General features: G+C 57.7%; 111 protein-coding genes, 2 tRNA genes and 1 other RNA gene (1 of these 114 running past the window's edge). 57 read left to right on the forward strand and 57 right to left on the reverse strand.

Annotation, left to right across the window (positions count from 1 at the left end):
- Positions 1 to 229 precede the first annotated feature (229 nt).
- Together AC2FLO_RS07790 and AC2FLO_RS07795 are read left to right on the forward strand one after the other, a co-directional pair.
- A complete protein-coding gene (locus AC2FLO_RS07790) occupies positions 230 to 1147 on the forward strand; it encodes a TerB family tellurite resistance protein (RefSeq protein WP_496811667.1) in 918 nt (305 codons plus the stop codon).
- A gap of 842 nt (positions 1148 to 1989) precedes the next feature.
- Positions 1990 to 3417, forward strand: coding sequence for a hypothetical protein (locus tag AC2FLO_RS07795; protein WP_496804442.1), 1428 nt, complete (start codon positions 1990 to 1992; stop codon positions 3415 to 3417).
- Between the two features lie 66 nt (positions 3418 to 3483).
- Here AC2FLO_RS07795 and AC2FLO_RS07800 read toward each other — a convergent pair whose 3' ends face one another.
- The 4 genes from AC2FLO_RS07800 to AC2FLO_RS07815 all read right to left on the reverse strand — a co-directional run bounded on the left by AC2FLO_RS07800 (position 3484) and on the right by AC2FLO_RS07815 (position 6210).
- On the reverse strand, positions 3484 to 4011 hold the full coding sequence (locus AC2FLO_RS07800; RefSeq protein WP_496755278.1) for a hypothetical protein: 528 nt from the start codon (positions 4009 to 4011) through the stop codon (positions 3484 to 3486).
- A gap of 471 nt (positions 4012 to 4482) precedes the next feature.
- Positions 4483 to 4557, reverse strand: a tRNA-Gln gene (locus AC2FLO_RS07805).
- A 90-nt stretch (positions 4558 to 4647) separates the two neighbouring features.
- The gene (locus AC2FLO_RS07810) at positions 4648 to 5637 is read right to left on the reverse strand and encodes an NADPH:quinone reductase (protein ID WP_496752788.1); all 990 of its coding nucleotides are present in this window, start codon (positions 5635 to 5637) and stop codon (positions 4648 to 4650) included.
- A 111-nt stretch (positions 5638 to 5748) separates the two neighbouring features.
- Positions 5749 to 6210: an SH3 domain-containing protein gene (locus AC2FLO_RS07815; protein ID WP_480910106.1), complete on the reverse strand. Its 462-nt coding sequence runs from the start codon at positions 6208 to 6210 to the stop codon at positions 5749 to 5751.
- A 198-nt stretch (positions 6211 to 6408) separates the two neighbouring features.
- Here AC2FLO_RS07815 and AC2FLO_RS07820 point away from each other — a divergent pair, with 198 nt between their 5' ends.
- From AC2FLO_RS07820 to AC2FLO_RS07845, 6 genes are all read left to right on the forward strand, one after another.
- Positions 6409 to 7395 carry a 2-hydroxyacid dehydrogenase gene (locus AC2FLO_RS07820; protein ID WP_480482079.1) on the forward strand — a complete coding sequence of 329 codons (987 nt, stop codon included), beginning with the start codon at positions 6409 to 6411 and terminating at the stop codon, positions 7393 to 7395.
- A 20-nt stretch (positions 7396 to 7415) separates the two neighbouring features.
- Positions 7416 to 7805 carry a GFA family protein gene (locus AC2FLO_RS07825; RefSeq protein WP_480482077.1) on the forward strand — a complete coding sequence of 130 codons (390 nt, stop codon included), beginning with the start codon at positions 7416 to 7418 and terminating at the stop codon, positions 7803 to 7805.
- A gap of 111 nt (positions 7806 to 7916) precedes the next feature.
- Positions 7917 to 9707, forward strand: coding sequence for a gamma-glutamyltransferase (gene ggt, locus AC2FLO_RS07830; protein ID WP_496752787.1), 1791 nt, complete (start codon positions 7917 to 7919; stop codon positions 9705 to 9707).
- A gap of 93 nt (positions 9708 to 9800) precedes the next feature.
- Entirely contained in the window at positions 9801 to 11210 is a 1410-nt protein-coding gene (locus tag AC2FLO_RS07835; protein WP_496752786.1) for an FAD-binding oxidoreductase, read from the forward strand.
- A gap of 86 nt (positions 11211 to 11296) precedes the next feature.
- Complete coding sequence (locus AC2FLO_RS07840) at positions 11297 to 11575, forward strand: hypothetical protein (RefSeq protein WP_480582762.1); 279 nt, start codon at positions 11297 to 11299, stop codon at positions 11573 to 11575.
- Positions 11576 to 11717: 142 nt separating this feature from the next.
- Positions 11718 to 14225, forward strand: coding sequence for a GcvT family protein (locus tag AC2FLO_RS07845; protein ID WP_496752785.1), 2508 nt, complete (start codon positions 11718 to 11720; stop codon positions 14223 to 14225).
- A gap of 41 nt (positions 14226 to 14266) precedes the next feature.
- Here AC2FLO_RS07845 and AC2FLO_RS07850 read toward each other — a convergent pair whose 3' ends face one another.
- The 3 genes from AC2FLO_RS07850 to AC2FLO_RS07860 form a co-directional block, all read right to left on the reverse strand.
- Positions 14267 to 14602, reverse strand: a complete 336-nt coding sequence (locus tag AC2FLO_RS07850; protein WP_209504659.1) for a carboxymuconolactone decarboxylase family protein — start codon at positions 14600 to 14602, stop codon at positions 14267 to 14269.
- Between the two features lie 69 nt (positions 14603 to 14671).
- Positions 14672 to 15325, reverse strand: coding sequence for a DUF938 domain-containing protein (locus tag AC2FLO_RS07855; RefSeq protein ID WP_496752784.1), 654 nt, complete (start codon positions 15323 to 15325; stop codon positions 14672 to 14674).
- A complete protein-coding gene (locus AC2FLO_RS07860) occupies positions 15322 to 16395 on the reverse strand; it encodes an NAD(P)/FAD-dependent oxidoreductase (RefSeq protein WP_496752783.1) in 1074 nt (357 codons plus the stop codon). Before AC2FLO_RS07860 ends, AC2FLO_RS07855 begins: the two co-directional genes overlap by 4 nt.
- A gap of 186 nt (positions 16396 to 16581) precedes the next feature.
- Between AC2FLO_RS07860 and AC2FLO_RS07865 the strand changes: the two genes are divergently transcribed.
- Positions 16582 to 16986, forward strand: a complete 405-nt coding sequence (locus AC2FLO_RS07865; RefSeq protein WP_480585213.1) for a hypothetical protein — start codon at positions 16582 to 16584, stop codon at positions 16984 to 16986.
- Complete coding sequence (locus tag AC2FLO_RS07870; protein WP_496752782.1) at positions 16983 to 18215, forward strand: HlyD family secretion protein; 1233 nt, start codon at positions 16983 to 16985, stop codon at positions 18213 to 18215. The genes AC2FLO_RS07865 and AC2FLO_RS07870 overlap by 4 nt, the downstream gene beginning before the upstream one ends.
- 62 nt (positions 18216 to 18277) lie before the next feature.
- Here the strand turns inward: AC2FLO_RS07870 and AC2FLO_RS07875 are convergent, their stop codons facing one another.
- The 7 genes from AC2FLO_RS07875 to AC2FLO_RS07905 form a co-directional block, all read right to left on the reverse strand.
- The gene (locus tag AC2FLO_RS07875; RefSeq protein WP_496752781.1) at positions 18278 to 19423 is read right to left on the reverse strand and encodes an iron-containing alcohol dehydrogenase; all 1146 of its coding nucleotides are present in this window, start codon (positions 19421 to 19423) and stop codon (positions 18278 to 18280) included.
- 67 nt (positions 19424 to 19490) lie between these two features.
- Positions 19491 to 20873: an aldehyde dehydrogenase family protein gene (locus AC2FLO_RS07880; protein ID WP_480582777.1), complete on the reverse strand. Its 1383-nt coding sequence runs from the start codon at positions 20871 to 20873 to the stop codon at positions 19491 to 19493.
- A gap of 95 nt (positions 20874 to 20968) precedes the next feature.
- Positions 20969 to 22330: a glutamine synthetase family protein gene (locus tag AC2FLO_RS07885; RefSeq protein ID WP_267364712.1), complete on the reverse strand. Its 1362-nt coding sequence runs from the start codon at positions 22328 to 22330 to the stop codon at positions 20969 to 20971.
- A 57-nt stretch (positions 22331 to 22387) separates the two neighbouring features.
- A complete protein-coding gene (locus AC2FLO_RS07890; RefSeq protein WP_209504652.1) occupies positions 22388 to 23425 on the reverse strand; it encodes a TRAP transporter substrate-binding protein in 1038 nt (345 codons plus the stop codon).
- A 57-nt stretch (positions 23426 to 23482) separates the two neighbouring features.
- Positions 23483 to 24808, reverse strand: a complete 1326-nt coding sequence (locus AC2FLO_RS07895; RefSeq protein WP_267367377.1) for a TRAP transporter large permease — start codon at positions 24806 to 24808, stop codon at positions 23483 to 23485.
- Complete coding sequence (locus tag AC2FLO_RS07900; protein WP_480582780.1) at positions 24808 to 25329, reverse strand: TRAP transporter small permease subunit; 522 nt, start codon at positions 25327 to 25329, stop codon at positions 24808 to 24810. The genes AC2FLO_RS07895 and AC2FLO_RS07900 overlap by 1 nt, the downstream gene beginning before the upstream one ends.
- A gap of 16 nt (positions 25330 to 25345) precedes the next feature.
- A complete protein-coding gene (locus AC2FLO_RS07905; protein WP_496806594.1) occupies positions 25346 to 26140 on the reverse strand; it encodes an N-formylglutamate amidohydrolase in 795 nt (264 codons plus the stop codon).
- A gap of 94 nt (positions 26141 to 26234) precedes the next feature.
- On the opposite strand from AC2FLO_RS07905, the gene AC2FLO_RS07910 reads away from it, so the two are divergent.
- The 5 genes from AC2FLO_RS07910 (at position 26235) to AC2FLO_RS07930 (ending at position 32217) form a co-directional block, all read left to right on the forward strand.
- Complete coding sequence (locus AC2FLO_RS07910; protein WP_496752779.1) at positions 26235 to 27107, forward strand: MurR/RpiR family transcriptional regulator; 873 nt, start codon at positions 26235 to 26237, stop codon at positions 27105 to 27107.
- Between the two features lie 103 nt (positions 27108 to 27210).
- Positions 27211 to 27284 (forward strand) — tRNA-Gly (locus tag AC2FLO_RS07915).
- Between the two features lie 127 nt (positions 27285 to 27411).
- Positions 27412 to 29232 (forward strand): ABC transporter transmembrane domain-containing protein, encoded by a 1821-nt coding sequence (locus AC2FLO_RS07920; RefSeq protein ID WP_496752778.1) that lies wholly within the window; start codon positions 27412 to 27414, stop codon positions 29230 to 29232.
- Positions 29233 to 29391: 159 nt separating this feature from the next.
- Complete coding sequence (locus tag AC2FLO_RS07925) at positions 29392 to 31281, forward strand: acyl-CoA synthetase (RefSeq protein WP_480582791.1); 1890 nt, start codon at positions 29392 to 29394, stop codon at positions 31279 to 31281.
- Between the two features lie 12 nt (positions 31282 to 31293).
- Positions 31294 to 32217 carry an alpha/beta hydrolase gene (locus tag AC2FLO_RS07930; RefSeq protein WP_496752777.1) on the forward strand — a complete coding sequence of 308 codons (924 nt, stop codon included), beginning with the start codon at positions 31294 to 31296 and terminating at the stop codon, positions 32215 to 32217.
- A gap of 10 nt (positions 32218 to 32227) precedes the next feature.
- Here AC2FLO_RS07930 and AC2FLO_RS07935 read toward each other — a convergent pair whose 3' ends face one another.
- From AC2FLO_RS07935 to AC2FLO_RS08000, 14 genes are all read right to left on the reverse strand, one after another.
- Complete coding sequence (locus tag AC2FLO_RS07935; RefSeq protein WP_496752776.1) at positions 32228 to 33064, reverse strand: alkaline phosphatase family protein; 837 nt, start codon at positions 33062 to 33064, stop codon at positions 32228 to 32230.
- Between the two features lie 156 nt (positions 33065 to 33220).
- Positions 33221 to 34858 carry an ABC transporter ATP-binding protein gene (locus AC2FLO_RS07940; protein ID WP_480582797.1) on the reverse strand — a complete coding sequence of 546 codons (1638 nt, stop codon included), beginning with the start codon at positions 34856 to 34858 and terminating at the stop codon, positions 33221 to 33223.
- Entirely contained in the window at positions 34855 to 35670 is an 816-nt protein-coding gene (locus tag AC2FLO_RS07945) for an ABC transporter permease (protein WP_496752775.1), read from the reverse strand. Before AC2FLO_RS07945 ends, AC2FLO_RS07940 begins: the two co-directional genes overlap by 4 nt.
- Entirely contained in the window at positions 35670 to 36626 is a 957-nt protein-coding gene (locus tag AC2FLO_RS07950; protein WP_209504642.1) for an ABC transporter permease, read from the reverse strand. The genes AC2FLO_RS07945 and AC2FLO_RS07950 overlap by 1 nt, the downstream gene beginning before the upstream one ends.
- A 15-nt stretch (positions 36627 to 36641) precedes the next feature.
- Positions 36642 to 38228 carry an ABC transporter substrate-binding protein gene (locus AC2FLO_RS07955; protein ID WP_480506188.1) on the reverse strand — a complete coding sequence of 529 codons (1587 nt, stop codon included), beginning with the start codon at positions 38226 to 38228 and terminating at the stop codon, positions 36642 to 36644.
- A 234-nt stretch (positions 38229 to 38462) separates the two neighbouring features.
- Entirely contained in the window at positions 38463 to 39566 is a 1104-nt protein-coding gene (locus AC2FLO_RS07960; RefSeq protein ID WP_496752774.1) for a glycerate kinase type-2 family protein, read from the reverse strand.
- Complete coding sequence (dtd, locus tag AC2FLO_RS07965; protein WP_496752773.1) at positions 39566 to 40003, reverse strand: D-aminoacyl-tRNA deacylase; 438 nt, start codon at positions 40001 to 40003, stop codon at positions 39566 to 39568. Before dtd ends, AC2FLO_RS07960 begins: the two co-directional genes overlap by 1 nt.
- Positions 40004 to 40044: 41 nt before the next feature.
- The gene (locus AC2FLO_RS07970; RefSeq protein WP_496752772.1) at positions 40045 to 40713 is read right to left on the reverse strand and encodes a nitroreductase; all 669 of its coding nucleotides are present in this window, start codon (positions 40711 to 40713) and stop codon (positions 40045 to 40047) included.
- 65 nt (positions 40714 to 40778) lie between these two features.
- The gene (locus tag AC2FLO_RS07975) at positions 40779 to 41882 is read right to left on the reverse strand and encodes a TFIIB-type zinc finger domain-containing protein (protein WP_480582811.1); all 1104 of its coding nucleotides are present in this window, start codon (positions 41880 to 41882) and stop codon (positions 40779 to 40781) included.
- 47 nt (positions 41883 to 41929) lie between these two features.
- Positions 41930 to 43078: an SPFH domain-containing protein gene (locus AC2FLO_RS07980; RefSeq protein WP_496752771.1), complete on the reverse strand. Its 1149-nt coding sequence runs from the start codon at positions 43076 to 43078 to the stop codon at positions 41930 to 41932.
- A 22-nt stretch (positions 43079 to 43100) separates the two neighbouring features.
- Positions 43101 to 44057, reverse strand: a complete 957-nt coding sequence (locus AC2FLO_RS07985) for a DUF2927 domain-containing protein (RefSeq protein WP_496752770.1) — start codon at positions 44055 to 44057, stop codon at positions 43101 to 43103.
- Positions 44058 to 44070: 13 nt separating this feature from the next.
- Complete coding sequence (locus AC2FLO_RS07990) at positions 44071 to 45261, reverse strand: toxic anion resistance protein (protein ID WP_496811668.1); 1191 nt, start codon at positions 45259 to 45261, stop codon at positions 44071 to 44073.
- Positions 45262 to 45291: 30 nt separating this feature from the next.
- Positions 45292 to 46206 carry a 5-bromo-4-chloroindolyl phosphate hydrolysis family protein gene (locus AC2FLO_RS07995; RefSeq protein WP_496752769.1) on the reverse strand — a complete coding sequence of 305 codons (915 nt, stop codon included), beginning with the start codon at positions 46204 to 46206 and terminating at the stop codon, positions 45292 to 45294.
- A 175-nt stretch (positions 46207 to 46381) separates the two neighbouring features.
- The gene (locus tag AC2FLO_RS08000; protein ID WP_496806595.1) at positions 46382 to 47197 is read right to left on the reverse strand and encodes a pseudouridine synthase; all 816 of its coding nucleotides are present in this window, start codon (positions 47195 to 47197) and stop codon (positions 46382 to 46384) included.
- Positions 47198 to 47258: 61 nt separating this feature from the next.
- On the opposite strand from AC2FLO_RS08000, the gene AC2FLO_RS08005 reads away from it, so the two are divergent.
- Complete coding sequence (locus AC2FLO_RS08005; protein WP_496752767.1) at positions 47259 to 47717, forward strand: nucleoside deaminase; 459 nt, start codon at positions 47259 to 47261, stop codon at positions 47715 to 47717.
- A 25-nt stretch (positions 47718 to 47742) separates the two neighbouring features.
- Here AC2FLO_RS08005 and AC2FLO_RS08010 read toward each other — a convergent pair whose 3' ends face one another.
- Together AC2FLO_RS08010 and AC2FLO_RS08015 are read right to left on the reverse strand one after the other, a co-directional pair.
- Positions 47743 to 48714: an adenylate/guanylate cyclase domain-containing protein gene (locus AC2FLO_RS08010; RefSeq protein ID WP_496752766.1), complete on the reverse strand. Its 972-nt coding sequence runs from the start codon at positions 48712 to 48714 to the stop codon at positions 47743 to 47745.
- 7 nt (positions 48715 to 48721) lie between these two features.
- Positions 48722 to 49414: a metal-dependent hydrolase gene (locus AC2FLO_RS08015; RefSeq protein WP_496752765.1), complete on the reverse strand. Its 693-nt coding sequence runs from the start codon at positions 49412 to 49414 to the stop codon at positions 48722 to 48724.
- A gap of 59 nt (positions 49415 to 49473) precedes the next feature.
- On the opposite strand from AC2FLO_RS08015, the gene AC2FLO_RS08020 reads away from it, so the two are divergent.
- The gene (locus AC2FLO_RS08020) at positions 49474 to 50145 is read left to right on the forward strand and encodes a ceramidase domain-containing protein (protein ID WP_480582833.1); all 672 of its coding nucleotides are present in this window, start codon (positions 49474 to 49476) and stop codon (positions 50143 to 50145) included.
- 75 nt (positions 50146 to 50220) lie between these two features.
- Here the strand turns inward: AC2FLO_RS08020 and AC2FLO_RS08025 are convergent, their stop codons facing one another.
- Together AC2FLO_RS08025 and AC2FLO_RS08030 are read right to left on the reverse strand one after the other, a co-directional pair.
- Positions 50221 to 50784, reverse strand: a complete 564-nt coding sequence (locus AC2FLO_RS08025; RefSeq protein WP_480910001.1) for a DUF4202 domain-containing protein — start codon at positions 50782 to 50784, stop codon at positions 50221 to 50223.
- A gap of 156 nt (positions 50785 to 50940) precedes the next feature.
- Positions 50941 to 51099: a hypothetical protein gene (locus AC2FLO_RS08030; protein WP_209504628.1), complete on the reverse strand. Its 159-nt coding sequence runs from the start codon at positions 51097 to 51099 to the stop codon at positions 50941 to 50943.
- A gap of 228 nt (positions 51100 to 51327) precedes the next feature.
- On the opposite strand from AC2FLO_RS08030, the gene gatC reads away from it, so the two are divergent.
- From gatC to rnpB, 5 genes are all read left to right on the forward strand, one after another.
- Complete coding sequence (gene gatC, locus AC2FLO_RS08035) at positions 51328 to 51615, forward strand: Asp-tRNA(Asn)/Glu-tRNA(Gln) amidotransferase subunit GatC (RefSeq protein WP_267365979.1); 288 nt, start codon at positions 51328 to 51330, stop codon at positions 51613 to 51615.
- Between the two features lie 3 nt (positions 51616 to 51618).
- Positions 51619 to 53106 carry an Asp-tRNA(Asn)/Glu-tRNA(Gln) amidotransferase subunit GatA gene (gene gatA / locus AC2FLO_RS08040; protein ID WP_496752764.1) on the forward strand — a complete coding sequence of 496 codons (1488 nt, stop codon included), beginning with the start codon at positions 51619 to 51621 and terminating at the stop codon, positions 53104 to 53106.
- Between the two features lie 39 nt (positions 53107 to 53145).
- A complete protein-coding gene (locus AC2FLO_RS08045) occupies positions 53146 to 53850 on the forward strand; it encodes a hypothetical protein (protein ID WP_496752763.1) in 705 nt (234 codons plus the stop codon).
- Positions 53801 to 54520, forward strand: coding sequence for an N-acetylmuramoyl-L-alanine amidase (locus AC2FLO_RS08050; protein ID WP_496752762.1), 720 nt, complete (start codon positions 53801 to 53803; stop codon positions 54518 to 54520). The genes AC2FLO_RS08045 and AC2FLO_RS08050 overlap by 50 nt, the downstream gene beginning before the upstream one ends.
- 124 nt (positions 54521 to 54644) lie before the next feature.
- Positions 54645 to 55042, forward strand: an RNA gene (gene rnpB / locus AC2FLO_RS08055) — RNase P RNA component class A.
- Between the two features lie 6 nt (positions 55043 to 55048).
- On the opposite strand, the gene AC2FLO_RS08060 is transcribed toward rnpB, so the two are convergent.
- The 3 genes from AC2FLO_RS08060 to AC2FLO_RS08070 all read right to left on the reverse strand — a co-directional run bounded on the left by AC2FLO_RS08060 (position 55049) and on the right by AC2FLO_RS08070 (position 56940).
- Entirely contained in the window at positions 55049 to 55381 is a 333-nt protein-coding gene (locus tag AC2FLO_RS08060) for a GYD domain-containing protein (protein ID WP_209504623.1), read from the reverse strand.
- A gap of 66 nt (positions 55382 to 55447) precedes the next feature.
- Positions 55448 to 56290, reverse strand: coding sequence for a DUF2182 domain-containing protein (locus AC2FLO_RS08065; RefSeq protein ID WP_496752761.1), 843 nt, complete (start codon positions 56288 to 56290; stop codon positions 55448 to 55450).
- 14 nt (positions 56291 to 56304) lie between these two features.
- Positions 56305 to 56940 (reverse strand): DUF1326 domain-containing protein, encoded by a 636-nt coding sequence (locus tag AC2FLO_RS08070; protein ID WP_267366945.1) that lies wholly within the window; start codon positions 56938 to 56940, stop codon positions 56305 to 56307.
- A 278-nt stretch (positions 56941 to 57218) separates the two neighbouring features.
- Between AC2FLO_RS08070 and AC2FLO_RS08075 the strand changes: the two genes are divergently transcribed.
- The 3 genes from AC2FLO_RS08075 to AC2FLO_RS08085 all read left to right on the forward strand — a co-directional run bounded on the left by AC2FLO_RS08075 (position 57219) and on the right by AC2FLO_RS08085 (position 58943).
- Positions 57219 to 57926, forward strand: a complete 708-nt coding sequence (locus AC2FLO_RS08075; protein ID WP_267366943.1) for a DUF533 domain-containing protein — start codon at positions 57219 to 57221, stop codon at positions 57924 to 57926.
- 127 nt (positions 57927 to 58053) lie between these two features.
- A complete protein-coding gene (gene rpmG / locus AC2FLO_RS08080) occupies positions 58054 to 58221 on the forward strand; it encodes a 50S ribosomal protein L33 (protein WP_037309480.1) in 168 nt (55 codons plus the stop codon).
- A gap of 215 nt (positions 58222 to 58436) precedes the next feature.
- Positions 58437 to 58943, forward strand: coding sequence for a hypothetical protein (locus AC2FLO_RS08085; RefSeq protein ID WP_496811669.1), 507 nt, complete (start codon positions 58437 to 58439; stop codon positions 58941 to 58943).
- 183 nt (positions 58944 to 59126) lie between these two features.
- Here the strand turns inward: AC2FLO_RS08085 and AC2FLO_RS08090 are convergent, their stop codons facing one another.
- Positions 59127 to 59903, reverse strand: coding sequence for a Bax inhibitor-1/YccA family protein (locus AC2FLO_RS08090; RefSeq protein WP_480582853.1), 777 nt, complete (start codon positions 59901 to 59903; stop codon positions 59127 to 59129).
- 183 nt (positions 59904 to 60086) lie between these two features.
- Positions 60087 to 60296 carry a DUF1127 domain-containing protein gene (locus tag AC2FLO_RS08095; protein ID WP_496752760.1) on the reverse strand — a complete coding sequence of 70 codons (210 nt, stop codon included), beginning with the start codon at positions 60294 to 60296 and terminating at the stop codon, positions 60087 to 60089.
- 126 nt (positions 60297 to 60422) lie between these two features.
- On the opposite strand from AC2FLO_RS08095, the gene AC2FLO_RS08100 reads away from it, so the two are divergent.
- On the forward strand, positions 60423 to 61304 hold the full coding sequence (locus tag AC2FLO_RS08100; RefSeq protein ID WP_480516174.1) for a LysR family transcriptional regulator: 882 nt from the start codon (positions 60423 to 60425) through the stop codon (positions 61302 to 61304).
- 6 nt (positions 61305 to 61310) lie between these two features.
- On the opposite strand, the gene AC2FLO_RS08105 is transcribed toward AC2FLO_RS08100, so the two are convergent.
- Complete coding sequence (locus AC2FLO_RS08105; RefSeq protein WP_496752759.1) at positions 61311 to 62267, reverse strand: NADPH:quinone oxidoreductase family protein; 957 nt, start codon at positions 62265 to 62267, stop codon at positions 61311 to 61313.
- 340 nt (positions 62268 to 62607) lie between these two features.
- Here AC2FLO_RS08105 and AC2FLO_RS08110 point away from each other — a divergent pair, with 340 nt between their 5' ends.
- From AC2FLO_RS08110 to AC2FLO_RS08120, 3 genes are all read left to right on the forward strand, one after another.
- A complete protein-coding gene (locus tag AC2FLO_RS08110) occupies positions 62608 to 62979 on the forward strand; it encodes a helix-turn-helix domain-containing protein (RefSeq protein WP_267365354.1) in 372 nt (123 codons plus the stop codon).
- A gap of 45 nt (positions 62980 to 63024) precedes the next feature.
- Positions 63025 to 63816, forward strand: a complete 792-nt coding sequence (gene hisN, locus AC2FLO_RS08115; RefSeq protein ID WP_496752758.1) for a histidinol-phosphatase — start codon at positions 63025 to 63027, stop codon at positions 63814 to 63816.
- 114 nt (positions 63817 to 63930) lie between these two features.
- The gene (locus tag AC2FLO_RS08120; protein ID WP_496752757.1) at positions 63931 to 65265 is read left to right on the forward strand and encodes an 8-oxoguanine deaminase; all 1335 of its coding nucleotides are present in this window, start codon (positions 63931 to 63933) and stop codon (positions 65263 to 65265) included.
- Here the strand turns inward: AC2FLO_RS08120 and guaD are convergent.
- A complete protein-coding gene (guaD, locus tag AC2FLO_RS08125; protein WP_496752756.1) occupies positions 65262 to 66548 on the reverse strand; it encodes a guanine deaminase in 1287 nt (428 codons plus the stop codon). The genes AC2FLO_RS08120 and guaD overlap by 4 nt on opposite strands.
- Positions 66549 to 66687: 139 nt before the next feature.
- Between guaD and mgtE the strand changes: the two genes are divergently transcribed.
- Positions 66688 to 68082: a magnesium transporter gene (mgtE, locus tag AC2FLO_RS08130; protein ID WP_496752755.1), complete on the forward strand. Its 1395-nt coding sequence runs from the start codon at positions 66688 to 66690 to the stop codon at positions 68080 to 68082.
- Positions 68079 to 68636 (forward strand): 5-formyltetrahydrofolate cyclo-ligase, encoded by a 558-nt coding sequence (locus AC2FLO_RS08135; RefSeq protein WP_496752754.1) that lies wholly within the window; start codon positions 68079 to 68081, stop codon positions 68634 to 68636. The genes mgtE and AC2FLO_RS08135 overlap by 4 nt, the downstream gene beginning before the upstream one ends.
- Positions 68637 to 68639: 3 nt before the next feature.
- On the opposite strand, the gene AC2FLO_RS08140 is transcribed toward AC2FLO_RS08135, so the two are convergent.
- On the reverse strand, positions 68640 to 68867 hold the full coding sequence (locus AC2FLO_RS08140) for a putative hemolysin (RefSeq protein WP_496769178.1): 228 nt from the start codon (positions 68865 to 68867) through the stop codon (positions 68640 to 68642).
- A 130-nt stretch (positions 68868 to 68997) separates the two neighbouring features.
- Here AC2FLO_RS08140 and AC2FLO_RS08145 point away from each other — a divergent pair, with 130 nt between their 5' ends.
- The 3 genes from AC2FLO_RS08145 to AC2FLO_RS08155 all read left to right on the forward strand — a co-directional run bounded on the left by AC2FLO_RS08145 (position 68998) and on the right by AC2FLO_RS08155 (position 72513).
- Positions 68998 to 69813: a TIGR00282 family metallophosphoesterase gene (locus tag AC2FLO_RS08145; protein ID WP_209504607.1), complete on the forward strand. Its 816-nt coding sequence runs from the start codon at positions 68998 to 69000 to the stop codon at positions 69811 to 69813.
- 87 nt (positions 69814 to 69900) lie between these two features.
- On the forward strand, positions 69901 to 71679 hold the full coding sequence (locus AC2FLO_RS08150; protein WP_496752752.1) for an SLC13 family permease: 1779 nt from the start codon (positions 69901 to 69903) through the stop codon (positions 71677 to 71679).
- Positions 71680 to 71775: 96 nt separating this feature from the next.
- Entirely contained in the window at positions 71776 to 72513 is a 738-nt protein-coding gene (locus AC2FLO_RS08155) for a YbaY family lipoprotein (protein WP_496752751.1), read from the forward strand.
- A gap of 13 nt (positions 72514 to 72526) precedes the next feature.
- Here AC2FLO_RS08155 and AC2FLO_RS08160 read toward each other — a convergent pair whose 3' ends face one another.
- The 4 genes from AC2FLO_RS08160 to AC2FLO_RS08175 form a co-directional block, all read right to left on the reverse strand.
- The gene (locus AC2FLO_RS08160) at positions 72527 to 74188 is read right to left on the reverse strand and encodes an FAD-binding dehydrogenase (protein WP_496752750.1); all 1662 of its coding nucleotides are present in this window, start codon (positions 74186 to 74188) and stop codon (positions 72527 to 72529) included.
- Positions 74189 to 74199: 11 nt separating this feature from the next.
- Complete coding sequence (locus AC2FLO_RS08165; RefSeq protein ID WP_480557642.1) at positions 74200 to 74325, reverse strand: hypothetical protein; 126 nt, start codon at positions 74323 to 74325, stop codon at positions 74200 to 74202.
- A gap of 67 nt (positions 74326 to 74392) precedes the next feature.
- Complete coding sequence (locus AC2FLO_RS08170; RefSeq protein ID WP_496752749.1) at positions 74393 to 75127, reverse strand: glutamine amidotransferase; 735 nt, start codon at positions 75125 to 75127, stop codon at positions 74393 to 74395.
- A gap of 16 nt (positions 75128 to 75143) precedes the next feature.
- Positions 75144 to 76916, reverse strand: coding sequence for an SLC13 family permease (locus AC2FLO_RS08175; RefSeq protein ID WP_496752748.1), 1773 nt, complete (start codon positions 76914 to 76916; stop codon positions 75144 to 75146).
- 110 nt (positions 76917 to 77026) lie between these two features.
- Between AC2FLO_RS08175 and AC2FLO_RS08180 the strand changes: the two genes are divergently transcribed.
- Complete coding sequence (locus tag AC2FLO_RS08180; RefSeq protein ID WP_480481976.1) at positions 77027 to 77767, forward strand: YebC/PmpR family DNA-binding transcriptional regulator; 741 nt, start codon at positions 77027 to 77029, stop codon at positions 77765 to 77767.
- Positions 77768 to 77912: 145 nt separating this feature from the next.
- On the forward strand, positions 77913 to 79193 hold the full coding sequence (locus AC2FLO_RS08185) for an MFS transporter (RefSeq protein WP_496752747.1): 1281 nt from the start codon (positions 77913 to 77915) through the stop codon (positions 79191 to 79193).
- A gap of 25 nt (positions 79194 to 79218) precedes the next feature.
- On the opposite strand, the gene AC2FLO_RS08190 is transcribed toward AC2FLO_RS08185, so the two are convergent.
- Positions 79219 to 79908, reverse strand: a complete 690-nt coding sequence (locus AC2FLO_RS08190) for a nitroreductase family protein (protein ID WP_496752746.1) — start codon at positions 79906 to 79908, stop codon at positions 79219 to 79221.
- Positions 79909 to 79935: 27 nt separating this feature from the next.
- Positions 79936 to 80829 (reverse strand): LysR family transcriptional regulator ArgP, encoded by an 894-nt coding sequence (locus tag AC2FLO_RS08195; RefSeq protein WP_496752745.1) that lies wholly within the window; start codon positions 80827 to 80829, stop codon positions 79936 to 79938.
- A gap of 87 nt (positions 80830 to 80916) precedes the next feature.
- On the opposite strand from AC2FLO_RS08195, the gene AC2FLO_RS08200 reads away from it, so the two are divergent.
- The 6 genes from AC2FLO_RS08200 to AC2FLO_RS08225 all read left to right on the forward strand — a co-directional run bounded on the left by AC2FLO_RS08200 (position 80917) and on the right by AC2FLO_RS08225 (position 86842).
- The gene (locus AC2FLO_RS08200; RefSeq protein ID WP_496752744.1) at positions 80917 to 81516 is read left to right on the forward strand and encodes a LysE/ArgO family amino acid transporter; all 600 of its coding nucleotides are present in this window, start codon (positions 80917 to 80919) and stop codon (positions 81514 to 81516) included.
- Between the two features lie 40 nt (positions 81517 to 81556).
- Positions 81557 to 82465, forward strand: a complete 909-nt coding sequence (locus tag AC2FLO_RS08205) for a DMT family transporter (RefSeq protein ID WP_209504595.1) — start codon at positions 81557 to 81559, stop codon at positions 82463 to 82465.
- A gap of 83 nt (positions 82466 to 82548) precedes the next feature.
- Positions 82549 to 83121, forward strand: a complete 573-nt coding sequence (gene betI, locus AC2FLO_RS08210) for a choline-binding transcriptional repressor BetI (protein WP_267365208.1) — start codon at positions 82549 to 82551, stop codon at positions 83119 to 83121.
- The gene (gene betC, locus AC2FLO_RS08215) at positions 83118 to 84626 is read left to right on the forward strand and encodes a choline-sulfatase (protein ID WP_496752743.1); all 1509 of its coding nucleotides are present in this window, start codon (positions 83118 to 83120) and stop codon (positions 84624 to 84626) included. The genes betI and betC overlap by 4 nt, the downstream gene beginning before the upstream one ends.
- Before the next feature lie 65 nt (positions 84627 to 84691).
- Entirely contained in the window at positions 84692 to 86350 is a 1659-nt protein-coding gene (gene betA, locus AC2FLO_RS08220) for a choline dehydrogenase (protein ID WP_267365205.1), read from the forward strand.
- A 252-nt stretch (positions 86351 to 86602) separates the two neighbouring features.
- On the forward strand, positions 86603 to 86842 hold the full coding sequence (locus AC2FLO_RS08225) for an HP1242/YdcH family protein (protein WP_209504591.1): 240 nt from the start codon (positions 86603 to 86605) through the stop codon (positions 86840 to 86842).
- Positions 86843 to 86916: 74 nt separating this feature from the next.
- On the opposite strand, the gene AC2FLO_RS08230 is transcribed toward AC2FLO_RS08225, so the two are convergent.
- Together AC2FLO_RS08230 and AC2FLO_RS08235 are read right to left on the reverse strand one after the other, a co-directional pair.
- Positions 86917 to 88317, reverse strand: coding sequence for a helix-turn-helix domain-containing protein (locus AC2FLO_RS08230; protein ID WP_496752741.1), 1401 nt, complete (start codon positions 88315 to 88317; stop codon positions 86917 to 86919).
- 63 nt (positions 88318 to 88380) lie between these two features.
- On the reverse strand, positions 88381 to 89586 hold the full coding sequence (locus tag AC2FLO_RS08235; protein WP_480582913.1) for a multidrug effflux MFS transporter: 1206 nt from the start codon (positions 89584 to 89586) through the stop codon (positions 88381 to 88383).
- Positions 89587 to 89769: 183 nt separating this feature from the next.
- Here AC2FLO_RS08235 and AC2FLO_RS08240 point away from each other — a divergent pair, with 183 nt between their 5' ends.
- The 3 genes from AC2FLO_RS08240 (at position 89770) to AC2FLO_RS08250 (ending at position 92388) form a co-directional block, all read left to right on the forward strand.
- A complete protein-coding gene (locus AC2FLO_RS08240) occupies positions 89770 to 91302 on the forward strand; it encodes an acyl-CoA carboxylase subunit beta (RefSeq protein ID WP_480582916.1) in 1533 nt (510 codons plus the stop codon).
- Positions 91303 to 91568: 266 nt separating this feature from the next.
- Positions 91569 to 91901, forward strand: coding sequence for a DUF6497 family protein (locus AC2FLO_RS08245; RefSeq protein WP_267367703.1), 333 nt, complete (start codon positions 91569 to 91571; stop codon positions 91899 to 91901).
- 133 nt (positions 91902 to 92034) lie between these two features.
- Complete coding sequence (locus AC2FLO_RS08250) at positions 92035 to 92388, forward strand: hypothetical protein (RefSeq protein WP_480773163.1); 354 nt, start codon at positions 92035 to 92037, stop codon at positions 92386 to 92388.
- An 86-nt stretch (positions 92389 to 92474) separates the two neighbouring features.
- Here the strand turns inward: AC2FLO_RS08250 and AC2FLO_RS08255 are convergent, their stop codons facing one another.
- Complete coding sequence (locus AC2FLO_RS08255) at positions 92475 to 93626, reverse strand: DcaP family trimeric outer membrane transporter (protein WP_496752740.1); 1152 nt, start codon at positions 93624 to 93626, stop codon at positions 92475 to 92477.
- 650 nt (positions 93627 to 94276) lie between these two features.
- On the opposite strand from AC2FLO_RS08255, the gene AC2FLO_RS08260 reads away from it, so the two are divergent.
- Positions 94277 to 94480, forward strand: a complete 204-nt coding sequence (locus AC2FLO_RS08260) for a hypothetical protein (protein ID WP_267365672.1) — start codon at positions 94277 to 94279, stop codon at positions 94478 to 94480.
- Positions 94481 to 94596: 116 nt separating this feature from the next.
- On the forward strand, positions 94597 to 96642 hold the full coding sequence (locus AC2FLO_RS08265; protein ID WP_496804438.1) for an ATP-binding protein: 2046 nt from the start codon (positions 94597 to 94599) through the stop codon (positions 96640 to 96642).
- A gap of 76 nt (positions 96643 to 96718) precedes the next feature.
- On the opposite strand, the gene AC2FLO_RS08270 is transcribed toward AC2FLO_RS08265, so the two are convergent.
- The gene (locus AC2FLO_RS08270; protein ID WP_267365674.1) at positions 96719 to 97165 is read right to left on the reverse strand and encodes a DUF4174 domain-containing protein; all 447 of its coding nucleotides are present in this window, start codon (positions 97163 to 97165) and stop codon (positions 96719 to 96721) included.
- A 168-nt stretch (positions 97166 to 97333) separates the two neighbouring features.
- Between AC2FLO_RS08270 and scpA the strand changes: the two genes are divergently transcribed.
- From scpA to AC2FLO_RS08300, 6 genes are all read left to right on the forward strand, one after another.
- Positions 97334 to 99460, forward strand: a complete 2127-nt coding sequence (gene scpA, locus AC2FLO_RS08275; RefSeq protein ID WP_496752738.1) for a methylmalonyl-CoA mutase — start codon at positions 97334 to 97336, stop codon at positions 99458 to 99460.
- Positions 99461 to 99563: 103 nt separating this feature from the next.
- Positions 99564 to 100166, forward strand: coding sequence for a VOC family protein (locus AC2FLO_RS08280; RefSeq protein ID WP_496752737.1), 603 nt, complete (start codon positions 99564 to 99566; stop codon positions 100164 to 100166).
- Positions 100163 to 100651 (forward strand): GNAT family N-acetyltransferase, encoded by a 489-nt coding sequence (locus tag AC2FLO_RS08285; protein ID WP_496752736.1) that lies wholly within the window; start codon positions 100163 to 100165, stop codon positions 100649 to 100651. The genes AC2FLO_RS08280 and AC2FLO_RS08285 overlap by 4 nt, the downstream gene beginning before the upstream one ends.
- A 45-nt stretch (positions 100652 to 100696) precedes the next feature.
- Positions 100697 to 101377 (forward strand): TerB family tellurite resistance protein, encoded by a 681-nt coding sequence (locus AC2FLO_RS08290; protein ID WP_267365678.1) that lies wholly within the window; start codon positions 100697 to 100699, stop codon positions 101375 to 101377.
- Between the two features lie 4 nt (positions 101378 to 101381).
- Positions 101382 to 102383 carry an endonuclease/exonuclease/phosphatase family protein gene (locus tag AC2FLO_RS08295; protein ID WP_480545819.1) on the forward strand — a complete coding sequence of 334 codons (1002 nt, stop codon included), beginning with the start codon at positions 101382 to 101384 and terminating at the stop codon, positions 102381 to 102383.
- Positions 102384 to 102420: 37 nt separating this feature from the next.
- Complete coding sequence (locus AC2FLO_RS08300; RefSeq protein WP_480486355.1) at positions 102421 to 102795, forward strand: hypothetical protein; 375 nt, start codon at positions 102421 to 102423, stop codon at positions 102793 to 102795.
- A gap of 12 nt (positions 102796 to 102807) precedes the next feature.
- Here the strand turns inward: AC2FLO_RS08300 and AC2FLO_RS08305 are convergent, their stop codons facing one another.
- The 5 genes from AC2FLO_RS08305 to AC2FLO_RS08325 all read right to left on the reverse strand — a co-directional run bounded on the left by AC2FLO_RS08305 (position 102808) and on the right by AC2FLO_RS08325 (position 108593).
- Entirely contained in the window at positions 102808 to 104352 is a 1545-nt protein-coding gene (locus tag AC2FLO_RS08305) for a Ppx/GppA family phosphatase (RefSeq protein WP_496752735.1), read from the reverse strand.
- Between the two features lie 49 nt (positions 104353 to 104401).
- Positions 104402 to 105091, reverse strand: a complete 690-nt coding sequence (locus AC2FLO_RS08310; protein WP_496752734.1) for an HdaA/DnaA family protein — start codon at positions 105089 to 105091, stop codon at positions 104402 to 104404.
- Positions 105092 to 106165, reverse strand: a complete 1074-nt coding sequence (locus tag AC2FLO_RS08315; RefSeq protein ID WP_496752733.1) for an AI-2E family transporter — start codon at positions 106163 to 106165, stop codon at positions 105092 to 105094.
- Between the two features lie 89 nt (positions 106166 to 106254).
- On the reverse strand, positions 106255 to 107229 hold the full coding sequence (locus AC2FLO_RS08320; protein WP_496752732.1) for an isopenicillin N synthase family dioxygenase: 975 nt from the start codon (positions 107227 to 107229) through the stop codon (positions 106255 to 106257).
- Positions 107229 to 108593 (reverse strand): FAD-dependent oxidoreductase, encoded by a 1365-nt coding sequence (locus AC2FLO_RS08325; RefSeq protein ID WP_496752731.1) that lies wholly within the window; start codon positions 108591 to 108593, stop codon positions 107229 to 107231. The genes AC2FLO_RS08320 and AC2FLO_RS08325 overlap by 1 nt, the downstream gene beginning before the upstream one ends.
- A 169-nt stretch (positions 108594 to 108762) precedes the next feature.
- Here AC2FLO_RS08325 and proS point away from each other — a divergent pair, with 169 nt between their 5' ends.
- Entirely contained in the window at positions 108763 to 110103 is a 1341-nt protein-coding gene (proS, locus tag AC2FLO_RS08330; RefSeq protein ID WP_480481934.1) for a proline--tRNA ligase, read from the forward strand.
- 128 nt (positions 110104 to 110231) lie between these two features.
- On the opposite strand, the gene AC2FLO_RS08335 is transcribed toward proS, so the two are convergent.
- Complete coding sequence (locus tag AC2FLO_RS08335; RefSeq protein WP_267366022.1) at positions 110232 to 110591, reverse strand: hypothetical protein; 360 nt, start codon at positions 110589 to 110591, stop codon at positions 110232 to 110234.
- A 355-nt stretch (positions 110592 to 110946) separates the two neighbouring features.
- Between AC2FLO_RS08335 and AC2FLO_RS08340 the strand changes: the two genes are divergently transcribed.
- Positions 110947 to 112242 (forward strand): lipoprotein-releasing ABC transporter permease subunit, encoded by a 1296-nt coding sequence (locus AC2FLO_RS08340; RefSeq protein ID WP_496752729.1) that lies wholly within the window; start codon positions 110947 to 110949, stop codon positions 112240 to 112242.
- Positions 112235 to 112921, forward strand: coding sequence for an ABC transporter ATP-binding protein (locus AC2FLO_RS08345; RefSeq protein ID WP_480899100.1), 687 nt, complete (start codon positions 112235 to 112237; stop codon positions 112919 to 112921). The genes AC2FLO_RS08340 and AC2FLO_RS08345 overlap by 8 nt, the downstream gene beginning before the upstream one ends.
- Here AC2FLO_RS08345 and AC2FLO_RS08350 read toward each other — a convergent pair.
- Positions 112905 to 113342, reverse strand: a complete 438-nt coding sequence (locus AC2FLO_RS08350) for a DMT family transporter (RefSeq protein WP_267366019.1) — start codon at positions 113340 to 113342, stop codon at positions 112905 to 112907. The two genes, AC2FLO_RS08345 and AC2FLO_RS08350, sit on opposite strands and share 17 nt — an antisense overlap.
- A gap of 97 nt (positions 113343 to 113439) precedes the next feature.
- Here AC2FLO_RS08350 and AC2FLO_RS08355 point away from each other — a divergent pair, with 97 nt between their 5' ends.
- Positions 113440 to 113525, forward strand: the 5' end (the start) of a protein-coding gene (locus AC2FLO_RS08355; RefSeq protein ID WP_267366018.1) for a c-type cytochrome. 328 nt of this gene lie beyond the right edge of the window; only the first 86 of its 414 coding nucleotides appear in the window; it begins with the start codon at positions 113440 to 113442; its stop codon lies beyond the right edge, outside the window.

Here is a 113525-nt window from a genome sequence, read left to right on the forward strand (position 1 = left end):
CTTGGCGGTTACGATGAGCCAGAAACCCTCTCTTATCAAATCGACCAAAACTGTCCCATTGGTGCTGACGTCAGACAATTGGATGGGTGCTGGGCCCAATAGTGACTCCGATACTGGTTCTCTTTGGAATGTCCGCTGGCGCAGTCATGGATTTTTCAAATAAAGCAGTCGAGAGACGAGTAATGGCATCTTTAGCCGAGTTTAACGCTCTGAAAACCGGGATCAGCTAATGGAACACGGTTGGTTTGATGGCGTCGTTGACGTTGTTCACGACGATATGCGGTTCAAGGCAAAGCTGGGGATTGGCGAGAACGCCTACACGTCCATTCGCGTGAAAAAAGCGCTATTTGAAGCTTGGGATGTCGCAGGAATTGCCGCGACGGGAGCTCAAGTTGCCAGCTCTGCTATGATCGCTCAGAAGTTCTTTGCTGCTCCGAGTTTGCTCGCTGCTATAGGACTCGGAACTGCGACTGCGGCCACTCCGGTCGGATGGATAGCTGCGGCCAGCGTTATTTCTGGTGGCGCGTGGCTCGGAATTACCCGTTATCTGAAATCTGATAACAAAAAGACGACCGTAATTCCCACTTTCATCAACACACCTCTGGACGTCTTGGGGCTAGGCATTTTCGACCTATTGGCCCCGCTTGCCATGAAGGTTGCCCAAGTTGACGAAAGAGTCGATGAAGCAGAAGAAGCAGCCATTAGGTGCTATTTCGTAGAAGAGTGGGGTTATTCGGAGCAATTTGCCGAACGTGGTTTTGAGTTCGTGAAACTTCGACTGGATGAATATAACATCAAAGCGACGGCGCAAACACTTGGCGCGTTCACCAGAGATAACCCTGATTGCAGTTTTCAGCATATGTATTCAGACATTATGACTTTCCTGCAAGCTGTCGCTGAAGCTGACGGCATCCTAGATGAGCGAGAAGAAATGGCCTTGGAGCGGATTTCAAAGGTGTTCGCAGACGAAGGAAAATTCTCCGTATCTAGAACCGTGGCACCAGTGGGTAGCGCAATTGGGTCGGCGGCAGCGTCTGTCGGTGGCGCCATTGGCGCTGTTCCGTCGCAGTTAGCAAGCCTAAACCCACCGAGGCGTAGAGAAAGTGGGGATACACAAACCGATCCAGATAAAGAAAGCGAGCACTAGCGGTCCCAGAGGATTGAGCTCTAGAAGGCCCGAAAGTTTCAGAAGTTATGCATAGTCAGCCTCAACCTTTAGGCTGTTTCCATTCTGATTGAAGATTATTAATTTAAAGATTGCAGTTGGCGCAGTTTGTGACATTCACGCGGTACCTTAGAGGCCTTCAATGTCAGCTAACCGCACTCGAATTCAGTGGTAGCGGTTCACTTGGCGTTGCATCTGGGTGCAATGACGCAAGATACGCACAACCGGGTGTATCATGGTTACTGCGTGTTCGGTGTGAGTGTGCCAGGTATTTGAAGCCTTACGAAGCATTGCGACCTCCCAATGATGACGTGACGTTAACCTGGATGAACGAGAGGTTCTGTGAACTGGGACACAGAGCGCCAGTACAAGTTTCCGCCCCAGCACCAGCGACCCCCGTCAGCCCCCGGAAACACTCGTCAGCGGTCGTCTCAGCGCCAGAGAACGATCGATCTAGCGGTCTCGTCAGCACCCGTCGGCACCAGTAAACGGGTAAGTCAGCGGTTGAAAATGCCCCCGAAACCGCCCCAGTTCCGGTCACCGGTTGGAAAAGCTCTTTGGTTTCATCGGTCGGCAAGGATTCCTACCACCCCAGCCAGCTCATCAGAACATGGAACAACGACAGGCGCTTGGGTCACCGATACCCGAGAAATGCCCCCGTTTATGCCCCAGTGGTTTCGGGTGTTCCGACGTCCTCTTTCCTAACCTCTAGCAGGGGTTCTATGGGGGTGGGGAATAGGTATAAGTAATGAATAGAAACCGGAGGATAGAGAGACCCGAGTATCCTCGTTCCTGATCATAATACACAGAGGGAGGAGGAGGTTATGGGGGAGATAGAGGACCCATGGCACTCGCGGCCAATCGACGTTCACCGCTGGTCGGATCACCCCGAGGTCGCTGAATTGGTCGACCGCATCTGGGACGGCTACCTGCCGAGTGATCAGACGTCCGGACCGAAGCCGAAGACTGCATTCAGGCATCAACTGCGGGTGTTGGTTCTAGACCTGTATGTCGCTTGGTTGGAAGACCCGGAACTGTCTATCGGCGTATCCATGTCCTCGAACTACTGGGACACGTCTTCCCGCTATAACGCGATCCATATATCCAAGAAGATCATCCCGATCATTCACAGCCTAATCGAAGCAGGACTATTGGATGTTGCAAAGGGCAGTTACTCGGGTCCTCTGGCTCGGGGGAACAGAACGACGAGGATACGAGCCTCTGAGGTGCTGCAGGGATGGTTCGCCGAAGTGGCATTCAGACGAGATGATATTGGTCGGGTCGAAGGTGAAGAAATCATCATTCTCAGAGGCGACAACGCAGAGGCACTGGTCGAGTACGAGGATACCGACGAGATCGTTAGAATGCGGGCTGAGCTTGAGCGCTATAACCAAGTAATCGCTGATGCTTTCATTGATATCCCTGTATTGGATGAACCAAGGGTCGATGATGTCACCACCGACCATCATCACAAGTTCACCCGCCGGATATTCAGCCGCGCAAACTTCAACCTGAATGGGCGCTTTCACGGTGGTTGGTGGCAGCAGATCAACAGTGACTGGAGGTCGAAGATCTTCATCAACGATACGCCCGTCGTCGAGGTGGACTTCCGCAGTCTCCATGTCTCGTTGCTCAGCCTTCGAGCAGGAAAAGAACTTGCTGGCGATCCCTATGAGTTGCCCGACATACTGGGTGCATGGCTACCTCCAGTGCTACAGCGTCAATTTATCAAGCGGCTTGTACTCACAGCGGTAAACGCTGGTTCTAGGGATGCTGCTTTCCGGGCGTTTCGTGATGGCTTTCCAACCGGCCACGCAGGCAAGACACTGACTAACGAGCAACTGGATGCTCTACTGGCTGGCTTCCTGGAGAAGACCCCTCACATCAGGGACTTTCTGTTCGCAGATCAAGGTATCCAGTTGATGAACCTTGATAGCCAGATAGCGGAGCGCGTTCATCGTTACTTCTGCGATCAAGTCGTTCCAGTCTTATCCGTGCATGACAGTTTTATCGTCGATTACACCAGAGTGGGCGAACTGAAGCGGGTGATGGCCGAGGCTTCAGAAGAAGTGGTCGGTGCTCCGTTGCCAACGTCGAACCAGTTCTATGGGCTGGACGAACAAGCCGACTCCAGTGCCGACCATGTGAAAGATTATGTGATATGGCGGCAGACGGCCCGGTCCGAAGGATATCTTCAGAGGTTGGCGGAACATGAGAGGCGGACAGGGCGAGAGGTGGTGCCGTATACATAGATGGCACTGAATTCGGAACCGCCGGAGTGAACCATTGGGTAAAATTTGGATCTGGGAGAATAGCCACTACGGGTGAAGACGACCGAGTATCTCAGAGCGGATGTTCTGTGATGCAGTTGAATCCAAGTGGAACACCACGCTTGTAATGCGATCCATATGTGAGGCGATTAAATTCAATCGTTCATTGGTTAACGTTAAGTCTTCGTAGCTGATTTCCCGAGGTTTGCCATTCAATGCAGTCTGGATGAACACAGTGGACGCGGTACCTCCCTCCGCATAAAGCCCGGTAATGCCATGAGCAATTCTGTTCCGCATTTCCAAACCTTCCGACATCGTAACGAATAGGTCTTCGATGAAATCTGTGTTTGAAATGTTTTTGCCAGCCAATTCTCCGAGCAACTTCTTCCAACGCTCAAGGACTCTAGAAATGCCGTACACAGCTTGCGTTGTGCTCTGCCGTTCAAGGTACGCCAACGATTGCGCTAGTTGTCTCTCTAGGAGCGACCAGACGAAGAAATGGGAGCCCACAGCAGCTTTTAGGTCGTCTAAGCCTACTACGCCACTTCTGGTACGTTCATTGCGTTTGCTTGCCAACTTGATGCTCGATCACGAATTTCGTCAGTCTCCCGGAGGCATATCACTGGAGGACGGCTATGCCTAGAAAGGACCAACACCCGGAGTTGATGCCTGAATGCAGTCTTCGGCTTCGGTCCGGACGTCTGATCACTCGGCAGGTAGCCGTCCCAGATGCGGTCGACCAATTCAGCGACCTCGGGGTGATCCGACCAGCGGTGAACGTCGATTGGCCGCGAGTGCCATGGGTCCTCTATCTCCCCCATAACCTCCTCCTCCCTCTGTGTATTATGATCAGGAACGAGGATACTCGGGTCTCTCTATCCTCCGGTTTCTATTCATTACTTATACCTATTCCCCACCCCCATAGAACCCCTGCTAGAGGTTAGGAAAGAGGACGTCGGAACACCCGAAACCACTGGGGCATAAACGGGGGCATTTCTCGGGTATCGGTGACCCAAGCGCCTGTCGTTGTTCCATGTTCTGATGAGCTGGCTGGGGTGGTAGGATTCGAACCTACGATACACGGTACCAAAAACCGCTGCCTTACCACTTGGCTACACCCCAACGGTGAGCGGCTATCTACGATTGTTGATGGCAGGGTTCAAGAGCGTTTTGCAAAAAAAGCGAGCGCCGTAAAATTTTTTTGAAGGCCCCTCATTTGGTGTCGATCAACACCGCTCCGATACGGTTGCCTTCCTGTACCATCGCATGGGCGGCAGCGCATTCTTCCAGTGTAAAGACCTTATGTACGGGGCAGGTCAATGCGCCATCAGTCAGTGCCTTGTGGAGTGTCTTTATTGCGGCGGCGCGCAAATCTGCGGGCAGCAGGTAGATCAGGACCGCCTCGAGTGTCACGGCCTTGAACATCATGGGTCCAAAGGGAAAGACAGGTGTCATATTCCGGGCAGATCCATATGCGTTGATACGGCCGTTCTCGGCGATGACGGCAATGTTGGTGTTAAGGTTCTGTCCAAATTCGACATCGACGATTCGACCAATTGCACGTCCATCATTTGCGTCGAGAATCTGATCCGAAAGGTGTTCACCGGAGTAGTCGAGAACGACATCTGCACCGGCTGCTTTGACCCGGTCAAAGCTGCGAGTGCTGGCCGTTGCGATCACTTTGGCTCCGGCCCATTTGGCAAGCTGGACAGCCAGATACCCGACAGTACCCGCCCCACCATGGATCAAAATGGTTTGCCCGCGCGGCGTGCCGCCCGAGAACACTGCGTGGCTTGCGGTAAGGCCCGGAATTCCAAGAATCGCTCCGGTTTCAAGTGACACCGTCTCGGGCAGTTCCACAGCCTGAGATTCAGGCAGGGTGATGTGGCTGGCAGCTGTACCGAACGCGCGTTGCCATTGCCCGTTCCAAATCCACACGCGCTGACCAATCCGCGTCGCGGGTACGCCATCGCCAACCGCTGTGATGACTCCAGCCCCGTCGCTGTGCGGAACGATCAGCGGAAACGGAGGTTCTGTGACACCCGGTCGGGTTCCCGCGCGGGCCTTGACGTCCGAGGGATTTACGCCGGAATAAGACAACTCGACCGTGACTTCACCCGGTCCAGGCGGAACCGGGGGAATATCCTGAACACGCAAGACATCGACAGCGTCTCCGAAGGCTGAATAGGTGACTGCGCGCATAGGGTCCTCCGTTTAGGTCGAGTTAAGCGGCGATTGGGCCGGTAACTCAAACAGCTTGTCGCGCTTTTTCGGGGCGATGCGCAACCGCGGATACCGGAATTTGTCTTTCACCTATTCCCGAATTTCGGAAGGATCGACGCCCCAAAGGTTCGATTTCAGTGTCCAGCCACGGTATCCGCCGGCGGTGATCCTGCACCAGTCCAGCGAACAGGCTCCAAGTCGCGCCACTACTCCGGTCTCGAAATGGGCATTCACGGGCGAGGTCGGGTCGGGGCGGGCATAAACAGGCAGCATCTCGGATTCGATCAGCACCGTTCGGACGCCAGACAACAAGGCATAGTGAACCCAGCCACCCGCGCCGTCGCGGTCTTGGACCTTGCGCCAGTTGCCATATTCGGCAGTGACCTGCAGCGGCATGCCACGCCTTTTGAATACCCAATCGATTCGGTGGGTTAGGGATGGTCCGCGCCGCACGTTCCCTTCGGCTGCCTTCATCGACACATATCGGGGCAGGGGCAGGTTGGTGACCGATCCGCGTTTGACTTCGGCATGTGCGGCGCACGCACCGAACATGACCAGAAATGCGGAAACTACCGCCAAAGATCGGCGTTTTACCGGTCGAATACCACTCACTGACTGCCCGCTCTTATGCCTGTTGATCCGGTTTTGAAAAAAGGTCGACTCAATGCCATTGGGGTTCTTGTGCCCCGCCTTATCCTGCGCCACGATGCCATGGCGCGCGTCCGTTTGCAAAGCAGTGGGAGAGCCGAGGTGCCAAGAGAACGTTTAAGTGTTGTCGTTACGCGACGGTTGCCTGAGGCAGTAGAAACCCGGTTAAGCGAATTGTTTGACGTGCGCCTGCGCGACGACGACACCCCAATGACGCGTGAAGAATTAGTAGCAGCGGTGCAGGATGCCGATGTTCTGGTGCCTACGGTGACCGATACCATTGATGGCGGACTATTGGGTCAGGCAGGTGAAAAACTGCGGCTGATCGCCAATTACGGGGCCGGTGTCGACAATATCGATGTGGCGACGGCGCGGCAGCGCGGCATATTGGTGTCCAACACGCCCGGTGTGCTGACCGACGACACGGCAGATATGACCATGGCCCTGATTCTCGCTGTCACACGGCGCATTCCCGAAGGGTTGAGCGTCATGCAGCAAGGCGACTGGACCGGGTGGGCCCCCACCGCGTTTCTGGGTGGTCGCATTGGCGGGCGGCGTTTGGGTATTCTGGGCATGGGCCGGATCGGACAGGCTGTGGCCCGCCGCGCCAAGGCGTTTGGTATGCAGATCCATTATCACAACCGCCGCAGATTGCGCCCAGAGATTGAGCAAGAGCTGGAGGCGACCTATTGGGAAAGCCTGGATCAGATGGTGGCGCGTATGGACGTGATATCAATCAACTGCCCATCGACGCCGTCGACCTTCCACCTGATGAACGCGCGCCGCCTAAAGCTGATGAAACCCTCGGCAGTGATCGTGAATACTTCGCGGGGTGAGGTTATTGACGAGAACGCTTTGACCCGGATGATCCGCGCGGGTGAAATTGCGGGCGCGGGGCTGGATGTCTACGAACAGGGAACCGGTGTGAACCCGCGCTTGCGGCAGTTGCCCAACGTGGTTCTGCTGCCGCATATGGGGTCGGCCACGCTGGAGGGCCGGGTTGAGATGGGTGAAAAAGTCATCATCAACATCAAAACCTTCGAAGATGGCCACCGCCCACCGGATCAGGTTGTGCCTGCGATGCTCTGACGCGTCGGAAAGGATCATGGATGGACGTGTTTGAAGGGGGATGCCGTTGTGGAAAACTGCGCGTCACGGCTTCGGGTTGTCCTCTTCGCGTCGGGATTTGCCATTGTCTGGACTGCCGCAAACACCATGGCGCGTTGTTTTACGCAGCGGCTATTTTTCCGGCGGATGCGGTTAAGATCACTGGAAATGTGAAAGGTTATTCTGACCGGTACTTTTGCCCTGATTGCGGATCTCCGGTATTTGCCCGAAGCGGTGCCGAAGTCGAAGTGCATCTGGGCTGTCTTGACGCGCCTGACCAATTCATACCGACATATGAATGCTGGACCAAACGGCGCGAGGCGTGGCTACCCGAATTTGCCGAGACAACCCGCTATGATCAGGATCGTCGCGCCGAAGAAACCGAACCATAGGGGAAATGGCGAAACTTCGCTGTGATAACACGCTGCCATGCCTGATCGTTGCAGAGGGGGCAAAATCCTTACAGGATTGAAAATAAATATTGTATTGGAGGGTTAGAACAGATGAGACATGTTTCAGCACTGCTGCTTACTACCGCACTTGCTATTTCGACACCGGGGTTCGCGCAGGAAACAGCCGATGCCGTTGCACCCGAAGCCGCGACAGAAGGGCAGGTTCAGGCGATGACCGACGAGGTTATTGCGGCCCTCGAAGCCAAGCTTGAGGGAGTTCCTGTCACATCCGAAAACTGGATGATAGCTGCGGCCAATCCGCTGGCGGTCGAGGCCGGGGCCAAAGTGCTGCGCGCGGGCGGGTCTGCCGCGGATGCGATGGTTGCCGTGCAGGTCGTGCTGGGGCTGGTCGAGCCGCAATCTTCTGGTCTGGGCGGGGGTGCGTTTCTGGTTTGGTACGACGCGGCCAGCGGGCAGATGACAACGCTGGACGGGCGCGAAACGGCACCCCTTGCCGCTACCCCGACGCTGTTTCAGGATGAAAACGGCGAGCCGCTGAAATTCTTCGATGCGGTGGTGGGCGGATTGTCGGTGGGTACACCGGGTACGCCTGCACTGCTGGAAGAGGCGCATCGAAGATGGGGGCGCGCGTCTTGGCCCGGACTGTTTGCCGACGGTATCCGATTGGCGGATGAAGGGTTTCTGGTTTCCCCGCGTCTGGCCAGCCTTGTAGAAAACGATGCTGACCGCCTGTCGCGCTTTCCCGAAACAGCCGCATATTTCCTGCCTGACGGTCAGCCGTTGCAGCAGGGGCAGCGGTTGATGAACCCGGATTATGCCGAAACATTGCGCGTGCTGGCCAGCGATGGCGCTGCCGGTTTTTACGGAGGTGAAATCGCTTCGGATATCGTGCGAACTGTTCGCAATGCCCCAGGAAATCCCGGCGTTCTTGCAGGGGTGGATTTGGCGCTCTACCAGGTGATCGAACGTGAACCGGTCTGTGCCGAATACCGCGCCTACGAGGTTTGCGGCATGGGCCCGCCGTCGTCGGGTGCGCTGACCGTCGGGCAGATTCTGGGGATGTTGAACAGCTATGATCTTGCAGCAATGGGCGCTGAGAGCGTCGAGGCATGGCGCTTGATCGGCGATGCTTCGCGCCTCGCCTTTGCGGATCGTGGGCGGTACATGGCCGATAGTGATTTCATACCCATGCCCACCAAGGGGCTGGTTGATCCGGGTTATTTGACCCAGCGGGCAGCCTTGCTGGAAAGCGAGGTGGCCTTGTCCGAGGTCGCACCGGGTAAACCGGAATTTGACCATGCTTTGATTTGGGCAGACGACGTGTCGCTGGAACTGCCGTCAACCTCGCATATCTCGATCGTGGACAGCTATGGCAATGTGCTGTCGATGACGACTACGATCGAGAATGGTTTTGGGTCACGCCTGATGACAAACGGGTTTCTGCTGAACAACGAGCTTACAGATTTCTCGTTCAAGACACACAGCGACGGCGTGCCGATTGCCAACCGGCTGGAGCCTGGCAAGCGTCCGCGCTCATCCATGAGCCCGACTATCGTGTTGCAGGATGGTGAGCCGGTTCTGGCTATCGGGTCTCCGGGCGGCAGCCGGATTATCGGCTATGTCGCCAAGTCCATCATCGCCTGGGCCGATTGGGGATTGGACGTGCAGCAGGCGGTTTCCCTGCCTCATCTGGTCAACCGGTTCGGAACATATGATGTCGAGGCAGCGACTTCTGCGGAAGGATTTACAGACGCGCTTGCTCAGCTGGGTTTTGAAGTCAACGCACGCGACCTGACTTCGGGGCTGCACGCCATCGAAATCGGTGACGGGCTGAGCGGTGGTGCCGACCCGCGCCGCGAAGGGATTGCGCTGGGCGAATAGACCCTCGGTATTAGTGGGGATTGCCTGCTTTCAACGGGCCTTTTAGTCATAGGTTGAAAGGCCCGAAATGCTTTGGGGCAGGGGAGGATGACAATGGTGCAGGCAACCGCATTGCCAAGGAATGAAGCTGGTATTGAAACCGTCATAAGCATTCTCAAGCAGCGCTTTGGCGACAGGTTGCAAACGGGTGCCGCTGTCCGTGAACAACATGGGCACACCACGACCTGGATCGAAAACCAAAGCCCCGATGCCGTGGTTTTCCCGCATTCGACGCAGGATGTTTCGGACATCGTCAAAACCTGCGCGGCGCATCGGGTGCCAGTGATCCCGTTCGGAACAGGAACATCTCTGGAAGGGCATGTAAATGCGCCAGCGGGGGGCATCTCGGTCGATCTGACGCAAATGGATAGTGTGCTTGCAGTTCATGCTGAGGATCTGGATTGTGTCGTGCAGCCCGGTGTCACGCGCGAAGCGTTGAATACCCATCTGCGCGATCTGGGCCTGTTCTTTCCGATTGATCCCGGGGCGAATGCGTCGCTGGGTGGAATGGCTGCCACTCGCGCGTCGGGCACCAATGCGGTGCGCTATGGGACGATGAAGGACAACGTTCTCAGCCTTGAAGCCGTGATGCCAGACGGTCAGATCATCCGTACCGGGCACCGGGCCAAGAAATCTTCGGCCGGCTATGATCTGGCCCGTCTTCTGATCGGGGCGGAAGGCACGCTGGGAATCATCACCGAGCTGACATTGCGGTTGCAGGGTATCCCCGAAGCGATCAGTTCGGCCCGGTGTTCCTTTCCGACTGTCGATGCCGCGTGCCGTGCGGTGATGATGACGATTCAGTATGGCATCCCGGTTGCCCGGATCGAGTTGCTGGACGAGTTGTCGGTTCAGGCCGCCAACGCCTATTCCGGGCTGAGTCTGCCGGATACACCGTTGTTGTTGCTGGAGTTTCACGGCTCGGAAAGCGGTGCCACAGAGCAGGCTGAAACCTTTGGTCAGATCGCCGAAGAGTTTGGCGGCACGGATTTTGCAGCGACTTCGACCACCGAAGAACGGAACAAACTTTGGCAGGCACGGCACGATATGTATTGGGCGTGTCTGCAACTGCGCCCCGGTGCGCGGGGCATCTCGACCGATGTCTGTGTACCGATCTCGCGCCTGGCCGAATGTGTGACCGAAACGCAGAAGAAAGCTGCTGGCCTCGGCTTGCTGGCCCCCATCGTGGGCCATGTGGGGGACGGCAATTTCCATACGCTGCTGCTGATCGACATGGAAAACGTTGAAGAAGTTGCCAAGGCCGAGGCGTTTGTCGGCTGGCTGAACGACATGGCGATATCCATGGAAGGCACATGTACCGGTGAACATGGCATCGGGCAGGGAAAGCGACCGTATCTGAACAGGGAACTGGGTGCTGCCACGCGGTACATGGCTGCGATCAAGGCCGCGCTGGACCCAAACAACATCATGAATCCCGGCAAGATCTTGTCGGACGACACGTAGCCGTATTCGCCCTCTAGTCCGTATTTGCGCCCTCAAAACGTCCACATGTTCTGGTTTCACAGGGTTGATGACAGAGGATGGTCGACATGAGCGTAAAATATCTGGCGGGGTTTGTAGCCATCTGCGGGTTGGCCGTTGCAGGGCTGGACAATGTTCAGCAAGCCAAAGCATCGGAAAGTGGTTTGGGCGTGAAAGAATATCTTGCCTCGGTATCCTTGCGTGTCGGTCTTTCTGACGGCTGGTTCACGGCAGAGGCGCAGCCTTCGCCATCACAGGAACCGGCGGTGAAGAATCCCTCGGAAGAAAGTGGCAAATTAGTTTGCGTCTCGGTCGGAACAAGCAAACGTTGCCGTTCCGGTGGTTGAGGGCAGCGGTCCAACGAATGAATTGCGACCCGCTTTCGATATTCGGGTCGTTTTTTTCATATCACTGGTCGGATGAATGTCGCGCTTTCCCCCTTAAGTGCGCCATATGGTGTCAACTGATTTCAAGGGGAGACGCCCGGTTATGAAAACCCAAGTCAAAGCATTGGTCGTAGGCGGCGGCGCCGTCGGGACCTCGATTGCCTATCATCTGGCCAAAGCGGGCTGGGACGATGTGATGTTGATCGAACGGGACGAACTGACGTCCGGGTCCACCTGGCACGCCGCGGGCCTGTTGCCGCTGTTCAACATGTCCTATGCGACGACCCATATCCACAAGTATTCGGTGGATTTCTACAAGACGCTTGAGGAAGAAACCGGCCTGAATGCAGGCTTCGCGGTTGTGGGCAACCTGCGCATGGCACAGACGCAAGAGCGTATGGACGAATACATGCTCTATGCCTCGACCGCCGAAACCTGTGATGTGAAATACGAATGGCTGACCCCGGACCAGATCAAGGGACGCTGGCCGCTGATCGAGACATCGGATCTGAAGGGCGCGATCTATCACACCGAGGACGGTTATATTAACCCTGCCGACGTGACTCAGGCGATGGCCAAGGGGGCCCGTCAGCGTGGCGTCGAAATCGTGCGCAAGATGCAGGCTGACGCCTTCCACTGGAACGGCACTCACTGGGAAGTGACCTGCACCAAGATGGTCGAAAAGGGCGGCAACCTGGTGCCTTCCGACGAGCAGGTCGTAATCACCGCCGAACATGTTGTGACCGCGTCGGGCAACCACGCGCAGCGCACTGCCAAGATGCTGGGCATCAAAATGCCTGCAATCCCGGTCGAACACACCTTTATCGTCATGGACAAAGACCCCGAGTTGGTCAAATGGCGCGAAGCAGGCAACCCAGAGCACCCCGTTGTCCGCGATGCCGACAACGAATCCTATGCACGTGAAGAACGCGGTGGCTGGATTCTTGGTATCTACGAACACGGCGCCCCTGCGCAGTTCGAATTCGGCGTTCCGGACAGCTTCCGCGCCGACCTGTTCCCGCTGGATCTGGACCGGATCGCCGAGCAGTATATGGCAATGGCCGAGCGCGTGCCGTCCTGTGCCGAATCCGGCCTGAAGGATGATTTCAACGGCCCGATCTGCTATACACCGGATGGCAACCCGCTGGTTGGTCCGGCTCCGGGTTTGCGCAACATGTGGCTGGCTGAGGGTTTCAGCTTTGGCATCACCGCTGCGGGCGGCACCGGCTATTATCTGGCACAGATGATGGTCGATGGCGAAGCCGAGATCGACATGGCATCGCTGGACCCTAAGCGTTACAGCAGCAACTGGATGACCACCGAGTTCGCGGCGCGTAAGAATGAAGAATGCTACGAGCATGTCTACATCCTGCACCACCCGGATGAAGAGCGTGAAGCCTGCCGTCCGCTGCGCACCGTTCCGGCCTATGATCGCCAGAAAGCCCGCGGTGCTCAATTCGGCTGGGTCAATGGCTGGGAACGCCCGAACTATTTCGGCCCGCTGGACGCGCCCGAGAATTTCGACAAGGAAGCGCGCTCGTTCCGCCGTGGCGGCTGGTGGCAATATGCCGTCGAAGAGGCCAAAGCGATCCGCGAAGGCGTTGGCCTGATCGACGCATCGGCCTTCACCAAGCATGTTGTCAAAGGCCCCGGTGCCACGCAGTTCCTGGATTGGTTCACCTGCAACAAGCTGCCCAAGGTCGGTCGTATCAACCTGACCTACGCGCTGACCTCGAATGGCACCACCCGCACCGAATACACCATCGTCCGCAATGGCGAGAACAACTACTACATCGTCTCTGCCGGTGCATGGACTGAGTACGACGCCGACTACCTGCGTAAAGCGGCCGAGGACAAGATGGCGGAGTTCGGTTACATCGAAATCCAGGACGTGACCACGCAATGGGGCGTCTTCGCCATCGCCGGACCCAAGTCGCGTGACGTTTTGAAAGAAGTCATCAAGGACGCCGATCCGGAAACCGCACTGTCCAACAAGCGCTTCCCGTGGCTGTCGGCCCGTCAGATCGAGTTGGGCATGTGCCCGGTCAACGCGATCCGCGTGGCCTATACCGGTGAGCTGGGCTGGGAACTGCACCATCCGATCGAGATGCAGAACTACCTGTTCGACCTGCTGGAAAAAGCCGGTGAAAAGCACGGCATGAAACTGGTTGGTGCTCGTGCCCAGAACTGGCTGCGTCAGGAGAAGTCCTATCGCGCCTTTGGCACCGAACTGGGCCGCGATGCGACCCCGCTGGAAGCCGACCTGCCGCGCTTTGTCGACCTGTCCAAGGACTTCCACGGCAAGGCCAAGCTGGAAGAGACCGGTGTGCGCGTCAAGTGCTGCACCTTGCTGATCGACGGTCCAGCGGATGCTGACCCGTGGGGCCGCGAGGCGCTGTATACGCCGGAAGGCGAGCGTGTAGGTCGACTGACCTCGGGCGGCTATTCTGTCGCGTTCGAGAAGTCGATCGGCATTGGCTATGTGAGGCCTGATCTGGCGGTCGAAGGCACCAAGCTGAAGGTCAAGATGCAGGACAAGTTGTGGGATGCTGTCGTGACATGCGACAGCCCCTATGATCCGAAAAACGAAACCATCCGCAAGGACGGCTGATCAATCTAAGGCCCCGGAATTTCCGGGGCCTTTTCTGTTGGTTACGCGGATAGTTCGTCGAAACATTCCAACGCCTTGGCAGCATACATCATGGCTGGTCCACCACCCATCTGAATGGCCATACCCAAAACGTCGGACACCTCCTCGCGTGTTGCGCCCGCTTTGACCAACGCATCGGTGTGCAGAGTAATGCAGGGCTCGCAGCGGAGCGATACCGACATGCCCAACGCAATAAATTCCTTGGTTTTATAGTCGAGCGTTCCGCCTTCCTTCACAGCCTTCCCAAGCGCGCCGAATGCGCGCGAAGTGTCGGGAATGGCCCCGTTGAGGTTGCGCAAACTGGTGCGCGTCGCCGAGAGCTTTTCTTGCCAAGCCATTTTGAGTGCCTTTTTCATATAAGATAACGGGAATATGTGCGGGCAGTGGTAAGTTGACTTTGATCTCGATCAGTTGACCGGGCGCTCGGAAACAAATGCAAGGTTATTTGCGGGCATGTCGATGGTTTTCAGCACGCGCAACCCTACGTCCTTAAACAGGCCAAGCATATCTTCGTCGTTCTTGTATCCAATGTCTGGATCTTGCCCGATCAGAGCCTCGTGAAACCTTTTGTCCCCGTCGCTTGTCAATTGGCCCGAGCGTTTGAATGGGCCGTACAAAACGAACCTCCCATTTTCAGTCAGGGACTGAGCGATTTCGGCGAAAATGGTTCTGGTGTCCTGCCAACTGATCAAATGTATCAGGTTGATCAAGACGATCAGGTCCTGCGGTGGGAAGCGCGTATGCCAGCCCGAATTCGTTGCGTCCAGATATTCGGCGCCTGCCACGTTGGGTAAGGCGCTGGCATAGGCGTCGATGCTATTGCGGCGCTCAGGGTCAGGTTCGGTGGGATGCCACGTCAGATCGGGCAGCAAATCAGCAAATCCACAGACATGCTGACCGGTTCCGCTTGCAATCTCCAGCGCGTGCCCGCGGCGCGGTGCCCAGTCTTGTAGCAACGCACAAAGCGCATCCAAGTTTCGCGTCGCTGCCGGGGCCACCAGTTTTCCATCCTCACCCGCGTTGGCGACACTCGCAGAGGGCGGTAGATTGCGTTTTATCATCTGTCCAACCTGTTTGGGGTCAGCGATTTGATGCTGTCTGGATCCAGCACCGGCGTGTTTCCAACGACCAGATCACACAACAACTGCGAAGCTGCTGGTGCTGTTTGAAAACCATACCCGCCTTGACCCGCAGACCAGATGAACGATGGATCAATCGGGTCAGGCCCAAGCACCAAGGTTCCATCTGGTGCGAAACTGCGCAATCCTGCCCAGTTTGTTTCGACGCGTGTTACTGGTTCGGTCATCAATTCTTCATAGCGCGCCAGACCTTCGGCCAGCACCATATCGTCGGCATAGGCGTCCTGAGGTGGTACCGGGTCGGCTTCGGCAGGCGAAACAAGCAGCTTGCCCGCGTCCGGTTTGGCGTACCATGTTTCACCCGTGCCCAGCATCATGGGCCATCCGGATACATCATGGCCCCCGGGGGCGGGCAGCCGCGCCATTGATCGGCGGCGAGGAGAGATGCCGATAGGCGGTATGCCGGCAAGCTTGGCGATCTCGTCCACCCATGCACCGGTCGCATTTACCAAATTGCGGGCTTCGAAGATTTGCCCGGCCTCGACCAGCCAATGCCGCTCTTTTCGAATACCGGTTACTTTGCTTTTCGTTGCAACGGTTCCTCCGTTCTGGCGAATGGCCCGCGCGAAATCCTGCAACAGGCGATCGGTATCGATGTCAAACGCAGCTTCACTGATAGCCGCGAAACCCACCTTGGCCGGGTTCAGGATCGGAACGCTCGAAACCGCCTGATCGATGGGAATTCTTTCCATGTTCAGATCTTTGCGGTCGGCTTCGAAAACTTCGATTTGGTCAAACGAACCGATCAACATCAGTCCGCGCCGTGTCAGGTACCCACCGTTCTGTGTGTGCAGGAACGCGGCCCCAGCCCTGTTCAGCGCCACCACGGATGGCGGGCCATAGCTTTGCTCAAACAGGGCTGCCGAGCGACCCGACGCGTGATACCCCAAGGCGTCTTCGGCTTCCAAAACCATCACGGTTCCATGTTCCGACAAGCGCGCGCCCGCACTCAACCCGGCAATTCCGCCCCCGATGACGAAGAAATCGATCATTATTTGTGTTCCTTCCGCAGCAGGTTCGCCACAAGTTTTCTGGGTTTCATTTAACTCTCTGGGTCAAGCACTTGGCATTTCGAAGAATCTCCGAACTATAAGCAGCCTTGAATTTGGGCTTCAACCCGTTCAAAGAAGTATCAAAACGAACAGGAGGGCAAGGTGACCGCAGCAGATCTTCATCCAATGGCCACTGGGCACATTCCCCGATATATCGTCGCAGCTGACGGAAGCGATTACCTTTTTTCGGCTATGGTCGTCTTCTTTGTCATTCTCGTGGTGCTGATCGGTGTTGGGTACCTGACGCTTCATTCGGTTCCGGAAAAAATGGCGCACGAGAACAACCATCCGCAATTTCAGTTGGTGGGCATTCTGGCACTGCTGGCCCTGTTTACACATAACGGGATATTCTGGATTGCCGCTGTACTGGTCGCAGGATTCCAGTTTCCGGATTTCGCCTCCCCACTTAGAAACATCGCCGATGCCATTCGTTCTCTTGGAGGTGCAATTGCTCCGGAACCGGTGCCCGAGGCACCTGCTCCAACCCCTGGCGTTTCAGAAGTCACCGACGTGCAGGAGCAAAACACATGATTGAGACCCTGCTGTGCGCCTTGATCACGGTACTGCCCGATTATCTGTTCCGCCGGTTTGTTCAGGGCAAACGTATCGGTCACGAGATCACCCTTTTCACTATGTGGTACGAATTGCGCTGGGGTCTTACGACCTGTGCCATTCTGGCGCTGACGGTAATCACCACGCTGTTCTATTTTCACCCAGCCAGTAAAACCGCAGCGTCCTATTTTCGAACCGTGACGATCCTGCCGCAACTTGGCGGTCGCGTTTCGGAAATATTTGTCAAGAATAACGAGTTGGTAACCGCTGGTCAGCCGATTTTCAGGATCGAAGATTTCAGCCAGGCAGCGCAGGTTCAGGCGGCAAATGCACAGATCGCACAGGTTCAGGCCTCGCTGCGTGTCGCTGAAACTGATCTGGCCGAGGCTGATGCCGGTATTGCCGGTGCCAAGGCAGCTTTGGCGCAGTCCTTGGACGATCTTGAAAGAAATACGACCCTGCGCGACCAAGGTTCAAGCGCTGTCCGACTGACCGAGATTGAGCGGTTGGAAAACCTTGTTGCCGAGCGTGAGGCGCAGGTTGTTGCGGCCGAATCTAGACGTGCGGCAGTTGAACAGCAGATCGAGGAGCTGATCCCCGCGCAACTGGCCAGTGCCATAGCACAGCTGGACGCCGCGCAGACCGAGTTGGACAAAACACTGATTGTCGCCGGTGTTACCGGACGGGTCGAGCAGTTTAGCCTGCAAGTCGGTGATTACGTGAGCCCCTTGTTGCGCCCTGCTGGCATCCTCGTTCCATCGCATACCGGACATGACCGTTTTCAGGCGGCTTTCAACCAGCTGTCTGCTCAGGTGATCAAACCAGGTATGATCGGTGAGTTGGGCTGCATGACCAAGCCTTTCACCGTTATCCCCACTGTGGTGATCGAGGTGCAGGATGTCATACCGTCCGGCCAGATCCGTCCATCAGATGAATTGCGGGATGTACAGAACAATACTAATCCCGGATCAATTCTGGTCTTTATGGAGCCGCTGTATAAAGGTATGGCCGATGACATTCCTCCAGGCAGCAACTGTCTGGCCAATGTCTACACCGACAACCATGACCGTCTGGAACACGAGGATTTGGGCTTTTGGCAAGCTGCTTTCCTGCATGTGGTTGACACAATTGGCGTGGTCCATGCGGCAGGTTTGCGTTTGCGCCTGATCCTGATGCCGGTCAACACTCTGGTACTGACCGGGCATTGATCCGGCACCAGTAGAACAGTTCTTAAAGCGCCCGGCAGGTTCCTTGCCGGGCGCTTGTTTTTTTACAGTGCTGCTTTGAACAGCTGTGTCAGGTTTCCTTTGGTCAACTCAATCGGGTTCCCGCCGCATGAAGGGTCGATGATTGCGCCTTCGACGAGGGTTGGGATTGAGGTTTCGGTCACGCCGAGGTCTGCCAGCTTTCGCGGGATACCAAGGCTGTCGTTGAATTCCTGCACAAAGGCGCGGAAGCCATCGAACCCGCCTTTGATGCCCAGATAGGCGGCAGCGTTCTGGAACCGGTCGGCGATGGCGGGGGCGTTAAAGTTCAGCACGGCAGGCATACAGACCGCGTTTGTGGTGCCGTGATGGGTGTTAAAGTGCGCGCCAACCGGGTGGCTCATGGCGTGGATCGCGCCCAGTCCCTTCTGGAACGCGGTCGCGCCCATGGCCGCCGCGCTCATCATCTGGGCGCGGGCCTCAATGTCGCTGCCATCTGCGTAGGCGCGCGGCAGATAGTCTTTCACCAAACGCATGCCTTCCAGTGCGATGCCCTGGCTCATCGGGTGATAATGCGGGCTCGAATAGGCTTCGACGCAATGCGCGAAGGCGTCCAGACCGGTGCCTGCGGTGATGAATTTGGGCATCCCAACCGTCAGTTCAGGATCGCAGATCACCACCGTCGGCAGGACCTTGGGGTGGAAGATGATCTTTTTGGCGTGGGTCTCGGAATTGGTGATGACACTGGCACGACCAACCTCGGACCCGGTCCCCGCAGTCGTTGGAACCGCAATGATCGGCGCGATTGCATCCGCGTCGGCGCGGGTCCACCAGTCGCCGATATCCTCAAAGTCCCATACCGGGAGCGTTTGGCCGCACATGAAGGCGACCATCTTGCCCAGATCCAGCCCCGAGCCGCCGCCAAAGGCAATCACACCATCGTGCCCACCGGCCTTGTATGCCGCAACGCCTGCGTCGAGGTTTTTCTCATTTGGGTTTGGGTCCACATCACTGAATACACCGCGGCCCAGACCGGCCGCCTCCATGATATCCAGCGTCGCCGCTGTGATCGGCAGATCGGCCAACCCTTTGTCCGTGACCAGCAGGGGTTTCTTCATCCCGGCTGCGGCACAGGCTGCGGGCAGTTCCTTGATGCGCCCGGCACCAAATTTGATTGCGGTCGGATAGGACCAGTTTCCAACAAGTGACATGTCAGGTTTCCTTTGTGATTTGAGACCTGCTCGGGCGAGGAGGTCAGACCCGAGCAGGCCGTCGTCCTTAGCCCGTGACCTTCTTCAGGTGGTAGGATTTTGGACGGGTGAGATTGTGATAGCCGATGACCGAAAGACCACCGCCGCGTCCGGTATTCTTGCAACCGGTCCAGCACAGCCCAGGATCCAGATAATCGGCCCGGTTCATGAAGACGGTGCCGGTCTCGATCTGGTCGCCCACACGCGCCGCGCGATCCACATCGCGGGTCCAAAGGCTGGCAGTCAGGCCAAATTCGCTGTCATTCATCAGCGCGATGGCCTCGGCATCCGAGGACACTTTCATGATGCCCACAACTGGGCCAAAGCTTTCGTCCCGCATCACCCGCATATCATGGGTGACATTGGTCAGGATCTGCGGCGTCAGATACGCGCCGCCATCATCCTCGGGGAAGGGGTCGATATGCGCGACCGCGCCGGCCTCAACCGCTTCGGCAATTTGTGCGCGCACCTCGTCAGCGAAACGCACATTTGCCATTGGGCCTATCGTGGTTTCGGTGTCCAGCGGATTGCCCAGCTTGTATCCCTTCACGATGTCTACGGCCTTGGCGACAAAGTCGTCATAAAGGCTTTCGTGAACGTAAATACGCTCGATCCCACAGCAGCATTGGCCCGAATTGAACATTGCGCCGTCGATCAGCGTGTCAACCGCCGCGTCCAGATCGGCGTCGTCCATGACATAACCCGGATCCTTGCCGCCCAGTTCAGTGCCGACGCCCGTAAAAGTCCCCGCCGCCGCACGCTCCATGGCCTGACCGCCACCAACCGAACCGGTGAAGTTCACAAAGTCGAACGCGTTGCCCGCGATTAGATCATTGGTCACGTCGTGGCTGAGGAACACGTTCTGGAACACGTCTTCAGGCACACCCGCCGAATGGAACGCCTGCGCCATCCGCTCACCAACCAACAAGGTCTGGGTCGCGTGTTTCAGAACAACGGTGTTGCCCGCGATCAAAGCGGGGGCTACCGTGTTGATCGCCGTCATGTAGGGGTAGTTCCAGGGCGCAACTACAAAGACCACCCCATGCGGAATGCGCTTGATATAGCGTTTGAAGGTTTCATCCTCGCCCACGGCAATATCTGCCAGTGACGTCTCGGCGATCTTTGCCATATGGCTGGCGCGTTCGTTGAATCCCCCAAACTCGCCGCCATAGCGCACCGGGCGGCCCATCATATGGGCCAGTTCCGGAACAATCTCATCATTCATCGCGCCGACCGCCGCGACGCCCGCCATCACCAGATCAATCCGCTCCTGCAACGGACGCGCTGCCCATCCGGCCTGCGCCGCCCGCGCACGGTCAGCAATTTCAAACGCAGCATCTCGAGACAGTACTTCTCGTTCGGCAAATACCGATCCATCGATCGGCGAGACACATTGCAACATCTGCCCCATAGTCACTCCATCTCTAAAGAGAGCAGGATCCCTGCTTCATCTGGCCATAAATATCCCGGGGTGCGCGAAGGGGCCGGCCCCTCGCTTCCTCCATCTCAAGCCCGCTCAAACCCGCGGGCAATTTCCCAATCGGTTACCACGCGTTCGAATTCCTCGATTTCGACCTCAGCTGCGCGGGTATAGTGATCGACAACGTCATCGCCCATGGCCGCGCGCAGCATCTGTGATCCGTGCAAAGCGTTGCGTGCATCCTTCAAAGTACCCGGGATCTTTCCCGTCTCGCCCTGATAGACATCGCCTTTGGTCGGCGGCTGCAACTCCAGCCCTTCTTCGATCCCCGCGATCCCTGCCGCCAGCATCCCTGCAATCGCCAGATAAGGGTTCATGTCCGATCCCGGAATACGGCACTCGACCCGTATCGCCTTGGTGCCATCCCCGCACAGGCGGTACCCAGCCGTACGGTTGTCTACCGACCAGATGATCCGCGTCGGCGCAAAGGTGCCCTTCATGAACCGCTTGTAGCTGTTGATGTACGGCGCCATGAAATACGTGTAATCAGCGGCGTATTTCAGCAGGCCGGCCATATAGCTTTTCATCAGCGCCGACATGCCCAGTTCATCCCCGGCATCATAGAAGGCAGGTTTGCCATCCGCCCAAAGCGACTGATGCACATGCGACGAGCTGCCAACCCTTTCATGATGCCATTTCGGCAGGAAGGTCGCCGCATGACCCTGCTGCCAGGCGATCTCTTTCACCGCGTTCTTGGCGATCGAGTGATACTCTGCCGTGTCCATCGCAGGCGCGTATTTGATGTTCAGTTCTTCCTGTCCGGCCTCGGCTTCACCTTTGGTGTTCTCGACCGGAATACCCGCATCCCACAGGTGGTTCCGGATCGGGCGCATCACATGCTCTTCCTTGGTGGTCTGCAGAATGTGATAATCTTCGTTATACCCCGAGATCGGCTCCAGATCGCGGAACCCTTCTTTGCGGATCGCATCAAAGCTTTTCGCGAACAGGAAGAATTCCAGCTCGGTGGCGCACATCGCCTCATACCCCATCGCCTTCAGGCGGTTCACCTGCTTTTTCAGGATCGAGCGCGGCGCATGTGGCACTTCCTCATGGGTGTGGTGATCCAGCATATCGCACATCACCATCGCGGTGCCTTCCAGCCAGGGCACCGGGCGCAATGTGCTCAGGTCTGGCTTCATCACATAGTCGCCATAACCCCGCTCCCAGCTGGTCGAGGCATACCCATCCGGCGTTGCCATCTCGAGATCCGTGGCCAGCAGGTAATTACAGCAATGAGTCTCTTCCCACGCGCCAGCCACAAAATGACCTGCATGAAAACGCTTGCCCATCAACCGACCCTGCATGTCAACCATGCAAACCAATACTGTGTCGATCGCGCCGTCCGCGACAAGCGATTTCAGGGTTTCGAAAGTCAGAGTTGCGGTCATGAAACAAACCTCATGCGTTGAGTAGGGGCGCTGAATGACAGCGCCCCTGTTTTGATATCAATCGAAAGTGTAAGGAGCGCCGGCCTGGTTGATGACCGAGTTGTACTCACGGAAGATGCCAACGATCTTCTGGTGAATTTCGCCTTCCTGTGCGACCTCGTCCCAGAATTCGATAGCGGCATTTTCCACTTCTTTCCATTCTGCCGCCGGAACCTGTCGCAACTGCAGTTTGTCGCCATTCGCGCGCAAGGCTGCTTCGCCGCCCCAATACCACTGGTTACGATAGGTGTGGCCTGCTTCGACACCTGCCATCACAACCGATTTCAGGTGGTCAGGCAACTCGGCCCAGCGTTCCTGGTTTGCAAACCAGGACCCGATCCACGCGCCTGAGATGTTGTTGGTCAGGAAATAGTCGGTCACATTGGCCCAGCCAACAGTGTAATCTTCAGTGATGCCCGACCAGGCCATTCCGTCCAACTCACCGGTTTGTACCGCCACTTCCGCGTCTTCGTAAGGGATATTGACCGGCACAACACCAAACTTGGCCAGAAAACGCCCGGCCGTCGGGAAGGTATAGAGCTTCAGCCCATCCAGGTCGCCAAGGCTCTTGATTTCCTTTTTGGTGTTAAAGTTGCAGGGGTCCTGACCCGCTGCCGACAGCCACGTCACGCCAACCTTCTCATATTCCGAGCGCCAGATATCAGCCAGACCGTATTGGTTGAACAGCACCGGAACGTCCAGAATATGCTTGGTGGCGAAGGGGAAATAACCACCGAACTGACGCAGCGGAGTAGGCGAAGCCATGGAATCGTCGTCTGAATGCACACCGTCAATCGTGCCGCGTTGCAGGGCCTGGAACAGTTCACCTGTCGGAACGATCTGGTCCGCATAGAACAGTTCGATCTCAAGTTCGCCATTGGCATTGGCGTTGATGTAATCGATGGCTGGCTTGGTCACATGTTCGCCCAATGCGCCACCGGCATAGGTCTGGAACCGCCACTTGATGGCGGATTGCGCTTTGACGATCGCAGGAGATGCCAGTGTGGCGGCCCCCGCCAGACCGGCGGAACTTAGAAATCTGCGTCTTGTAGTCATTGTCTTTCTCCTCTGTTTAGTCTTGCTGAACTTCGCCCCTTGCCGGGGTCTTGTGACTTAATTTCCATAGACATAATTCGGCAGCCAAAGCGCGATTTCAGGAAAGATGATGATTATGGCCAAGGCGCAGACCATCACCAGAACAAAAGGAACGATCGAACTGTAGATATCGCGCAGCGAAATCTCCGGGGGGGCCATCGCGCGCATCAGGAACAAGTTATAGCCGAATGGCGGCGTCATGTATGCGATCTGCGTGGTGATCGTATAAAGCACGCCGTACCAGATAAGATCAAATCCAAGCGCACCCACCAGCGGAACGTAAAGCGGCGCGACGATAACCAGCATGGCAGTATCGTCCAGAAACGTACCCATCAGGATAAAGCTGAGCTGCATGAGAACCAGGATCATCCACGGGGAAAGACCCAGTTTTTCGGTAAACAGGCTTTCGATTGCCTTGACCGCACCCAACCCGTCGAAGACAGCGCCAAAAGCCAGAGCCGCCAGAATGATCCACATGAACATACACGAGATGCCCAGGGTGTGCCGAATTGAATTCTCGAAAACCGTGCGTGTCAGCCGTCCTTTCAGAAAGGCAGCCAGCATGGCCGTAGTGGCTCCGATGGCGGAGGATTCCACCAACGAAGTCCAGCCGTTAACAAAAGGGACCATCATCACCATGAAAATGCCCAAGGGTAACAATCCGGCTTGCAACAGCAGCAGCTTTTCTCGCAACGGAATGTCGCGGTCTTCCGCGGGCAGGACCGGGCCGAGCGACGGGTTGATGCGGCAACGGATGACAATGTAGATGATGAACATGGCCGCCATCATCAGCCCGGGTATCACTCCGGCAAGCCATAGCTGGCCAACGGGTTGCCGCGCGATCATGGCATAAAGAACCAGAACAACGGATGGTGGCACCAGAATCCCAAGGGATGATCCGGCCTGAATGACGCCGGTCACCATGCGCTTGTCATAGTTCCGGCGCAGCAATTCCGGCAAGGCGATCGTGGCACCAATCGCCATTCCAGCAACGGACAGCCCGTTCATTGCCGAGATCAGAACCATCAGCCCGATGGTTCCGACAGCCAGACCACCGGACAAGCCGCCCATCCAGACATGGAACATCTTGTAAAGGTCATCTGCGATCCGACTTTCGGATAGGATGTATCCCATGAAGATGAACATGGGCAGTGTCAGCAGCGGGTACCACTTCATGACTTTGATCGCAGCGGCAAAACCTAAGTCGTAGCCGCCCCTATCTCCCCATAGGAACAAGGCCGAAACCACAGCGACACAGCCGATTGCACCAAAGACGCGCTGGCCGGTCAGCATCATAAGCATCATTGATGCAAACATCAGCAAGGCAATCATCTCGTATGACATCAGATTACCTCACGCGGGATATCGTCGCCGCACAGGCGCAAAATATCCTTGAACAACTCGGAAACGGCCTGCAGCAGCATCAGGAAGATGCCGATAACCATGATCAGCTTGACCGGCCACAGGTAGGGCCGCCAGATCGTCGCGCTGCGCTCACCACCATATTGGAAGGAATACATCAGGCTGTCCCATCCCCCCCACATCAAGATGACCAGATAAATGATCAGGAATACGACCGTGAAGGCATCCGTCCAGGCCTTGCGGCGATGAGACCATTCGCCATAAAGCAGGTCCATTCGCACGTTCGACCCCATCTGGATCGAATAAGGGCCACCAAGCATGTAGTAGGCCACCATGGCGAACTGAGCCATCTCGAGCGTCCAGAGAGACGGCACGAAAAAGGTTTTAGAGACCGAAGACCAGAACAGAATACCCATCATGACGAATATGCCGTACATGACGACGCGCCCGATCCAGCGGTTCGTTCGGTCAATGACCGCCACGTAGCCCCGCAAGAACTTCATCTCGTTACCTCAACTCTCATTGTTTCGCCTCTGTGTGCGAATACGCATTAATGACCGTTTGCAGGATCGGCGCCAGTATCCCGGCAATTCGGTCTACTCCCGTTGGAGTGTCGATAAGATCGTTTCGAACCTCGACCATGACATTCGGAAGCCCCCGACTGATCGCATGTTCCTGCAACGTATGCGTGACGCCATCCGTGGCAGAGTAAGGTTCGTTCAACGCGGCTTTCAGATCCGAGTCCTTTGCACAGCGCAGCATAAGTTGGGCTGCCCGGTCGTCTTCGTCATGAAGAATGCCCAGTTCGACTGATCGTGTTTTTCCGTTGTAGACGGGCGTGAAACTGTGCATCGTGACAACGACAGGCGGCCGGTCCCGCGCGTCCAAAGTGGACGACAAAAGCTGATTGAACGGCTCATAAACCTCGCGGATCCTTTGGGCACGTTGAGCGTCCGTCAGGTTTTTGTTGCCGGGGATGGAAAACACTTCGCTTACCTGCGGCATTGCATCTGAACGCTCAGGCGAGCGGTTGCAGTCGTAAACTAGACGGCTGATGCAGGAATGAACTAGAGGCGCGTCCAAAGACATCATCAGTTCGACCGAAAGCGCCAATGCGCCAATATCCCATGCTGCATGAGACAATGCAGCGTCTTCAGTCAAGCCCAATCCGTTCAGTGACGCTGGGATGAATCGGCTAGCATGTTCGCATACCAAAACGCACTGTGCCCGGCCGTTGGCGTTCTGCACGCGGGCTGCCGGAGCTTCAGTTGGTAGTAGTATTGGTGTTTCGGAATCGTGGTGCATAAGTAGCATTTGTTACAGCAACCTCAGACCTGTCAAGAAAATTACTGTAGACAAAATTACAAACAAACATATCCTGTAAAAAATTTGAGAAACGAAGGTGCCTATGGCCACCGTTGCGAAACTTGTCAAACAACGGATACAGGAAGAGCTTGACGATCTGACACGGTCAGAACGGCAGCTGGCCTCAGTACTTTTGCAGGATTACCCGATGACTGGCTTGCAATCGATCACCAAGCTGGCCGCTGCGGCGCAGGTCTCGACCCCGACGGTCATACGTATGGCTCGCAAGCTGGGTTTCGACGGTTTTCCCGCCCTGCAGGAAGCCCTGCGAGAGGAGGTGGCGGCACAGATCAAAAAGCCGATCTCTAAACGGGATGCCTGGGTTGTGGATGACGAGGCGGAACATCCCACAACGCGGTTTGCGCAGGCCGTTTGGACAAATATGCGCCACACGCTGGAACGTCTGGACAAAGAGATGTTCGACACCGTTGCCCAGCTTCTGGCTAACACAGATCACCATCTTTACGTCGTGGGCGGGCGTATCACACGTTCAAATGCGGACTATCTGTTCAATCACATGCAGATTATTCGACCCAATGTGACGATGCTGGGCAATTCGGCAAACGTTTGGCCGCAGTACCTGCTTGATATGGATGAAACCTCGGTTCTGGTGATTTTTGATATCCGCCGATACGAGGCCTATCTCGAGAAGCTGGCGCAGGTCGCGTCCAACCGCGGTGTGACGGTTATCCTGTTCACCGACCAGTGGGGATCACCGATAGGCAAGACCGCCAATTACACCTTTCACGCACTGGTCGAGGCACCATCCAGCTGGGATTCAACAATTGCATTGCAGCTGATATCGGAAACCCTGATCGCTGAAGTGCAAGAGGCGCGGTGGGAAGAAAGCAAGGAACGCATTGAGGAACTTGAGCGGTTTTTCTCCTCGACGCGGATATTCCGCAGTCACGATTGAAGGCCGTACATCCACCGGGAAATATCACGGTTTTGGTCGCGCGAATTTTCACACTTCCCGCTTGACGCGCCCCGGCGCATGACTTAACCAGCGCAAACCATTTGCGGGTATAGCTTAATGGTAAAGCCCCTGCCTTCCAAGCAGGCTATGTCGGTTCGATTCCGTCTACCCGCTCCAATCCCCACTGATTTCTGCGTCAAATGGCCCTTATGGCTGGCTGTTTTTGGCAGGAATGCTTGACCGGAACGACGGCTGAGGCCAAGAAAGCGTTCACTTTGTAGCGTTCAATTCACAAGGGCCGGACATGGCAAGACAGACCGCCAATAAACCAGCACAATCAGCGGCTCCTGGCGCTAGCGAAGAGCGGGCCCGCTCAAGGAAAATCGGGGTGCTGGGGTCGCTCTGGCCCTTTATGAAGCCTTACAGGTTATTGATGATCGGGGCGACACTGGCTCTGATCCTGACGGCCAGCATGACGTTGACCCTGCCATTGGCCGTGCGACGCGTGGTTGACAATTTCCGCATTCAGGACGGTGAATTGCTGGACTGGTACTTTTTGGCAGCGTTGGGCATTGCCGCTGTTCTGGCTGCGGGAACCGGTATCAGATATGCGTTGGTCACACGGTTGGGGGAACGTGTGGTTGCCGATATCCGCAAGGCTGTGTTCGATCGCGTGATCGGCATGAGCCCCGAATTCTACGAACGTATTATGACCGGTGAAGTGCTGAGCAGGATTACCACCGACACGACCCTCATCCAATCGGTTCTAGGCTCATCCGTGTCCATCGCGCTGCGCAATATGCTGATGTTTATCGGCGGGTTGGTTCTGATGCTGTTGACCTCGGCCAAGCTGACCGGGCTTGTCTTGCTGCTTATCCCCGTGGTGGTGGTGCCGATATTGATTCTGGGTCGGCGTCTGCGCGTGATCAGCCGTGAAAACCAGGATTGGATCGCTGCGTCATCCGGAAACGCGGGCGAGGCATTGGGGGCGGTACAGACGGTGCAGGCCTTTACCCACGAACAGGCCAGCCGCCAGCAATTCGATGAGATGACCGAGATGTCCTATACTGTTTCACTGCGTCGGATTCAGACCCGTGCAGTGCTGACGGTGATTGTGATCTTTCTGGTATTTTCAGGTATCGTCGGCGTTCTGTGGATGGGTGCAAATGACGTGCGCAACGGTGTGATGACCGAAGGCGTTTTGATTCAATTCGTGATCTACTCGATCATCATGGCGGGTTCTGTTGCGGCCCTGTCCGAGATTTGGAGCGAGCTTCAGCGCGCAGCCGGAGCCACCGAGCGTCTTGTCGAATTGCTGAATGCCGAAGATACGGTTTCGGACCCCGTTAACCCCGCTCCTTTGCCAAAGGACGTCCGAGGCGAAATCCGGTTCGAAGATGTCAGTTTTCGCTATCCCGCGCGCCCTAATACAATCGCGCTGGATCACTTGTCGCTTCAGGTAAACCCGGGCGAGACCGTTGCCTTTGTCGGGCCGTCAGGGGCGGGCAAGACGACGATCATTCAATTGATTCAACGGTTTTATGACCCGAACTCAGGCCGGGTGATGTTGGATGGCCATGATCTGCGGGAATTGGATCGCACAGATTTCCGGAAGTATATGTCTTTGGTGCCGCAGGATCCGGTGATCTTTGCCGCCTCAGCCCGCGAAAACATTCGCTTCGGTCGTCTGGACGCAACGGATGCCGAAGTAGAAGCCGCAGCCCGTGCCGCCATCGCACATGATTTCATTGCCGCCTTGCCCGATGGGTATGACAGTTTTGTCGGCGAACGCGGTGTCATGCTGTCGGGTGGGCAAAAACAGCGTATCGCAATCGCCCGCGCCATTTTACGCGACGCACCCGTGCTGCTGCTGGACGAGGCGACCTCGGCTCTTGATGCGGAGAGTGAACGTGCGGTGCAGGGCGCCGTGGATCAGATGCGTGCCGGCCGCACGACCCTGATTGTTGCGCACAGATTGGCGACCGTAAAGAAAGCCGACCGTATTGTCGTGCTGGAAGAAGGCCGTATCGTGGCGCAGGGCAGCCATGATGATCTGGTGTCCCAAGATGGGCTATATGCGCGCCTTGCACGACTGCAGTTCACAGATGGCGTTGCGGCAGAATAGGAGTGACGCGCGGGCATTTGTCAATTCGCCGTAGCGTCATTCTATTTTTTACCCCCTTTGAAGGCTAAGGCCTCGCTTGCGCGAGGGTTGTTTTGCTTCCATCTTGGTTGTGAACAACAAGCTCGTGCAAAAACACGGGAGAAAAACGGGAGGAACCACATGGCCTTTGTGGGATTGGAAGACAAGACGCGCATGGAACAGGAAATGTCGTGGGAGGATCGGGATCTGCCTGTCACCTTCCATCAGCTCCTGTCGCGCACGGCGGGGAAGTTCCCGAACCACAATGCCATCAGTTTTCAGCTTTTTTCTGGCCCCAATGACAAAGCCGAAACCCTGACCTGGTCTGAACTTCTGGGCAAGGTCAATCAGGCGGCAAACCTGTTTCGTGCGCTGGGTGTGGGTGAAAAAGATGTGGTGGCCTATGTGCTGCCAAACTGTAACGAAACACTGATTACCATGATGGGCGGTGCAGTTGCGGGGATTGTGAACCCGATCAATCCGTTGCTGGAGCCCGAACAGATTGCGGCGATCCTGCGCGAGACAGGCGCCAAAGTGGTTGTTACATTGAAGTCTTTCCCGAAAACGGATGTTGCCCAGAAGGTGGAAGAGGCGGTGCGCCACGCGCCCAAGGTCAACACCATTCTGGAAATTGACCTGAATCGGTACCTGACGCCGCCCAAATCGTGGCTGGTTCCCTTCCTGCGCCCCAAGATGGGCGAAAAGGAAAAACTGGCACATGCAGACTACAAGAGTTTCAACAAGGAACTTGCCAAGCAACCAACGACGCTGACATTCGAGGACAGCAAGGACGATCGCGTTGCTTGTTTCTTCCACACCGGTGGGACCACCGGGATGCCCAAGGTGGCGCAGCATAAATACTCGGGCCTGATCTACAACGGCTGGCTGGGCAACACGCTGTTGTTTGACGAGAATGACGTCATCATGTGCCCGCTGCCGATGTTCCACGTCTTTGCAGTGCATGTGATCGTTATGGCCGCCGTGTCGTCGGGTGCGCATGTGATATTCCCGACACCTGCAGGTTATCGCGGTGACGGTGTATTCGACAATTTCTGGAAGCTGATAGAGCGCTGGAAGGTGAGCTTTATCATCACTGTTCCAACCGCGATATCAGCCAAGATGCAACGCCCGGTGGACGCAGATATCTCAAGTGTGAGAACCGCCTTTTCGGGTTCAGCGCCACTGCCGGTGGAGTTGTTCCGCCGCTTCGAAGAGGCGACGGGCGTCACCATCGTCGAAGGCTACGGCCTGACCGAAGCCACCTGTCTGGTCTCGTGCAACCCCGTGGATGGCGAGAAAAAGATCGGTTCGATCGGTATTCCGTTCCCCTATACGGATGTCAAAATCCTGCTGGATGGGCCGGATGGGCCGACAGAGTGCGGCACTGATCAGATTGGTGAGATCTGCATCTCGAACCCCGGTGTGTACGCAGGCAACACGTATTCTGAGGCCGACAAGAACATTGGTCTTTATCACTTTGACAAATACTTGCGTACGGGCGATCTGGGGCGGTTTGACGAAGACGGCTACCTTTGGATCACCGGTCGCGCCAAGGACCTGATCATTCGCGGTGGCCACAATATCGATCCTGCCGAAATCGAAGAGGCACTGCTGGGTCACAATGCGGTTGCCTTCGCGGGGGCGATCGGCCAGCCGGACGCGCATTCGGGCGAAGTGCCCTGCGCCTATGTCGAATTGGTCGATGGGGCGTCGGTCACTGAAAATGAGCTGCTGGAATATTGCAAGGTTCACGTGCATGAGCGTGCCGCGCAACCCAAGCACATTACCATTCTTGACGAGTTGCCGAAAACTGCGGTCGGCAAGGTATTCAAGCCGGACCTGCGTAAAAAGGCCATCACCCGCATCTACAACGGTGCTCTTGACGCTGCGGGTCTTGCTGCGCGGGTTGTTCTGGTGATCGACGATAAGAAGCGCGGCCTTGTCGCGCAGCTTGACGCGAACGGATCTTCGGAAGACGATGTCGCGAAAGTCCTAGGCGCATACACCCGGCCCTGGGAGTGGTCCAAATAAGTTGGAGGAACAATGGACTATGAACGCCTGATCGACGAAGAAACCTGGGCGTTCATACGCCGCACGGCTGAAAGCTATCCCGATGATGCGGTCGATTTGTCCATCGAGGACCAGCGTCGCGTCTATGACGCGATGTGCAAGAAATTTCGCCAACAGCGCCCTGCCGGTGTCGAAACTCAGGACCTGTACGCCGATGGGGTGCCGGTCCGCCATTATACATCCGGGCAACCGACCCGAACGATCGTCTATTTCCACGGCGGCGGGTTTGTTGTTGGCGGGCTGGACAGCCATGATGATGTCTGTGCCGAGTTCTGTGCCCAAACGGGATACCGCGTCGTTTCAGTTGACTACAGGCTGTGCCCTGAACATGTGCATCCGGCGCAGTTCCAGGATTGCTGGACGGCTGTGAAGTGGGCGGCGGCAGAGTATGGCGACCCGCTTGTCCTGGCCGGGGATAGTGCAGGTGGAAATCTGGCAGCAGCTATCGCCCACCATGCGCGCGGGCGGCTGGACAATATACTGGGGCAGGTGCTGATCTACCCCGGTTTTGGCGGAGACCAATCGCGCGGCTCATATCTTGAGCACGCCCATGCTCCTTTACTGACACTGGACGATATTAAATTCTACGAAACCGTCCGATACGCAGGTACCCCGCCTCAGGGCGATCCGACTTGCGCGCCCTTACAGGACAATGATTTCTCGAAACTGCCGCCTACTGTTGTGATTACCGCTGATTGTGATCCGCTCCGTGATGACGGGAAGGTCTATTGCGAGCGGATCAGCGCAGCTGGTGGTCTGGCCCATTGGATCAACGAACCTGGCCTTGTCCATGGGTACCTGCGCGCGCGAACCTCGGTAAAGCGCGCAGCAGACAGTTTCGAACGGATCTCGATCGCAATCGAAGCACTTGGGCAAGAAATCTGGCCCTACGACTGACGCCAGCCAGTTACTTCAGGAACGGCTTAGCCTTCATCGTCTCTGCGAGGGGCGCACCCAAGCGGTTCAGAATGGTCGGTGCCAATTGGACCTGGTCTATCACGGTTTCAGCGTCAGGCCCGTCGGCATCACCGAAGTAATACAGCGCGGTTTCCTGTTGCAGTGGGCTGCGCCCACCGTGGTGTCCGCGCTCGTCCTGACCGTGATCGGCGGTGACGATCACCTCATACCCTAGTTGGCGCCAGCGTGGGATGAACGGGGCCAGCATCTCGTCTGCAACAAAACAGGCATGATCCATTTCCTCGCAGTCGTGATAGAAACGGTGACCCATGCTGTCCAGTGTGCAGGTGTGCAGGATTCCATAGTCCAACCCAAAGCGCAGACACAGATTGGTCAGGGTCGCAAATAGATCGACGTCGGACGGGGTCATCTGATTGTCTTTGCCGTAACCGGTCATGCTGTGAAAGCGACCGTGATTGATGGTCTGGCTCTCTGGCTCGTCATATTCGACGTCGCGGACATAGTCGAACGGGTGGCGGTTGAAGAACTGCGACCAAAAACTGTGCGTTACTGCCCCAGTCACGCCGCCGGCCTCACGTACCTGGCTAAAGATATCCTTGTGGCTCAGGCGAAAAACGTTGCCGTTTCCGGTGCAGCCGTGTTCTTGCGGGGTTACGCCCGTATGGATCGATGCATAGCAACTGGCCGAAGTTGAAGGCAGCACCGCGCGGTGCTTCCACACCCGAGCTTCGCCGCTGTCGGCCCAACCTTCCAGGTTGCCGAACAGGCGGCGGAAGTTCCGGTATGGTACTCCGTCTAGGATGATCAATAGTAGTTTACGGTCCATGGTTCGGCCTTTTGATCTGAGTATTTCATGCGGACGATACGCGAGTTGAAACCATGCGCCTGCCAAATCGCGTCCCAAATAATAAATTCCCGACGTCAGCCAAGATGCAAAACGCCGGGAATCCATTTCTTCAAAGTGATGTTACAGGCGCAGAGATCAGTTCCCCGCGCTTTCCATTTTGCGATGGGCAACGACCTCTTCCAGCCAGCCCAGATGCATCTCGGGCACCGAGCTCAGCAGCAGGTCTGTATAGTCGTCGAATGGCGGGCTGAGCACCTGGCTCTTTGGGCCATAGCGCGCCACGCGTCCCTGATACATCACCGCGATGCTGTCGCTGATCGCCCGAACCGTCGCCAAATCGTGGGTGATAAACAGGTAGGCCACATCCTCGATCTTCTGCAAATCCAGCAGCAGCTTGAGGATACCGTCCGCCACAAGCGGGTCGAGCGCCGATGTCACCTCGTCGCAGATGATCATCTTGGGCTTGGCCGCCAAAGACCGCGCGATACACACGCGTTGCTTCTGGCCACCGGACAACTCGGCTGGGTAACGGTCGATGAACTTCTCGCCCAACTCGATCTCGTCCAGCAACTCGACGACCCGTTTGCGTTTTTCGGCACCACGCATGTTGAAGTAGAACTCCAGCGGGCGCCCGATGATCGTGCCGACGGTCTGGCGCGGGTTCATTGCCACGTCAGCCATCTGATAGATCATCTGCAACTCGCGCAGGTCCTCGCGGGATCGTCCGGCAAGATCAGGCGAAAGCTTGCGTCCAGCAAACGTAATCTCGCCATCGCGCGGTGGCAACAGGCCGGTGATCACCCGAGCGAGAGTCGACTTACCAGAACCGGATTCGCCCACAACTGCCAGCGTCTGCCCCGGATGAAGCTCGACATTGACGTTGTGCAGCACGTCGAAATTCAATCCCTTGTAGCGCGCGGTGATACCGTCAACGCTCAACAGCGGTTCCGCTGTGGGCTGTTTTTCCTCGTGCTCGATCGAACGGACCGAGACCAGAGCTTGCGTGTACTCTTCCTGCGGGTTGTTGATGATCTGATCGGTTGACCCGTATTCAATCGTATTTCCCATCCGCAGAACCATGATTTCGTCGCTGACCTGCGCCACGACCGCAAGGTCGTGCGTGATGTAAAGAGCAGCAACACCGGTATCGCGAATGGCTTCTTTGATTGCCATCAGCACGTCGATCTGCGTGGTCACATCCAGCGCCGTGGTAGGTTCATCGAACACCACCAGGTCAGGTTCGGGGCACAGCGCCAGCGCAGTCATGCATCGCTGCAACTGTCCGCCTGAAACCTGGTGCGGGTAGCGGTCACCGATATTATCCGGGTCGGGTAGGCCTAGTTTGGCGAACAGTTCCCGCGCGCGGCCTTCGGCCTCTTTTCGCGAAAACTTCTTGTGCTCGACCGCAGCTTCGACAACCTGATCCATGATCTTCTTGGCCGGGTTGAACGACGCGGCAGCGGATTGCGACACATACGCAACCTCACCCCCGCGCAGATTGCGGATATCGCCATGTGACGATTTCAGGATATCGCGCCCATTTACCCAAACCTCGCCGCCAGTGATTTCAACACCACCCCGGCCATAGGCCATGGAAGCGAGGCCGATGGTGGACTTACCGGCCCCGGATTCTCCGATCAGCCCCAGAACCTTGCCGCGTTCGAGGTCAAAACTGACCCCGTGCACGATTTCGATGTCATGGGGTTTTTCACCCGGTGGATAGACCGTTGCACCGATCTTGAGGTCACGGACCTTGAGAAGGGTATCACTCATCCCCGACCTCCTTTCAGCGATGTGGTTCGGTTCAGGATCCAGTCAGCCACAAGGTTGACCGAGATCGCGAGCGTCGCGATGGCAACAGCCGGGTACAAAGCTGCGCCAATGCCATACACGATGCCATCCTTGTTCTCTTTCACGATGCCGCCCCAGTCGGCCAGCGGGGGCTGGACGCCCAGCCCCAGAAACGAAAGGGTCGAGATGAAGAGGACCATAAAGATGAACCGCAGCCCGAACTCGGCCACCAGCGGTGACAGGGCGTTCGGCAGGATTTCACGGAAGATGATCCAGGCACGGCCTTCGCCGCGCAATTTGGCGGCCTCGACATAATCCATCACGTTGATGTCGACAGCAACCGATCGCGACAGACGATACGGGCGTGTCGCGTCCAGAAGGCCCATCACCAGGATCAGGATCGGGACCGTCACCGGGACGATGGCAAGAATGACAAGTGCCAGGATCAGCGTCGGGATCGACATGACCAGGTCAACCGCCCGGCTGAAAACCTGATCAGCCCAACCGCCCAGAACCGCAGCCAGCAAACCCAGCGACGTGCCGGTTACAAAGCTGAGGATCGTAGCCGCAGCCGCAATGAAGATCGTCGTGCGCCCGCCGTAGATCATGCGTGTGAGCAGATCCCGTCCAATATTGTCTGTGCCCAACAGATGTTCTGCGCTTGATGGCTCCCACACATCGCCAACCACTTCGGCCATACCGTAGGGCGCAATAAGCGGTGCAGCCAAGGCGACAAAGAAATAGAGACCTGTGAACAACAGACCGATCATTGCCGAAATTGGAATATTTTTCATCATTTCGGATGCCTCAGTCTTGGGTTGGCCAGGATCGATACGATATCGGCCACCATGTTCAGCCCGATATAGACGGCGGCAAAGACCACACCACACGCCAGTACGACCGGCACGTCACGTTTGGTTACCGAGTCCACCAGGTATTGCCCCATGCCGGGATAAACGAACACCACTTCGACCACGACAACGCCCACGACCAGATAGGCCAGGTTCAGCATCACCACGTTTACAATGGGCGAGATCGCGTTCGGAAAGGCGTGTCTCGCGATGACCTGAAAGTTTGACAACCCCTTCAGTTCCGCCGTTTCGATATAGGCCGACTGCATCAGGTTGAGGATCGCCGCGCGGGTCATGCGCATCATCTGCGCCAAGACCACCAGCGTCAGCACGAAAGCGGGCAACGCGATTGCATTGAGTTTTTGCCCGAATGACATCGAATCATTGATCATCGCAAGCGAGGAAAACCAGCCCAGCTTTACCGAGACATAGTAGATCACCACGTAGCCGATCAGAAACTCTGGTATCGACACTGTCGTAAGCGTGATGGCAGAGATCAGCTTGTCCGGCCAGCGGTTGCGGTAGCGGACTGCCAGCAAGCCCAGGAAGATGGCAAGCGGAACCGAAACCACGGCTGCGGCGCATGCCAGAAACAACGTGTTGCCCAACCGTTTGCCAATGCTTTCCGCAATGTCCAGCTTGTTGGTCAGGGACTGACCCAGATCACCTTGAACGATACCGCCCAGCCATTCGAAATAGCGGGTCAGGGCAGGCCGGTTCAGGCCCATTTCTTCGCGCAGGTTTGCAAGGGCCTCGGGGGTTGCGGACTGCCCCAGGACGGCTTGCGCTGCGTCTCCGGGAAGGGCTTCGGTCAGGCCAAAAATCAGGGCCGAAGCGCCAAACAGCAATAGGAGTCCCAGCGCAAGGCGCTGGGAAACCAGTTTGATGATAGGATGCATGATCCGTGGCCCGTTTTAGACGAACCACATTTTGCGGGACATGTTGCCGTTCATCATCTCTTGGTTCGGGTCTGATTCCCAACCATCCAGCTGATTACTGACGCCTTCAACAAAGTTGTTGAACATCGGGCAAATCAAGCCGCCTTCGTCGCGGACCATACGGCCCATCTGGCTATAGATGCCTTTGCGCTTCTCTGCATCCAACTCTGCACGCGCCGCAAACAACAGATCGTCAAAGGCCTGAACTTTGAAACGAGTGTCGTTCCAATCCGCAGTTGACAGGTAAGCGGTAGTATACATCTGGTCCTGTACAGGGCGACCACCCCAGTACGACGCACAGAAGGGCTGGACATTCCAGACTTCGGACCAGTAGCCATCGTTGGGCTCACGTTTGATTTCCAGTGGAATACCAGCTTGCGCAGCGGTTTGCTGGAACAAAGCTGCTGCGTCGACAGCACCTGGGAAGGCACCATCCGCAACACGCAGGATAATCGGCGAGCCATCGTGGCCGGACTTTTTGTAGTGCTCGGCTGCTTTTTCGATGCTGAATTCGCGCTGCTCGATTGTTTCGTCAAACAGTGGGTAGGCCGCGTTGATCGGCATATCATTACCGATCGAACCGTAGCCTCGCAGAACCTTGTCTACCAGGTCTGCCCGGTTGATGGCGTACTTCAGCGCGGTGCGCAGTTCATTGTTATCAAACGGTGCCGTGTCACAATGCATGATGAAGACATAGTGACCGCGACCAGCGGTTGAATGTACGGTCAGGTTGGGTGCGCGGCCCAACAGGTCGGCAACTTTGGGTTCCACGCGGTTGACCGCGTGGACCTGTCCGGATTGCAGGGCAGCGGTACGCGCAGTTGCGTCGTTGATGACGATGACTTCGACACTGTCGAAATTGCCGTAATCGCTGTTCCAGTGGTTTTCGTTCTTTGTAAACAAGTGACGCACACCGGGTTCGTCAACTTCCAATTTGTACGGTCCAGTCCCGATACCTGCCCCTGGATTATCCATACCGCCATCAGGCTGAATGATTAGGTGGTAATCGGCCATTAGATAGGGCAGGTCGGCGTTTGGCTCGGTCAGGGTGACCTGGAAGTTGTCGCCATCAGCTTTCATTGACTCAATGCCCTTCATGATGCCCAGGGCACCGGACTTGGAGTCTTCGTTCGAGTGGCGCTGCATGGTTTTCAGCACGTCTTCGCTGGTCATGGTCTTGCCGTTGTGGAATTCGACACCCTGACGCAGCTTGAAAGTCCAAACCTTGGCATCAGCGCTGCCTTCAACACTTTCCGCCAGACGAGGTTCGATCGAACCGTCCGGTGCAACTTCGACAAGCTGGTCACCAAACTGTTTACCGTTCTGGAAGGGAACAGAGCTTGCGTAGGTCGCCGGGTCCAGAGAGTTAGTGGATTCACCACCCTGAAGACCAAATTTCAAATCACCGCCCTTTTTCGGGCCAGCAGCCCGAGCGGCGTCTGCGAACATTGTGCTGGCCATCGCAGCCGAAACACCCAGCGCCGCGGCTTTCCCCATGAATTCGCGGCGGGTCATTTTTCCGGCTGTGACCTGACCGGCCATATGCGTGATTTGTTCGTTCATCGAGTATTCTCCCTATCGAGTGGTTTTAACCCTTTTCGGGTTTTTGTTGACGCATGAGTCAACGTTGACTTATTTCGGCGGACCGGGCAAGGGTATTTCTCCTTGATGCCGAAGGCCGAAGCGCAAGTAACTTTGTTTGGCGCGATGCCCTTTCCACAAGAATATTATGATACAATTCTGTTTCAGGCCAGTTTCCGGGCCTTTACGGTCTGGGGTGGTGTGATATGCGTCAGTTCATCCACGTATTGCGACAACCAAGTCCATGACATTGGTGCCAGTTGGCCCGGTTGTCAGCAAGGCTTGGGCTTTGTCCAGAAACGACCCGCTGTCAGCATTTATAAGCGCGGTCATCCCGCTGTCGTTCCATGTTGCACCGGTAATGATTCCCCCTGCCGCATTGGTCGGTCCGTCTGTGCCGTCCGTTCCGCCGACAACAACTGTCAGGTTTGGCTGCCCGGCAATCTCCTGCGCCAGCGCAAGTGCCAGTGCTTGGTTTCGTCCACCGCGCCCAGGGTGATCCGGCAAGACCACAGTCGGTTCCCCACCGAAGACCATCACGCCTTTTTCCATTCCGCGCAGCAGTTGGCCAAGATGTGCGGCGACCTTCAGATAGTCATCATGCAGCGCCTCTTCATTGGCCCAAACCTTTAGCCCAGCTGCTTCGGCGGCTTGCACAACCGCATTGCGGGCATGGGCGTTTGAGGCCACGATCCGAGTGGTGGCTCCAAATGTGTGGCTGGAAGGCAAAGCGCCGATACCCGATCCAATGACATTGAGGTCGTCGCCCGGTACGTCCGAGATGGCCAGAACAGTCGCGCGCGCGCCCGCAAAGTGCGACAGTAACCCCCCGCCTTTGATGCGGGACAGTTTGCGCCGCTCAGCGTTCATCGCACTGATATCCATCCCCTCTGATAGCAACTTGCGGTTCAATGCTTCGAGATCGCTCATTGATTTTCCGGGCAAAAGATCCTCGGCCAACGAAGATGCGCCACCCGACACCAGAAGCAGCACATGTGATCCGGGGTCCATCTGTTCCAGCGCCTTACGCAGAGCACGCCCGCCCGCAAGGCTGCGGTTGTCCGGAACCGGGTGCGAGGCTTCGATCACCTCGACAGTGTCCGGCAAGTCACGGCCGTGATCGACCTTGGTCACAACAAGCGTGGGAACCGTGCCAAACCGCGCCAACGCCGCCCGTGCCATGGCGGCGGCAGGCTTGCCTACGGCCAGAATACGATCCGGTTTCGGGATGTCGTGCAGGGCGGCCTCGGTGGCGGTGTATCCGTCAACGGCCTCAACCCCGGCGCGCCAAAGTTGAACGGCTTGCTTTTCAGTATCCATCAAGTCTCCACCCAGATTGTGACCGGTCCGTCGTTGACAAGTTCAACGGCCATGTCGGCCCCGAATTGTCCAGTTTCTACCGCTACACCTTGCGCAGCAAGGTAGTTTGCGAAGGTGTTATACAGATGCTCGCCCAGTTCGGGCGGTGCTGCAGTTGAAAACCCCGGCCTGTTACCGCTTGTTGTATCTGCCGCCAATGTAAACTGGCTGATCACCAAGGCTGACCCTTTTACATCCAGAAGCGAGCGGTTCATCTTGCCCACATCGTCCTTGAAAATCCTGAGTCTGGCGGTTTTCCGGGCCAGTTTTTCAGCCTGGGCTTCATCGTCCCCCTGCATGGCGCAGACAAGAATCAAAAGCCCCGGACCGGATGCGCCAATGACATTGCCATCGACCGATACTTTGGCTTGCGAAACTCTTTGCAGCAATGCGCGCACGCGGTTCCCCCCTTTGGCGATTATCTTGCCTGAGCGATGGTTTAGCCGCGCCAGTCGACAAAGTCACCCAGCGCGGCACGATCTGTGCGAAAGTTATTTGCGGGATGCTTTCTGTCTGAATACCCAAAGGAAATCGCGCACAGGATCAGACGGTCTTTCGGGATCTGAAAATATCTGTGCAGGAACGGGCCATACGCAGCTAATGCGGCCTGAGGAATGGTTGCCACGCCCAACGCCTGCGCTGCCAGCGAGAAAGCCGTAACAAACCCTCCGCAATCCATTGCGCCATATGGTCCAAGTTCCGCCGGGCTTGAGACGATGGCGCAATGCGGTGCGTCGAACAGAGCGAAGTTGCGCATCATTTGTTGGGCCGATCCTGCCCGGTCCCCGCGCTCCACACCAACTGCTTCATACAGCGCCCAACCGCACGCGCGGCGGCGGTCTTGATAGACGCCGGAGTATGACGCGGGAAACGGAAGATCGGGGGCCGGTGCGCCTGTTTCAGCTTCGTTTTGCATCGCCGCACGGAACCTGTCGGTCTCTGCGCCGCTTGTGATTACCAATTGCCACGGCTGCGCGTTACACCAACTTGGGACCCGGGCCGCGCTGCCCACGATTTGTTCGATCTGCTCTTTTGGCACAGGATCGGGCAGGAAGGCCCGGCAGGAATGACGTTTCTCCAGAAGGTTATTCAGTTCTGCAAATGACACGGGCGCCTCGTTTCTACGTCTCGACCCTTAGGATGATCATGCCGTGCGTTTTGTACAAGTGGCTGTTATTGCTGCCCGTTAGCCACCAGATATCCGACAACCCCGGCAACCAGCAGGCCCAGAACAACGGCAATCGTGATCTTGATGGCGGACCAGGGGCGTTCCCCCTGAACCCGTCCGGTTCGGCCGTTCACCACAAATCGATAGGTCTGCCCGCGATATTTGTAGGCCGCCATCCAGATTGGCAGCAGAATATGTTTGAAGGTGACATCGCGCACCTCAGTGTCCACCGCGTGGATACGTTGCTTGTCGCCCCCAATATCGAAGCGAACATCCCGTTCGATCACGCGCGCCATATGCGCGCGGGCCTCGGTATAGCCCTCATTTAGTTCAACTGTATATGCCTCGGCGCGAAATCCGGCGAGGTATTCTGGCTGGTAAGATTCAAGTGCCGGCAGATCCCAAGGCTGCAACGCGTCAGTGTAAGCCTTGGGCAACGACTGCGAAGCCAGCACCAGGACATCGTCAAAAAACCGCGCAACACGACCCGATTTGGGCGACCAGCGCACCTTTGGTACTTGTTGCTGAACCCGTTTACCGTCCCGCATCACAGTGTGGGTTTCATAATAGATCACGCCGCGCTCACCTCGGTAGGCGGATTTGGTGTCGGCATCAAAGGTCCAGTACGGCACATAAATGCCCTGCATCTTGCGGCCCTTGCGGGCATAGTCCTTCAACCCGTTTGGCGCGAACCATAACCGCCCCAGCCAATCGCTCATCGCCTTATGCGCCTCGCGCTCGTCGAAGGCAAAAGGCAGAACGCCCTTCGGCTTGATATGCCGGTTCACGCCGGTGTCGGTTACCACCGGCGTGGCACAGAACGGGCATTCCGCAGCGTGCGTGTTGGGGTCGAATTCAACCTGCGCTGCGCAGTTCGGACAGGACAGAACGCGGGTCTGTTCCAGCTCGCTGTCAGGCAGACGGTCCGCAATGGCCGCGTCAAAATCCAGTTCGCGCAGGCTGGCACCTTGCCAAGGACCCGATCCGATAGGTTCGGAATGACCACAATGATCACATGTTAGCGTACCGTTGCTAGGACTGAACCGGTAATCCGCGCCGCATTGCTGGCAGGGGAAGCGGTGCTCTGCAAGGTCAGGGGCGTGTGTCATACATTACCCAGAAGTGTCAGGACAGATGGAGGAGTATCGCGTTTTGGTCAGGTCCCCGGCGGCGGCGGAGGCAGAATGGTGAACAGTTGTGCAAGTTCCTGCACGTCTCCAGCTTTCTTCCAGCCGTCCTGGCCCGCGGTCCATACATAGGTCTCGCGCGTCAGATCGCCTTCGCTGGCCATACGGCCCATCCTGGCCTTGGAAAACGGGCCGCTGGTCTGCCCATCCACGGCAATATGCCAAACATGCTCAACTGGTGGCGGGGGCGGCGGGGCCACATGGGCTGCCGGTCGTGGGGCAGCGGGGGCAGGCGATCCCCACGGGCCGCTTGGCTGGCCCGCTGCCATGTTCGACATCTGCTGTGCCATCGCCATGCCCATTCCCATGCCAAGACCTGCGCCCATGCCACCGCCCTGGCTTGGGTTGCTGGCCGCAGCCGTCATCGCCTCGGCTGCGGAATACTGTGTGAATTTGCCCAGATCTCCGGCCAATCCCATCGAGGTCCGCTTGTCCAATGCGGCCTCGACCGCAGGCGGAAGCGAGATGTTCTCGATGTAGAATTCCGGCATCTCCAGCCCATAGCCTTCCAGCACTGGGGAAACTTCGGCCGCGATCAATTTGCCCAGATCAGCCGTGTTCGCTGCCATGTCCAACACAGGAATGCCAGACCCCGAAATAACGCGGCTGAACTCCTGCACAATGATGTTGCGCACCTGAAAGCTGATCTCGCTCATGGTGAATTCGCCGTCAGTTCCAACGATTTCCACAAGGAACCTGGCCGGGTCTTTGACCCGAACGGTATAGGTGCCATAGGCGCGAATGCGGGTCGGACCAAACTCGGGGTCGCGCAGCATGATCGGGTTCTTGGTCCCCCATTTCAGGTCGTTGAACCGGGTCGTGTTGACGAAGTAGATCTCGGACTTGAACGGCGACTGAAAGCCATGATCCCAGTGCTGTAATGTGGTCAGGATCGGCATGTTGTTGGTCTCAAGCATATAGAGACCTGGCGTGAACACATCTGCCAATTGCCCTTCGTGCACAAATACAGCCGCCTGACCTTCGCGCACCGTCAGCTTGGCACCGTATTTGATTTCATGGCCTTCACGCTCGAACCGCCAGACCATGATGTCGCGAGTGTCGTCAACCCAATGGATGACGTCAATGAATTCTCCGGTCAGAAAATCGAATATTCCCATTTGGGTTCTCCTGTCCTTGGGGTCAGAGCGGCTGCCCCATCAATTCCCGGGCAATGACATGCACGATGGGGCGGGCCTGATCGACTGTCACGCCGGGCTCAAGCCGCTTGTCATAAAGCATTGTCAGCAGTTTTTCATCATGGCTCGTCAGCAGGGCAAACTCGTCATCATCATTGAAGATCGATGGGCGCGCTGCCGGGCTATCGTTCGACAATCCCAGCCCCTGTGCGATTTCTTCGTGGATACAACTGCGACGGACCAGATCAGTCAATTCGGCCCGGATCAACGCAACGGCGCGTACATATTTATACGGAGACGCCGTTGTCGCCGAGGCAAAAACAAAACAATCGAAATTCGATCTCGGATTTGCGACCAGATCAAGCGAAGCCTGACTGATATTCGGGATCAGCTGTTTCAGTCGTGACACCACATAGGTGCTGTCGTCCTTGCCCGCGAAGAAGACGTGGAAATTTGCGTTTCGGGAGACCACGGAAATCGGATGATCCGTCAGCCTCGCCAGGCGCGAGGCAAAGGACTGAACCCGTTCCGCATCCTGTTCCCGTACAGCAGGCAGCACGGAAGGCCCAAACTCAGTCTGGATGCGCACCGGTCCCGACCAACGGCTGAGCTGCCCGTCTGTCTGGCGCGAACCGATGGAAACGTTTTGGGTCGGATATTCGCTGTAGAACGCAATCGCTTCGAAATTTCGCGCCAGATCCTGGGCGTCATAAGGCGTATCGGGCCCGCCCCCGTCTGTCCGCAATAACCCCCGCACCAGAAGGTCGCGTTCGACACGCTGGTAAAACCGCGCCAGATCCTGACTTGCGGCAGAGGGCGGTACATAGGCATTCGCCGCAACAGAAACAGGCGCCGGGCGCGCTTGCGGCGCAATCGAGGATGTCAGTGTTTCATCGCAATTGGCCAAAGCCAAAAACGCCGCCGTCCCCAACCCCAGTTTCAGATATGTAATATCCCGCACGCCCAGTTCAGCCTCAGCCGGGGACAGCGGTTCCGGCGTTGTCGCCGGTCCCGTCTCGACGCGCCTTGGCGGATGCCAGAGTGTCGCGCAGTTCCGCCTCCATCTTCTGCAGCTCGGCCTCGGCCGCGGCACGTTTGGCTTTTCCTTCATCCGCAATGGCCAGGCTTTCGTTGATGGTGCCGATCAGGTCTGCGTTGGCCTTTTTGACAGCTTCGATATCGAACACGCCGCGTTCCATTTCCTCACGGATCATCTTGTTCGACTGACGCAGATTGGCAGCATTCGAAGTCAAAAGCTCGTTGGTCAAATCGTTGGCGTCGCGCACCGCGGCGGCAGCTTCGGCGCTGCGCTGAATGGTGACGGCCTGTGCCAGTTGCGTTTCCCACAGCGGCACGGTGTTCACCAGCGTCGAGTTGATCTTCGTGACCAGCGACTTGTCGTTCTCCTGCACCAGCCGGATCGACGGAAGCGACTGCATCGTGACCTGACGGGTCAGTTTCAGATCGTGCACGCGGCGCTCCAGATCGTCACGCGCGGCGCGCATGTCCCGCAGTTCCTGCGCTTTCATCATCTGTTCTTCTTCTGGCGCGGCCTGAACGGCGGCTTCCCTTTCGGGGATGTCATGGCTGTCCAACTCGGTCAGCTTTTCTTCACCCGCTGCGATGTACAGCGCCAGTTCATCGTAAAAACCCAGAGTTTTCTCGTACAGCAGGTCCAGCGATTTGATGTCCTTGAGCAGTGTATGCTCATGTCCCAGAAGATCGTCGGTAATGCGGTCGATCTGCTCCTGAACTTCTTCAAACTGAGCGGTAAATTTCGCAAATGGTGCGGCTCTGCCCAGCAGCCTTTCCCACCAGCTACGCTCGCGGCGCACGTCCAGCTCACTGACCGAAAATCCGCGGATCGTGGTCACGATATTGCGCAGGCTGTCGCCTGCCGGGCCAACATCCTTGTTGCGCACATCCGCAAGCATGGCCTGACTGATTTCCTGCAATTCGGCCTGAGCGGAAGACCCGAAAGCAACAATCGAGTTGGTGTTGCCCATGTCGATCTCGTCCATGCGCTTGCGGATCTCGGCACTCACGGGTTCATCGGCTTCTTCAAGCGAGATAACCTCGGCCTTTGGTTCGGGCAGGGCAACTGCGGTGACTTCCTGCACCAGTGTTTCGGCCTGAGCCGCCTTGTTCTTGATCTCATCGGACATGGGGATGTTCCTCGCTCAAATAATGGCCGGTCAGTCCAACCGGACGCCTTCGCGCTGCAGTCTTTCGCGCAGCACGTCGATTTCGACCGTCAGATCACTGCGGTCATCCAATAGCATTTTCCGCGTACGCGCGGCAAAATTCTGTTCCAGATCATCCAGCAAGGCGACATAGTCTGTCATCGCCTGGGCATCACGGGTCCGGGCGTAAACATCGGCAAACTTGACCGTCGCATCACGCGCGCCCTGTAGATAAACCGTCATGTATTTTCGCGCGCCCGCCAGATCGCGGGGGTCTTCCTCGACCGTTCGAAAAAGGTCACGTGCGGTGTCCTGAAACCGTTCCAAACGGGCTTCGATCCGGCGATCACCCGCGCGTTTGATGGCGTCCGTCATCTCGGAAAGACGGTTTTCCGCATCCTCAACGACCCGGGCAACGCGATCTTGCTGAAAGGTGTCAATTCCTTCCATGCCCTTGTTCTTCATCGGATCAAACCCGAAGGAGGCCGAATGCAGCACGGTTGCTGCAGCGCCGAACAAGACGGGGGCAAGCAGGCTGACTTGCGATGACGTTTCCGCATTCAGAAACTCGGTCCGGTAGGACGCAAGAGCGGCGCCCAGACCTGTCAGAAGGCTGGCAAAGATTTTACGGGGAAACGCAGGCCGGCGGGCAGCCTTACGGGCGTTAAACGCGGCTTCGGCCCGCAGACCTTCCCGCAGCAAAAACGCAGCTGCCGTCAGCAGGCCAGCTGCGATCAGACCAATGGTCATGCCAATCGCGCCGTCGTTCAGCGACAGAAATACCAATGGGATGGCCGGTATGAACAGGACATTGGCACGCGCACCCGCAGGTTCGACCCGCGCGCCATCGAATTGCCCACGGGGCTGAAGAGTGTCGCCGGACGCGTTGTCCTGAGGGCTGTATTTGCCGCCAAATCGCTTTGCCATGCGTTACAAGCCCCCAAGCACGCCTGTGCACACGCCAAACAAAAGCACCAGCAATACGGCGTAGGCGAATTTTTGCACTCCGCTTCCGGACATCACGCTCCCCAAATAGCAGCAATCACAGAAAATTTAGGGGATACGCAGGCTTGGCGCTAGGGGGAAGGTTGCCGAACCTGCATCACTTGCGGGGATTCTTGCCGATGGGCGGGCGTTTTCTTTGTGGTCGCGTCGGGCGTTTGTGGGCCGCTTCGGGTTTGGCATCCGAATCCAGCCCAAGTTGATCGCGCATAACGCGGCGGCGGATTTCTTCGACTTCGCCCGGCTTCAGATTGCCCAACTGGAACGGGCCATAAGAAACCCGCAACAAACGGTTCACATTTAAACCAATATCTTCCATCGCGCGACGGATTTCTCGGTTCTTTCCTTCGCGCAGACCGATGGTCAGCCAGGCATTGGCCCCTTGCTGGCGATCCAGCGTGACGGTCATCGGCTGGAACCGCTCTCCCTCAATCACCAGCCCTTTGCGCAACGGTTCGAAATCTTCGTCTTTCGGGCGGCCGTTTACCCGCACACGGTATTTGCGCAACCAGCCGGTCGCGGGCAGTTCAAGTTTACGCTTGATAGCGCCGTCATTAGTCAGCAGCAGCAGACCTTCGGAATTCAGGTCAAGCCGGCCAACGCTCATCACCCGAGGCATGTCTTCGGGCAGCTTGTCGAAAATCGTATCGCGCCCTTTTTCGTCGCGGGTTGTCGTAACCAGCCCAGCGGGCTTGTGATACAGCCACAAGCGCGAGGGTTCCGGTTCCGAGACCGGTTTGCCGTCGACCACGATCTTGTCTTTCGCCGTCACGTTCAGGGCGGGGCTGTCGATGGTCTTGCCATTCACGGCCACGCGGCCAGCTTCGATCATGCGCTCGGCCTCGCGCCGCGACGCGACGCCAGCGCGGGCCAGGACTTTGGCGATCCGGTCGCCGGGAGGAGGGGTCTTGTTCATGTCTGGGCCATACCCTATCCCGCGCGCTTGCGAAAGGCAGGTTTCTGATGCAGTCAGGGGCATGGTGTTCAAATCGTATATGGAACAGGCGCTGCGTGAGGCGCGCGCAGCAGCGGATCGCGGCGAAGTGCCCGTTGGCGCGGTCATTGTCGGGCCGGATGGCTCTGTTGTGGCGGAGGCAGGAAACCGGACGCGTGAGTTGAAGGATCCTACCGCGCATGCAGAAATCCTGGCTTTGCGCGCGGCCTGTGCCAATGCCGGATCTGAAAGACTGCCCGGACATGATATCTATGTGACACTGGAACCCTGCGCCATGTGTGCAGCGGCACTGGCGGCCGCGCGCATCCGGCGCGTTTACTATGGGGCGTCCGATCCCAAATCCGGCGGCGTGGCCCATGGCGCGCGGGTTTTTTCCCACCCGCAAGCGCATCACAAGCCCGAGGTCTATGACGGCATAGCCGCCAAAGAATGTGAAACCCTGCTGCTGGATTTTTTCGCGGAAAAGCGAATAGAAAAATGACCGGGATCTGACAGGACGGCCACTGTCAGTTCCAGTCCAGGCGATACACTGTCTGCTGCCCGCCGAACCCTTTCAGTGCGACCGATTTTGGCGAGCTAAATCTCAGACCGCCCTCCGGGCTGACCAGCAATCTGGTCACGTCGGTGACATGAATTTCATTCGGGCCACTTACGTCTGTCACGCGCGCGGCCTTATTGACGACGGACCCGAAGAAATCCTCATCTTTCTGTATGACGTCGCCGGTATGAATTCCAATCCGCAGACCCAGAGGTGTTTCGGAATTTGCCAATGCGTTCTTTCTTTGCAGCTCGATTGCTGCCTGAATCGCATCCTGGACCGTCGGGAAGATCGACATCGTGCCATCCCCAAGGGATTTGACCAGTCGTCCCTGATGGGCTTGGATAAGGTGTTCAGCCAGATCAAAATGACCGGAAATAAGCTGGGCCCATTTTTTGTCACCCAAGTGCCGGGTGATATCTGACGACCCGACAATGTCAGTGAACATGACCGAGGCGGTTCCCTCGGTCTGATCCTGTGTGAACTCCTGCTTTGCGGCTTCGATCAGTGCATTCAACGCCGAATGCTCGATGCCGATCTTTTTCATGTTCGAGGTTGGGTTAGACACATGCAGCTGCACCATTTTCCAGACGCCGTCTTCCAGATGCAGAACAAATGTAAAGCGGTGCCAGGCTGAATTGCCGTTCGAATGAAAGGTCAGCGTCGCTTCGCAAAATGCCCAGCCTACATCCCCACATTCAAACGCTTCCAGCGAATGTTCCTGCCAGTCATAGTCCGGGATTTCCTTGGTGTGATCCGCGAAGCCACGGCGAAACACCTGCCCGGACCATGCCTCTTCATCCGCCGAGCCCTGATACCGCAGGTGTTCCGAAGATGACAGCATATTGACCAGCGCAGCCCGATCCTTGTCATGAACGGCCTGATTCCATCGCCGTACAACTGCGATCAGTTCCGGTGAAGGGACAATGTCGCTGGTCATATCATCCCTACAGCTTTATCGCCTGCATAACCTGCGGTTCGATGACGTCTACGCCAGACAAAGCACCTGCCAGCGCCTGAGCGGATTGCTCAAGAATCGGGAAGGTCTTGTAGTGGCAGGGAATTACCGTCTTGAAGTTGAAGTATCTTTTGGCGGCGTAGGCGGCAGCTTTCATATCCATGGTGAAATGCCCGCCCGCTGACAGGATGCCGACATCGGGTTTGTAGTAATCCCCCATCCAGTCCATGTCGGCCATGATGTCGGTATCACCTGAAACATAAAGCATGCGCCCCTCGGCACTGATCATGAAGCCGACCTCACTGCCGCCTGTGCGCAGGCCGTCCGGTGTCGAAAAGGTCGAGCTGTGAGAGGCCGGGACCATTGTTACCTTGACCCCGTTCAAGTTGACCGTGCCGCCCTTGTTGAAACCAATGGTCTCGATGCTTTCGGCTTCGGCCCAGTACCCCATCAGGTCATATTGTCCCACAACCGGAATCTTCAGGTGTTTGGCCAAAGGCAGAACGTCGACGACATGGTCAAAATGCGTATGGGTCAGAAGGATGTGGGTGGCGCCATCAACGGCGGCGTCATGCTGTTCCTCGGGCAAGACCGGGTTGCCGGTCAGCCAGGGGTCGATTAGCAGCACCTGTCCCTGGGTTTCGATACGGAAACTTCCATGGCCCAACCAGATAATGTTCATAATTATTTCCTCCCAATCATTCTGTTGGCGGCAGCCTAACATCGGATAAGTAAATTTCCATGGATTGGTTTCGTGAAATAGACGGGTACTGCGAGCGGCTGTCTCCAGCCTACTGGGCCGAGCCCGTTAACGCGGTCACAAACGCTGCTTTTCTGATTTGCGCATGGGTCATGTGGCGGCGCGTGCGCAATCAGAACATGCCGCTGGCCAAGGTTTTGGTGGCGCTTCTGGCGATCATCGGGTTTGGCAGTTACCTGTTCCACACGCATGCGCAGGTATGGGCGGCTTTGGCGGATGTCGCGCCCATACTGTTGTTCATATTGGTCTATGTTTTTGCGGTGAATAAAGACATCTGGAGGATGCCTTTGGGGGTGGCGTTCGGGGGAATGCTTCTTTTTCTTCCCTATGCGACGGCTGCTGTCCCACTGTTCCAACATGTTCCGGGGCTTGGAGGGTCGGCGGTTTATGCGCCGGTCCCTTTTCTGATCCTGATCTATGCTGTTCTTTTGCGTGGCCGTGATCCGATTCTGGCCAAAGGACTGACAATCGGGGCGTTGATCCTGATCTTGTCGATTACCTTCCGTGCCCTCGATATGCGTTTCTGCGGCCAATGGCCGGTGGGGACACATTTCATGTGGCATCTCCTGAATGCCATTATGCTGGGCTGGATGATCGAAGTGTATCGAGCGGCCCTCATCAGGGGCCGCGTCACCCAAACTCGTGGATCATGAGCAAATGGCGCGGAGGCCTGTCGTGACCATCCTTCAGACTTATTATTCGGTCGATGAAACGGCGTTGGCCTTTTCTCAGTCTTGAAAGGCTGCGGCCAGATGATCCGGCAGGTCGAATTCGCTTAAAACCCGTGCGCGGCCCTCGGGCGACATCTTGCGGGCAGTCTTTTCAACAATGCTCTGGATTTTCTCGGCTGAGTGTTTCGCCGCAAAGGGCTGGAAATACCATTTCAGAAACACAAAGCAGATCACATCTTCCAGCGCCTGCACCTCTGCATCGCGTTTGATGCCTTGCTTGCGCAACATGCGACCCGCGGCTTCGGCCTGCTCAGCGTCATAGCCTTCTTGGGTCATCAAACTCATCACCACGTCCGCGTGATGCACACCTTGCGCCTTGCGCCAGGCCAGATAACCCGCCCGACCTTCCGGAAATTCATTGCGGGCAAGCTTCCACCGCTCCACATGTTGACCACGCGCCGCAATCTGCAAAGCGTCGGACGCGCCTGGAAACAGGCGGTCAAGCTCTGCGCTCATGCGCTCGCCGTAAAGCTGCGCTTCGGGGCGACCATCATCGCGGTTGGGGTCATTTGCATTCGCCGCATCGATGGCATCCAGGACCGCTTTTTTTTGCGTGTTCATCAGCTGCTCCACTTGCTTGTCAGAACCGCAAGTGCCTTATGCAGTTCCCTTTTGGTATTTGCAGCAATGCTAACGACTCGCTTTGGGCTGTGCATCTCGAAAATGCGCTTTGGCCGGGTCGGAGAGGGGAAATCCGACCCGGCCGCAACCTGCGCGTCACTTTGCAGGTTTAACCTTGTCCTGAGTGACCGGTTCCGTCACGGGCGAGGGGAAGGTCAACGTGCGTGTCAGGTTGCTTGTGTCGATACCCAAGGCCATGGCCGGTGCGGCCAAAAAGGTGGCGGACAAGACTGCGGCAATCATCAGGGGTTTCATGTTTTTCTCCGGTTTGCGTTGTGTCGCACAACTAGAAATGAACAGTACAGTACAGTTTTCAAGGACAATATTGAACTAATTAGTTTACTTTTTTGCATACCACTCATTCAGTTTTGAATGGCGGGTGTCATGCGGTGGATCTCAAACTCGGGACGGCCCATGGCGCAGCGGTCTTGCGACTGCCGCAACAGACAGGTAAATGCCCCATAACGTAGATGAGGGAAGCCGATGTCGATTGACCAAAGCACCGCCGCCAAAGTGGCCAAACTGGCCCGGATCAAGGTCGAGGATGACGCGCTGCCGGCGCTGGCATCCGAGTTCAACACCATCCTCGGGTTCATCGAACAGCTGAACGAAGTGGATGTCGAAGGTGTCGAGCCGATGGTCTCGGTCACGCCGATGCGGCTGAAACGCCGTAAGGACGAGGTAACCGACGGCAACCAGCAGGGCAAGGTGCTGGCCAACGCCCCTGACGCCCGCGAAGGGTTCTTCGCAGTTCCCAAAGTGGTGGAGTAAGACATGAGCGAGCTGAACAAACTGGGTCTGGCCGAGGCGCGCGATGCGCTGCGCTCCGGTGACGTCACTTCTGTCGAGCTGACCGACGCCTGCCTGAAAGCCATTGACGAGGCAGATGCGCTGAACGCCTTTGTCCACAAGACACCCGAACTTGCAATGGAGCGCGCCAAGGCCGCGGATGAGCGGATCCGGCGTGGCGACGCACCGTCGATGTGTGGCCTGCCGATCGGCATCAAAGATCTGTTTTGCACCAAGGGTGTGCCGTCGCAGGCGGCATCGAAAATCCTGGAAGGGTTCAAGCCGGAATACGAATCCACTGTTTCACAGCAACTGGCCGACGCAGGCGCGGTGATGCTGGGTAAACTGAACATGGACGAATTCGCCATGGGATCGTCCAACGAAACCTCGACCTATGGCAATGCGGTCAGCCCGTGGCGCCGTGGCAACGATGATGCGGAACTGACACCGGGGGGCTCCTCTGGCGGGTCTGCATCTGCCGTGGCTGCTGATTTGTGCCTGGCTGCGACAGGTACCGACACCGGAGGCTCGATCCGCCAGCCTGCGGCCTTCGTTGGCATCACGGGCATCAAACCCACCTATGGTCGTTGCTCTCGGTGGGGTATCGTCGCCTTTGCGTCCTCGCTGGATCAGGCAGGACCAATGACCAAGAACGTGCGTGATGCAGCGATCATGCTGGAAACCATGTGCGGACATGACCCCAAGGATTCGACCAGTGCCGAACTGGCGGTCCCGAATTTCGAGGCCATGCTGACCGGTGACATCAAGGGCAAGAAGATCGGTATCCCGAAAGAGTACCGTATGGACGGTATGCCCGCCGAGATCGAAAAACTCTGGGCCGATGGCGCAGCGATGCTGAAAGCCGCGGGGGCCGAGATTGTCGATATCTCGCTTCCGCACACCAAATACGCGCTGCCGGCCTATTACGTGATTGCTCCGGCCGAGGCATCTTCGAACCTCGCCCGTTATGACGGTGTTCGCTATGGTCGCCGTGCACAGCTCGCGCAGGGCGATGGCATCACCGAGATGTACGAAAAGACCCGCGCCGAAGGTTTTGGCCCCGAGGTGCAGCGCCGCGTGATGGTCGGCACATATGTGCTGTCCGCAGGTTTCTATGACGCCTATTACAATCGCGCACGCCGGGTCCGGACCCTGATCAAGAAAGACTTCGAAGACGTGTTTGCTGCGGGCATCGATGCCATTCTGACACCGGCAACCCCTTCGGCGGCTTTCGGTCTGGGGGAAATGACCGAGGCGGACCCTGTTCAAATGTATTTGAACGACGTCTTTACGGTTACCGTGAACCTCGCTGGCTTGCCCGGTATCTCGGTCCCCGCAGGGCTGGATGCACAAGGTCTTCCCTTGGGGTTGCAGCTGATCGGGCGCCCGTGGGAAGAAGGTGACTTGCTCAACACCGCTTATGCGCTGGAAAACGCAGCCGGTTTTGTGGCCAAGCCCGGCAAATGGTGGTAAGCCTTCGGGCAAGTGAATTACTGAAGACGGAGCCAATTAATGCGTGTTTTGCTTTTGGTCCCGGCCCTGACACTGGCTGCGGCCTGCACCAATGTCGCGCCGTTGACCAGCACGGGTTTCAACACGCCTGAATATCAGGCGCAGCGCGAGGCTCAATTGGCAGGCCAGGGTGGGGCGATCAATCCGCTGCTGGCTCCGGTCGATGTTTCCCAGCAACCACTGGGCACACCGGGATCATCGACCTTTGCAACAGGTGAGAATGCGGACATCGCCAACCAGACCGCCGCAGCGTTGGCCAGCACGTCCGGGCAATCCTCGGTCTCCGCGTCGCCGTCTTCCGGCTCCAACAGCAGCGCAATCTCTGACGAGCAGGACTTCGCGGCCGTGTCCGAGAGGCGCAGCATCCAATCCGATGCCGCCCGGATTGAGCAAAACCGCCAGACCTACGAAGTCGTCGCTCCAACCGCCGTGCCTGAGCGGACGGCGAGCGGCCAACCGAATATCGTACAATATGCGCTGAGCACCACCAATCCGGTGGGCACGCAACTCTACAGCCGTTCCGGTTTCAACCTGCAAGCCAAGGCACAGCGGAACTGCGCGCAATTCCCGTCACCGGATCAGGCTCAGATCGAATTCCTGTCCAACGGCGGTCCGCAACGTGACCGCAAGGGGCTGGACCCGGACGGCGACGGCTATGCCTGTGGCTGGGACCCCAGCCCGTTCCGCAGTGCCGTTAACAACTGACGCCTTAACGCCGATCTGGCATCCGTCTCCGAGTTTCGGCAAGCGCCGGGGCGGGCTGTTGCCATCCTTGATCGTGATCCACTATACGGCCATGGACAGCGCGCAGGCGGCTCTGGATCGTCTGTGCGACCCGGCTTCCGAAGTTTCGGCTCATTACCTGATCGGGGGTGATGGCACCCTGTGGCAAATGGTGCGTGAAGAAGATCGCGCCTGGCATGCCGGGGCAGGGGAATGGGACGGCAAGGACGACATCAACTCGCGCTCGGTTGGGATCGAACTGGAAAACACCGGCAAACATCCGTTCTCGCAGCCGCAAATGGCGGTGCTGGAACAGTTGTTGCCCCTGATCATGACCCGCTGGTCCATTACTCCGTCCGGGGTTATCGGGCATTCCGACATGGCGCCCGGGCGAAAATCCGACCCTGGGCCGCGCTTTGACTGGAACAGGCTCGAAAAGCAGGCGATGGCCAAACCGCGCGGCACAGGAGTTGATCCGATTTCACCCGATGCAGAAGCATTTCGCGCCTCTGCTCGGATGGCAGGTTTCACCGCCCCCGTGGACGATGCAAAACTACTGGCCGCTGTCCGATTGCGATTTCGCCCCTGGGCGAAAGGTCCGCTGGACATGGCGGATATGAATGTGCTCACCCCGTCGGACACAACAACCTGATCCGCTCTTCATCAGGCTAAAAATATCCCGGGGTTGAGTTGGCCGCAGGCCAAGAAAGGGCTGGCCCCTTCTCAGACCTGTCAGCTCTTGACGCCGCAGACCACAAAGCCTACCCAGCCCGGGCGCGGAGGGCCGGATGGCCGCTGGGGCGTATGCCCGAGAGGAAAGTCCGGACTCCACAAGACAATGGTGCCGGGTAACGCCCGGGCGGGGCAACCCGACGGAAAGCGCCACAGAAATCAGACCGCCCAGGGCCTCGGCCCCGGGTAAGGGTGAAACGGTGGGGTAAGAGCCCACCGCGTCCCTGGCAACAGGGGCGGCACGGCAAGCCCCACCGGGAGCAATGCCAAATAGGGTCCCCGCGCGGGCCGGTCGGCGCAAGCCGATACCGCCGCTAAGCGCGTCTTGGCCGAGAGGGACCGGGTTGGCAGCTTGAGCCGTGCAGCAATGCACGGCCTAGAGGAATGGTCATCGAAGGGGGTAACCCCGGAACAAGATCCGGCTTACAGGCCCTCCGCGCGTGTCTACTTATCCTCCGGGCGGCGTGTAGGTCCCCGCCAATCTTGCGGCTTTCTCAGTGACCGAAACGAACTCGTCCGCAGTCCAGGCCCGAACCGTTTCTATGTTCGTGACCGCACCCGATGCCGCGACCGCCATGCCGACCGCCACAGCATCTGTTCCGTCTGGCGCTTCGCTGATCACGACCACGTCATTGCTGCCGGTCGTCATGTAAAAGGATAGCAGTCGACCGCCGACTTTCTCCAGCAATGCTTTCACTGGGCCGGTACGGTTCTCGGGCTTTTGCAACATGCCTTTGACACCAGCTTGCGAATAAGTTGCGTAGGTAATGAAAACAGGCATTGGTACCTCCTTTTTAACGAGAAATCACAGGGCCTTTCAGTCAGCCGCCCCGGGGGCCGTCTTGCGTCAGATGCCGGAGATCAACGGTGCCGCGATGTGCCAAAGACCTGCTCCAATAAGCGCCACACCTGACACCGGCGCCAGCCACCGGGCTGTCGGCAGAAGCTTTTCCAGCGCGACATAGGCGGCAATGCCAACGATCCAGTAGAGGTTCATGATCCCTCCGACGAACAGCAGCAGCATCAACGCCCAGCAGCAGCCCAGGCAATACGTGCCGTGCAGGGCTCCGGTTCTGAGCGCGCCGAAGGGTCCGGGCCGGTTGTGACCGGCCAGAAACCTTGCGGGGCTTTGGCAGTAACGAAGGCACGCATTCTTCAAACTTGAAAACTGATAGAACCCGGCAGCCAGCAGAACACTTCCCGCGAAGGGGCCAGAGCGGATTGTCATCATCGGCCCGCTTGACAGCCCGATATGTTCCAATCCCCACTGCAATGCCGTTGCAGTCAGGCTGAACGCACCCCAGGTCACCAGATAGCCCAACAGGAAACACAGGCTGAACGTTGCGGCGCGGTCTTTCTCAGGGCCCATGCGCTTTGTCGCTGCAAACAAAAGCACGGCTGGCGCGGCACTTGGGGTCATCATGGCAATCATCATGATCCACCACATCAGGAAGATGAGCAGAGTGTAACCGAAGCTCCAGGCGGTTGCGGAACCCATCTGCATGGGCTCCCCAACCGGCCCTGCCATGCGGGTCATTTCGACCGCAGACATTTTCATCCCGACGCCGGCAACTGTGTACCAGGTGGCAGCAAGAATGATCAGAAGGACGCTGCCCAACACGATTGCATTGTCCTGCCTCAACAGCCGCTCAATCGCCCCGGCAGGGGCTGTCGCACTCTGTCTGGTCATGAAAGAGTCTCCGGCTACGCGCCCAGAACACCGTGACCCGAGAGGTTGAGATGTGCGAGATGGGCGTGCGTGGCATCAAAGGTAAGGCTGATCTCACCGCCCGTTGTTTTGGCCGACCCCGAGGCAGCCTCGGCGTGGCGGTACTCAAAGCCATTCGGCAGCTGGATTGATGCCCTGTGCGCAGCGCCCGATACGATATGAGGAATCGGGCTGACCTCAACGTCGAATACCCCCGGAACCTTGGCGTAGCCGCTGCGGTCATCGCGGTTCCAGTTCAATTCGATTGGGACAAAAAGCGTATCATATTTCGTCGGGGCCATCGCACTGTAGACGTACCACATGGTTGCCATTTCATCGGTGTCTTCGCCGGTCATGATGGCCTGCAATGCTGCGCGCTGTTCGGCTGTAGCACTTTCGTCAATAATCAGTTGCATCTGACCATTGCCTTCGTGGATCGGTCCCGGCCAGTGATAAACACCTGCTGCCCGCAAACCGGCCAGATCAGTATCGCCATAATGCCCGCTTTCGATGTCGAAAACGACAACAGCCTCGCAATTTCCGTGTGATGGAAGAACGCTGAATTGGCAGGGACAGCCGAAATTGCAATTACAATTGGCCAGTTCTTCGCCCTGAATAACCCATTCTGTCATGATTGCCCCCCAAGAAAAGCTGCGTAAAACAACACTGCTCCGCGCGGGCATTACCTGTTCACACTGCCTTGGTCGTCGAGCCTGAAGTTGGCCTCTTGGACGTATCAGTTGCGGCAAACCTATCACGATATCGTGATATGTACAAACTTATTCACTGTCTTTTGGTCCTCATCGGCTTGGAAATTCAGTCCGGAATCCCGTGGGGGTTGAACGTGGTATTCGCCTTTGCATTCCTTTGATAGAACTGGGGCGTATTTTGAAAAACCGGGAGGATTGTCATGAGCTTTATGAAGACACTTGCGTCCGTTGCAGTTGGTTTCGCGGCTGCGAAGGGGATGGAGAAATACCAGAAAATGGGCGGAATGGCTGGCTTGCAGGACATGATGCAAGGCGCAGGCGGCGGCCTTGGTATGGATCAGCTTGGCAAAATGGCCGAACAGTTCGGCCTTCCCGGAGGTGCGACAGGCCTTCAGGACATGATGGGTAAGATGGGGCTGGGTGGCAGTGCCGCAGGTGCCGCCGGTCTTGGCGGGCTTTTGAATGCGATGCAGGGGGCGGCCAGAACTGGCAGCCAGCAGACCACCGACATGATGGAGACGGTGTTTGGCGGAACACCAGCCGGGGCTGCCATGGAAGCTCAGGCCAAGCTCATGTTGCGGGCGATGATCCAGGCGGCAAAGGCAGACGGCGAGCTGGACGAGCACGAGAAAGAAACGATCCTCGGAGAGTTGGGCGATGACATCAGTGACGAGGAACGCGCATTCGTGCAGGAACAACTGAACGCACCTGTCGACGTCATGGGTCTGGCAGCTGATTCTGGGGCACCGCTCAGAACGCAGATTTATGCGACATCTCTGGCGGCAATACGGTTGGACAATGATCGTGAGGCCGCATATTTGCGGCAATTGTCCACTGCGCTGGGTCTTTCGGACAGTGAAAGGGACCAGATTCACAGCTATATGGGCGCGCCAACGTTACCGGGTTGAACCTGTGCCCGATTCCTGGGCCGGGATCGTCCGATTGGCCTTGACATGCACGGCGTAGCGCGTAAAAGCGCACGCTCATAGGAATTCAACCGAAAGGCCCCTGCCTTTCCGGACGCAGGAGATAACCATGGCGAAGCCGACGACAATCAAGATCCGTCTGAACTCGACCGCGGGCACGGGCCACTTCTACGTGACCAAAAAGAATGCGCGCACCATGACCGAGAAAATGACCATTCGTAAATACGATCCGGTCGTTCGCAAGCATGTCGAGTACAAGGAAGGCAAGATCAAGTAATCTTGCCGTTCCATTTGGACTTTCCAAAAGGGCTCTGCTTGGCAGAGCCTTTTTTGTGCTGAATTCCGGTGGTTTGTTACCAAGAATGTCAGCATGCCCACCTGGGGCCGTTGCAGGAGCGCATCAGCCACCGATGCAATCGCATGGCCTGTGGCTTGCTTTTTGTGCCGACCTGCAAGTACGCTTGAGCAAACCGCCACAAAATGTTGACCGCCATGAAAAAAATCTTGTTATCCACAATAGCCGTTCTGACTTTGGCGGCCTGTGAAGACCCGTTTAACCGCAAAGGTGTCGGGTTTACCGGAATCGATGGCGAACCCCGCACGATTTCCGACATTCCCGGAGCCGTCGCATTTCTGCCGCCTGAAACGAATGTCCCGGCCGAGCTGGCAGAACTTCAGACCGTTACTCTCTTGGCTGATGAAGTGGACCCCTCCAAGGTGGCAGCCGTTGCTATCGACAATGGCGGGCGGACGCCGGACAATGCGGTCCAGCTACAGGGCAGCGATACGAATCTGTTCCTGAGCACCGTCAGCGTCAACGGAACCTTGTATGGTGTCCTTCGCACACCGACGAACAGCGTAAAGGTCGACAACTCGGTCGGCGTTGGTTTCGCGCAAGAGGCTGAGCGTTTCACCGGGTGTCTGCCTGCCGGCGATGTGTTCCGCAAAGGCACGTCCGAGCGTAGTTCGGGCTTTGCTGTACCGTTGAATTGCAGCTAAGTCTTATACCTTCTGATGTATCAAGCCCTCGCTGATCTAGCGGGGGCTTTTTCTTTGCGGGGTACGCGGACGTCGTCGCCTTGTCCGCTAGGATTCATGTACCGGGCAAGCGCGATCGCAGCTGGTTCAAAACGAAAAAAGGCCGGTCCGATGACCGGCCTTTTCCCTTACATTGGTTTGCAATTACTCGCGGTTACCCAAGAATTGCAACAGGAACATGAACAGGTTGATGAAGTCCAGGTACAGGTTCAACGCGCCCATGATAGCGGCCTTGCCCAGCCATTCCTGATCGCCACTATGGGCCATTTGCAGGTATGTGTTCTTGATATTCTGGGTGTCATAGGCGGTTAAGCCCGCGAAGATCAGAACGCCGATGGCCGAGATTGCAAAGGCAACCGCCGAAGACTCCAGAAAGATGTTCACAACCATCGCGACGATCAGGCCGATCAGGCCCATCATCAGGAAAGTGCCCATGGCGGACAAGTCTTTCTTGGTTGTGTAACCATACAGGGACAGGCCCGCAAACGCGATTGCGGTGATCAGGAAGACCTGAATGACCGACTCACCGGTGAAAACAAGGAAGATCCAGCTGATCGAAACGCCCATCACCGCCGCAAAAACGTAGAACACCAGCTGTGCGGCAGCCGCCGACATACGGTTGATCCCGGCGCTGAAGCCGAAGACAAACAGCAGAGGTGCAAACATGATGACCCAGCGCAGGGGCGACGCGTAAATGCTATAGCCCAGCGATGTAAGATAGGTATCGGCATTCAACTGTGCCGCTGCGGCTGACGGATCGCTTGTGGTTGCCAGGCCTGCGATGGCCCAGGCTGCTGCGAATGTGATGAGCATGCCTACGGACATAGTGCCATAGACTTTGTTCATATGGGCGCGCAGGCCCTCATCAATCTCGGCAGCGCGCGCGCCGGCCGCCGTCCGGATCGTGTCGAATTGTGCCATCAAAGGGTCTCCCTTTACATAATTATTCAGCCCCCCGGCTGTGCGAGAAGCGTTCTAGGCAAATATCGGCAACTCAGGGCTGTGTTTCAAGTATTTACCGCGGAAAACCAACTAATTTACGCAACAAAAGTGACGGTCCGCATCAGCCGACCGCCACTCATGAAGTTACTATTTGATTTTGCATCACTTCTGCCAGAATTCCGGCGCGTCCCAGACGAAACGGCTGGCTTCGGCATCAGCCTCTGATCTGGAGACTCCGATGTCCTGAAGGGCGCGATCATCAAGCCGTGCCAGTTGGCGGCGTTGACGCTTCAGGGAAGCAGCACGCCTGATGATAGTGCCGAGCGATTGCTTCTGGGGCTTGCAAGGGCGATGAATGGCAATTTGGGTCATACTTATTGTCCTTTCGTGTGTTTACGATGGTTTCTCTCGTCTTTATCAATTTCCTTGATTGATATGGGGAGTATGACATATATTGAAAACGAATATTTTTGATGAAACACATAAGGAATCGTGAAGGTGCGGAATCTGGACATTACAACCCTGCGTTCATTTGTTGCTGTGGCGGATCAGGGTGGGGTGACGCGCGCTGCAGGTTTCCTGCATCTGACGCAATCTGCGGTCTCGATGCAGTTGAAACGGCTGGAGGAGCTGCTTGGCCTTCAGCTGTTGGACCGCAGTGGCAGAACGATTGCCCTGACCGCGTCCGGTGAACAATTGCTGGCTTATGCGCGCCGTATGATCGCGTTGAATGATGAGGTTATCTCGAAACTGACCGATCAGGCCTTTGAAGGTGAGGTGGTATTGGGGGTTCCTCACGACATAGTTTACCCGGCCATCCCACGGGTCCTGCAACGGTTCAACGCGGATTTCCCGCGAGTCCGAGTTCAGTTGGTGTCGTCTTATTCATTGCAATTGAAAGAGATGTACAAACGCGGCGAATGTGACGTGATCCTGACCACGGAACCGTCGTCGGTGGACGGTGCGGAAACCATTGCAGAGCTGCCCTTGCGCTGGATAGGTGCGCCGGGCGGGTCGGCCTGGCGCAAGCGTCCGCTGCCTTTGGCACTTGGACGTCGCTGCTTGTTTCGACCACAGGTGATATCGGCGCTGGATGCGGCCGGTATCCCCTGGGAGCTGTCGGTGGAAACTGAAAACGACCGCACAATCGAGGCCACGGTCAGCGCTGATCTGGCAGTGTATGCAGCACTGGAAGGTACCGAAGCCGCACATCTCGAACAGATCGAAGGCGGCGGTGCGCTACCGGACCTGCCTGCGCACATGATCAACCTGTATGGTGGAGAGCCGGGTCGAGACGCGGTTGTCGAAGCATTGGCGCAGTTAGTGCGTCAGAACTTTCGCCTCCTTGGAGGGACACAGCTGCGCGCCGTGGTGGGCTGATTGCGGTCAGGGGGTGATCACAATTTTGCCTGTCGATTTACGCTCTTTTAGCAACCGCATGCCCTGCGCGACCTCATCAAGTGGCAAGACGTGGCTGATGTGTGGATTGATGCGGCCCTCGGTGTGCCAGCGGAAAAGGGTGTCAAAACTTTCGCGTACGGCTTCTGGCCGGAATTTCAGATACCCGCCAATGTAAAAGCCGATCACGGTCAGGTTCTTGACCAGCAGATGATTGGCGGGGATTTGCGGAACTTCCCCGCCGGCAAACCCGATGGGCAGCAGACGGCCTTCGGGATTGGTGGCGCGGAAGGCCGCCTTGAACACATCGCCGCCGATTGCGTCATAAACGACATCCGCGCCGCCAAGCGATCTGACCCGAGCCCTTAGATCCTCTGAGGCATCAATCAGGTGATCGGCCCCTGCGGCGCGGGCAACGGCCAGCTTTTCGGGGCCGCGGGCCTGTGCGATGACGGTGGCACCCATGAGCTTGCCGATTTCAACCGCGGTCAACCCAACACCGCCTGCTGCGCCGGTGACCAGAAGCGTCTCACCGGGTTGCAGACGGGCGCGGTGGTCAAGGGCCATGTGACTGGTGCCATAGGCTATCTGGATCGCTGCCGCGTCTTCGAAACGGGTCGTGTCCGGCAGCGGGATCGCGCGATCGGCGTCGAAAACGCCATACTCTGCCAGACCGCCCTGACCGGAATAGACGGCGATCCGGTCGCCCGGCTTCAAGGTGGACACACCTGGACCGATGGTATCCACGACACCGGCGATTTCCATACCCAAAGTAAACGGCGCAGGCGGTGTATCCTGATACGTGCCTTTCTGCATCAGCAGATCAGCGAAATTCAACCCGCAGGCTTTGATCGCAACCCGCACCTGACCCTCAACCGGCTCGGGTTTCGGTACATCGCACAGCTGGGCAACTGCCCCGTCAGATCTAATACAATAGGCCTTCATTTGGTTCCTCACGTGCTTGGGGCATAGGCACGTGGGCTGTGCGAGATGTCAATTCCTTATGCGCGGCGTCCTGAAACGTCTGAAAATCTGTCGCATATCCAGCCGGGCCACACGAACAGCGGGCAGGGCATTTGACGCATACAACCACAGCCCTTGTGAGGGGGGATCGACTCAACCAGCTTGAAAAAAAATTCAAAACCGGCAATATTGGCAAGCAGTGCTGGTAACGGGGGACGGCACAGTCCGGATTTGGGGGCGGTTAAGGAAGCCCCTATTGGTATTGCGATCTCGGACGTCGCACGATCCCGTACAAATGTGTGTGTAGTAGAGGAGAATACCAATGACTCATCACGTCGATGTCCATGTGGGCAAGCGCGTTCGGCATCGCCGCTGGCTGATTGGGATGACCCAGCAACAATTGGCGCAGCAAGTTGGTATCAAGTTTCAGCAAATCCAGAAATATGAGACCGGAGCCAACCGAATCAGCGCGTCCCGCCTGTGGGACATTGCCGAGGCATTGGACGTACCGGTCAGCTTCTTCTTTGAAGGTCTGGAAGAAGCCCAGAAAAGCAGCGCGGAAAAGAAATCTGTTCCAGCTGACCTGATGGGCGATAAAGAAGCCCTGGATCTAGTTCGCTCTTACTACGCAATTCCGGAAAACCAGCGCCGCCGCCTATTTGAACTTGCACGTGTCCTCAGCGACGTCGCCTGATCAGACCGGCTTGACTTTGTCAGGTAATGCACGCACCAGAGTGCCATGCATCCGGCGAGTTTAAACGACATTAAAATTGCAGAAGAAATGGCCGAAGCGGCACGCGCGGCCATTCTTCCTTTTTTCCGTCAGACCAATCTGGAAACTGCGAACAAGCTGACCGAAGGGTTTGACCCAGTCACCGTAGCGGATCGGGCCGCTGAAAAAGCCATGCGAGAAGTGCTGTCCCGGTTGCGCCCTGAAGATGGCGTATTGGGTGAAGAATACGGTGCGCACAAGGGCAGCAGTGGCCGAACCTGGGTTCTGGACCCCATCGACGGCACGCGCGGGTTTATCAGTGGCACACCAACCTGGGGCGTTCTGATCGCGCTCAGCACAGCAGACGGGCCGATCATGGGGGTGATTGATCAGCCCTACATTGGCGAACGCTTTGTCGGATCGACAGCTGGTGCGCACCTTACAGGGCCACAGGGCACCAGTAAGCTGCAAACACGGGGGACGAAATCTCTGGCACAGGCGACGCTGTTCACCACTTTTCCTGAAGTCGGCACCCCGGATGACCGGGCCGGGTTTCAGGCCGTGTCGGAGCAGGTGCAATTGACGCGTTATGGAATGGACTGCTACGCTTATGCCTTGTTGGCCGCAGGGCAAGCAGATCTGGTGATCGAAGCTGGGCTGAACGCGTATGACATTCAGGCCCCTATCGCGGTTATTCAGGCGGCAGGCGGAATTGTGACCGATTGGCAAGGCGGCCCGGCGCATGAGGGCGGTCGGGCATTGGCCGCAGCCAACGCAGAAATACATGCAGAGGCCCTTAAGATCCTGCGTCGATTCTGAAACCTGTTGTCGCAGATCCCGATGGCGGGTACATAATACCCGGTCGGTTCTTAAGCCCGTTTTCCGCCGACCTTCGCACTCCTTGCAAGAGACGGGCAGATGCAGGAGCGCGACATGACAGAAATCCTACTCAAAAACGCTGATCTGATCCTGACGATGGACGAGTCCCGGCAGGAGCTCCCCGCGGCGGACATTCTGATCCGCGACGGCCAGATCGCGGGGATCGGGCACGGATTGCAAACACAAGGCGAGGTTCACGATGTTTCGGGCTGTCTGGTGACACCCGGGTTTGTGAACACCCATCACCATCTTTACCAAACGTTGACCCGCGCGGTGCCGGGCGGGCAGGACGCATTGCTGTTCGGGTGGCTTCAAACACTTTATCCGATTTGGGAGAAGTTCGGACCGGACGAGATGTTCACCTCGGCCCAGATCGGTTTGGCAGAGCTGGCGCTGTCAGGCTGTACGCTCAGTTCTGATCACCTGTACCTCTATCCCAATGGTTCGCGGCTGGAGGACACGATTGCTGCCGCATCCGAGTTGGGGATGCGATTTCACCCGACACGTGGCGCGATGAGTATTGGTGAAAGCGATGGCGGCCTGCCTCCGGACAGTCTGGTGGAAGAAGAAACTGCCATTCTGGACGACATGATCCGCGTCGTGGATGCTTTTCACGATCCGTCAGAAGGGTCGATGTGCCGCGTAGGTCTTGCCCCGTGTTCACCGTTTTCCGTCAGCCGGGACCTGATGCGAGATGCAGCCCTTCTTGCACGGGACAAAGGCGTGATGTTGCATACACATCTGGCTGAAAACGATGAAGATATCGCCTATTCACAGGCTCAGTTCGGCTGTCGGCCCGGTCAATACGCCGAAGATCTGGGTTGGACCGGCCCGGATGTCTGGCACGCTCATTGCGTCAAGCTGGACGGGGCCGAGATTGATCTGTTTTCGCGCACCAAAACCGGCGTCGCTCATTGCCCATGTTCGAACTGCCGTCTGGGATCAGGCATCGCGCCGGTGCGGGCGATGCGCGATGCGGGGGTAAAGGTAGGCCTCGGCGCTGATGGCTCGGCCAGTAATGACAACGGTAATCTGATGCTTGAGGCCCGGCAGGCGCTGCTGTTGCAACGGGTGGTCAATGGGGCGGATGCGATGTCGGCCCGCGAAGCATTGGAGATTGCAACACGTGGCGGGGCCGATGTGCTGGGGCGTCCCGACTGCGGGCGGCTTATGCCGGGAAAACGCGCGGATGTCGCTGTCTGGGATATGCGCAGTATCGAATGCGCAGGCAGCTGGGACCCGGCAGCTCTGCTTCTGGCCGGTCCGATGCAAGTAAAGCACCTGTTTGTCGAAGGCCGCCAGATCGTGCGGGATGGGCATATCACGACGATTGACCTGCCCCGCGTGATTGAGCGTCAAAACAGTCTTGCCAAGGGGTTGCAGGCCTAAGCGGCCTGCCGCCCACCAATCCAGACCTCGGCCACAGCCCGATCATCACCCATCATGATGGTCGGGAAGATTGCCTCCCAAACATCGTTTGCACAAGCTTCGCGCTGGGCGATGGCCGGGGTCGAGGCGAGATCAATCACGACCAGATCCGCCTCCATTCCCGGAACAATGTTGCCGATGCAATCATCCATCCGCAGGCTGCGCGCCGACCCGACTGTACCCAGCCACAGCAATTGCGCCGGATGCAGGGGGCGCCCACGCAACTGACCGATTTCATAAGCGGCAGCCATGGTGCGAAGCATTGAAAAACTTGATCCGCCACCTGTATCTGTGGCCAGACCGATCCGGTGGCCATCGTGGATCAAGCCGTTCATGTCGAACAGACCCGACCCGATGAAGGTGTTCGAGGTGGGGCAGTGGATCAGCGACGCATCAACCTCGCGCAGACGATCGCGTTCCCGGTCTTCCAGATGGATGACATGCCCATAAAGTCCGTTCTGCCCCAGCAGCCCGAACTTTTCGTAAGTGTCCAGATAGTCCCACGCATCGGGGAACAGGGAGCGGACCCACTCGATTTCGTCTGTCTGCTCGCTCAGGTGGGTTTGCATCAGGCAATGGGGATGTTCCGCCCAAAGCGCGCCCATGGCCTCAAGCTGTTCAGGGGTGGACGTAGGTGAAAACCGGGGCGTGATGGCATAGGACAGGCGGTCGACACGGTGCCATTTCTCAAGCAGCGCGGCAGATTGGTCATAGGCGGTCTGGGCTGTGTCACGCAGACCTTCAGGCGCATTGCGATCCATGCAGGTCTTGCCCGCGACCACGCGCTGTCCCCGTTGTTGCGCGGCAGTGAAAAAGGCATCCACGCTTTCGGGGTGGATGGTGCAAAAACTGCACATCGTCGTGGTGCCATGGGCGGCAGTCAGATCCAGATAACGGTTGGCGATTTCAGAGGCGTATTCAGGATCACCAAACTTCATCTCTTCGGGGAAGGTGTAGGTGTTCAGCCAGTCGATCAACCGCTTACCCCAACTGGCAATCATGGCCGTCTGTGGGTAGTGCACATGCGGGTCAACGAAACCTGCAATGATCAGGTGATTGCCATGGTCCTTGATGACGGCATCAGGGTGACGCCGCATCAGCGCATCAGACGCGCCGACATCAGCAACGCGTCCTTTGTCAATCACGACAGCTTCGTCCAGTCGGGTCGCTTCGGTTGGCTCTCCGTTAAAGGGTGAGCCTGTGAAACTCAGAACGCGCCCTTTCAAAAGCGTCTTTTGCGCCATTTGCCCTGTTCTCCACCTGTTTGGGACCGCGCTGTAGCATAGGCAGACGAAAGAAGTGGGTAAATCGGCGCATTGTCATTGTTTTCTGGTAGCTGCTTCTTCTATTTAGAGGCCAATCGCCGAAAGAAGGGGGCAGCGCATGACGACAGGCAGTGATCAAGCCGAACACGATCTGCCCCAGGACGATGACGCGTATGCGCTGGATCGCCGGACAGTGGCGGCGATCCTATACGCCGTCGATGTGGATGATCGCGACAAGCTGATTGAGCTGATGGAGCCACTGCACGCGGCTGATATCGCTGACCTACTGGAGCAGATCAATCCTTATGACCGGGCGCGGCTGATCCGGCTTTATGACAAGGAATTTGACGGCGACATCCTGTCTGAACTGGACGAAGCGGTCCGCGAGGAAATCATCGCCGTCCTGACCCCCGAGGTTCTGGCGGAAGCCGTGCGCGAGATGGAAAGCGACGACGTCGTTGACCTTCTGGAAGATCTTGAGGAACCGCAGCAGGAAGCCATTCTGGGCGCGCTCGAAGATTCCGAGCGGCTAGCGGCGCAACAGGCGCTTGCTTACCCCGAGAGTTCGGCTGGTCGTTTGATGCAGCGTGAGGTCGTCATGGCGCCCGAGCATTGGACCGTCGGTCAGGCCATCGACTTCATGCGTGCCAATGACGATCTGCCCGAGCAGTTCTATCATGTTGTTCTGGTCGATCCGCGCCTGAAACCAACAGCGCAGGTGACATTGGGCAAGCTGATGGCGTCCCGTCGTGAGGTGCCGTTGCGCGATCTGGCGGAAGAGGAGTTTCACATCATCCCCGTTGATCAGGACGAGGAGGACGTGGCTTACGCCTTCAACCAGTATCACCTGATCTCGGCCCCTGTGGTGGATGCCGATGGGCGTCTGGTTGGTGTGATCACCATCGATGACGCGATGGTCGTTCTGGATGAAGAGCACGAAGAAGACATCCTGCGCCTTGCCGGTGTGAGCGACGAAAGCTCTCTGTCCGACAGTGTCGCGGCGACCAGTCGGCGACGGTTGCCCTGGCTGGCGGTAAACCTGTGCACGGCAATCTGTGCTTCGTTGGTAATCTCGCAATTTGCGGCGGCAATTGACCAGCTTGTCGCGCTGGCCATCCTGATGCCGATTGTTGCATCCATGGGGGGCAATGCGGGTACTCAGTCGCTGACCGTTGCAGTGCGCGCACTGGCGACGCGCGATCTGACCAATTCAAACGTGATGCGCGTTATCAGGCGGGAACTGCTGGTGGGCATGTTGAACGGGCTCTGTTTTGCCATTGTACTGGGGACCGTGGGGATGCTGTGGTTCGGTTCACCTTGGCTGGGTGTCGTGATTGGGTCAGCCTTGGTCGTGAACATGATCATCGCGGGCTTTGCAGGTACGGTAGTACCGGTAGTGCTGGATCGTCTGGGAATTGACCCGGCTCTGGCGTCAGGAACCTTTGTGACAACCACAACCGATGTCATGGGATTCTTCATCTTTCTTGGGCTTGCCAGTGTGGTGCTATTGTGACCGATCTGACTGAAATCAAAGCAGCTGCACGCAAAGCGGCATTTGCGCGCCGCAAGGTCGCGTTCGACACGCGTGTTCCCGGTGCAGCCGGACGTTTGTCCGAGGTTCTGGCGGGTTATCGCGGTGTGCCCTTGTCAGGCTACATGCCGATCCGGACCGAGATCGACCCGGTATCCGCCATGGCTGAAGCTTCGGCTTATGGGCCTGTTGGTGTTCCAGTGATCCAAGCCGCTGGAAAACCGCTGAAATTTTCGCGCTGGACGCCAGAAGGACCGCTGAAAGATGGCCCATTCGGTGCCAGAGTGCCCGAGGTCGATGATTATTTCGACCCCGAGATCCTGATCGTGCCGCTGGTGGCTTTTGATGACAACGGCGGGCGTCTGGGATATGGCGGTGGATTTTATGATCGCACGCTGGAAGGATTGCGAGGCAAGCGCGCGACACTGGCGATCGGTTTCGCTTTTGACGCGCAAGAGGCGCAGGATCTGCCACTGGAGCCGACCGATCAGCCGCTGGACATGGTTGTCACGGAAAGCCGGGTGCTGACGTTCTAGCTGCTACTGTTCGAAATGGCTGCGCAAGTAATCCCAGGCATCCACTTCCGTGCCGTCCTTCAGGATGCAGACACCAAAGACGCTTCCGTCTTCGTTCTTCCGAAGTTGGTAAACTCCATCATTCTCGACGCAAAAGGTTGCCGCGGGATTGGGCATGGATGTCTTTGTGCCTTGCGCCATAACGCCCGAAGCGACCACAAGGCCGAATGTCAATATTGCCAATAACTTCACAACATGTCCTTTTGATATAAGCGCATGGCTAAGACTTTGCCACGCCTGCAAGCAATTTCAAGTTCGGGCTCAACTTAAATTTCACGGTTCCGCCTTGTTATTGCCCAGCACAGCCCCTACGACCCGGATCATGAGGATTTTGTTTCTTGGTGATGTCATGGGGCGTGCGGGGCGCGCGGCCGTTCAGCAGCATTTGCCGCGCCTGCGCGATGAATGGCGGCTGGATTTCGTTGTGGTCAATGGCGAAAACGCGTCGAACGGCATGGGGTTGAGCGGCGATCACGCCAAGCTGCTGCTGGATGCCGGTGCAGATTGCCTGACATTGGGCGACCATGCGTTCGACCAGAAGGACATGCTGCAATATATCGAGAAAGAACAGCGCATCGTGCGCCCGGTGAACTATGCCAAGGGCGCGCCGGGGCGGGGGCACCGGCTGTTCAACGCACCCGGAGGGCGCAAGGTTCTGGTGGTGCAGGTGTTGGGGCAGGTCTTTATGAAACGGCCATTCGACGACCCGTTCTCGGCCATAGAGCCCATCCTGAAATCGCACCCCAGGGGCGGGCAGGCACAAGCCATCATTGTCGATATGCATTGTGAGGCGACGTCCGAGAAGATGGCCATGGGTCACTATTGCGACAAGCGCGCCAGCCTTGTGGTGGGCACACATACCCATGTACCGACAGCGGATTCGCAGATTCTGCCGGGCGGCACAGGCTATCTGACGGATGCGGGCATGTGCGGCGACTATGACTCGGTCATTGGTATGGACAAGCAGGAACCGATGCGCCGGTTCATAACCGGGATGCCCAAGACCCGGTTTACCCCTGCCAATGGCGAGGCCACGCTGAGCGGAGTGTTCGTCGAAACGGATGATCGCGACGGTCAGGCCAAATCTGTTCGCATGGTGCGCGTTGGTGGGCGTTTGGAACAAGCCGGGCCTGATTAACGAACGTCGGGCTTGCCCTGCCACGCGCAATGCGTGAAACTGCATGTCATCAGGCGCTTGGGCCAGGGTTCGGACAGAATACCACGAATGAATTTCCTTTCACTGACAGAGACGGGCAGCGCAATTCTGGCGCTGCTGATTGTTGCGAGCATGTTCGTCATGTTCCTGCGCGAGGTTTATCCGACCGAGGTCGTGGCCATCGGCGGTGTCTCACTGATGCTGGTCACAGGGATATTGCCCTATCAAAGCGCGCTGGCGGTCTTGTCCAATCCCGCGCCCTGGACGATTGGGGCGATGTTCATCATCATGGGGGCCTTGGTGCGGACCGGGGCCTTGGACGCCTTCACGTCGACCGCGCAAAGGCAGGCGCAGGTCAACCCGCGCATTGCCATCGGATTGCTGATGGGGTTTGTCGTTCTGGCCTCGGCTTTTGTGTCTAACACGCCCGTTGTTGTGGTCATGATCCCGGTCTTTGTTCAGATCGCCCGTACGCTGAATGTACCCGCGTCAAAACTTCTAATTCCGCTCAGCTATGCCGCCATTCTTGGCGGGACACTGACATTGATCGGAACGTCCACCAACCTGCTGGTGGATGGTGTGGCCCGCGCGCAGGGGATGAAAGCCTTTTCGATATTCGAGGTCACGCCGCTGGGAATTGCACTGGTGATCTACGGCATGATCTATCTGCGCTTCATCGCCCCCAGATTACTGCCCGAGCGGGACAGCATGGCCTCGCTGCTCAGCGACCGGTCCAGAATGAAGTTTTTCACCGAAGCGGTCATTCCGCCCGACAGCAACCTGATCGGGCGTGAAGTGACCGGTGTTCAGTTGTTCAAACGTCCCGGCGTGCGTCTGATCGACGTGGTCCGGGGCGATGAATCGCTGCGGCGCAATCTGAAGGGCGTTGAATTGCAGGTCGGTGACCGCGTGGTCCTGCGGACCGAGATGACCGAACTTCTGAGCCTTCAGACCAACAAAGAGCTCAAGCGCGTGGATCAGGTTTCCGCTGTCGAGACCAAGACAGTCGAGGTTCTGATCACACCCGGATGCCGGATGGTGGGGCGGACATTGGGAATGCTGCGGTTGCGGCGCCGGTATGGTGTCTATGTTCTGGCCGTTCACCGCCGCAATCAGAGTATTGGTCGTCAGTTGGATGATCTGGTGGTGCGGGTAGGGGATACACTACTGCTGGAGGGCGCCCCGGCAGATATCCAGCGCCTTGCGGCGGACATGGATATGGTGGATGTCAGCCAGCCTTCTGCACGCGCCTTCCGTCGCAGCCATGCGCCAATTGCAATTGGCGCGCTGGTCGGGATCGTCGTCCTTGCAGCGCTGGGTGTCGCGCCGATCCTGCTGTTGTCGATTGTGGCCGTAGCCGTGGTTCTTCTGACCCGCTGCATCGACGCGGACGAGGCGTTCTCCTTTGTCGAAGGTCGCCTGTTGGCGCTGATCTTCGCGATGCTCGCCATCGGTGCGTCACTGGACAGCTCTGGCGCGGTTTCACTGATTGTCGAGGCCGTGGCGCCGGGACTAAGCGCTCTGCCGCCCTTCCTGATCATCTGGGCGATCTACCTGCTGACCTCGGTGCTGACCGAACTGGTCTCCAACAATGCGGTCGCGGTTGTGGTCACGCCAATAGCCATTGGACTGGCCCAGGCCGTCGGAATGGACCCGCGCCCGTTGGTGGTTGCCGTTATGGTCGCGGCTTCGGCGTCCTTTGCAACACCGATCGGATACCAGACCAACATGATGGTCTACGGCCCTGGCGGCTACAGGTTCACCGATTTCATGAAGGTGGGTGTTCCGCTAAATCTGACAGTCGGATTGCTGGCATCCCTGCTTATTCCGTTGATCTGGCCTTTGTGATTTCGGCGCAGAATTGCCACTTTGTCGAAGCACATCTTGCAAAGACCCAAGGGCACACGATCTTTTGCGAAGAGGGTTTGCAAAAGGAATTGACCTATGCAGCAATTAAGTCGCGCAATATGGGTGGGTGCAGCAACTTGGGCAGCGTTAAGCGGTGTCGCCATTGCTGGTGCAGTTGAAGGGACCGCCACATACCGAGAGCGCATTGCACTGCCACCGGACGCAACCCTTTATGTCGAGCTTCAGGATATCTCGCTGGCCGATGCTCCCGCTGTCACGCTTGCCGCGCAACGGTATGCGCTGAGTGGGGTGCCCGCGCAGTTCAAATTGACCTATGACGATGCACTGATCATGGATGCTCATCGCTATAGCGTTCGGGCATCTGTGATGCAGGGGCAAAACCTGCTGTTCACCACAGATACCGTTTACCCCGTTCTGACGAATGGGGCAGAAAATGCCGCTGATCTTCTGTTGGTTCAGGTCCAGGGGCAGGGGGCGGAAGCGCTGGACAACACCCAATGGGCCGCCTCGGGCCTGAATGGTGCGCCTGTCGAATCCGAGAAACGCCCCGAGCTTGTCTTTGGTCAGGATGGGGTTTTTTCAGGAAGCAGCGGCTGCAACCGGTTCAGCGGTCAGGCCGAGATTTCCGGTAATCGCATTGCGTTTCCAGACAACATGGCGGCAACACTCATGGCGTGCCCGCCCCCGCTGGACGCGGTTGAGCGGCAATTCCTGCAAGCCTTGCAGAACGTCACGACATTCGCGATGGAGGGCAACGCTCTGGCTCTGCTAGATGCGCAGGGCCAACCGGTGATCAAACTGGTGCGCAAGTAACAGGGAAAGTGCGTCAGGCGACGGCCCTTGAACGCCCGGCATTGCGACCGGAAAAGATGCAGCCGCCCAGGAATGTGCCCTCCAGCGCGTTGTAGCCGTGATAGCCGCCACCGCCGAATCCGGCGACTTCGCCAGCAGCGAACAGGCCCGGTACGACATTGCCGTCTGATCCAATCATCTGACTGTCCAGATTGGTCTGCAACCCACCCAGAGATTTGCGTGTCAGAATATGCAGCTTGACGGCAATCAGCGGGCCGTTGGCCGAATCCAGAAACTTGTGCGGTTTGGCTGTGCGGATCAGTTTATCTCCGCGGTAATTGCGCGCGGCAAGGATCGCCATCATCTGCGCATCTTTCGAAAAGGGGTTGTCGACCTGCGAATCCCGGGCTTCGATCTGGGCACGCAGATGAGCCTCGTCTATCGGAGTGTCGCCCAGATGGTTCATGCCATTGACCAGTTCGGTCAGCGTGTTGGCGACAACAAAATCCTCACCTTTTTCCTTGAACGCCTCAACCGGGGCAGTTGCGCTGGAACCTGACAGAATGCGTTGGCGGATAACCTCTTTCCAGCTGCCCGAAGTGAAGTCGGGGTTTTGTTCCGACCCGGACAGCGCAAATTCCTTTTTGATCACCTTCTGGGTCAGAACAAACCAGCTGTATTCATACCCGGTTTTCAGAATCTCACGCAGTGTCCCCAATGTGTCGAACCCCGGCAGGCACGGCGGAGCAAGGCGGTTACCTCTGGCGTCAAACCACATTGAGCTTGGGCCGGGCAGGATACGAATGCCGTGGGCGGGCCAGATCGGGTCCCAGTTGCGCACGCCTTCGGTGTAGTGCCACATCCGATCACCATTGATGACATGGCCCCCCGCTTTTTCGCTGATTGCGATCATGCGGCCATCGACGTGAAAGGGCACCCCTGCAACCATATCTTTTGGTGGCTCACCCAAACGGTCCCGGGGCCAATTTTGACGCACCATATCAAAATTGCCACCAATACCGCCGGACGTGACGATGATCGACGGGGCATAAACTTCGAACTCGCCAACCTCATCACGGTTGGTTTTGCCGCCGCGCCGGGAGGTGTCATCGGCCAGAATTTCTCCGGAAACACCTTTGGCGGTTCCGTTCTGCATGATGATATGGCTGACCTGGTGGCGGAACTTCATCTGGATCAACCCGGCGCTGACATGGTCGCGGACGCGTCGGATAAAATGTTCCAGAACGCCGGGGCCGGTGCCCCATGTGATATGAAAGCGCGGTACCGAGTTGCCATGCCCCGTCGCATAAGACCCGCCACGTTCGGCCCAACCAACGACCGGAAACCAGCGCAAGCCCATCTCGTGCAGCCATGGGCGCATCTCGCCAGCCGCAAACTCGATATAGGCTTCGGCCCATTTGCGGGGCCACGCGTCTTCGTCACGGTCAAACTGTGCGCTGCCCATCCAGTCGCGCAGCGCCAACTCGTGGCTGTCGCGTATACCCATGCGGCGCTGTTCGGGGGTGTCGACCATGAACAGTCCGCCAAGGCTCCAGAACGCCTGACCACCCAGAAAGCTTTCGGGTTCCTGATCGACAATGATCACCTTCTTGCCCCGGTCGCCCAGTTCCGCCGCAGCGGCCAGCCCGGCCAACCCGGAACCGACGATAATCGCATCTGCAGTATTGTTTGTCATGAACACTCCTTTCAGCGGCGGCGGAACAATGCGGTGAACGGCAGATCCACGGCAGGCAATATGATGCCAAAGATGGCCGAAAGCAGTGCCAGCAAAACAAGGCGGCCGGCAATGGCAACCTGATGATCCGCAATCATCCCCTCGCAAAGTTGAGTCAGATCAGCCTAAGCGAGGCGGAATGGCGCAGGCAACCGCGCCGTTGGGTCACTCGTATCGCTGGACGAAACGGCGCAGGATTTCGCCGGGCTGCGTAACCTCTGCCGAATGGCAGTGGTCGATCAGTTTCTGCGCGTCTTCGGGCGGGAAGTAACCGTGGTTCCTGTAGATGTTGATGCGCTGTTCAAAGTCTTTGGCATCGGCTTCCGGATGGAACTGAGTGGCATAGACGTTCCGGCCCCAGCGGATCATCTGAAACGGGCAGGGGTCGGACGCAACAAGGTGAACGCAGCCCTCAGGCAAGGCTTGAACCGCTTCTTTGTGGCCAACAAACGCATCAAAGGTGGCGTCCAATTCTGCGGTCAATGGGTCTTGTTGTCCTTCGGGGGTCAGGCGGCACCTGGACGGTCCCACAGGCTCGCCATACCGGGCTTTGCTGACGTTGCCATCCAAATGTACCGCCAGAATACCAAGGCCATAGCAGCACCCCATGAAGGGATGATCCTGCGCGGTAATCTGCGGCATCAAACCCAGGATTGCGGCTTCGATCCGCGCATCCGTCGCGGATTTGGTTGCGGGGTCATCACTGACGCATCCCGGCCCACCGCCTACAATTACCCCCGCATAGTCCGCGACTTTCAGCCCTTCTGGCAGGTCTTCGCGATCCAGACGGATGCGATGCGTGCGTTCGGGCGACAACCCGCTGCGGTTCAGGATCGAAGCAAATTCTGCGTCGGAGGCATCCGTTTCCGGGCGCAGTTGCAGGATCAAAAAGCGTTTCATGATCAGCCTTTACCCGTCACAGCGGCCAAAAGACAAGGATGGCGGGGACGGAAACCGCGATGATCAGAGCCTCCAGCGGCAGGCCCATGCGCCAGTAGTCGCCAAAATGATAGCCGCCGGGGCCCAGAACCAGCGTGTTGTTCTTGTGACCGATAGGCGTCAGGAACGCAGCCGAAGCCGCAACGGCAACGGTCATCAGGAAAGGGTCGGGCGACACCCCGAGCGTTTGGGCCATCTGGATGCCCACCGGTGCCGCGACGATGGCGGTGGCGGTGTTGTTCAGTACATCCGACAAGGTCATCGTCACGACCATCAGTACCGTCAGGATCGCCCATGCAGGCAGACCGTCGGTCAGCTGAATCAGCGCATTGGCAATCAGCTCGGTGCCGCCGGATGTTTCCAAAGCGCTGCCCAGTGGGATCATCGAACCCAGCAGCACGACAACGGGCCATTCGATGTGGTTATAGATCTCCGTGATTGGCATGACTTTGGTCAGCACATAGGCAATGACGACAAGCCCCAATGCGACGGGAAGGTAAATCAACCCAACACTGGCTGCGAAGACGGCAGCGGCAAACAGACCGATGGCCAACCAGGCCTTGTCGTTTGCCGTCACGTTCAATCCGCGTTCGGCCAGTGGCAGACACCCCAGCCAATCGGTCACATCAGCGCTGCGATCACGAGGGCAAAGCAGCAGAAGGATGTCTCCCGGTTGAACCTCGGTCTTGCGAACCTGTTCGGTGATCTGACGACCCTTACGCGAGATGCCCAGCAGGACGGTACTTTGGCGCCAGGCCAACCCGATACCCTGCGCAGTACGGCCGGTTATGCGCGCGCTTTCGGGAACGACCACTTCGATTACTTCCAGACCTTCGCCTTCAGCCGTCAGCAGCTCCTGCCGTCGCGTGTCCGAGAAATCCAGTTTCAGCGCAGAACGGAATTCGTCCAGTGCTTCGGGGCGTGCTTCCAGCACCAGCGCGTCGCCGTCGTTCAATGTGGCATGGGTTGACCGGCCATATCGCCGTTTCCCATCCCGGATCAGGCCGATGATAGCCACGTCGGATTTTTCGGCCGTTTCATAAAGTTCGCTGACCCGTTTACCGATATGGGCAGAGCCCGGCGGGATCGTCAGTTCGGCAATGTATTCGGCCAGCACCTCGGATGTTTCTTGTTGCACGCCGCGATTGGGGATCAATCGCCATCCGATCAGCGCGACAAATGCCAGACCGGCAATCGCTGCAATTCCACCAACAGGGGCGAAATCGAACATGTGAAACGGCTCGCCCAGCGTTTCCTGCCGGATCGAAGCGATGATGATATTCGGCGGGGTGCCGATCAGGGTGACCATGCCCCCCAGAATGGTAGCAAAGCTCAGCGGCATCAGGGACAGGCCGGGGGGCCGACCCGCTTTGCGCGCGGTCTGAATATCCACGGGCATCAGCAGGGCAAGCGCCGCGACATTGTTCATGAAGGCCGACAGAATCGCACTGATCCCGCCCATCAGGGCGATATGTGCGCCCAGCCCCCGTGACGCATCAACCAGAGTGCGGGTGATCAGAAAGACCGCACCCGACCTGACCAAGCCTGCAGAGACCACAAGCACCAGCGCGACGATAATGGTCGCCGGGTGGCCAAAGCCCGCAAAGGCGCCACCCACCGGCACAACACCCAGCATGACGCCGAACATAAGCGCGGCAAAAGCCACAAGGTCGTATCGAAACCGACCCCAAAGCAGCATTCCGAAGACAGTGATGAAAAGGGCAAAAAGTATGATCTGATCTGTCGTCATGCCGTCACCATACAAGGCGGAGAGGTCGTCGCAAGCCGCTCTCTTGATCCTGCCCCCCGCAAACGTCTATATGAGCGCCGAACACGCAAACATGATGACGAGGACGCAATATGGCAGGCCACTCCAAATGGGCCAACATCCAGCACCGCAAGGGGCGTCAGGACGCCGCGCGGTCCAAACTGTTTTCCAAACTGTCGAAAGAGATCACCGTGGCCGCCAAGATGGGCGACCCCGATCCCGACAAGAACCCGCGCCTGCGTCTGGCGGTGAAAGAAGCCAAGTCGAACTCGGTCCCCAAGGACGTGATCGACCGCGCGATCAAGAAATCACAAGCGGGTGAAGGCGACGATTACGAAGAAATCCGCTATGAGGGCTATGGGCCCAATGGTGTTGCGGTAATTGTCGAAACCATGACCGACAACCGCAACCGGACCGCATCGACCGTTCGTTCCACGTTCTCGAAGAACGGTGGCAATCTGGGCGAGACCGGCTCGGTTGGGTTCATGTTTGACCGCAAGGGTGAGGTCATTTACCCGGCAGATGCTGGCGATGCCGACACGATTTTTGAGGCCGCCATTGAGGCCGGAGCCGAAGACGTCGAAAGCTCGGAAGACGGTCACATCATCTGGTGCGCGGATACCGATCTGAACGATGTCTCCTCTGCATTGGAAACCGCGCTTGGAGAATCAGAATCCACCAAGTTGGTCTGGAAACCGACCACAACGACGGAACTGGGCCTTGAGGACATGCAAAAGCTGATGAAGCTGGTCGATGCGCTGGAAGACGATGACGATGTGCAGCGTGTCACGACCAACTTCGAAGCCACCGATGAGGTCATGGCGCAGCTTTAAGCTGACCCATACCAGCTCATTGAAACCCGGTCGCAACGGCCGGGTTTTTTGGTTTTTGATGGTTTTATTGAATTATTGGCTGAAACAGTCGATGCGCCTAGGCTGAAAGTGGCGGAAATCCAGGAAACACGAAGACACAGTACTAATGACATCCGAAACTTCCGATCGAACCAAGCGCAACGTGCCCGTCCTAGCCGGGCAAAGTATCCTGTCTCAGGTCGCGTGGACGCTCGGCAGCCCGTCGGTTGTTTTACCTTTTCTAGCCGTTTCCTTCGAGTTGCCGATGTTTGTGGCGGGGGCGCTGGTGTCGGTGCGGATGGTCGGTTGCTTGATTGCGGATTTCTTTCTCGCACAACCCGTTGCGGCAAGAAGCAAGAAGAAACGTGCGATTGCGTTGACCGAAGCGGTCATTGGCGCCTGTCTGGTTCTGGCAATCGCTGCGGCCGCAACCGGGGCTGTCCCATTGATCGCGGTGGTTTTCCTGTCTGTGTTTTTGGTGATCGGGCTTGTCAGCGAAGTGCAGACCCTGATGCTTACGGATCTGCTCGGGGACCACGTTCAGGCGCGTTCGCGCATGGTCATGCAATACCTGCAGCTTGGTGCCGGGGGGCTATGTGCCATTGGCCTTGCGTTGCTGGTGCATCAGATCACCAAGGATAATCCACCCTTTTCGCGCCATTCAGTCATGATTGGCGTTTCGGTTTTATTCTTCCTTCTGTCGGGTCTGTTCATGCTGGCGATGACGGAAACCGTGCGTGAGGGTGCACCGACGACGCCGCAGAAGTCCGAAAGGGGCATTTCGATTAAGGCGAATATCAAGGGTATTCTGGACATGTTCGAATACCAGTGGTTCCGGCGGTATATGATCATGCGTCTGCCCTTGGTTGCTGTGTCGCTGTCTGTTCCGTTCTTCGCGCTCATCGCAGCCGAAGCGCATCACAGCTCGACACAGGGATTGACCGCGATGATCGTTTCTTCCGCTTCGGGATACCTTGTATCGGGTCCTCTGTGGCAAATCATCAACATGAAATCCCATCGTGCGGTCATGGTGGTCGGGACATTGATGGTCGCCGCAACAGGCAGTGTCCTTTTGGTGTTCCACTATTTGGGCATCGACCATCAGGTTCACTTGCATGCAATTGCGCTGTTCATTGTCACCGTTGCGGTGACCGGGATCAGCAGTGCGCGTAAGCTCTATTTTCTGGATGTGGCACCCAAAGAGCAGCGGGTACGGGGATCGGCGGCGGTCAAGGCGTTCGCGCGTTTAACCGCGGTGTTGTTGTCTGCGGGCCTTGCCGCTGTCGCCCATATGCACGAGGTCGCAATGGCCGTCGCATTCATCGTCGTCGCCAGTCTGGTGTCCTGTATAAACTGCTACCGCATGATGCAACCAGAACGGAAAAAGGCGGAACAGCCCTCGAATTGAGTTTTCGGCGAGCGTGGCGAAAGCCTCAGAAGAGGGATGAAATCTCTTCCAGGGGTTTCTTGAGTTTTGCCACAGCAGGCACAGTCGCGTCTTCTGACGGATGCCCCACTGCAATAATCATGGTTGGTTTTTCCGACGCGGGCCGGTCCAGCGCGTCGTTCAGAAACCGCATCGGGTTCGGGGTGTGGGTTAGGGTGCTGAGGCCCGCGTGATGCAGCGCAGCAATCAGAAAGCCGGTGGCAATGTTTACACTCTCCGGGACGTAGTAGTTCTTGTACCGCGTTCCATCCTCGAACTGCCCCCAGCGCTGGGCAAAAACCACGATCAGCCAAGGGGCGACTGTCAGATGTTCTTTGACCGCGTTGGTGCCGATGGGCTCCAGTGCTTTGATCCATTCATCCCCGGCGCCACCTGCGTAGAACCGGCGTTCTTCTTCTTCGGCTTCTTCCCGGATGCAGTGTTTCAGGGCAGGGTCCGAGATGGCTGCAAAATGCCAGGGTTGGTGATTGGCGCCTGACGGGGCGGTACCCGCAGTGCGCAGACTGGTTTCGATTACCTCACGGGCAACGGGGCGGGGGCTGAAATCCCGGATAGTATGACGCTGACGCATCTTTTCATAAAATGCCTGCGCCGCGCCCAGCATGTCTGTATCGCTGATGTCGCATCGGTCTGGCAGGGGAATAGGGTCATAGCCAAGAGCGTCACGTGAGAACATCGGTCCCTCCGAAAATGTCGTGTCTGTTTAGCTGCTTTGAGGCGGAAGCAAAATCCGTTCTGACGCACGTTTTACAGCCTGGGTCAGAGGTTTGAGTGCGGGCGCAAGAACACGCCCAACCTGCCAGCTCAGCGCGACATCCAGCGGCGCATTGGGCACAATGGGGCGCAGCAGCCCTTGTTTCAAAACCTCCCGCACCAGAGCCGCGGGGTTCATGCCCCACCCAAGCCCGGCAATCGCCGCGTCCACAAATCCGTGTGAAGAAGGCAGGAAATGAGACGGGGGTGAAAGGCGTTTGCCAGTGTGCTGAACAATCCATGCCCTTTGCAGCCCGTCCTTTTGGTTGAAAACCAGGCAGGGTGCCTTGCCCAGTTCTGCCTCGGTCACTTTGTCCCGAAACCAGGTGTTGATGAATTCCGGGCTGGCCGTTGGCAGGTACCGCAACACGCCCAGTGGGATCGCGTCGCACCCGGTCACTGTCTGGCCACCAACGGTGACGGCGGCGCTTACCTCGCCCCGCCGCAGCCAGTCTGCGGAGTGATCCTGATCGTCGATCACCAGATCAAACAGCATGTCAGGCACCTGCGCCATCGCATCAACAAACCAGGTGGCCAGACTGTCTGCCGGTACGGCAATGCGGACGCGGGCGGACCTTGATTCCTGCTCCAGCGTAAGCTCTCGAACCAGCTGTGCCTCAAGCAGTCCGACATCTTCCGCGTAACGGGCGATGCGCAGCCCGGCGGGCGTTCCGGTGCAAGGGGTGCCCCGATGTATCAGGGTGGCTCCAATCCGATCCTCAAGCGCCCTGATCCGCTGGGATATCGCCGAGGGCGTCACCGCCAGCTCTGCCGCAGCCGCATCAAAGCTGCCATGACGCAGAATGGCAGCCAAAGCGGACAGGTGAAGAGGATCTAGCAACATTAGTCAGGCTTAACTCGGGGTAACATCTTTAATTTGATAGATCGCACCAACGGCCTTAGTCAACGTCTTGCAATAGCAGGAGGTCCCATGCCCACGTCCATGATCGCCGGTTTCGCGCTGGGTTTCAGTCTGATCCTCGCCATCGGGGCACAGAACGCCTTTATTTTGCGACAGGGGTTGCGGCGTGAACATGTGTTTCTTCTGTGCCTGACCTGCTCAATGTCTGACGCGGTTTTGATTGTTGCAGGCGTCACAGGGTTCGGGACTCTGGCGCATTCAGCCCCCTGGTTTGAACCTGTACTGCGATTTGGCGGGGCCGCTTTTCTGACGTGGTATGGGCTGCGCAGCTTCGGGTCTGCCCTGCGGGGTGGCGCGGTAATGGAAACGGGCAACGGCCCGCGAACCAGCCTTAAAACCGCGATGCTTACCGTTCTCGCCTTCACCTGGCTGAACCCGCATGTCTATCTGGATACAGTGGTTCTGATCGGTTCCATCTCGGCACAGTATGATGACCGGGTCGGATTTGCCATCGGGGCGGTCATTTCCAGCTTTGTCTTCTTCTTTTCACTTGGATACGGCGCAGGTGTTCTGTCTCCGGTGTTTGCGCGCCCGCGCGCCTGGCAGGTGCTGGATGCAGTGATCGGTGTCGTAATGCTGGGTATCGCACTGAAACTTGTTGTCATGTGAAGGGTTGTTCCCGGCAGGGTTTCGGTGTTCAACCTAAGCCATGACATCGCTTGCCGTTTCGTCGCGCCCGCTTGCCGGTATGTTCTGGATGTTTGCCGCAGGGCTGTCCTTTGTTGTGATGACCGCATTGGTCAAATCTCTGGGCACGACGATGAATCCGATCCAGGCCGCATTCCTGCGTTATGCGCTGGGATTGGTGTTTCTGTTACCGGCCTTGCGGTCGATCATGGCGACCCGGCTGACACCCCGCCTGCTGACGCTGTTCGGTTTGCGCGGTGTCGTACACGCGATTGCTGTCATGCTTTGGTTCTTCGCCATGACACAAATTCCCTTGGCCGAAGTCACTGCGATGAACTACATGACGCCGGTTTATGTCACCTTGGGTGCAGCCCTGTTTTTGGGCGAGAAGCTGGCTTTTCGCAGGGTCGCCGCGATTCTGGTCGCTTTGGTGGGCGTGCTGGTCATCCTGCGCCCCGGGTTTCGCGAGGTCTCACAAGGTCACCTTGCCATGCTCGGAACGGCCCTGATGCTAAGTGGGTCCTATTTGCTGGCCAAGCTTCTTGTCCGCGACGTTCCACCTTCGGTTGTCGTGGCGCACCTTTCCATCTGGGTAACCATCGCCTTGATCCCCTTTGCGGTTGCCGTCTGGACCCGGCCCAGTATGCAAGAACTCGGGGTTCTGTTTCTGGTGGCCAGCTTTGCGACCGCAGGTCATTACTTCATGACATTGGCGTTGCAGGCCGCGCCTGTGGCCGTCACACAACCCGTCACATTCCTGCAGTTGATCTGGGCCACGCTTGTGGGTGCAGCGATCTTCCACGAAAGTGTCGACCTATGGGTTGTGGCTGGCGGAACCCTGATACTGGGCGCAGTAAGCTTCATCTCATGGCGCGAGTTCATGTTGAACCGGCGGGACTTGACGCCTCCCAGTATTGCGCCGAAGCTGTAACAAGACATCTCTGCGCTTACGTTGATTGACGAGTCAATAAAAACATCCTAGCTTGGTCGCATGACACCTGTATGGGGAAAGCGATGCCAAAAGTTGGAATGGAGCCGATCCGCAAGGACGCGATTGTTCGAGCGACGATTGCTGAACTGGGTGTCAAGAAATCCCTGGATGTAACCGTCAGCCAGATTGCCAAACGCGCGGGCATGTCCAGCGCACTGGCACACCATTATTTTGGCGGAAAGGATCAGATATTTCTGGCCGCAATGCGTCAGATCCTCGCTGACTTTAGCGACGAAGCCAGGGCCCAGTTGAAAGCGGCCAAACCGGGCAATCGGGCAGAGGCGATTATCCACGCCTGTTTTGCTCCCTCATGTTTCACACCTGACGTGATTGCCGCCTGGATGACCTTTTACGTGTTGGCGCAGACCAATAGTGACGCGCTGCGTTTGTGGCAGATCTATCAGGCGCGCATAAGATCGAACCTGGTCCATGCCCTGCGTCCCAGGATACAGGATCCGGTTGAGGCGGCCGAGAACATGATTGCCCTGATTGACGGGCTCTATATTCGCGCAGCGCTCAGCGCCCCGGAAGAACCGCAACTGGCCGTGAACCACGCAATGCGCGTGCTCGATACTCTGCTCGAGGCTGAAAAATGACAAAACCGAACATTCTGATCCTGATGGTGGATCAGCTGAACGGAACCCTCTTTCCCGACGGTCCCGCTGACTGGCTTCATGCTCCGAACCTGAAGAAACTGGCCGAACGGTCGACCCGCTTTGCCAACGCTTATACTGCGTCGCCGCTTTGTGCGCCGGGGCGGGCCAGCTTCATGTCCGGTCAATTGCCCTCACGCACCGGCGTCTATGACAACGCGGCAGAGTTTCGCAGCGATATCCCAACTTACGCACATCACCTGCGTCGCGCGGGCTATTACACCTGTCTGTCAGGCAAAATGCACTTTGTCGGGCCGGACCAGATGCACGGGTTTGAGGATCGCCTGACAACTGATATCTACCCGGCCGATTTTGGCTGGACACCGGATTACCGAAAGCCGGGTGAGCGGATCGACTGGTGGTATCACAACATGGGGTCGGTGACCGGCGCGGGTATTGCCGAGATTTCCAACCAGATGGAGTATGATGACGAGGTCGCCTATAACGCCAAGGCCAAACTGTATGACCTTGCGCGCGGCAAGGATGACCGCCCATGGTGCGTGACGGTCAGCTTCACCCATCCGCATGATCCCTATGTCGCCCGGCGCAAATACTGGGACCTCTACGAGGATTGCGAGCATCTGCTGCCTGAAATCGCTGATATCGGCTATGAAAACCAGGATCCTCACGCCAAGCGAATCTTCGACGCCAATGACTGGCGTAACTTCGACATCACCGAGGAAGACATTCGCAAGTCCCGCCGTGCCTATTTAGCCAACATCACATATCTCGATGACAAGATTGGTGAAATCCTCGAAGTGCTGGAAACGACACGGCAAGAGGCGATCATCCTGTTCGTCTCGGATCACGGTGACATGCTGGGTGAACGGGGCTTGTGGTTCAAAATGAACTTCTACGAAGGCTCGGCGCGCGTTCCTTTGATGATTTCATCCCCGGATTTGCCTGCGGGGCGGATCGATACACCGGTTTCCACCATTGATGTGACACCCACACTCGGGGCTCTGGCAGGTGTTGACATGGCCGAGATCGCCCCATGGACGGACGGTGAAAACCTGGTGCCGCTGGCGCAAGGCGGGGAACGAACCGCACCTGTGGCCATGGAATACGCGGCCGAGGCATCGTATGCGCCGCTGGTGTCGCTGCGCTATGGCAAGTGGAAATACAATCGATGCGCGCTGGACCCGGATCAATTGTTTGATCTCGAGGCAGACCCGCATGAGCTGACCAATCTGGCAGGCAGCCCCGAACATGCGGGAACGCTGCAAACCCTGCGCGCAAAGTCCGAGGCCCGCTGGGATTTGGAGCGCTTCGACGCGGATGTCCGTGCCAGTCAGGCGCGACGCTGGGTCGTGTACGAAGCACTGCGGCAAGGCGGATATTATCCATGGGATTATCAGCCGCTGCAAAAGGCGTCCGAACGCTACATGCGCAATCATATGGATCTGAACATCGTCGAGGAAAACGCCCGGTTCCCACGCGGCGAGTAACCTCTTCATCTTTATTAAAAACTCCCGCCGGAGGCGTCATACCCGGCGGGCGAGGAGTTGTGAATATGGAAGCAGATTTTGTCATCGTTGGCGCAGGGTCCGCAGGCTGCGCAATGGCATATCGTCTGAGCGAAGGTGGGGCCTCGGTCCTTGTGATCGAGCACGGTGGTACCGACATGGGGCCGTTTATCCAGATGCCTGCCGCGCTCAGCTATCCGATGAACATGTCGCGCTATGACTGGGGGTATCAGTCCGAGCCCGAACCGCATCTGAACAACCGCCGTCTGGCCTGCCCGCGCGGCAAGGTGATCGGCGGGTCGTCGTCGATCAACGGCATGGTCTATGTGCGCGGTCACGCACGCGATTTCGACACCTGGGCCGAGATGGGGGCTGACGGTTGGTCTTATGCGGATGTGCTGCCCTATTACAAACGCATGGAGACATGGCATGACGGCGGCCATGGGGGCGATCCGGCCTGGCGCGGAACCAACGGGCCGTTGCACGTATCGCGCGGTCCACGAGCAAACCCACTGTTTCAGGCCTTTGTCGATGCAGGCCAGCAAGCGGGATACGAGGTCACCGGCGACTATAACGGAGAAAAGCAGGAAGGCTTTGGCCCGATGGAGCAGACCGTCTGGAAAGGGCGGCGCTGGTCGGCGGCAAATGCCTATCTGAAGCCCGCGCTCAAACGCGACAATTGTGATATCGTGCGGGGTCTTGCGTCTCGAGTTGTTATGGAAAACGGTCGCGCCACTGGCGTAGAACTAATCCGTGGCGGCAAGAAAGAGATCATCAAGGCCCGGCGCGAGGTCGTTCTGGCCGCGTCCTCGATCAACTCGCCCAAACTGCTTATGCTGTCCGGTATCGGCCCGGGCGCACATCTGGCGGAACATGGGATCAACGTCGTTGCGGATCGTCCGGGGGTGGGTGCGAACCTTCAGGATCATCTGGAGCTGTATATTCAACAAGCTTCGCTACAGCCGATTACGCTCTACAAGCACTGGAACCTGTTCAGCAAGGGTCTGATCGGGGCGCAATGGCTGTTCACCAAAACAGGTTTGGGCGCATCGAACCAGTTTGAAAGCGCGGCATTCATCCGGTCGAAGCCAGGTGTGGAGTATCCCGACATTCAGTACCACTTCCTGCCGATCGCAGTTCGCTATGACGGGCAGGCGGCGGCAGAGGGGCACGGGTTCCAGGCGCATGTCGGCCCGATGCGGTCCCCGTCACGCGGGGCGGTCACATTGCGATCTGCGCAAGCCGCAGACGCGCCGGTGATCAAGTTCAACTACATGAGCCATGAAGAGGATTGGGAAGACTTCCGCACCTGTATCCGGCTGACCCGCGAAATCTTTGGACAAAACGCTTTCAAACCCTATGCGGGCAAGGAAATTCAGCCGGGTGCCGCTGTGCAAACCGATGAAGAGCTGAACGCCTTTATCGCGGAACATGCCGAAAGCGCCTATCACCCCTGTGGCACCTGCCGGATGGGGCGTGCGGATGACAAAGGTGCGGTGGTCGATCCCGAGGGTCGCGTCATCGGCGTGGACGGGCTGCGCGTCGCGGACAGTTCGATTTTCCCGCAGATCACCAACGGCAATCTCAACGCGCCCTCGATCATGGTGGGCGAGAAAGTATCGGATTCTCTGCTGGGCAAAGACCCGTTACCCAAGGCCAATGATCGCCCGTGGATCCACCCCGGCTGGGCAACCGCGCAGCGATAATGATACTTAACTGCTCCCGGTTGAATACGCTATTCAGCGCTTGCCGGGGGCATGTTAGGAAAAGGTTCAGCGTTCTTGTCCAGAAAAGGTTGAGCCACGTTTCAGCACAACTTGCCCTCGGCACGGCAGGATGGCGCGTGGAGCTTTTTTGAAATTCGCGGGATTATTGCGGGTAGTTGATCCCGGTCAAAGCGATAACCCGATCACGCTTCTATCACTGGTTTGCAACGACATATGAAGGAGCGAACAGAGATGTCTCACACCCCGCATGAACTGGCCGAAGAGTTTCCGGACAAAGTTGAACTGATGAGCCAGCTCAAGCAGTCGGATGCGCATTTCGCCCGGCTGGCCGATGAATATCATGAGGTCAACCGCGAAGTGCACCGCGCCGAAACCAATGTCGAACCCATGGAGGAACTGGCCGAGGTTGACCTGCGCAAAAAACGCGCGGCGCTGAAGGATGAGATCTGGGCGATCCTGTCCAAGGCTTAAATTCATTGGCGGGGGCTATGCCCCCGTCGTGCCCAGAGACGTGACGCAGATAGGGCTTAGTCGCCAGACCAAGATCAGTTCACTTCATAGGGCAGGGTGCCGCGAATATGGGTGTCGATGCTTAGACGGCGTTCCAGCGGCGGAACCGAACGCTGGTGACATGTTTGCCGCTCGCAGATGCGGCAGGAAATTCCAATGGGCTCGTAAGCGCTGGCATTGTTGATGTCGAGGTTATCAGCATAAACAAGCGCCGGGGCATGGCGGACCTCGCACCCCAACGCAATGGCGTACCGTCTGACGGGCGCACCAAACGAACCCCCCGATTTTGAGACATCCCGCGCCAGCGAGATATAGCGAACGCCATCTGGTGTTTCCGCCAGCTGTCGCAGGAAATGCCCGGGCGTTTCAAAGGCCCGATGCACGTTCCAAAGCGGGCAAGCGCCACCAAAGCGTGCAAATTGCAGGCGTGTGGCCGAGTGCCGCTTGGTGATCGTCCCCGCCTGATCAACCCGGACGAAGAAGAACGGGATACCCTTGGCGCCGGGACGCTGTAGTGTCGACAGCCGATGTGCAACCTGCTCGACCGACGCCCCGAACCGGTTGCTGAGCAGCTCCAGATCGTGACGCTCTTCCTGAGCAGCAGTCAAAAACGCGGTATAAGGCATCAGAGAGGCACCAGCGAAATAGTTGGCAAGACCGATCTTGGCGATGGCGCGGGCTTCGTCACTTTGGAACTTGGCGAAATCCAGCGTCGCCTCCAGCAACTGGTCCTGACTGATCAGCGCGACCTGTAACAGAAGCTGGAACACCTGCGTCTGCGGCGCTGCACGGGAGGACAGGCGCAAAATTTTGCTGTCGACATCATAAGCGCGCAAGGGGCCCATATCTGAAAAAACCACCTGAATTCCGCGTTCTGAAAGGCTGCTCAGGGCGGCTTGCCGGATACCGCCGGGGCCGTCGGCGCGGTTGGCAAACAGTTCCGCTGCCCTGTCCACGGCGTCGATGTAGTTGTCGCAATAGTGGAAGAAATCACGCACTTCTTCCCACGGGCTGGCCTGAATACGTGCATCTTCACGCCCCAAAGCCTCGTCCAGCGAGGCAAGTCGTTCATGTGTCTGCCGGTAAGTTTTGTGCAATTCGATAAACGCGCGCGCCAGGGCCGGGGCGTTGGAAGCTGTCAGGCGCAGATCGGCCAGAGGGGGCTGTATGTCGGCAAAAACAGGATCGGCCAGCGCCTCGCGCATGTCTGAAACAAGACGTTCGCTGTCGCCGGTGCTGAGTTCGGTAACATCCATTCCGAATTCCTGCGCCAGAGCCAGCACAACCGTGGTCGAGATCGGCCGGTTGTTGTTCTCCATCTGGTTCAGATAAGGCAGTGAAACGCCCAGTTTGGCGGCAAATTCGCGCTGCGTCAGGGTCAGGCGCGTACGCATTTCGCGCAGTTTCGCTCCCGCATAGAGCTTTTGGGTGGCCATAGGGTGCCTTTGCAAGTTTTCCAATTTCCGAGGTTAACTTTGCAAAGTCATTGGGGCAAGCGGTTACAGCCCCAATTGTCGTTCTCTTCGTACGACAGTTGAAATTGCGACGATCGCCAGAACGGCTGTTGCCAGCATCAGCCAAAGCAGCGGCATCGCGCCAGTTTCACGTGTCAGCAAGGCACCTGCCAGCGCGCTCAGCCCGGCGCCGCCGCCCAACATGATGGCCCCACTCAGGCCCGAGGCGGTTGCAGCCAGTTGAGGGCGCACTGATAGCGCGCCCGAAGTTGCGTTGGGGATGACCATGCCATTACCGACGCCCACAAATGTCATGAACCCAAAGAAACTGAGTGCGGTTCCGCGGTCCGCTAAAAACAGCAATGCCGATACAGCTACGCCAAACGCATTGAGCAGGCTTCCCCACAGCACCATGCGGTTCACGCCGAACCGCACTGAAAACCGCCCGCTCATGAAGTTGCCGACAAAATACCCAACTGCAGGTGCGCCAAAATAAATGCCAACCTGCGCCGCGCTCAACCCGAACAATTCTGTGCCGATGAATGGTGCGCCGCCGAGATAGGCGAAAAACGAACCCGATGAGAAGGCACAAGCCAGTGAGTATCCCCAGAACCGTGGCGAGGTCAAAAGTTCGGGGTATTCCTTGAACTGCTGGACAAGCGTTTTGCCGCTCTTTGCCGATGTTTCCCCAAAGTCCGAATAGGTCAGTGCCATAGTCAGCAGACCTACGGCAAAGGGCAGCCAGAAATTCGCTTTCCAGCCAAAACTCACTTCCAGCAAGCCGCCGATGGCAGGGCCAATCATCGGAACCACGGCCATGCCCATCGTTACATAACCGATCATTGAGGCAGCTTGGTCCTGATCGTACATGTCCCGCACCGCAGCGCGGCTGAGAACCATGCCGACGACCACAACAGCCTGACACATCCTGAACGCCAGAAAAACCGTGGCATTGGGGGCGAAGATGCACCCAAGGGTCGCTATCAGGAACAGGCCAAGGCCCCACAATAAAACTGGTCTGCGACCTGCCTGATCCGCAATTGGACCTATGAGAATTTGCAGAATGGCATTGATCAGCAGATAAAGCGCAATCGACAGCTGCATGACCTTGTAATCGGTTTCGAAATACTCGGCCATGTTTGGCAGGCTGGGCAGAAACAGGTTCATGCTCAGGGCGGACAGGCCCGAGAGTAAAACAAGCGTCGCCAATGTGGGTGGTGTGCGGTGGACCGCGTCAGAGCTAAACTGCATGGTTCACATGTATAGCCGTGGATTTTCGGATTGCCAGCCATTCGCAGAATTGCTTATAAAAATTCGCAGTTTTGCAGTTATCCAAATTACTGTTGCTGAAATTTTGCAAATTTGCCGAAAATAGCTTTGGATGAGCGGCCCAAGCAGGTAGGGTCCCGGCAAATTTATAAGGGGATAGTCGTCATGAAAGACATTCTTTCCGAATTGGAAGACCGCCGCGACAACGCACGCCTGGGCGGTGGGCAGAAACGGATCGATGCCCAGCACGCGCGCGGCAAACTGACCGCACGAGAACGGATCGAACTGCTGCTGGACGAGGGCAGCTTTGAAGAGTTTGACATGTTCGTCAGCCATCGCTGCACCGATTTCGGAATGGAAAAACAAAAGCCTGCGGGTGACGGCGTCGTCACCGGCTGGGGTACGATCAACGGGCGCATGGTTTATGTGTTCAGCCAGGATTTTACCGTCTTTGGCGGATCGCTGTCGGAAACCCATGCTCAGAAGATTTGCAAGATTATGGACATGGCGGTCCAGAACGGTGCGCCGGTGATTGGCATCAACGATTCGGGCGGCGCGCGCATTCAGGAAGGTGTGGCTTCGCTGGCGGGGTATGCCGAAGTGTTCCAGCGCAACATCATGGCCTCGGGCGTGGTGCCGCAGATCAGCGTTATCATGGGCCCCTGTGCGGGTGGCGCGGTGTACAGCCCGGCGATGACCGACTTTATCTTCATGGTCAAAGACACCTCTTACATGTTCGTGACCGGCCCTGATGTGGTGAAGACCGTAACCAACGAAGTGGTGACTGCCGAGGAACTGGGCGGGGCTTCGACCCATACCAAGAAATCCTCGGTCGCTGATGGCGCGTTCGAAAACGACGTCGAAGCTTTGGCCGAGGTGCGGCGCCTGGTGGACTTTCTGCCCCTCAACAACCGCGAAAAGCCGCCCGTGCGCCCGTTCTTTGACGAGCCCGGCCGGATCGAGGCTTCGCTAGACACTCTTGTGCCAGAGAATCCGAACACGCCCTACGACATGAAGGAACTCATAGCCAAAGTGGCGGACGAGGGCGATTTCTATGAAATTCAGGAAGATTTTGCCAAGAATATCATTACCGGGTTCATCCGGCTGGAAGGTCAGACCGTAGGCGTCGTCGCAAACCAGCCGATGGTGTTGGCCGGGTGTCTGGATATCGACTCCTCGCGCAAGGCTGCGCGCTTTGTGCGCTTCTGTGACTGCTTCGAAATCCCGATCCTGACATTAGTCGACGTTCCTGGCTTCCTGCCGGGAACAAGCCAGGAATATGGTGGTGTCATCAAGCATGGGGCCAAGTTGCTCTTTGCCTATGGTGAGGCAACCGTGCCGAAGGTGACAGTGATTACCCGAAAGGCCTATGGCGGTGCTTACGACGTTATGGCCTCCAAGCATTTGCGCGGTGATTTCAACTATGCCTGGCCCACCGCCGAAATTGCGGTCATGGGGGCCAAAGGGGCGACCGAGATCATTCATCGCGCCGATCTGGGGGATGCCGACAAGATCGCATCGCATACCAAGGATTACGAAGACCGATTTGCAAATCCCTTCGTGGCAGCCGAGCGCGGCTTCATCGATGAGGTGATCATGCCGCATTCGACCCGCCGTCGTGTATCCCGGGCATTTGCCAGCTTGCGCGGCAAACAGCTGAAGAACCCGTGGAAAAAGCACGACAATATCCCGCTGTGATCCATCTAGGGGCGGGATGGCCCGCCCCGCTCAATCTTTGACCGTCACAGCGGTTCCGAGGCTGAAACCCCCTCAAATTGAGGCGGAATTGACAAAAACCGGCAAATAGTTAAATGATCCGACCCGTCAGACATAGAACCGCGCAGACTAATCGTACTGCGCGCGCGACCCCGGAAGGAGGAGCTCGCCGCTGGTGGGTCCGGGGTCGCGCCATTTGTCTGGGTGCACTCACCTTCAGCCATCCTGCTTTTGCGGATTCCGATTCGTTGCTGCCGGTGCCGTCGGGCCAGCCAGTGCAACTGAGCGATGTCCTGCTGGACAACAACCCTGGCGAGCTTTGGCTGCGCTTTCGCTTTATCGCGCCCAGAATAGGCGCGTCAGTAGGGCGGATCGGGTATGATGTGGCGTCGAAGGATATGGAGCACCTGTGCCAGATTCTGGCCATTCCATATGTTGCTCAGCATGAATTGCATCCGGCGCGGGTCGTTATCTCTTTGTCCGATCGCCCGGTAGAGTTTGGTGATGCCGCCCCGGATGCGACCCAGTTTTTTGAGGCCTACCGGCTGGAGCAGTCCCGGTGTATCTGGGAGGGGCTTTGACCATGACCGCAAGACTTCATGAGTACAAAGCGTCTCAGACCAACTGTGCGGCTTTGGAGGTGCGCATCATGACCCCATCCTTTTTCGGGCTCGAATTGCTTTTGTCTGCAAGTATGACACAGGGGGGCCATTCATGCTGAAGCACCGTGGTTTTCCCGGTCGCCTTTCAGGCACCGACTTTCAGTTCACCATCCGTCGCGCCAACCCAAAGGGCGTTACACCGTTAACGCAGCGCGAGCGGTTTCGGGATCGTAAACCTGCGGACAGGCGCGCTGACATCGCTTTCATGGAGGCCCTTTGGGCCCATTTCGGCGACCAGCCGTTCGAACGGGGTAATCTGGATGCGGGGCGTCTGAGCTGGCTGTTCGGGCGCGAAGTCATTCCGGCAGAAGACCCCTTTGATCCGGCCAGCTATGATGCTTTGCTTGTCATCGACGTAAACGCTGCGCGCGTATCCTTCCCGGACATCATCGACGGGATGGACTGATTGTGACATTCGCAGCCGCACATAAACCAATCATGCCCGGTTTCGGGAAAATCCTGCCCGAAACCGGGCAGGATTTATGTGTGGTCTCAGAAGTTCAACTGGGCCGCAAGCTGAACGCGGCTACCATCAAAGGTTCTGCCGGTGGGCGCGTCGTTCCGCTCGCCATAGATGTATTCGGCGCTGAGCGTCAGACTGTCTGTCGCGTTGTAGAACGCGTTGACATGGATCGTTTCCAGCTCGGTGAAGGACAGCGTGCCGGTCGAGGTCGGCAGATCATAATCTTCGCGCCCGTAGGCAATGCCGACATTCCACTTTGCACCGATGTCCTGCCTGAATTCCACGGTGTAGCCATCCACATCGTTGGCCTGCCCACCGACAATGGCATCGCCGAGACCGATCAGGTATGGGCCAAGCGCCTCACCTGTGACGTAGTTGACCTGGAACAACCCGCCTTGCCAGGGGCGAATGCCGCCGGACAACGTAAAGCCGGTTTGATCCACTTCGACATTGCCGGAATTGGCTTTACCGTACAAAACGGCACCACGGGCGATATATGTGCCGTCGTTATATTCCGCCGAGGCCGTCAGGACGGGATCATCGGAATTCGACCCGCTGACGTTCTCTTCGATCGAGACCGCAAACTGTGCATTGCTGCCAAGCTGTCCGGTGTATCTCAGCTGCGGGACACGAGCGAATGCGATACCCACCGGTCCGTTGAATTCGACAGTGGTCGGGTAGGTGTCCAATGGTTGGAAGTTGGTCCAGTACTGACCGATCAGGAACTGGTCGCCGATGGTGATGTTGGCATGGCGTATGCGCAATTCAGCCGTGCCGCCGGAACCGAACAGGTCAAGCTCCAGCTGTCCGCCAATGTCACCGATCCCGCTTGGGGTGGTGGTACGCAGTCCGATCCGAGATTGGCGAACGGTTGCCCCGAAGGTGCCGTCGGTCGCAGCCGAGGGCTCGCCGATAACATTCACGAACGCCGTATCCCCCTGATCGTAGTCGAAGTCATAAAAGAAATCGGCCTTCACATACCCGTAAACGTCCAGAACGGTGTTGCCGATGCGGAAATCTCCATTGGCGGGGCTGCTTTTGGCGGCTTCCAGCGCCTTGATCCGGGCGCGCAAAGCGTCGAGCTCAGCTTGGGTCTGGGCGTCCTGAGCGAAAGCAAACGTGCCGGTCACACTGAGCGCAGAGGCAGCGAGCAGGAGTGCCTTTTTTCTAGTCATAGTCATGTGGGTGTTCCTTTGAGTGCGAGTGTGCCCAAGGACCGTTTCACGCAGCAGAAATCTTTGGAAATCACGAGAAAGAGAATAGAACCATCTGATTTATCAAGAAAATGTGCCTTTTTTGGCTTCTTGAATCACGGCGTCTTGAACCTGTCATCTAACGCGCTGCTGCGCCGTAATTCCTTCGCCGGTGGAGTGGCGGCGATTCGTGATGCTGCAACTGCAGAAAACATCGGAAGTGGTCCGTTTTGTAACGAAACTGTGACGGTGAACGGGTCTTTCGCGCTGGTATTTCACTTGAATGCTGTCGGCACGAAGTTGCGCGCCATTTTGCGGCTTGGGCAGAAACCAGCCGAGTTGTCCCAGGGAAACAATACTGTGTTTGCTCAACAGATTGTGCCGTGCAAACTTAATGGGCCGTGCGGCTCTACTTTGCCTGCGCCGCACATGCACCTACTATTCCGTACCCCTTCCTTGCGCGGGCAGGCTTGTGTTCCCCACATAGACCTGTCCGCGTTTTTCTTTTTGGCTCCTAAGGCCAAAGAGAAGCGAAAACCTGCACAAAACCTGCCTGCAACTGCATTGATATTGAATAACAGGCCCCATATCGCGCATCTGATTCCAAACGAACCAAGAAACCTAAAAGGGCAGACACAATGCGATTCTCGAAACTCATCCTTGTTGCGGCGACCTGTGCGGGTCTGGCCGCGTGCGGTGACACTACGGGCGAACAGGCACTCCTTGGCGGTGGTGCCGGGGCTGTGGGGGCTGCGGTCCTCAATGCCGACCCGCTGTTTGGCGCGGCCGTCGGTGCAGCGGGCAACGTGCTGTACTGCAAGACGCAGAACACCTGTAACTAACGCATATCCTTCGGGGCGCCTGGCGCCTCAGCCATCATTGCGCATCACGCCGTCGTGGGGATCGTTCTCTGCGGCGGCGTTTTGCGTTTCCGGAACACCAAGCCAAAGGACGTTTCATGTTCAATAAGATCCTGATCGCCAACCGGGGCGAGATCGCCTGCCGGGTCATCAAGACCGCCCGCAAGATGGGTATCGGCACCGTTGCCATTTATTCGGACGCGGACAAGAACGCGCTGCATGTGTCGATGGCCGACGAAGCCGTGCATATCGGACCGCCCCCGGCGAACCAGTCCTACATTGTGATCGACAAGGTCATGGATGCCATCCGTCAAAGCGGCGCGCAGGCAGTTCATCCCGGCTATGGCTTCCTGTCGGAGAACTCGAAATTCGCCGAGGCGCTCGAGGCCGAAGGTGTCGCCTTTGTTGGCCCCCCTGTCGGTGCAATCGAAAGCATGGGCGACAAGATCACTTCGAAGAAGATCGCACAGGAGGCCGGAGTTTCGACGGTTCCGGGTTACATGGGGCTGATCGAAGACGCGGACGAGGCGGTCAGGATCTCGAACGACATCGGTTATCCGGTCATGATCAAGGCCAGCGCCGGTGGTGGTGGCAAGGGTATGCGCATCGCGTGGAGCGATGAAGAGGCGCGCGAAGGCTTTCAGTCGTCAAAGAACGAAGCCGCAAACTCGTTCGGAGATGACCGGATCTTCATCGAAAAATTCGTAACCCAGCCGCGCCATATCGAAATTCAGGTTCTGTGCGACAGTCACGGAAATGGCATCTACCTGGGCGAGCGCGAATGCTCGATCCAGCGCCGGAACCAGAAAGTGGTGGAAGAGGCACCGTCACCCTTCCTTGATCCTGAAACCCGCAAGGCGATGGGTGAACAGGCTGTCGCTCTGGCCAAGGCCGTGAACTACGCAAGTGCAGGTACGGTCGAGTTCATCGTGGACGGAAACAAGAACTTCTACTTCCTCGAAATGAATACGCGCCTGCAAGTGGAACATCCTGTTACGGAACTGATCACCGGCGTCGATCTGGTTGAGCAGATGATCCGTGTCGCAGCGGGTGAAAAGCTATCGATAACGCAGGATGACGTGACCCTGACCGGCTGGGCGATTGAAAACCGTCTGTATGCGGAAGACCCGTATCGCAACTTCCTGCCGTCGATCGGTCGGCTGACCCGGTATCGCCCGCCGCAGGAAACTTCGGCTGGTCCGTTGCTGGTCAACGGCAAATGGCAGGGTGAAGCACCCGATGGTGAAACCGCCGTACGTAACGATACCGGCGTCTACGAGGGCGGCGAGATCAGCATGTATTACGACCCGATGATTGCCAAGCTCTGCACTTGGGCCCCGACCCGTGAGAAAGCCATCGAGGCGATGCGCGTGGCGCTGGACAGTTTCGAAGTGGAAGGCATCGGTCACAACCTGCCGTTCCTGTCGGCAGTGATGGATCACCCAAAGTTTGTCAGCGGTGACATGACAACGGCCTTTATCGCTGAAGAATATCCAGACGGATTCGAGGGCGTCACGTTGCCCGAAGTGGATCTGCGCCGGATTGCTGCGTCCTGCGCGGCCATGCACCGCGTCGCCGAAATCCGGCGCACCCGCGTGTCGGGCCGGATGGACAATCACGAACGCAAAGTAGGCAAGCGCTGGGTTGTGACATTGCAGGGGCAGGATTTCGCCGTGCAGGTCAATGCCGACAAAGAGGGGTCAACGGTCAAATTTGAGGACGGACCGTCCCTGCGTGTCGCTTCGGACTGGACCCCGGGCGATCAACTGGCGGTTCTGGACGTGGATGGCAGCCCGCTGGTTCTGAAAATCGGCAAGATCTCGGGCGGGTTCCGCGTTCGCAACCGCGGCGCGGACTTGAAAGTGCATGTACGCCGTCCGCGCCAGGCGGAACTGGCCAAGCTGATGCCGGAAAAACTGCCACCAGATACCTCGAAAATGCTGCTCTGTCCGATGCCCGGCCTTGTCGTGAAGATTGACGTCGAAGTTGGGCAGGAAGTGCAGGAAGGTCAGGCGCTATGCACAATTGAGGCGATGAAGATGGAAAACATCCTGCGCGCCGAAAAGAGGGGCGTGGTGGCCAAGGTCAATGCAGGCCCCGGTGACAGCCTTGCTGTAGACGACGTGATCATCGAGTTCGAATGACCATGTTGGCGCTTTCGGCATACAATCCAACGTTTCCAGCGCATCGCGCCGAGGCCTTTGGACATGGCGAAAGCGTTCAGCCCCCTTCGCGCCGTTCGCGGATCTCGCGTTCGCGCAGGGGGGTCTTGTCGATAGACCTGCCAATCTCACGCACGCTCCACGGGCTGGGTTTGCGCAGTTTGACCACGCCGTCCTTGTCGACGAACACCATCTGGAAGCCACGCGGCCGCAGCTTGGTCCGGATCGGAGACCGGGCAGACGGGTCCGTGTCTGTCAGCACGATGACATCACGGTCGCGCATGGCTGCTTCTTCTGCGACAAGCATATCGATCTGCTGCTGGAACCGCGGATCGGCGGGCGTGTCAGCGAAAACCACAATGGGGCGTTTGACCCACAAAAACTCGCTGAGTTCACTTTCACCCACCGGGCGGACAAAACTGTCATCAGACGGCGCGGTTCCGTCTGCCGCCAAGGCGGCCAGAGGGATTAGTGCCGAGAAAACAAAGGCAAGCGTGCGTGTCATGTGGCCTCCTGTTCTTTCGAATATAGCCCCTGTGCCCGCGATTGCGACCGGCGATTTGTGCCGGGTGACCACATTTTCGCGCTTGTGTCTGAAAGAACAGGCCAAGTGCAGGACCTTGGCGCGGACGCTTTCAGCGACCGCCATCCGTATTGACGAGAGGAAATCGAAATGACCGACACAAAGGACTGGAAAGCGCTTGCCGAGAAAGAGCTGCGCGGACGTCCGTTGGGCGACCTGACCAAGGAAACGCTGGAAGGTATCGCGGTCAAACCGCTTTACACCCAGGAAGACACCGCCGATCTGCCGCATATGGGGTCTTTGCCGGGGTTTGGCCCGTTTACCCGCGGTGTCAAGGCCACGATGTATGCCGGGCGTCCATGGACGATCCGCCAGTATGCGGGCTTTTCGACCGCCGAAGAATCCAACGCCTTCTATCGCCGCAACCTGGCGGCAGGCCAGCAGGGCGTTTCGGTTGCCTTCGATCTGGCGACACATCGCGGCTACGACAGTGATCACCCGCGCGTTGTGGGCGATGTCGGTAAGGCAGGTGTTGCCATCGACAGTGTCGAAGATATGAAAATACTGTTCGATGGCATCCCGCTCGACAAGGTCTCGGTCTCGATGACCATGAACGGCGCGGTTGTTCCGATCCTGGCCAGTTTCATTGTTGCGGGTGAAGAACAGGGTCACGACAAGTCTGTCCTGTCCGGCACCATTCAGAACGACATTCTGAAAGAATTCATGGTGCGCAACACCTATATCTACCCGCCGGAACCGTCGATGAAGATCATCTCGGACATCATCGAATACACGTCGAACGAGATGCCCAAGTTCAACTCGATCTCGATCTCGGGCTATCACATGCAAGAGGCCGGGGCGAACCTTGTACAGGAACTGGCCTATACGCTGGCTGATGGGCGTGAATACGTCCGTGCCGCGACTGAGGCCGGGATGGACGTGGACAAGTTCGCGGGCCGTTTGTCGTTCTTCTTTGCCATCGGCATGAATTTCTTCATGGAGATCGCCAAACTGCGCGCCGCTCGCACGCTATGGCACCGGGTAATGACCGAGTTTGGGGCAAAGTCCGAACGGTCGAAAATGCTGCGCACCCATTGCCAGACTTCCGGCGTTTCGCTTCAGGAACAGGACCCTTACAACAATGTCATCCGCACCGCCTATGAAGCGATGAGTGCAGTTCTTGGGGGCACCCAGTCCCTGCATACAAATGCTCTGGACGAGGCAATTGCGCTGCCCACCGATTTCTCGGCCCGCATTGCGCGGAACACCCAGCTCGTGCTTCAGGAAGAAACCGGTGTAACAGATGTGGTCGATCCTCTGGCCGGTTCTTACTATGTTGAAAGCCTGACCAATGAACTGGTCGAAAAAGCCTGGGCCCTGATGGAAGAGGTCGAGGAGATGGGTGGCATGACCAAGGCGGTTGCCTCGGGCATGCCCAAACTGCGCATCGAGGAAAGCGCAGCCCGCCGTCAGGCCATGATCGACCGGGGCGACGAAGTGATCGTCGGCGTCAACAAGTACCGCAAGGAACAGGAAGACCCGATCGACATTCTGGATGTCGACAACGTCGCCGTGCGCGAGGCGCAAGTGGCGCGGCTGGAACGCATTCGCGCAACCCGAAATAAAGCCGCGTGCCAAGCCGCGCTGAACGCCCTGACCAAGACCGCCCAGGAGGGCGGAAACCTGCTGGCCGCTGCGGTCGAAGCCGCCCGCGCCCGTGCATCCGTAGGAGAGATCAGCATGGCAATGGAGAAAGAATTCGGCCGCCACCGCGCCGAGGTGAAAACCCTGGCCGGTGTCTATGGCGCTGCTTATGAGGGCGACGAAGGCTTTGCCGCGATCCAGAAATCCATCGAGGACTTTGCCGAGGCCGAAGGCCGCCGCCCCCGTCTTCTGGTGGTCAAAATGGGGCAGGACGGGCATGATCGCGGTGCCAAGGTTATCGCCACGGCCTTTGCAGATATCGGGTTCGACGTGGACGTTGGCCCGCTGTTCCAGACACCTGCCGAGGCCGCGCAGGACGCGGTGGACAATGACGTGCATGTGGTCGGCATTTCCTCGCAGGCGGCGGGGCATAAAACACTGGCACCGCAGCTGGTGGAAGAGCTGAAGAAAGCAGGGGCCGACGATATCATCGTGATCTGTGGTGGGGTGATCCCGCAGCAGGATTACCAGTTCCTGTATGACCACGGGGTCAAGGCTATCTTTGGTCCGGGTACCAACATTCCCGAGGCCGCTCAGGACATTCTGCGCCTAATCCGCGAAGCGCGGCCCTGACACAAGGCAAGTCTTTAAACGAAAGCTCTTGTGATCCTGCGCCAATGGCGAAAACATGCGACCTGATCCCTTTGGGTCCGGTCGTTTTCGCAGGAGGGTGGACATGTTACTCGATCATCTGGCCGTCGCGGGCGAAACGCTTGAAGAAGCGTCTGCGCATATCGAACAGGCGCTTGGTGTTGCACTGCAACCCGGTGGGAAACACGGAAAATTCGGGACACATAACAGGCTGCTGGGGCTCAGGGACGGGCTCTATCTGGAAGCGATTGCCATCGATCCGCAGGCGCAGCCTCCGGGCAGGCTGCGATGGTTCGATCTGGACAATTTTCAGGGCGGACCGCGTTTGACGAACTGGATATGCCGGGTCGAGGATATCGAGGCCACACTGTCGATCTTCCCCGATGGCACCGGAGAGCCCATCGACCTGACCCGCGGCGCGTTGCAATGGCGCATGGCGGTTCCGCCAACGGGGCGTTTGCCGTTCGACAATCTGTTTCCCGCCCTTATCGAATGGCAAGGCGACCTGCACCCGGCAAACATGTTGCAGGACAGCGCGTGCCGGTTGCGGCGTCTGGTTGTCTATCACCCCGATGCCCTGACACTGGCCCGTCAACTGGGTGAACTGGATCATGTGGTGTTCGATACCGGCCCCGCCGCTTTGCAGTCAGAAATTGAGACACCTCATGGGCTTCGGGTGTTGGAATGAACATACGCCCGGCCACAGCGTCAGATGCACCAGCCATTGCCCGGATCACCAATGCGATCATCCGGGACACTTTGGTCACTTTCACGACGGACGAACGCAGCGCCGCCCAGATTGCCGAAGATATCAAGGCACGCGCGCCCGGTTATCTGGTTGCCGAGCACGACAGCCACGTTATCGGCTTTGCCACATATGGCCCTTTCCGCACCGGGCCCGGTTATGCGCAAACCTGCGAACATACGATCCAGCTGTCACCGGATGCGTGGGGCAAAGGGGTGGGGCGTGCGTTGATGTCAGAGCTGGAGGAAATCGCGCAAGCCCAAGGCGTTCATGTTCTTGTCGCGGGCATATCCTCGGCCAATCCGGGGGCTGAGGCGTTTCATGCCGCACTTGGCTATTCGAAAGTCGGGGTGATGCCCGAAGTCGGATTTAAGTTCGGCCAGCGGCTGGACCTTGTGCTGATGCAGAAAATTCTTGGTGCTGAATGACCTGTTGCACCTGACAGTCCCGAATTGTGACGCTAGGGTGCGGTCATGTCGATCTGGACCCGCATATCCGATGCGCTGAGCGCGCTTGCCCAGGGCGAAAGCCTGACCGCAGTTTTTGAAAAACTACGCTCGCCACCGGAACGGTCCGTGGCCTTTACGATTGCGGTCATCGCACTGGGTGCCAAAATGGCCAAGGCAGACGGTCAGGTGACCCGTGATGAGGTCACCGCCTTTCGCGACGTGTTTCAGATCGCACGCGAAGATGAGGAAGGTGCAGCCCGCGTCTTCAACATGGCCCGTACGGACGTGGCGGGATATCAGGACTACGCCCGCAAAATCGCCCGCATGTTTTCCGAAGACAGCACAACCCTGTGTGACCTGATGGAAGGTCTTTTTCACATCGCGATGGCGGATGGTTTCTATCATCCGAACGAAAACGCATTTCTCGAAGATGTCAGCCAGATTTTCGGGCAAACCGACGCGCAGTTCAAAGCGCTGCGGGCGCGCTTTGTTCCGGATGCGCCAAACGATCCTTACACGGTTCTGGGCGTTCCACATGACATGCCGCTGCCCGACATTCGCAATGTCTGGCGGCAGCTGGTTCGGGAAACGCACCCTGACGCCATGATGGCCCGGGGTGTCCCCGAAGAGGCGATCCGGTTGGCCGAGAAAAAGATGATCGACATCAATCGCGCCTGGGATGAAATCAACGGCGCGCGGGCCTGATCAGATGCGGCTGGCGACCTATAATATCGAATGGTTCGCCAATCTGTTTGACCAGAAAGACAGGCTGATCGTCGATGACAGCTGGTCCGGCAGACACGACGTCACCAAAGCGCAGCAGATCGAAGCAATTGCCAAGGTTCTGACTGCAATTGACGCAGATGCGATTGTGATCGTCGAGGCGCCCAACACGGGCAGACGCCAGAACACGGTTCGGGCCCTGCAAGCCTTTGCCGAAGCGTTCGACTTGCGCACGTCTGATGCGGTGATGGGCTATGCAAACGACACACATCAGGAACTGGCATTGCTCTATGACAGAACGGTGCTGAGTGTTCGCCACGATCCCAAGGGAGATATTGCAGATACCACAGCCCCCCGGTTCGATGGTGTATTCAAAATCGACCTCGACATTGATGCGACCGAGGATGTCGTGCGGTTCTCCAAACCGCCGATGGAACTGGCGGTGACGACGCAAGCGGGGCACAACATCCGCCTGATCGGGGCACATCTGAAATCCAAGGCACCGCACGGTGCCGAATCGCGGGACGAGGCGATCCGGATTTCGATTGCCAATCGCCGCAAACAGCTGGCGCAAGCGATCTGGCTTGCACGGCGCGTCGAATGGCATGTTGCGCAAAAACAGCCCGTCATTTTGCTGGGCGATCTGAACGATGGCCCCGGGCTGGATGAGTTTGAGCACCTCTTTGGCCGCTCGTCGGTCGAGGTGTTGCTGCAAGCCGGATTGTTCGACCCGAACGCCGTCACAGCCTACAGGTTTCGGCCCGGGCCGGTGCCTGCTACTGCGCGCTTTGCCCGCCCGGAAGAAGGTAAATTTCTGGACGCATTGCTGGATTACATAATGATTACCACGGACCTGCAAGCATATCGCCCGTCCTGGCGTATCTGGCACCCGTTTCAGGATGCCGCCTGTTGGGCTGAACCGGAATTGCGGCAGGCGCTTTTGACGGCCTCCGATCATTTTCCGGTCACGCTGGATATTGAACTGTGACCTTTCCAGCCTGCCACACGGGCCTTATATGTCAGGTATGAAACGCATCTTGCTGATCAGTACGATCTCAGTGTTCCTTGCTGCGCCTGCAATGGCGCAGGAAGACAATGAAAAATCCCTGATGGAACAGGGGGCCGAACTGTTTTTCGAAGGTTTGCGCAAGGAAATGGAACCGGCATTGGAAAACTTGCTGGGTCTGGCGGAAGAGCTTGGCCCGGCGATGCAGTCCTTCTTGCAGCAGATGGGCCCGGCGCTTGCTGAACTGGCCGCTGAGGTCAAGGACTGGAGCGTTTATGAGCCGCCCGAGATCCTGCCCAATGGCGATATCATTATCCGCAGAAAACCGACCCAAGAGCCATCCGAGCCCGAAAAGCGGGATATCGAGGTGCCAGAAGGACCCACAGATATCTGACCTGGTTAAAGGTCAGCCCCTGATAATCACGCGAGTCTGAGATTTCAGTGCTGCTGCCAAAGCGCTGAACCGGGCTTCAGCCACTTCGCTGAACAGGGGGGCAGCGGTTTCGGGCAGATACAGTTCCAGCTCTCGCTTTTTGGGGAAAAACTTGAGCTGCCCCATATTGGCATCGTTGTGCATCCACAACATCGCGCCAAACCGCATGGCCTTGCCCAGAATCTCGGCCTGTTTCTGGCTTTTTTCATCCAGCAATTCGTAAAGCCGAGAGAACCGATTGCCTTCCCGTTTGTTGCGATAGCGGTGTTGCAGTGCCAATCCGATGAAGACACGCTCGGAATGCTTCAAACCACCCAGATTGGCGCGCGTGACGTTGTCGAAACACACCTCGGCCCGATAGTCGGGATGCGCGCGCCAGCTTACATCGTGCAGCAGGCAGGCCGCCTTGATCAGGCGCACTCTGCTGGGCGGTGCCGATCTGAACAGCGGGATGACAAAATCATAGAGATTGCTGCCAAATCCGGGCAGGCGCGCGTCCTTGGCTTCCGAGAACCGGCTGGCTTCGATCAGCGGGTCGCGATCGCGCACTTCCTGTGGCATCTGCTCATATAGCAACCCCTCGCGAATCCCATAGCTTGAGATGGCGATATCTTTGGGTTTGAACGTGCGGATCAGCCGCGCCAGAACGTCCATCGCATACGGGATAAGCGCCATGCGCGAGCTCGACACGCCCGCCTGAGCACGCAGCTTTTCGCCATCGTGTTTTTCGATGTATTTGATCGTCTCGCGCACCTGTTTGGTGGTCATGCGGTATTCGTGCAGAACGTTCAGCGGATAGCCCCGCCGCAGCATGTCCAGCCGCGCAAAGGCGCGCCAGCTGCCGCCGACCAGAAACAAACGGTCTCGCTGCTGGCCCATCTGATTGCGCAGATCCTCCATCGTTTCCTTGATATGCGCTTTTCGCGCGCGCCGCCCGCCTTTGATGTCGCGCAGTTTCAGCGGCCCAAGCGGCGAGGTTACGCGACGGCCGACCTGACCACCGCCGATTTCAGCCAATTCCATCGACGACCCGCCGATATCGCAGATCAATCCATAGGCTCCGGGCCACCCCAAAAGGACACCCTGCGCCGACAGGCGGGCTTCCTCGTCACCGTCAATGATAGACACCTGCAAACCGGTTTCAGCCTGCACCTGATCGCAAAACTCGGGCCCATCCGAGGCTTCGCGCACAGCGGCGGTGGCGACAACATGCAAACCGGGCAAATCCAGATCCATTGCCAAGTGCTGGAACCGTCGTAGTGCCGACAAGGCGCGTTCGCGGCCACGCGGGTTCAGTCGCCCGGTTTCGGACAGGCCCGCCCCCAGTTCGCACATGACCTTTTCATTGTAGAAATAGGCAGGTGATCGGGCCGCCCCGTCGAAAATGACCATCCGGACCGAGTTCGACCCGACATCGACAACCCCGACGCGCGACAGCGCCCGTGCGTCCGGTTTGTCAAACAGGGGCTTTCCGAACGTTCCCCAGTCCGGGATATCGGTTTTGACGGTCTGATCCATGTGTGTTCCAGATAGTTCTGCCTGAGGATGCGAAATTGACGTCAGCGGGTCAATCATTGGTCTCGACCTCATCCGGGGCCGTGTTCAGTACGCGAATGGCAAGCGCGCGTGTAATGTCGCGTTTTTCAGCCAGGGCCAGTTGGTCCAGTTGGGATACAACGTCGGCTGCGCTTTCAAACCGCCGGTCCATATGCTTGACAAGATAGGCGATGACATCGGGGCCGGGGTTGAGCTGCCTGTCGACAAACAGCTTGGCAAGTACTGCGCCCAGCAATGCGTCGTCGGGCGGATCCAGTGCGACGTGATGCGCGCCTTCGACCCGGCTTTGCAGGTCGGCCAGCGGCAACTCCCAGAATTTCGGCGCAAGACGGCCGGTCATCAGCAGGGGGTGCCCCTCGGCCAGAACAAGATTATGCAGGTGGAACAGCGTTTTTTGCAGTTCGAGATCGCCGGCGATCAAAGGCACATCTTCGACCGCAATCGGCATACGCGCCAGGTCTGGCACATCGTCATATCTCAGGTCTCTGCCCTGAAGGATTCGACCGCCGGTTTCAGCGGCCCAGACATGGGCCAGATGGGTTTTGCCCGCGCCAGCAGGCCCACTCAGCACCAGTTTATTGCCGGGCCAGGACGTGGCCGAGATCATTGCCACCGCCAGCGCATTGGCCGGTGACACAAAGAAGTCCTCTCGCCCGAGCGCAGTTTTGGCGGGCAGATCAAAGCTGAGTTGTCGGGCCATTTATTCGGTTTCCTGATCCAGACCTTCAAGACCAGTGTACAATCTGCTGTCGAGGTATAGCGATGTGGCAAAGCGGGCCAGAACGCCCAATGCTGCGGCGACCGGGACTGCCACCAACATGCCCACAAAGCCAAACAGCGCGCCAAAGACTGACAGGGCCAGCAGCAACCAGACCGGATGCAGCCCGACAGAGCTGCCGACCAGCTTGGGTGTCAGGAAATTGCCTTCAGTGACCTGCCCAATGGCAAAGATACCCGCGATCAGCCCGATATGAGCCCAGTCGCCCCAGAACTGAAACAGCGCAAGCCCAATGGCCAGCGAGCCTCCGATAAGGGCGCCCAGATAGGGTATGAACGTGACCAGGCCCGCGATAAAACCCACAATCAGGCCGAATTGCAGACCAGCAAGCATTAGTGCGACCGCGTAATAGGTGCCAAGGATCAAACAAACTGTTCCCATGCCGCGCACGAACGAGGCCAGAACCGCATCGATCTCACCCGCCAGCCGCCTGATGATGGGGGCGTGGTCACGTGGCAGCAGCTCTCCGATGCGGGCGGTCATGCGATCCCAGTCCAACAGCAAGTAAACAGCCACGACCGGCACAATGACCAACAGAACAACGATGTTGATCGCGGAACCCAGCGAGGTCAGCAGCGTCTGCATAACGTCCCCGGTTTTGGATTTCAGCGTTTCGCCAAAGGACACCAGCATCGCGTGCGTGCTTGATTCCCGGTCAAGCAATGACGGGAACTGTTTTTCTATGAAACTGCGCAACTGTTTGAACAGATCAGGCAGTACATCGACAAGATCCAGCAACTGGGTGATCAGCGCAGGGACCACCATCAGAATTGCCAGTACAAATCCCAGAACACCGACGACCGTGATGACCGCCGTGGCGGCCATACGCGACAGGCCCAGCCGCTCCAGCCGGTCAGCGACCGGATCGAGGAAATAGGCAATGGCCCCGCCGATGACAAAAGGCAACAAGACATCGCCAAGGGCCCACATGATCAACGCGAAAACCGCAGCGGCGATGCTCCAGTATCTCAGCTGATCCTTAACCGGCAAAGCCATGGCGATCCCCTTGTTCAGGCCCTTGCAGGTGTTCTTGGCGCATCAAAGCCCATGATGCAAGCGGTTCATGGCGCTTGCGTTTGCAGGGGTCAGCCGCGCAAGGTTCCCAATTCAGGCGTGTCTTTGGTGGCGGTCTCATCGGGCCAGTTGGTGCGCCAAATCTCGGCCGACCAGTGCCCGCAATGAACCGCCGGGCGGTCAAAGCCGGGCAGGGGCGGCAGCAAAGGCGCGACGACGACGTTGTGACGGGGCACCGCGAAATAGGGAAAAGAATACCGTTCCTGACCCGATCGGTTTACAACCCGATGGGGTGTGGATTTCAACCGCCCGCCCGACCACAGTTCAAGCATGTCACCGATATTCACCACGAAACCACCGGGTGGGCAGCCGGGCGTGATCCAGCCGCCGCTGCGGGTCTGCACCTCAAGCCCGCCCACCGGATCGGGGGCAATGATGGTCAAGGCGTCGGTATCCTTGTGCGGATGGATGCCATAGCCTGCCTCATCTTCGGCCTGAGGCGGGTAATGCAACAGGGTCATGTTGGTCATCGGGTCCCGGAATGCACCGCGCAGCGAGTCGGCTTTCAAATCCAACCCTGCTTCTAACGCGCCCAGCAACAGATCGGTGACGCGATCCAGTTGCCGCCAGTAACCCAGAATGACCTCTTTCGCGCGTGGTACATCGTCCGGCCAGAGGTTCGGCCCGTATAACGCGCAATCCTCACGCACCGGGTCGTCTGCCGCGACCTCGTGATGCAGTTTGTACCCCTCGTATTTGTCGGCTTTGCCCGAGCCATCATTGGGTGTGAAAAACCCCATGGGAATATAGCCGCGATAGTTGGCGCGGGTGATGGCCTGATCCCATTTTCGTGCGTCATCGACGGCAAAGATCTGTCGGGTGATCTGACGCACCTGATCCACGGTTTGCTGGGATATGCCAGTCCCGGTGATCGACAAAAAGCCGATCCCCTGACAGGCCGCAAGGATGTGCCGGACCGTTGTGTCATAGGCTGCGGTTCCTGGTGCAGTCAAAGGCGCGATGTCAATCGTTGGGATATTGTCCATCAGTGAATCCTCACCCCCTGACGTTGCAGTTCCGCGTGAACAGGTGCCAGATTCAGCTGGTCCAGCTCCTGATTGCTTTTCAATGATACCGCTGCGGCGATTCCCGCGCCCTGACCCATGACCGCGCAACAGGCCATGTTGCGCGTGGCAGCATGCGCCACCCGGTCCGCGCCATGTGACCGTCCTGCAACCAGCAGGCCTTTGATGCCCTTGGGCAGCATCGACCGATAAGGGATTTGCATATACCGCCCCGTAGTTGGCAGGATCAGAATGCCATAGCCGTCGATGAACTCGGGATAGATACCTATTGTATCCTCGAACCGGCCCTGATGGCGGGCATCGTTTTCGGTCATGTTGTAAACCGCGTCGATCTTGCGGGTGTCGCGGATGCCGATGGTCATCCCAAAATTCCGCAAACGAGCGTTTTCGCAACCGGGCATGAACCGGCGCAGCGCGTCGATGGCCAGCATGGTCTGGCGGCGGCCTTCAATCTCGCCGCGCGTCAGGCTGTCGGGGTCAGTGCCATCGATCTCGGCCAGATGGATGAGGTTCATGTAGGTCAGCTCGCCCGTGTCATGCATCGCACCCCAGGTTCCGGCGATGGTATTCAGGTGCGGCGGGATCAGCCCCTCATCAATCGCTTGCTGGAACGGTTTGTGCACGAAGGGTGAGAACATGTCGTCCTCTTTCCCCGAGGTTTCGATATTCCACTCTCCGCCGCCGCCCCAGTCCTTGTAGGTCTGCGGGTCAGCTTTCACACCTTCCATGAAGGCGCGTTTATCGACGCCCGCCAGATGGAACATGACCGAAGCCGCCATCATGTCCTCGCGCGGAGTTTTGTGGGTCGGCGCGCCCGAACGATGGGCCACATCCGCGTCGCCGGTGGCATCGATGACGACCTTGGCCAAAATCGCTTCGCGTCCGGCTTTGGATTCTGTGATGACGCCGGTGATCCGGTCACCTTCCAGGATCGGGGCCACGAAATGCCGATGCAACATCGGATGCACACCCGCTTCTTCGACCAGCTTGTCGGCGACCAGTTTGAAGCCTTCGCTGTCCAGCTCATAGCTCAGCGACTGGCTTTCCGGAACGGCGGCGCCCATCTCCTTGGCGCGGGTCTCGAATTCCATCCCGATGCCACCTGCCTCGACGGTTTGCTCGTGCCGGTACCAGGCAAATCCTTCGACGCCGACGGCAGTGATGTTGCCACCCATGCAGCCGAACCGATCAATCAAAGATACCTCGGCCCCCGCACGTGCCGCTGCAAGCGCCGCTGCCAACCCGGCAGGGCCAGAGCCCACGACCAGAACATCGGTTTGATGAATGACGGGAATTTGGCGTGCGGGTTCCTGAATGGTTTGCATCAGCGCCTCATGAGATTTGCGTTTCCGCTACCATTGGGATTCCCGATTGGCGGGTCAATCAAAAAACTGACTGCCGCAAGGTCGGAAAAACACCAATGCGCGATTGCCCCCGGCGGGGCTTTGGCATAATCACCTGTCCAGTCGAATTCTTACCTTTGAAGGTCCGTCCATGCGCCTGAGCCGTTACTTTCTGCCCGTTCTCAAGGAAACCCCGTCCGAGGCTCAGATTGTCAGCCACCGGCTGATGCTGCGTGCAGGGATGATCAAGCAGGCCTCTGCCGGGATTTATTCCTGGTTGCCGCTGGGCTTCAAAGTGCTGCGCAAGCTGGAAAACATCGTCCACGAGGAACAGGCGCGGGCCGGTCACATCGCGATCCAGATGCCCATCATCCAGTCGGCGGATCTGTGGCGTGAATCCGGGCGCTATGACGATTACGGTCAGGAGATGCTGCGGATGAAGGACCGGCATGACCGGGACATGCTGTTCACGCCGACGGCCGAAGAACTGGTGACAGATATCTTCCGCGGCCACGTCAGCAGCTACAAGGACCTGCCGCTGACGCTCTACCAGATCCAGTGGAAGTTTCGCGATGAAATCCGCCCGCGTTTCGGCGTGATGCGGGGCCGTGAATTCTACATGAAGGACGGATACAATTTCGACCTGACCAAGGAAGATGCGCTGCACGCCTATAACCGCCATCTGGTCAGCTATTTGCGCACTTATGAACGGATGGGACTTCAGGCGATTCCGATGCGCGCCGATTCAGGCCCCATCGGTGGCGATGACACGCATGAGTTCCTGGTTCTGGCCGATACCGGTGAATCCGAGGTTTTCTATGACAGCGCCGTCACAGATCTGACCTTTGGCGACCGAGACATCGATTATGACAACCGCGAACAGTGTCAGGCCATTCTGGAAGAGTTCACTTCGAAATACGCCCGCACTGATGAAACCCATGACGAGGCGCTGTTCAATCAGATCCCCGAAGAACGCCGCCGCGTGGCGCGCGGCATCGAGGTGGGCCAAATCTTCTACTTTGGCACCAAATACTCCGATCCCTTGGGCGCGACTGTCCAAGGCCCGGATGGCAAACCGGTTCCGGTTCACATGGGCAGCCATGGTATCGGTGTCAGCCGCCTTGTGGGAGCAATCATCGAGGCCAGCCATGACGACAAGGGCATCATCTGGCCCGAGGGCGTGACCCCATTCCATTGCGGTATCGTCAACCTCAAGCAGGGCGATGAAGAAGCCGATGCAGCCTGTGACAAGATCTACACGGCGCTGACGGCTTTGGGTCTGGAGCCGCTCTATGACGACCGCAACGAACGCGCGGGCGGCAAATTCGCCACGATGGACCTGATCGGTCTGCCCTGGCGCATCACGGTTGGCCCGCGCGGTCTGAAGAATGGTGTAGTTGAACTGACCTGCCGCCGCACTGGCGAAAGCGAGGAACTAAGCCCCGAAGCGGCCGTCACCAAAGTTGCTGAGATTTACCAGCAGATCGCCTGAGCGACCATCAGTTGCTGCATTAAGCGGGCGTTGAAACACGCCCCGTGATCCAGAAGGGGTGCCGGAGGCTCAGACCTGGCGGCCCTTCCCAAGCTACCTGAAGGCCGACCGCGTCAGTCGGTCGGTTCTCAGTTTTGATCCGACGTCGGGCGTTCGGCCAGGACGTCTCCGTTGGCTCCGTCACCTGTGGCCACAACAATCGGGCGGCCAAGGCGGCTGATCAGTTCGCGAAACTCGATATCCAGAAAGCGCAATCCGCAAATCCGCGCATCGGTTGCCCGATCCGTGATACACAAACGGCCTTGCCGGAAAACCAGACGATATCCTTTGTCTTTCAGGATGTCTGCCAGATTGCCCCAGCTTGCCGCGGTGACAAAGATCGGCCGGATGGCCGCGCGCAGCAAGGCTGCGGTTTCACAATCCAATTCTGTTGAAGCCTGACGGGTCGAAATTGCACCCGCGCCATTGGTTGAAATTCGTAAATTCATTGAGCGACCCCCGCTCTTTAAATGTGTTCCCCCATGGTTAGGGTGGCAAAGTTTCTGAAAATAATCAAAAAGAGTAATAAAATTTCGCACTTGTTGTTGCCTTTACGATTCAGTGGCTCACGATGTGCGATGATTAACGTCATACCTGAAACAATCACCTTCTGTCTGTGATGCGCTTCACAACTCATGGTGTAGCGCCCGAATTGGAAGACACCTGTTTTGCACGTGTATTTTGACCGTGCCACGAAACGATTCGGCTCTTTCAGGCTGAGGAGCCAGTTCAGAGTGACAACCGGCTTGACCATTGGGCGAAATGCCGAAAGGGTCGCCGCAAACAAGAAAACCCGGAGCAGGCATGGCCAAGACACCCCCGCCCTTTGCCCCTTTTGAATGGAAAATCGCCTGGCGATATCTGCGCGCGCGCAGGGCCGAAGGCGGTGTCAGCGTGATGACATGGATCTCTTTGATCGGGATCACGCTTGCCGTGTTTGCGCTGATTGCAACGCTGGCTGTCCGTTCAGGTTTTCGCTCTGAATTCGTCGGCACCATCCTGGGCGCCAATGCGCATGTGACGGTCTATTCCTCGGGCGAATTTGACGCGCAGGGCCGGGTGGATCGGACGATTGCCGACTACAAGGAACGCACCGAACGCATAGCGCAGGTGCCCGGAGTTGAGCGTGCCGCACCGCTGGTGAAGGGACAGGTGCTGATCACCAATCGCGACAGCAGCAGCGGGGTCGAGGTGTTTGGCATCCGACCCGACGATCTGCTCGACCTGCCGGGTATCGCGCAGGCGGAACAGGCGGCGGGGGACCTGTCGGACTTCCAGACGGGTGAGGATGTCATCGCCATTGGATCGGGTGTGGCCCGCAGCATCGGGGCCACTGTCGGGGATGTGGTCAAACTGACCTCGCCCAACGGGGTCAAAACCGCCTTTGGCACGTCGCCGCGCGTGAATGCCTATCGCGTTGTCTATGTGTTTTCGGCCGGTCGCTATGACATCGACCGCACCCGCGTCTACATGCCGTTTTCGCAGGCGCAGGGCTTTTTCAACCGTGAAGGTGTGGCGGATGAGATAGAAGTGATGGTGGACAAGCCCGAAGATCTTGGCCCGATCCTGGTTCCCATTCTTGAGGCGTCGGGCGAGCGCAGCCAGATTTGGACGTGGCAGGACGCATCCGGCGGCTTTCTACGCGCGCTCGAGGTTGAGGATAATGTGATGTTCATCATCCTGTCGATCCTCGTTCTGATTGCTGCGATGAACATCGTTTCGGGCCTGATCATGCTGGTCAAGAACAAGGGGCGCGATATCGGTATCCTGCGCACGATCGGCCTGAGCGAAGGATCGGTTCTGCGCGTCTTTTTCATCTGCGGTGCGTTCACCGGCCTGATCGGAACGGCAATGGGGGTCATCCTGGGATGCCTCTTTGCGATCTACATTGATCCGATTTTCTCATTCGTAAACTACGTGATGGGCGGTGGCGTGTGGGATCCGTCGATCCGTGGCATCTACGCCCTGCCGGCCGAACTGCATCTGAGCGATGTGCTCAAGGCGACGGGCCTGTCGCTTGGCCTGTCTTTCATCGTCACCTATTTCCCCGCCCGCCGCGCGGCGCGGCTGAACCCGGTCGAGGCGCTGCGCTATGAATGATGTCACCTTGCGACTGAACGGTCTGACCAAGACCTACCTCAAAGGCACACCGGGCGAGGTGCAGGTTCTGCGCGGGGTCGATCTCGAGCTGCGCGCGGGTGAGGCCGTGGCCATGGTTGCGCCGTCAGGGGCGGGCAAATCAACGCTTTTGCACATTGCCGGTCTGCTGGATCGGCCTGACGACGGAACCGTCGAAATCGGGGGGCAGAATGTGAACGGCAAGGGCGACCGAACCAGAACGGCGTTGCGTCGGCAGGATATCGGGTTCGTATATCAGTTCCATCACCTGCTGCCCGAGTTTACGGCGCTGGAAAACATTACATTGCCGCAACTGGCCAATGGCGCGTCCGAAAAAGCTGCTCAGGCACGGGCATTGGACTTGCTGGACCGTGTGGGCGTCGCCCCGCGCGCCAGCCACCGCCCTGCGGCGCTTTCGGGCGGTGAACAACAACGCGTGGCTTTTTGCCGGGCGCTTGCCAACGCGCCACGTGTTTTGCTGGCAGACGAACCGACAGGCAATCTGGACCCTGAAACTTCGGATCAGGTGTTCGATGCGCTGATGACGCTGGTGCGGGACGAGGGATTGTCGGCGTTGATCGCGACCCACAACCTCGAACTGGCGGCGCGCATGGATCGCATGGTCAGGCTTGAGGGCGGCGTGCTCAGGCCAGTTGAGTGATCGCAACACCGATGGCCATGACCGCGATACCACCTGCCCGCATCAGGGTGAGGGGTGCCACCTGTGCGCCGAACAGGCCGAAGTGATCGATTGCCGCGGCACTGATCAATTGCCCCAACAGGACAAAGAACACGGCGTTTCCCACACCGAAATGCGGGGCGACATGGGTGATCGACAACACATAGAATGCAATCAGGATGCCAGCGAACAACAGGTGTTTCGGGGCCTGCGCAACCTTGGACAAGGCTGCAAAACCGGGAAACAACAGCATGGTCAGAACCGAGGCGGCCAGGGCAATTGCAAACAGCACCACAGCTGCCGTTGTCGGTGATCCGATGACCTTGCCAAGGGCCGCGTTAAGAGCGGCCAGTATCGGAATTCCAAATCCGGCGGCCAGCATGATGGCTGCGTATTGTGTCATTGCCCGAACCCTCTGCACCTGTTTCGTTGATCTGGATCATTGCGCCCATATGCCTGTCGGGCAACCCTGCAAATGTCAATTGTGACAGGAGGATACGATGTTCAAGGCAACGATCGGTATGCTGGTTCTCGGGGTTTCGGCTGCTGCCGCACAGGCTGCTTGGGCGCAGGATGCCGCGACCGG

Source organism: Ruegeria sp. TASC047 (genome assembly GCF_059612445.1).

Coding starts and splice junctions, on each gene's coding strand:
- AC2FLO_RS07790 (WP_496811667.1), top strand. CDS start 230: ATGGAACACGGTTGGTTTGATGGCGTCGTTGACGTTGTTCACGACGAT.
- AC2FLO_RS07795 (WP_496804442.1), top strand. CDS start 1,990: ATGGGGGAGATAGAGGACCCATGGCACTCGCGGCCAATCGACGTTCAC.
- AC2FLO_RS07810 (WP_496752788.1), bottom strand. CDS start 5,637: ATGCGCGCAGTCACCTATTCAGCCTTCGGAGACGCTGTCGATGTCTTG.
- AC2FLO_RS07815 (WP_480910106.1), bottom strand. CDS start 6,210: ATGTTCGGTGCGTGCGCCGCACATGCCGAAGTCAAACGCGGATCGGTC.
- AC2FLO_RS07825 (WP_480482077.1), top strand. CDS start 7,416: ATGGACGTGTTTGAAGGGGGATGCCGTTGTGGAAAACTGCGCGTCACG.
- ggt (WP_496752787.1), top strand. CDS start 7,917: ATGAGACATGTTTCAGCACTGCTGCTTACTACCGCACTTGCTATTTCG.
- AC2FLO_RS07835 (WP_496752786.1), top strand. CDS start 9,801: ATGGTGCAGGCAACCGCATTGCCAAGGAATGAAGCTGGTATTGAAACC.
- AC2FLO_RS07840 (WP_480582762.1), top strand. CDS start 11,297: ATGAGCGTAAAATATCTGGCGGGGTTTGTAGCCATCTGCGGGTTGGCC.
- AC2FLO_RS07845 (WP_496752785.1), top strand. CDS start 11,718: ATGAAAACCCAAGTCAAAGCATTGGTCGTAGGCGGCGGCGCCGTCGGG.
- AC2FLO_RS07850 (WP_209504659.1), bottom strand. CDS start 14,602: ATGGCTTGGCAAGAAAAGCTCTCGGCGACGCGCACCAGTTTGCGCAAC.
- AC2FLO_RS07855 (WP_496752784.1), bottom strand. CDS start 15,325: ATGATAAAACGCAATCTACCGCCCTCTGCGAGTGTCGCCAACGCGGGT.
- AC2FLO_RS07860 (WP_496752783.1), bottom strand. CDS start 16,395: ATGATCGATTTCTTCGTCATCGGGGGCGGAATTGCCGGGTTGAGTGCG.
- AC2FLO_RS07865 (WP_480585213.1), top strand. CDS start 16,582: ATGGCCACTGGGCACATTCCCCGATATATCGTCGCAGCTGACGGAAGC.
- AC2FLO_RS07870 (WP_496752782.1), top strand. CDS start 16,983: ATGATTGAGACCCTGCTGTGCGCCTTGATCACGGTACTGCCCGATTAT.
- AC2FLO_RS07875 (WP_496752781.1), bottom strand. CDS start 19,423: ATGTCACTTGTTGGAAACTGGTCCTATCCGACCGCAATCAAATTTGGT.
- AC2FLO_RS07880 (WP_480582777.1), bottom strand. CDS start 20,873: ATGGGGCAGATGTTGCAATGTGTCTCGCCGATCGATGGATCGGTATTT.
- AC2FLO_RS07885 (WP_267364712.1), bottom strand. CDS start 22,330: ATGACCGCAACTCTGACTTTCGAAACCCTGAAATCGCTTGTCGCGGAC.
- AC2FLO_RS07890 (WP_209504652.1), bottom strand. CDS start 23,425: ATGACTACAAGACGCAGATTTCTAAGTTCCGCCGGTCTGGCGGGGGCC.
- AC2FLO_RS07895 (WP_267367377.1), bottom strand. CDS start 24,808: ATGTCATACGAGATGATTGCCTTGCTGATGTTTGCATCAATGATGCTT.
- AC2FLO_RS07900 (WP_480582780.1), bottom strand. CDS start 25,329: ATGAAGTTCTTGCGGGGCTACGTGGCGGTCATTGACCGAACGAACCGC.
- AC2FLO_RS07905 (WP_496806594.1), bottom strand. CDS start 26,140: ATGCTACTTATGCACCACGATTCCGAAACACCAATACTACTACCAACT.
- AC2FLO_RS07910 (WP_496752779.1), top strand. CDS start 26,235: ATGGCCACCGTTGCGAAACTTGTCAAACAACGGATACAGGAAGAGCTT.
- AC2FLO_RS07920 (WP_496752778.1), top strand. CDS start 27,412: ATGGCAAGACAGACCGCCAATAAACCAGCACAATCAGCGGCTCCTGGC.
- AC2FLO_RS07925 (WP_480582791.1), top strand. CDS start 29,392: ATGGCCTTTGTGGGATTGGAAGACAAGACGCGCATGGAACAGGAAATG.
- AC2FLO_RS07930 (WP_496752777.1), top strand. CDS start 31,294: ATGGACTATGAACGCCTGATCGACGAAGAAACCTGGGCGTTCATACGC.
- AC2FLO_RS07935 (WP_496752776.1), bottom strand. CDS start 33,064: ATGGACCGTAAACTACTATTGATCATCCTAGACGGAGTACCATACCGG.
- AC2FLO_RS07940 (WP_480582797.1), bottom strand. CDS start 34,858: ATGAGTGATACCCTTCTCAAGGTCCGTGACCTCAAGATCGGTGCAACG.
- AC2FLO_RS07945 (WP_496752775.1), bottom strand. CDS start 35,670: ATGAAAAATATTCCAATTTCGGCAATGATCGGTCTGTTGTTCACAGGT.
- AC2FLO_RS07950 (WP_209504642.1), bottom strand. CDS start 36,626: ATGCATCCTATCATCAAACTGGTTTCCCAGCGCCTTGCGCTGGGACTC.
- AC2FLO_RS07955 (WP_480506188.1), bottom strand. CDS start 38,228: ATGAACGAACAAATCACGCATATGGCCGGTCAGGTCACAGCCGGAAAA.
- AC2FLO_RS07960 (WP_496752774.1), bottom strand. CDS start 39,566: ATGGATACTGAAAAGCAAGCCGTTCAACTTTGGCGCGCCGGGGTTGAG.
- AC2FLO_RS07975 (WP_480582811.1), bottom strand. CDS start 41,882: ATGACACACGCCCCTGACCTTGCAGAGCACCGCTTCCCCTGCCAGCAA.
- AC2FLO_RS07980 (WP_496752771.1), bottom strand. CDS start 43,078: ATGGGAATATTCGATTTTCTGACCGGAGAATTCATTGACGTCATCCAT.
- AC2FLO_RS07990 (WP_496811668.1), bottom strand. CDS start 45,261: ATGTCCGATGAGATCAAGAACAAGGCGGCTCAGGCCGAAACACTGGTG.
- AC2FLO_RS07995 (WP_496752769.1), bottom strand. CDS start 46,206: ATGGCAAAGCGATTTGGCGGCAAATACAGCCCTCAGGACAACGCGTCC.
- AC2FLO_RS08000 (WP_496806595.1), bottom strand. CDS start 47,197: ATGAACAAGACCCCTCCTCCCGGCGACCGGATCGCCAAAGTCCTGGCC.
- AC2FLO_RS08005 (WP_496752767.1), top strand. CDS start 47,259: ATGGTGTTCAAATCGTATATGGAACAGGCGCTGCGTGAGGCGCGCGCA.
- AC2FLO_RS08010 (WP_496752766.1), bottom strand. CDS start 48,714: ATGACCAGCGACATTGTCCCTTCACCGGAACTGATCGCAGTTGTACGG.
- AC2FLO_RS08015 (WP_496752765.1), bottom strand. CDS start 49,414: ATGAACATTATCTGGTTGGGCCATGGAAGTTTCCGTATCGAAACCCAG.
- AC2FLO_RS08020 (WP_480582833.1), top strand. CDS start 49,474: ATGGATTGGTTTCGTGAAATAGACGGGTACTGCGAGCGGCTGTCTCCA.
- AC2FLO_RS08025 (WP_480910001.1), bottom strand. CDS start 50,784: ATGAACACGCAAAAAAAAGCGGTCCTGGATGCCATCGATGCGGCGAAT.
- AC2FLO_RS08030 (WP_209504628.1), bottom strand. CDS start 51,099: ATGAAACCCCTGATGATTGCCGCAGTCTTGTCCGCCACCTTTTTGGCC.
- gatC (WP_267365979.1), top strand. CDS start 51,328: ATGTCGATTGACCAAAGCACCGCCGCCAAAGTGGCCAAACTGGCCCGG.
- gatA (WP_496752764.1), top strand. CDS start 51,619: ATGAGCGAGCTGAACAAACTGGGTCTGGCCGAGGCGCGCGATGCGCTG.
- AC2FLO_RS08045 (WP_496752763.1), top strand. CDS start 53,146: ATGCGTGTTTTGCTTTTGGTCCCGGCCCTGACACTGGCTGCGGCCTGC.
- AC2FLO_RS08050 (WP_496752762.1), top strand. CDS start 53,801: ATGCCTGTGGCTGGGACCCCAGCCCGTTCCGCAGTGCCGTTAACAACT.
- AC2FLO_RS08060 (WP_209504623.1), bottom strand. CDS start 55,381: ATGCCTGTTTTCATTACCTACGCAACTTATTCGCAAGCTGGTGTCAAA.
- AC2FLO_RS08065 (WP_496752761.1), bottom strand. CDS start 56,290: ATGACCAGACAGAGTGCGACAGCCCCTGCCGGGGCGATTGAGCGGCTG.
- AC2FLO_RS08070 (WP_267366945.1), bottom strand. CDS start 56,940: ATGACAGAATGGGTTATTCAGGGCGAAGAACTGGCCAATTGTAATTGC.
- AC2FLO_RS08075 (WP_267366943.1), top strand. CDS start 57,219: ATGAGCTTTATGAAGACACTTGCGTCCGTTGCAGTTGGTTTCGCGGCT.
- rpmG (WP_037309480.1), top strand. CDS start 58,054: ATGGCGAAGCCGACGACAATCAAGATCCGTCTGAACTCGACCGCGGGC.
- AC2FLO_RS08085 (WP_496811669.1), top strand. CDS start 58,437: ATGAAAAAAATCTTGTTATCCACAATAGCCGTTCTGACTTTGGCGGCC.
- AC2FLO_RS08090 (WP_480582853.1), bottom strand. CDS start 59,903: ATGGCACAATTCGACACGATCCGGACGGCGGCCGGCGCGCGCGCTGCC.
- AC2FLO_RS08095 (WP_496752760.1), bottom strand. CDS start 60,296: ATGACCCAAATTGCCATTCATCGCCCTTGCAAGCCCCAGAAGCAATCG.
- AC2FLO_RS08105 (WP_496752759.1), bottom strand. CDS start 62,267: ATGAAGGCCTATTGTATTAGATCTGACGGGGCAGTTGCCCAGCTGTGC.
- AC2FLO_RS08110 (WP_267365354.1), top strand. CDS start 62,608: ATGACTCATCACGTCGATGTCCATGTGGGCAAGCGCGTTCGGCATCGC.
- hisN (WP_496752758.1), top strand. CDS start 63,025: ATGCATCCGGCGAGTTTAAACGACATTAAAATTGCAGAAGAAATGGCC.
- AC2FLO_RS08120 (WP_496752757.1), top strand. CDS start 63,931: ATGACAGAAATCCTACTCAAAAACGCTGATCTGATCCTGACGATGGAC.
- guaD (WP_496752756.1), bottom strand. CDS start 66,548: ATGGCGCAAAAGACGCTTTTGAAAGGGCGCGTTCTGAGTTTCACAGGC.
- mgtE (WP_496752755.1), top strand. CDS start 66,688: ATGACGACAGGCAGTGATCAAGCCGAACACGATCTGCCCCAGGACGAT.
- AC2FLO_RS08145 (WP_209504607.1), top strand. CDS start 68,998: ATGAGGATTTTGTTTCTTGGTGATGTCATGGGGCGTGCGGGGCGCGCG.
- AC2FLO_RS08150 (WP_496752752.1), top strand. CDS start 69,901: ATGAATTTCCTTTCACTGACAGAGACGGGCAGCGCAATTCTGGCGCTG.
- AC2FLO_RS08155 (WP_496752751.1), top strand. CDS start 71,776: ATGCAGCAATTAAGTCGCGCAATATGGGTGGGTGCAGCAACTTGGGCA.
- AC2FLO_RS08160 (WP_496752750.1), bottom strand. CDS start 74,188: ATGACAAACAATACTGCAGATGCGATTATCGTCGGTTCCGGGTTGGCC.
- AC2FLO_RS08165 (WP_480557642.1), bottom strand. CDS start 74,325: ATGATTGCGGATCATCAGGTTGCCATTGCCGGCCGCCTTGTTTTGCTG.
- AC2FLO_RS08170 (WP_496752749.1), bottom strand. CDS start 75,127: ATGAAACGCTTTTTGATCCTGCAACTGCGCCCGGAAACGGATGCCTCC.
- AC2FLO_RS08175 (WP_496752748.1), bottom strand. CDS start 76,916: ATGACGACAGATCAGATCATACTTTTTGCCCTTTTCATCACTGTCTTC.
- AC2FLO_RS08180 (WP_480481976.1), top strand. CDS start 77,027: ATGGCAGGCCACTCCAAATGGGCCAACATCCAGCACCGCAAGGGGCGT.
- AC2FLO_RS08185 (WP_496752747.1), top strand. CDS start 77,913: ATGACATCCGAAACTTCCGATCGAACCAAGCGCAACGTGCCCGTCCTA.
- AC2FLO_RS08190 (WP_496752746.1), bottom strand. CDS start 79,908: ATGTTCTCACGTGACGCTCTTGGCTATGACCCTATTCCCCTGCCAGAC.
- AC2FLO_RS08195 (WP_496752745.1), bottom strand. CDS start 80,829: ATGTTGCTAGATCCTCTTCACCTGTCCGCTTTGGCTGCCATTCTGCGT.
- AC2FLO_RS08200 (WP_496752744.1), top strand. CDS start 80,917: ATGCCCACGTCCATGATCGCCGGTTTCGCGCTGGGTTTCAGTCTGATC.
- AC2FLO_RS08205 (WP_209504595.1), top strand. CDS start 81,557: ATGACATCGCTTGCCGTTTCGTCGCGCCCGCTTGCCGGTATGTTCTGG.
- betI (WP_267365208.1), top strand. CDS start 82,549: ATGCCAAAAGTTGGAATGGAGCCGATCCGCAAGGACGCGATTGTTCGA.
- betC (WP_496752743.1), top strand. CDS start 83,118: ATGACAAAACCGAACATTCTGATCCTGATGGTGGATCAGCTGAACGGA.
- betA (WP_267365205.1), top strand. CDS start 84,692: ATGGAAGCAGATTTTGTCATCGTTGGCGCAGGGTCCGCAGGCTGCGCA.
- AC2FLO_RS08225 (WP_209504591.1), top strand. CDS start 86,603: ATGTCTCACACCCCGCATGAACTGGCCGAAGAGTTTCCGGACAAAGTT.
- AC2FLO_RS08230 (WP_496752741.1), bottom strand. CDS start 88,317: ATGGCCACCCAAAAGCTCTATGCGGGAGCGAAACTGCGCGAAATGCGT.
- AC2FLO_RS08235 (WP_480582913.1), bottom strand. CDS start 89,586: ATGCAGTTTAGCTCTGACGCGGTCCACCGCACACCACCCACATTGGCG.
- AC2FLO_RS08240 (WP_480582916.1), top strand. CDS start 89,770: ATGAAAGACATTCTTTCCGAATTGGAAGACCGCCGCGACAACGCACGC.
- AC2FLO_RS08250 (WP_480773163.1), top strand. CDS start 92,035: ATGCTGAAGCACCGTGGTTTTCCCGGTCGCCTTTCAGGCACCGACTTT.
- AC2FLO_RS08255 (WP_496752740.1), bottom strand. CDS start 93,626: ATGACTATGACTAGAAAAAAGGCACTCCTGCTCGCTGCCTCTGCGCTC.
- AC2FLO_RS08260 (WP_267365672.1), top strand. CDS start 94,277: ATGCGATTCTCGAAACTCATCCTTGTTGCGGCGACCTGTGCGGGTCTG.
- AC2FLO_RS08265 (WP_496804438.1), top strand. CDS start 94,597: ATGTTCAATAAGATCCTGATCGCCAACCGGGGCGAGATCGCCTGCCGG.
- AC2FLO_RS08270 (WP_267365674.1), bottom strand. CDS start 97,165: ATGACACGCACGCTTGCCTTTGTTTTCTCGGCACTAATCCCTCTGGCC.
- scpA (WP_496752738.1), top strand. CDS start 97,334: ATGACCGACACAAAGGACTGGAAAGCGCTTGCCGAGAAAGAGCTGCGC.
- AC2FLO_RS08280 (WP_496752737.1), top strand. CDS start 99,564: ATGTTACTCGATCATCTGGCCGTCGCGGGCGAAACGCTTGAAGAAGCG.
- AC2FLO_RS08285 (WP_496752736.1), top strand. CDS start 100,163: ATGAACATACGCCCGGCCACAGCGTCAGATGCACCAGCCATTGCCCGG.
- AC2FLO_RS08290 (WP_267365678.1), top strand. CDS start 100,697: ATGTCGATCTGGACCCGCATATCCGATGCGCTGAGCGCGCTTGCCCAG.
- AC2FLO_RS08295 (WP_480545819.1), top strand. CDS start 101,382: ATGCGGCTGGCGACCTATAATATCGAATGGTTCGCCAATCTGTTTGAC.
- AC2FLO_RS08300 (WP_480486355.1), top strand. CDS start 102,421: ATGAAACGCATCTTGCTGATCAGTACGATCTCAGTGTTCCTTGCTGCG.
- AC2FLO_RS08305 (WP_496752735.1), bottom strand. CDS start 104,352: ATGGATCAGACCGTCAAAACCGATATCCCGGACTGGGGAACGTTCGGA.
- AC2FLO_RS08310 (WP_496752734.1), bottom strand. CDS start 105,091: ATGGCCCGACAACTCAGCTTTGATCTGCCCGCCAAAACTGCGCTCGGG.
- AC2FLO_RS08315 (WP_496752733.1), bottom strand. CDS start 106,165: ATGGCTTTGCCGGTTAAGGATCAGCTGAGATACTGGAGCATCGCCGCT.
- AC2FLO_RS08320 (WP_496752732.1), bottom strand. CDS start 107,229: ATGGACAATATCCCAACGATTGACATCGCGCCTTTGACTGCACCAGGA.
- AC2FLO_RS08325 (WP_496752731.1), bottom strand. CDS start 108,593: ATGCAAACCATTCAGGAACCCGCACGCCAAATTCCCGTCATTCATCAA.
- proS (WP_480481934.1), top strand. CDS start 108,763: ATGCGCCTGAGCCGTTACTTTCTGCCCGTTCTCAAGGAAACCCCGTCC.
- AC2FLO_RS08335 (WP_267366022.1), bottom strand. CDS start 110,591: ATGAATTTACGAATTTCAACCAATGGCGCGGGTGCAATTTCGACCCGT.
- AC2FLO_RS08340 (WP_496752729.1), top strand. CDS start 110,947: ATGGCCAAGACACCCCCGCCCTTTGCCCCTTTTGAATGGAAAATCGCC.
- AC2FLO_RS08345 (WP_480899100.1), top strand. CDS start 112,235: ATGAATGATGTCACCTTGCGACTGAACGGTCTGACCAAGACCTACCTC.
- AC2FLO_RS08350 (WP_267366019.1), bottom strand. CDS start 113,342: ATGACACAATACGCAGCCATCATGCTGGCCGCCGGATTTGGAATTCCG.